Annotated in this window: 104 protein-coding genes (1 of these 104 cut by a window edge); 58 read left to right on the forward strand and 46 right to left on the reverse strand. The window is 69.3% G+C overall.

The window, feature by feature from the left end:
• The 14 genes from ACLJQ7_RS19050 to ACLJQ7_RS19115 form a co-directional block, all read left to right on the forward strand.
• Positions 1-43, forward strand: partial view of an FAD-dependent monooxygenase gene (locus tag ACLJQ7_RS19050; RefSeq protein WP_410649515.1) — the end only. The gene continues 1,205 nt to the left of window position 1, outside the view; the window shows 43 of its 1,248 coding nt (coding positions 1,206-1,248); its start codon lies beyond the left edge, outside the window; the stop codon is at positions 41-43.
• Positions 27-722 carry a TetR/AcrR family transcriptional regulator gene (locus tag ACLJQ7_RS19055; RefSeq protein WP_410649516.1) on the forward strand — a complete coding sequence of 232 codons (696 nt, stop codon included), beginning with the start codon at positions 27-29 and terminating at the stop codon, positions 720-722. Before ACLJQ7_RS19050 ends, ACLJQ7_RS19055 begins: the two co-directional genes overlap by 17 nt.
• 91 nt (positions 723-813) lie before the next feature.
• On the forward strand, positions 814-1,608 hold the full coding sequence (locus ACLJQ7_RS19060) for a TIGR03084 family metal-binding protein (RefSeq protein WP_410649517.1): 795 nt from the start codon (positions 814-816) through the stop codon (positions 1,606-1,608).
• Positions 1,605-3,302, forward strand: coding sequence for an acyclic terpene utilization AtuA family protein (locus ACLJQ7_RS19065; protein ID WP_410649518.1), 1,698 nt, complete (start codon positions 1,605-1,607; stop codon positions 3,300-3,302). Before ACLJQ7_RS19060 ends, ACLJQ7_RS19065 begins: the two co-directional genes overlap by 4 nt.
• Positions 3,299-4,447, forward strand: coding sequence for an acyl-CoA dehydrogenase family protein (locus ACLJQ7_RS19070; RefSeq protein WP_410649519.1), 1,149 nt, complete (start codon positions 3,299-3,301; stop codon positions 4,445-4,447). The genes ACLJQ7_RS19065 and ACLJQ7_RS19070 overlap by 4 nt, the downstream gene beginning before the upstream one ends.
• Complete coding sequence (locus ACLJQ7_RS19075) at positions 4,444-6,042, forward strand: acyl-CoA carboxylase subunit beta (RefSeq protein WP_410649520.1); 1,599 nt, start codon at positions 4,444-4,446, stop codon at positions 6,040-6,042. Before ACLJQ7_RS19070 ends, ACLJQ7_RS19075 begins: the two co-directional genes overlap by 4 nt.
• 5 nt (positions 6,043-6,047) lie before the next feature.
• On the forward strand, positions 6,048-8,000 hold the full coding sequence (locus ACLJQ7_RS19080) for a biotin carboxylase N-terminal domain-containing protein (protein ID WP_410649521.1): 1,953 nt from the start codon (positions 6,048-6,050) through the stop codon (positions 7,998-8,000).
• Positions 7,997-9,163: an acyl-CoA dehydrogenase family protein gene (locus tag ACLJQ7_RS19085; protein ID WP_410649522.1), complete on the forward strand. Its 1,167-nt coding sequence runs from the start codon at positions 7,997-7,999 to the stop codon at positions 9,161-9,163. The genes ACLJQ7_RS19080 and ACLJQ7_RS19085 overlap by 4 nt, the downstream gene beginning before the upstream one ends.
• Positions 9,164-9,174: 11 nt before the next feature.
• On the forward strand, positions 9,175-10,014 hold the full coding sequence (locus ACLJQ7_RS19090; protein ID WP_410649523.1) for an SDR family oxidoreductase: 840 nt from the start codon (positions 9,175-9,177) through the stop codon (positions 10,012-10,014).
• Positions 10,011-10,643: a TetR/AcrR family transcriptional regulator gene (locus ACLJQ7_RS19095; protein ID WP_410649524.1), complete on the forward strand. Its 633-nt coding sequence runs from the start codon at positions 10,011-10,013 to the stop codon at positions 10,641-10,643. The genes ACLJQ7_RS19090 and ACLJQ7_RS19095 overlap by 4 nt, the downstream gene beginning before the upstream one ends.
• Positions 10,644-10,729: 86 nt before the next feature.
• Positions 10,730-10,999: a hypothetical protein gene (locus ACLJQ7_RS19100; RefSeq protein ID WP_410649525.1), complete on the forward strand. Its 270-nt coding sequence runs from the start codon at positions 10,730-10,732 to the stop codon at positions 10,997-10,999.
• Between the two features lie 123 nt (positions 11,000-11,122).
• Positions 11,123-11,644 carry a hypothetical protein gene (locus ACLJQ7_RS19105; RefSeq protein WP_410649526.1) on the forward strand — a complete coding sequence of 174 codons (522 nt, stop codon included), beginning with the start codon at positions 11,123-11,125 and terminating at the stop codon, positions 11,642-11,644.
• A gap of 267 nt (positions 11,645-11,911) precedes the next feature.
• Positions 11,912-13,846, forward strand: a complete 1,935-nt coding sequence (locus tag ACLJQ7_RS19110) for a hypothetical protein (RefSeq protein ID WP_410649527.1) — start codon at positions 11,912-11,914, stop codon at positions 13,844-13,846.
• A gap of 19 nt (positions 13,847-13,865) precedes the next feature.
• Complete coding sequence (locus tag ACLJQ7_RS19115; protein ID WP_410649528.1) at positions 13,866-15,428, forward strand: ABC transporter substrate-binding protein; 1,563 nt, start codon at positions 13,866-13,868, stop codon at positions 15,426-15,428.
• A gap of 93 nt (positions 15,429-15,521) precedes the next feature.
• On the opposite strand, the gene ACLJQ7_RS19120 is transcribed toward ACLJQ7_RS19115, so the two are convergent.
• Positions 15,522-16,472, reverse strand: coding sequence for a chitinase (locus tag ACLJQ7_RS19120; protein WP_410649529.1), 951 nt, complete (start codon positions 16,470-16,472; stop codon positions 15,522-15,524).
• Positions 16,473-16,696: 224 nt separating this feature from the next.
• Here ACLJQ7_RS19120 and ACLJQ7_RS19125 point away from each other — a divergent pair, with 224 nt between their 5' ends.
• Positions 16,697-17,950 carry a GGDEF domain-containing protein gene (locus ACLJQ7_RS19125; protein ID WP_410649530.1) on the forward strand — a complete coding sequence of 418 codons (1,254 nt, stop codon included), beginning with the start codon at positions 16,697-16,699 and terminating at the stop codon, positions 17,948-17,950.
• A gap of 162 nt (positions 17,951-18,112) precedes the next feature.
• Here the strand turns inward: ACLJQ7_RS19125 and ACLJQ7_RS19130 are convergent, their stop codons facing one another.
• Positions 18,113-18,550 carry a nucleoside deaminase gene (locus ACLJQ7_RS19130; protein ID WP_410649817.1) on the reverse strand — a complete coding sequence of 146 codons (438 nt, stop codon included), beginning with the start codon at positions 18,548-18,550 and terminating at the stop codon, positions 18,113-18,115.
• A gap of 259 nt (positions 18,551-18,809) precedes the next feature.
• Between ACLJQ7_RS19130 and ACLJQ7_RS19135 the strand changes: the two genes are divergently transcribed.
• Positions 18,810-19,769 (forward strand): helix-turn-helix transcriptional regulator, encoded by a 960-nt coding sequence (locus ACLJQ7_RS19135; RefSeq protein WP_410649531.1) that lies wholly within the window; start codon positions 18,810-18,812, stop codon positions 19,767-19,769.
• Here the strand turns inward: ACLJQ7_RS19135 and ACLJQ7_RS19140 are convergent.
• Together ACLJQ7_RS19140 and ACLJQ7_RS19145 are read right to left on the reverse strand one after the other, a co-directional pair.
• On the reverse strand, positions 19,728-21,101 hold the full coding sequence (locus ACLJQ7_RS19140) for an MFS transporter (protein WP_410649532.1): 1,374 nt from the start codon (positions 21,099-21,101) through the stop codon (positions 19,728-19,730). The genes ACLJQ7_RS19135 and ACLJQ7_RS19140 overlap by 42 nt on opposite strands.
• 159 nt (positions 21,102-21,260) lie before the next feature.
• Positions 21,261-21,875: a TetR/AcrR family transcriptional regulator gene (locus tag ACLJQ7_RS19145; protein ID WP_034322756.1), complete on the reverse strand. Its 615-nt coding sequence runs from the start codon at positions 21,873-21,875 to the stop codon at positions 21,261-21,263.
• Between the two features lie 107 nt (positions 21,876-21,982).
• Here ACLJQ7_RS19145 and ACLJQ7_RS19150 point away from each other — a divergent pair, with 107 nt between their 5' ends.
• The 3 genes from ACLJQ7_RS19150 (at position 21,983) to ACLJQ7_RS19160 (ending at position 24,103) form a co-directional block, all read left to right on the forward strand.
• The gene (locus tag ACLJQ7_RS19150; RefSeq protein WP_410649533.1) at positions 21,983-22,735 is read left to right on the forward strand and encodes an SDR family oxidoreductase; all 753 of its coding nucleotides are present in this window, start codon (positions 21,983-21,985) and stop codon (positions 22,733-22,735) included.
• Complete coding sequence (locus ACLJQ7_RS19155; RefSeq protein ID WP_410649534.1) at positions 22,732-23,517, forward strand: SDR family oxidoreductase; 786 nt, start codon at positions 22,732-22,734, stop codon at positions 23,515-23,517. The genes ACLJQ7_RS19150 and ACLJQ7_RS19155 overlap by 4 nt, the downstream gene beginning before the upstream one ends.
• Before the next feature lie 250 nt (positions 23,518-23,767).
• Positions 23,768-24,103, forward strand: coding sequence for a hypothetical protein (locus ACLJQ7_RS19160; RefSeq protein WP_410649535.1), 336 nt, complete (start codon positions 23,768-23,770; stop codon positions 24,101-24,103).
• A gap of 37 nt (positions 24,104-24,140) precedes the next feature.
• Here the strand turns inward: ACLJQ7_RS19160 and ACLJQ7_RS19165 are convergent, their stop codons facing one another.
• Positions 24,141-24,971 (reverse strand): enoyl-CoA hydratase-related protein, encoded by an 831-nt coding sequence (locus tag ACLJQ7_RS19165; protein ID WP_410649536.1) that lies wholly within the window; start codon positions 24,969-24,971, stop codon positions 24,141-24,143.
• Between the two features lie 76 nt (positions 24,972-25,047).
• On the opposite strand from ACLJQ7_RS19165, the gene ACLJQ7_RS19170 reads away from it, so the two are divergent.
• The 3 genes from ACLJQ7_RS19170 to ACLJQ7_RS19180 all read left to right on the forward strand — a co-directional run bounded on the left by ACLJQ7_RS19170 (position 25,048) and on the right by ACLJQ7_RS19180 (position 28,499).
• Positions 25,048-26,703 (forward strand): AMP-binding protein, encoded by a 1,656-nt coding sequence (locus ACLJQ7_RS19170; protein WP_410649537.1) that lies wholly within the window; start codon positions 25,048-25,050, stop codon positions 26,701-26,703.
• A 5-nt stretch (positions 26,704-26,708) separates the two neighbouring features.
• Entirely contained in the window at positions 26,709-27,692 is a 984-nt protein-coding gene (locus ACLJQ7_RS19175; RefSeq protein ID WP_410649538.1) for a phosphotriesterase, read from the forward strand.
• 189 nt (positions 27,693-27,881) lie between these two features.
• On the forward strand, positions 27,882-28,499 hold the full coding sequence (locus ACLJQ7_RS19180; protein WP_410649539.1) for a TetR/AcrR family transcriptional regulator: 618 nt from the start codon (positions 27,882-27,884) through the stop codon (positions 28,497-28,499).
• Between the two features lie 3 nt (positions 28,500-28,502).
• On the opposite strand, the gene ACLJQ7_RS19185 is transcribed toward ACLJQ7_RS19180, so the two are convergent.
• The 7 genes from ACLJQ7_RS19185 to fabG form a co-directional block, all read right to left on the reverse strand.
• Complete coding sequence (locus ACLJQ7_RS19185) at positions 28,503-28,895, reverse strand: hypothetical protein (protein ID WP_410649540.1); 393 nt, start codon at positions 28,893-28,895, stop codon at positions 28,503-28,505.
• Positions 28,896-28,977: 82 nt separating this feature from the next.
• Positions 28,978-30,093 carry an acyl-CoA dehydrogenase family protein gene (locus ACLJQ7_RS19190; protein WP_410649541.1) on the reverse strand — a complete coding sequence of 372 codons (1,116 nt, stop codon included), beginning with the start codon at positions 30,091-30,093 and terminating at the stop codon, positions 28,978-28,980.
• Complete coding sequence (locus tag ACLJQ7_RS19195) at positions 30,090-31,271, reverse strand: acyl-CoA dehydrogenase family protein (protein WP_410649542.1); 1,182 nt, start codon at positions 31,269-31,271, stop codon at positions 30,090-30,092. The genes ACLJQ7_RS19190 and ACLJQ7_RS19195 overlap by 4 nt, the downstream gene beginning before the upstream one ends.
• A complete protein-coding gene (locus ACLJQ7_RS19200) occupies positions 31,268-32,491 on the reverse strand; it encodes an acyl-CoA dehydrogenase family protein (RefSeq protein ID WP_410649543.1) in 1,224 nt (407 codons plus the stop codon). The genes ACLJQ7_RS19195 and ACLJQ7_RS19200 overlap by 4 nt, the downstream gene beginning before the upstream one ends.
• 4 nt (positions 32,492-32,495) lie before the next feature.
• On the reverse strand, positions 32,496-33,521 hold the full coding sequence (locus ACLJQ7_RS19205; protein WP_410649544.1) for a phosphotransferase family protein: 1,026 nt from the start codon (positions 33,519-33,521) through the stop codon (positions 32,496-32,498).
• 91 nt (positions 33,522-33,612) lie between these two features.
• Entirely contained in the window at positions 33,613-34,065 is a 453-nt protein-coding gene (locus ACLJQ7_RS19210; RefSeq protein WP_410649545.1) for a MaoC family dehydratase, read from the reverse strand.
• Positions 34,066-34,068: 3 nt separating this feature from the next.
• Complete coding sequence (fabG, locus tag ACLJQ7_RS19215; RefSeq protein WP_410649546.1) at positions 34,069-34,830, reverse strand: 3-oxoacyl-ACP reductase FabG; 762 nt, start codon at positions 34,828-34,830, stop codon at positions 34,069-34,071.
• 215 nt (positions 34,831-35,045) lie between these two features.
• On the opposite strand from fabG, the gene ACLJQ7_RS19220 reads away from it, so the two are divergent.
• Positions 35,046-38,321, forward strand: a complete 3,276-nt coding sequence (locus ACLJQ7_RS19220; RefSeq protein WP_410649547.1) for a S8 family serine peptidase — start codon at positions 35,046-35,048, stop codon at positions 38,319-38,321.
• A gap of 128 nt (positions 38,322-38,449) precedes the next feature.
• On the opposite strand, the gene ACLJQ7_RS19225 is transcribed toward ACLJQ7_RS19220, so the two are convergent.
• From ACLJQ7_RS19225 to ACLJQ7_RS19240, 4 genes are read right to left on the reverse strand one after another with little or no spacing between them, the layout of a single operon-like run.
• A complete protein-coding gene (locus ACLJQ7_RS19225; protein WP_410649548.1) occupies positions 38,450-39,532 on the reverse strand; it encodes a thiamine-phosphate kinase in 1,083 nt (360 codons plus the stop codon).
• A complete protein-coding gene (dcd, locus tag ACLJQ7_RS19230) occupies positions 39,516-40,112 on the reverse strand; it encodes a dCTP deaminase (protein ID WP_410649549.1) in 597 nt (198 codons plus the stop codon). Before dcd ends, ACLJQ7_RS19225 begins: the two co-directional genes overlap by 17 nt.
• Positions 40,103-40,840: a hypothetical protein gene (locus tag ACLJQ7_RS19235; RefSeq protein ID WP_410649550.1), complete on the reverse strand. Its 738-nt coding sequence runs from the start codon at positions 40,838-40,840 to the stop codon at positions 40,103-40,105. The genes dcd and ACLJQ7_RS19235 overlap by 10 nt, the downstream gene beginning before the upstream one ends.
• A complete protein-coding gene (locus ACLJQ7_RS19240; protein WP_410649551.1) occupies positions 40,837-42,126 on the reverse strand; it encodes a helix-turn-helix transcriptional regulator in 1,290 nt (429 codons plus the stop codon). Before ACLJQ7_RS19240 ends, ACLJQ7_RS19235 begins: the two co-directional genes overlap by 4 nt.
• Before the next feature lie 363 nt (positions 42,127-42,489).
• Here ACLJQ7_RS19240 and ACLJQ7_RS19245 point away from each other — a divergent pair, with 363 nt between their 5' ends.
• On the forward strand, positions 42,490-42,822 hold the full coding sequence (locus ACLJQ7_RS19245) for a hypothetical protein (RefSeq protein ID WP_410649552.1): 333 nt from the start codon (positions 42,490-42,492) through the stop codon (positions 42,820-42,822).
• Entirely contained in the window at positions 42,819-43,457 is a 639-nt protein-coding gene (locus tag ACLJQ7_RS19250; protein ID WP_410649553.1) for a hypothetical protein, read from the forward strand. The genes ACLJQ7_RS19245 and ACLJQ7_RS19250 overlap by 4 nt, the downstream gene beginning before the upstream one ends.
• Here the strand turns inward: ACLJQ7_RS19250 and ACLJQ7_RS19255 are convergent.
• From ACLJQ7_RS19255 to ACLJQ7_RS19270, 4 genes are all read right to left on the reverse strand, one after another.
• Positions 43,363-44,124, reverse strand: coding sequence for a class I SAM-dependent methyltransferase (locus ACLJQ7_RS19255; RefSeq protein WP_410649554.1), 762 nt, complete (start codon positions 44,122-44,124; stop codon positions 43,363-43,365). The genes ACLJQ7_RS19250 and ACLJQ7_RS19255 overlap by 95 nt on opposite strands.
• Entirely contained in the window at positions 44,121-45,362 is a 1,242-nt protein-coding gene (locus ACLJQ7_RS19260; RefSeq protein WP_410649555.1) for an RNA polymerase sigma factor, read from the reverse strand. Before ACLJQ7_RS19260 ends, ACLJQ7_RS19255 begins: the two co-directional genes overlap by 4 nt.
• Positions 45,363-45,385: 23 nt before the next feature.
• A complete protein-coding gene (locus ACLJQ7_RS19265) occupies positions 45,386-45,724 on the reverse strand; it encodes a YciI family protein (protein ID WP_410649556.1) in 339 nt (112 codons plus the stop codon).
• 97 nt (positions 45,725-45,821) lie between these two features.
• A complete protein-coding gene (locus tag ACLJQ7_RS19270; protein WP_410649557.1) occupies positions 45,822-46,511 on the reverse strand; it encodes a DUF998 domain-containing protein in 690 nt (229 codons plus the stop codon).
• 214 nt (positions 46,512-46,725) lie between these two features.
• Between ACLJQ7_RS19270 and ACLJQ7_RS19275 the strand changes: the two genes are divergently transcribed.
• Positions 46,726-49,224 (forward strand): M14 family zinc carboxypeptidase, encoded by a 2,499-nt coding sequence (locus tag ACLJQ7_RS19275; protein ID WP_410649558.1) that lies wholly within the window; start codon positions 46,726-46,728, stop codon positions 49,222-49,224.
• A 113-nt stretch (positions 49,225-49,337) separates the two neighbouring features.
• Here ACLJQ7_RS19275 and ACLJQ7_RS19280 read toward each other — a convergent pair whose 3' ends face one another.
• Positions 49,338-50,417, reverse strand: coding sequence for a J domain-containing protein (locus ACLJQ7_RS19280; protein WP_410649559.1), 1,080 nt, complete (start codon positions 50,415-50,417; stop codon positions 49,338-49,340).
• Between the two features lie 165 nt (positions 50,418-50,582).
• On the opposite strand from ACLJQ7_RS19280, the gene ACLJQ7_RS19285 reads away from it, so the two are divergent.
• Complete coding sequence (locus ACLJQ7_RS19285; protein ID WP_410649560.1) at positions 50,583-51,434, forward strand: alpha/beta hydrolase family protein; 852 nt, start codon at positions 50,583-50,585, stop codon at positions 51,432-51,434.
• A 6-nt stretch (positions 51,435-51,440) separates the two neighbouring features.
• Here ACLJQ7_RS19285 and ACLJQ7_RS19290 read toward each other — a convergent pair whose 3' ends face one another.
• Together ACLJQ7_RS19290 and ACLJQ7_RS19295 are read right to left on the reverse strand one after the other, a co-directional pair.
• A complete protein-coding gene (locus ACLJQ7_RS19290) occupies positions 51,441-52,364 on the reverse strand; it encodes a hypothetical protein (RefSeq protein WP_410649561.1) in 924 nt (307 codons plus the stop codon).
• A complete protein-coding gene (locus ACLJQ7_RS19295; RefSeq protein ID WP_410649562.1) occupies positions 52,361-52,831 on the reverse strand; it encodes a hypothetical protein in 471 nt (156 codons plus the stop codon). Before ACLJQ7_RS19295 ends, ACLJQ7_RS19290 begins: the two co-directional genes overlap by 4 nt.
• A 216-nt stretch (positions 52,832-53,047) precedes the next feature.
• Between ACLJQ7_RS19295 and ACLJQ7_RS19300 the strand changes: the two genes are divergently transcribed.
• From ACLJQ7_RS19300 to ACLJQ7_RS19320, 5 genes are all read left to right on the forward strand, one after another.
• Entirely contained in the window at positions 53,048-54,457 is a 1,410-nt protein-coding gene (locus ACLJQ7_RS19300) for an APC family permease (RefSeq protein ID WP_410649563.1), read from the forward strand.
• On the forward strand, positions 54,454-55,353 hold the full coding sequence (locus ACLJQ7_RS19305) for an ROK family protein (protein WP_410649564.1): 900 nt from the start codon (positions 54,454-54,456) through the stop codon (positions 55,351-55,353). Before ACLJQ7_RS19300 ends, ACLJQ7_RS19305 begins: the two co-directional genes overlap by 4 nt.
• A 101-nt stretch (positions 55,354-55,454) precedes the next feature.
• Positions 55,455-56,027 carry an NADPH-dependent FMN reductase gene (locus tag ACLJQ7_RS19310; RefSeq protein WP_410649565.1) on the forward strand — a complete coding sequence of 191 codons (573 nt, stop codon included), beginning with the start codon at positions 55,455-55,457 and terminating at the stop codon, positions 56,025-56,027.
• Positions 56,028-56,049: 22 nt separating this feature from the next.
• Positions 56,050-57,030: an ATP-binding cassette domain-containing protein gene (locus ACLJQ7_RS19315; RefSeq protein WP_410649566.1), complete on the forward strand. Its 981-nt coding sequence runs from the start codon at positions 56,050-56,052 to the stop codon at positions 57,028-57,030.
• Positions 57,031-57,200: 170 nt separating this feature from the next.
• The gene (locus ACLJQ7_RS19320; RefSeq protein ID WP_410649567.1) at positions 57,201-58,052 is read left to right on the forward strand and encodes an ABC transporter permease; all 852 of its coding nucleotides are present in this window, start codon (positions 57,201-57,203) and stop codon (positions 58,050-58,052) included.
• A gap of 222 nt (positions 58,053-58,274) precedes the next feature.
• Here ACLJQ7_RS19320 and ACLJQ7_RS19325 read toward each other — a convergent pair whose 3' ends face one another.
• Positions 58,275-61,400 (reverse strand): ATP-binding protein, encoded by a 3,126-nt coding sequence (locus ACLJQ7_RS19325; RefSeq protein ID WP_410649568.1) that lies wholly within the window; start codon positions 61,398-61,400, stop codon positions 58,275-58,277.
• A gap of 256 nt (positions 61,401-61,656) precedes the next feature.
• On the opposite strand from ACLJQ7_RS19325, the gene ACLJQ7_RS19330 reads away from it, so the two are divergent.
• Entirely contained in the window at positions 61,657-62,931 is a 1,275-nt protein-coding gene (locus tag ACLJQ7_RS19330; RefSeq protein WP_410649569.1) for a cytochrome P450, read from the forward strand.
• Between the two features lie 3 nt (positions 62,932-62,934).
• Here the strand turns inward: ACLJQ7_RS19330 and ACLJQ7_RS19335 are convergent, their stop codons facing one another.
• Positions 62,935-63,561 carry an alpha-ketoglutarate-dependent dioxygenase AlkB gene (locus ACLJQ7_RS19335; protein ID WP_410649570.1) on the reverse strand — a complete coding sequence of 209 codons (627 nt, stop codon included), beginning with the start codon at positions 63,559-63,561 and terminating at the stop codon, positions 62,935-62,937.
• Between the two features lie 66 nt (positions 63,562-63,627).
• Here ACLJQ7_RS19335 and ACLJQ7_RS19340 point away from each other — a divergent pair, with 66 nt between their 5' ends.
• Positions 63,628-64,407 (forward strand): alpha/beta fold hydrolase, encoded by a 780-nt coding sequence (locus tag ACLJQ7_RS19340; RefSeq protein WP_410649571.1) that lies wholly within the window; start codon positions 63,628-63,630, stop codon positions 64,405-64,407.
• Here ACLJQ7_RS19340 and ACLJQ7_RS19345 read toward each other — a convergent pair.
• The gene (locus tag ACLJQ7_RS19345) at positions 64,379-64,579 is read right to left on the reverse strand and encodes a hypothetical protein (RefSeq protein WP_410649572.1); all 201 of its coding nucleotides are present in this window, start codon (positions 64,577-64,579) and stop codon (positions 64,379-64,381) included. The two genes, ACLJQ7_RS19340 and ACLJQ7_RS19345, sit on opposite strands and share 29 nt — an antisense overlap.
• Before the next feature lie 134 nt (positions 64,580-64,713).
• Between ACLJQ7_RS19345 and ACLJQ7_RS19350 the strand changes: the two genes are divergently transcribed.
• Positions 64,714-65,148 (forward strand): hypothetical protein, encoded by a 435-nt coding sequence (locus ACLJQ7_RS19350; RefSeq protein WP_410649573.1) that lies wholly within the window; start codon positions 64,714-64,716, stop codon positions 65,146-65,148.
• A complete protein-coding gene (locus ACLJQ7_RS19355) occupies positions 65,094-65,699 on the forward strand; it encodes a hypothetical protein (RefSeq protein WP_410649574.1) in 606 nt (201 codons plus the stop codon). Before ACLJQ7_RS19350 ends, ACLJQ7_RS19355 begins: the two co-directional genes overlap by 55 nt.
• A gap of 46 nt (positions 65,700-65,745) precedes the next feature.
• On the opposite strand, the gene ACLJQ7_RS19360 is transcribed toward ACLJQ7_RS19355, so the two are convergent.
• Positions 65,746-66,687: a pseudouridine synthase gene (locus tag ACLJQ7_RS19360; RefSeq protein WP_410649575.1), complete on the reverse strand. Its 942-nt coding sequence runs from the start codon at positions 66,685-66,687 to the stop codon at positions 65,746-65,748.
• A gap of 381 nt (positions 66,688-67,068) precedes the next feature.
• Here ACLJQ7_RS19360 and ACLJQ7_RS19365 point away from each other — a divergent pair, with 381 nt between their 5' ends.
• The gene (locus ACLJQ7_RS19365) at positions 67,069-67,857 is read left to right on the forward strand and encodes a hypothetical protein (protein ID WP_410649576.1); all 789 of its coding nucleotides are present in this window, start codon (positions 67,069-67,071) and stop codon (positions 67,855-67,857) included.
• 126 nt (positions 67,858-67,983) lie between these two features.
• On the opposite strand, the gene ACLJQ7_RS19370 is transcribed toward ACLJQ7_RS19365, so the two are convergent.
• Positions 67,984-68,376 (reverse strand): DUF5313 domain-containing protein, encoded by a 393-nt coding sequence (locus ACLJQ7_RS19370; protein ID WP_410649577.1) that lies wholly within the window; start codon positions 68,374-68,376, stop codon positions 67,984-67,986.
• Between the two features lie 83 nt (positions 68,377-68,459).
• On the opposite strand from ACLJQ7_RS19370, the gene ACLJQ7_RS19375 reads away from it, so the two are divergent.
• Both ACLJQ7_RS19375 and ACLJQ7_RS19380 read left to right on the forward strand, forming a co-directional pair.
• A complete protein-coding gene (locus ACLJQ7_RS19375) occupies positions 68,460-68,924 on the forward strand; it encodes a MarR family winged helix-turn-helix transcriptional regulator (RefSeq protein WP_410649578.1) in 465 nt (154 codons plus the stop codon).
• 100 nt (positions 68,925-69,024) lie between these two features.
• The gene (locus ACLJQ7_RS19380) at positions 69,025-69,456 is read left to right on the forward strand and encodes a DUF6292 family protein (RefSeq protein ID WP_410649579.1); all 432 of its coding nucleotides are present in this window, start codon (positions 69,025-69,027) and stop codon (positions 69,454-69,456) included.
• Between the two features lie 27 nt (positions 69,457-69,483).
• Here ACLJQ7_RS19380 and ACLJQ7_RS19385 read toward each other — a convergent pair whose 3' ends face one another.
• Positions 69,484-70,230, reverse strand: coding sequence for a thioesterase II family protein (locus ACLJQ7_RS19385; RefSeq protein WP_410649580.1), 747 nt, complete (start codon positions 70,228-70,230; stop codon positions 69,484-69,486).
• A 122-nt stretch (positions 70,231-70,352) separates the two neighbouring features.
• Here ACLJQ7_RS19385 and ACLJQ7_RS19390 point away from each other — a divergent pair, with 122 nt between their 5' ends.
• Positions 70,353-71,243, forward strand: a complete 891-nt coding sequence (locus tag ACLJQ7_RS19390; protein WP_410649581.1) for a TIGR03854 family LLM class F420-dependent oxidoreductase — start codon at positions 70,353-70,355, stop codon at positions 71,241-71,243.
• Here the strand turns inward: ACLJQ7_RS19390 and ACLJQ7_RS19395 are convergent.
• Positions 71,240-72,760, reverse strand: a complete 1,521-nt coding sequence (locus ACLJQ7_RS19395; protein WP_410649582.1) for an MDR family MFS transporter — start codon at positions 72,758-72,760, stop codon at positions 71,240-71,242. The genes ACLJQ7_RS19390 and ACLJQ7_RS19395 overlap by 4 nt on opposite strands.
• Positions 72,761-72,871: 111 nt before the next feature.
• On the opposite strand from ACLJQ7_RS19395, the gene ACLJQ7_RS19400 reads away from it, so the two are divergent.
• From ACLJQ7_RS19400 to ligD, 3 genes are read left to right on the forward strand one after another with little or no spacing between them, the layout of a single operon-like run.
• A complete protein-coding gene (locus ACLJQ7_RS19400; RefSeq protein ID WP_410649583.1) occupies positions 72,872-74,023 on the forward strand; it encodes a DUF1015 family protein in 1,152 nt (383 codons plus the stop codon).
• A gap of 40 nt (positions 74,024-74,063) precedes the next feature.
• On the forward strand, positions 74,064-75,143 hold the full coding sequence (locus ACLJQ7_RS19405; protein WP_410649584.1) for an ATP-dependent DNA ligase: 1,080 nt from the start codon (positions 74,064-74,066) through the stop codon (positions 75,141-75,143).
• Positions 75,140-76,147 (forward strand): non-homologous end-joining DNA ligase, encoded by a 1,008-nt coding sequence (ligD, locus tag ACLJQ7_RS19410; protein WP_410649585.1) that lies wholly within the window; start codon positions 75,140-75,142, stop codon positions 76,145-76,147. The genes ACLJQ7_RS19405 and ligD overlap by 4 nt, the downstream gene beginning before the upstream one ends.
• 60 nt (positions 76,148-76,207) lie before the next feature.
• Here ligD and ACLJQ7_RS19415 read toward each other — a convergent pair whose 3' ends face one another.
• Entirely contained in the window at positions 76,208-76,474 is a 267-nt protein-coding gene (locus ACLJQ7_RS19415) for a hypothetical protein (protein WP_340682962.1), read from the reverse strand.
• A gap of 172 nt (positions 76,475-76,646) precedes the next feature.
• Positions 76,647-77,663, reverse strand: a complete 1,017-nt coding sequence (locus ACLJQ7_RS19420; protein ID WP_410649586.1) for a CobW family GTP-binding protein — start codon at positions 77,661-77,663, stop codon at positions 76,647-76,649.
• A gap of 379 nt (positions 77,664-78,042) precedes the next feature.
• On the opposite strand from ACLJQ7_RS19420, the gene ACLJQ7_RS19425 reads away from it, so the two are divergent.
• The 4 genes from ACLJQ7_RS19425 (at position 78,043) to ACLJQ7_RS19440 (ending at position 80,622) form a co-directional block, all read left to right on the forward strand.
• On the forward strand, positions 78,043-79,251 hold the full coding sequence (locus tag ACLJQ7_RS19425; RefSeq protein WP_410649587.1) for a nitric oxide synthase oxygenase: 1,209 nt from the start codon (positions 78,043-78,045) through the stop codon (positions 79,249-79,251).
• 88 nt (positions 79,252-79,339) lie between these two features.
• Positions 79,340-79,846, forward strand: coding sequence for a flavodoxin domain-containing protein (locus ACLJQ7_RS19430; protein ID WP_410649588.1), 507 nt, complete (start codon positions 79,340-79,342; stop codon positions 79,844-79,846).
• A gap of 38 nt (positions 79,847-79,884) precedes the next feature.
• Positions 79,885-80,154 (forward strand): DUF1905 domain-containing protein, encoded by a 270-nt coding sequence (locus tag ACLJQ7_RS19435; RefSeq protein ID WP_034322891.1) that lies wholly within the window; start codon positions 79,885-79,887, stop codon positions 80,152-80,154.
• Positions 80,155-80,622: a hypothetical protein gene (locus ACLJQ7_RS19440; RefSeq protein ID WP_410649589.1), complete on the forward strand. Its 468-nt coding sequence runs from the start codon at positions 80,155-80,157 to the stop codon at positions 80,620-80,622.
• A 122-nt stretch (positions 80,623-80,744) separates the two neighbouring features.
• Here ACLJQ7_RS19440 and ACLJQ7_RS19445 read toward each other — a convergent pair whose 3' ends face one another.
• The 3 genes from ACLJQ7_RS19445 to ACLJQ7_RS19455 form a co-directional block, all read right to left on the reverse strand.
• Positions 80,745-82,265 (reverse strand): sialidase family protein, encoded by a 1,521-nt coding sequence (locus ACLJQ7_RS19445; protein ID WP_410649590.1) that lies wholly within the window; start codon positions 82,263-82,265, stop codon positions 80,745-80,747.
• Positions 82,266-82,556: 291 nt separating this feature from the next.
• Positions 82,557-83,255, reverse strand: a complete 699-nt coding sequence (locus ACLJQ7_RS19450; protein WP_410649591.1) for a Crp/Fnr family transcriptional regulator — start codon at positions 83,253-83,255, stop codon at positions 82,557-82,559.
• 37 nt (positions 83,256-83,292) lie between these two features.
• Positions 83,293-84,717 (reverse strand): PLP-dependent aminotransferase family protein, encoded by a 1,425-nt coding sequence (locus ACLJQ7_RS19455; protein ID WP_410649592.1) that lies wholly within the window; start codon positions 84,715-84,717, stop codon positions 83,293-83,295.
• On the opposite strand from ACLJQ7_RS19455, the gene ACLJQ7_RS19460 reads away from it, so the two are divergent.
• Both ACLJQ7_RS19460 and ACLJQ7_RS19465 read left to right on the forward strand, forming a co-directional pair.
• A complete protein-coding gene (locus tag ACLJQ7_RS19460) occupies positions 84,716-85,612 on the forward strand; it encodes a DMT family transporter (RefSeq protein WP_410649593.1) in 897 nt (298 codons plus the stop codon). The two genes, ACLJQ7_RS19455 and ACLJQ7_RS19460, sit on opposite strands and share 2 nt — an antisense overlap.
• Positions 85,613-85,668: 56 nt before the next feature.
• Positions 85,669-86,844, forward strand: a complete 1,176-nt coding sequence (locus ACLJQ7_RS19465) for an MFS transporter (RefSeq protein WP_410649594.1) — start codon at positions 85,669-85,671, stop codon at positions 86,842-86,844.
• Here ACLJQ7_RS19465 and ACLJQ7_RS19470 read toward each other — a convergent pair.
• Complete coding sequence (locus ACLJQ7_RS19470) at positions 86,822-87,811, reverse strand: YeiH family protein (RefSeq protein WP_410649595.1); 990 nt, start codon at positions 87,809-87,811, stop codon at positions 86,822-86,824. The two genes, ACLJQ7_RS19465 and ACLJQ7_RS19470, sit on opposite strands and share 23 nt — an antisense overlap.
• Positions 87,812-87,882: 71 nt before the next feature.
• Between ACLJQ7_RS19470 and ACLJQ7_RS19475 the strand changes: the two genes are divergently transcribed.
• The 4 genes from ACLJQ7_RS19475 to ACLJQ7_RS19490 all read left to right on the forward strand — a co-directional run bounded on the left by ACLJQ7_RS19475 (position 87,883) and on the right by ACLJQ7_RS19490 (position 92,650).
• The gene (locus ACLJQ7_RS19475) at positions 87,883-88,788 is read left to right on the forward strand and encodes a LysR family transcriptional regulator (RefSeq protein ID WP_410649596.1); all 906 of its coding nucleotides are present in this window, start codon (positions 87,883-87,885) and stop codon (positions 88,786-88,788) included.
• Between the two features lie 370 nt (positions 88,789-89,158).
• Positions 89,159-90,265: an acyltransferase domain-containing protein gene (locus tag ACLJQ7_RS19480; RefSeq protein WP_410649597.1), complete on the forward strand. Its 1,107-nt coding sequence runs from the start codon at positions 89,159-89,161 to the stop codon at positions 90,263-90,265.
• A 43-nt stretch (positions 90,266-90,308) separates the two neighbouring features.
• Positions 90,309-92,078 carry a cytochrome c oxidase subunit I gene (gene ctaD / locus ACLJQ7_RS19485; RefSeq protein ID WP_410649598.1) on the forward strand — a complete coding sequence of 590 codons (1,770 nt, stop codon included), beginning with the start codon at positions 90,309-90,311 and terminating at the stop codon, positions 92,076-92,078.
• Between the two features lie 23 nt (positions 92,079-92,101).
• On the forward strand, positions 92,102-92,650 hold the full coding sequence (locus tag ACLJQ7_RS19490; RefSeq protein ID WP_410649599.1) for a bifunctional nuclease family protein: 549 nt from the start codon (positions 92,102-92,104) through the stop codon (positions 92,648-92,650).
• A 76-nt stretch (positions 92,651-92,726) separates the two neighbouring features.
• Here ACLJQ7_RS19490 and ACLJQ7_RS19495 read toward each other — a convergent pair whose 3' ends face one another.
• The 5 genes from ACLJQ7_RS19495 to ACLJQ7_RS19515 all read right to left on the reverse strand — a co-directional run bounded on the left by ACLJQ7_RS19495 (position 92,727) and on the right by ACLJQ7_RS19515 (position 105,237).
• A complete protein-coding gene (locus ACLJQ7_RS19495) occupies positions 92,727-98,216 on the reverse strand; it encodes a carboxyl transferase domain-containing protein (protein WP_410649600.1) in 5,490 nt (1,829 codons plus the stop codon).
• 1,295 nt (positions 98,217-99,511) lie between these two features.
• Positions 99,512-100,693, reverse strand: a complete 1,182-nt coding sequence (locus ACLJQ7_RS19500) for a DUF222 domain-containing protein (RefSeq protein WP_410649818.1) — start codon at positions 100,691-100,693, stop codon at positions 99,512-99,514.
• Between the two features lie 199 nt (positions 100,694-100,892).
• Positions 100,893-102,335, reverse strand: a complete 1,443-nt coding sequence (locus ACLJQ7_RS19505; protein ID WP_410649601.1) for an ArnT family glycosyltransferase — start codon at positions 102,333-102,335, stop codon at positions 100,893-100,895.
• Positions 102,336-102,360: 25 nt separating this feature from the next.
• Entirely contained in the window at positions 102,361-103,590 is a 1,230-nt protein-coding gene (locus ACLJQ7_RS19510) for a diguanylate cyclase (protein WP_410649602.1), read from the reverse strand.
• Positions 103,591-103,977: 387 nt separating this feature from the next.
• Positions 103,978-105,237 carry an MFS transporter gene (locus ACLJQ7_RS19515; RefSeq protein ID WP_410649603.1) on the reverse strand — a complete coding sequence of 420 codons (1,260 nt, stop codon included), beginning with the start codon at positions 105,235-105,237 and terminating at the stop codon, positions 103,978-103,980.
• A 118-nt stretch (positions 105,238-105,355) separates the two neighbouring features.
• On the opposite strand from ACLJQ7_RS19515, the gene ACLJQ7_RS19520 reads away from it, so the two are divergent.
• Positions 105,356-105,646, forward strand: a complete 291-nt coding sequence (locus ACLJQ7_RS19520) for a hypothetical protein (RefSeq protein ID WP_410649604.1) — start codon at positions 105,356-105,358, stop codon at positions 105,644-105,646.
• Here ACLJQ7_RS19520 and ACLJQ7_RS19525 read toward each other — a convergent pair.
• Positions 105,643-106,581 (reverse strand): GlxA family transcriptional regulator, encoded by a 939-nt coding sequence (locus ACLJQ7_RS19525; RefSeq protein ID WP_410649605.1) that lies wholly within the window; start codon positions 106,579-106,581, stop codon positions 105,643-105,645. The genes ACLJQ7_RS19520 and ACLJQ7_RS19525 overlap by 4 nt on opposite strands.
• Positions 106,582-106,674: 93 nt before the next feature.
• Here ACLJQ7_RS19525 and ACLJQ7_RS19530 point away from each other — a divergent pair, with 93 nt between their 5' ends.
• The 4 genes from ACLJQ7_RS19530 to rnhA are packed head-to-tail and all read left to right on the forward strand — an operon-like array spanning position 106,675 to position 109,153.
• Positions 106,675-107,094, forward strand: coding sequence for a DUF6010 family protein (locus tag ACLJQ7_RS19530; protein ID WP_410649606.1), 420 nt, complete (start codon positions 106,675-106,677; stop codon positions 107,092-107,094).
• Between the two features lie 25 nt (positions 107,095-107,119).
• Complete coding sequence (locus tag ACLJQ7_RS19535; RefSeq protein WP_410649607.1) at positions 107,120-107,413, forward strand: putative quinol monooxygenase; 294 nt, start codon at positions 107,120-107,122, stop codon at positions 107,411-107,413.
• A 45-nt stretch (positions 107,414-107,458) separates the two neighbouring features.
• A complete protein-coding gene (gene dinB, locus ACLJQ7_RS19540) occupies positions 107,459-108,649 on the forward strand; it encodes a DNA polymerase IV (protein ID WP_410649608.1) in 1,191 nt (396 codons plus the stop codon).
• Between the two features lie 21 nt (positions 108,650-108,670).
• Positions 108,671-109,153: a ribonuclease HI gene (gene rnhA, locus ACLJQ7_RS19545; RefSeq protein WP_410649609.1), complete on the forward strand. Its 483-nt coding sequence runs from the start codon at positions 108,671-108,673 to the stop codon at positions 109,151-109,153.
• On the opposite strand, the gene ACLJQ7_RS19550 is transcribed toward rnhA, so the two are convergent.
• The 4 genes from ACLJQ7_RS19550 to ACLJQ7_RS19565 all read right to left on the reverse strand — a co-directional run bounded on the left by ACLJQ7_RS19550 (position 109,150) and on the right by ACLJQ7_RS19565 (position 112,613).
• Entirely contained in the window at positions 109,150-109,821 is a 672-nt protein-coding gene (locus ACLJQ7_RS19550) for a hypothetical protein (protein WP_410649610.1), read from the reverse strand. The two genes, rnhA and ACLJQ7_RS19550, sit on opposite strands and share 4 nt — an antisense overlap.
• A gap of 196 nt (positions 109,822-110,017) precedes the next feature.
• A complete protein-coding gene (locus ACLJQ7_RS19555) occupies positions 110,018-110,515 on the reverse strand; it encodes a hypothetical protein (protein ID WP_410649611.1) in 498 nt (165 codons plus the stop codon).
• Entirely contained in the window at positions 110,512-111,924 is a 1,413-nt protein-coding gene (locus tag ACLJQ7_RS19560) for an ATP-binding protein (protein WP_410649612.1), read from the reverse strand. The genes ACLJQ7_RS19555 and ACLJQ7_RS19560 overlap by 4 nt, the downstream gene beginning before the upstream one ends.
• Complete coding sequence (locus tag ACLJQ7_RS19565) at positions 111,921-112,613, reverse strand: response regulator (RefSeq protein WP_410649613.1); 693 nt, start codon at positions 112,611-112,613, stop codon at positions 111,921-111,923. The genes ACLJQ7_RS19560 and ACLJQ7_RS19565 overlap by 4 nt, the downstream gene beginning before the upstream one ends.
• Positions 112,614-112,694: the final 81 nt, after the last annotated feature.

Genomic DNA, 112,694 nt, shown 5'->3' on the forward strand with positions numbered 1-112,694 from the left:
CGGCGCGATACCGGAAAGGACCACTGTTGGCGGAACTGCCTGAACACGGCTCGCCCAAGGCGGCCCGCATCCTGGCGGCGGCGGGCGAGCTGCTCCTCGGCCGGGGCAGCAAGGGCGTCACCATCGCGGAGGTCGCCACCAAGGCCCACGTCGGCAAGGGCACCGTCTACCTGTACTGGAAGACCAAGGAAGACCTGCTGCTCGGCCTGATCAGCCGCGATTTCATCGCGCTCGCCGACGAGGTCGTCGCGGCGGTCACCGCGGACCCCGAGCTGGCCCGGCCGTCGCGGCTCGGCCCGAACATGCTGGAGGTCGCGGCCCGGCATCCGTACGTCAACGCGTTGCAGACCGGCGACGACGTCCTGCTCGGTGTCCTCGCCGACGACCCCCGGTCGGCGACCCTGCTCGAAACGCTGGGCGCGGGCGCGTTCCTGCATCACATCCTGCCCATCTGGCGGCGGCACGACCTCGCCAGGGACGATTGGGAAGTGGCTGATCAGGCCTTCGCGTTGCAGGCCCTTCTCGCGGGTTTCCTGACGGCGGCCCCTTCGCTCAAGAGCAGGCTGCCGGTCGACGATCCCGCCCGGGTGTTCGCCGCGTCCATCACCGCGCTCCTGGGCCCCGAGCGGGCCACGCCGGAGCAGGTGAGGGCGGCGGCGGAAGAGGGGATCCGTTCGCTGGCCGGGGGCCGTTCCGTCGCGCTGGACATCATCTCCGGCTGACCGCGAGGCAGCTTTTGCCGCTAAAACAATCAGGCGTGCTTGATTTTTCCGGCGCGGGGTGCCAGCCTGAGGAAGACGCGAGGAGGCGGGCATGGCTGACCTGGGCGTGATCCTTGGGGATCTCGCGGCGGAATCGCAGGCCATCGACGACGTGGTGGCGGAGCTGCCCGCGTCGGACTGGGCGAGGAAGACCCCGGCCGAAGGCTGGACGATCGCCCATCAGATCGCTCATCTGGCCTGGACGGACAAGAAGGCACTGATCGCGGCGCGCGGATCCGAAGCCGAGTGGCAGACCGAGATCGAAGGTCTGCTCGCGACGGGCGAGTCCTATGTCGACGACGGTGCGGCAGAGGGCGCGAAGACGCCGCCGCGTGAGCTGCTGGCGGAGTGGCGCGCCAGCCGCGCCGAACTCGCCGACGCGCTCGCCGCGGTGCCCGACGGCCAGAAGATCCCTTGGTACGGCCCGCCGATGAGCGCCGCGTCCATGATGACGGCGCGCCTCATGGAGACCTGGGCGCACGGCCAGGACATCCACGACGCGCTCGGCCTCGAGCGGGAGAACACGGCCAGGATCTGGCATATCGCCCGGTTCGGCACCCGCACCCGCGACTTCGCCTACAAGCTCAACTCGCTTTCCCCGCCCAGCGAGGAATTCCGTGTCGAGCTGACCGCACCCGACGGCACCACCTGGGCGTTCGGGCCCGAGGACGCGGCGCAGCGGCTCACCGGCGGCGCCGTCGACTTCTGCCTCGTCATCACCCAGCGCCGTCACCCCGCCGACACCGACCTGGTCGCCACGGGCAAGGACGTCGAGGAATGGCTCGGCATCGCGCAGGCCTTCGCCGGGCCACCCGGTGCCGGGCGGACACCGGGGCAGTTCGCGTGACCCCGGCTCCGATCAGGATCGGCAACGCGTCCGGGTTCTACGGTGACCGGTTCTCCGCGGTCCACGAGATGCTCACCGGTGGCCCGCTCGACGTGCTGACCGGCGACTACCTCGCCGAGCTGACCATGCTCATCCTCGGCCGCGACCGGATGAAGGACCCGAATCGCGGTTACGCCAAGACCTTCCTGCGCCAGATGGATCAGAATCTCGCGCTGGCGAAGGAAAAGGGCGTCAAGATCGTGGCGAACGCCGGTGGGCTCAACTCCGCCGGTCTCGCGGACGCGCTTCGTGAACTGGCCGCGAAACTCGGCGTCGACGTCGCCATCGCGCACGTCGAGGGTGACGACCTCGTCCAGCGCGCGGAAGAACTCGGCTTCGGCAAGACCTTGACCGCCAACGCCTACCTCGGCGCGTGGGGGATCGCGGAATGCCTGGACGCGGGCGCCGACATCGTGGTGACCGGCCGTGTCACCGACGCGTCGGTGATCGTCGGCCCGGCCGCCGCGCACTTCGGCTGGGCGCGCGACGACTACGACGCGCTGGCGGGCGCGGTCGCGGCCGGGCACGTGATCGAATGCGGCACGCAGGCCACCGGCGGCAACTACGCCTTCTTCACCGAACACGAGGTCGGCGTCCCCGGCTTCCCGATCGCCGAGATCTCCGCCGACGGCTCCAGCGTGATCACCAAACACCCCGGCACCGGGGGCGTGGTGAACGCCGGAACCGTTACGGCGCAACTGCTCTACGAGATCACCGGCGCCCGGTACGCCGGGCCGGACGTCACGGCGCGGTTCGACACGCTGACGCTCACCGAGGACGGCCCGGACCGCGTCCGGATCAGCGGCGTCACCGGAGAACCGCCGCCTCCGACCCTGAAGGTGTGCTTGAACGGGCTCGGCGGATTCCGCAACGAGACGACGTTCGTCCTCACCGGACTGGACATCGAGGCGAAAGCCGCGCTGGTGAAGGAACAACTCGAAGGCGCGCTCAAGGCCAAGCCGCCGGCGGACGTCCAGTGGACCTTGGCCCGCACCGATCACCCTGACGCGGGAACCGAGCAGCAGGCGAGCGCGCTGCTGCACGTCGCGGTGAAGGACGCCGATCCGGAGGTCGCGGGGCGCGCGTTCAGCGGCGCGGCGATCGAACTCGCGCTGGCGAGCTACCCGGGCTTCCACGTCACCGCACCGCCCGCGGCCGCCTCGCCCTACGGCGTGTACCGGCCCGCTTTCGTCGACGCGCACGAGGTCCCGCACATCGCCGTTCTGCCGGACGGAACGCGCCGTGACATCGCGCCCGCCGCGGAAACGCTGCCTCTGTCCGAAGTGGACGAAGATCGGCTGCCCGCGCCGTTCACCCAGGCGCAGGTCCGGCGGGCACCGCTCGGCAGGGTGGTCGGCGCCCGCAGCGGTGACAAGGGCGGCAACGCGAACGTCGGTGTCTGGGCGCGCTCCGACGAGGCGTGGCGCTGGCTCGCGCACCGGCTCACCGTCACCGAGTTCAAACTGCTGCTCCCGGAGACCGCGGACCTCGAGGTCCGGCGGCATCTCCTGCCGAACCTGCGGGCACTCAACTTCGTCGTCGAAGGCATCCTCGGCGAGGGTGTCGCGTCGCAGGCGAGGTTCGACCCGCAGGCGAAGGCGCTCGGGGAATGGCTGCGCTCCCGCGAGATCGACATCCCGGAGGCCCTCCTGTGACCGACCCCTTCTCCACGCCGGAACGCGCCGAACTGCGCAAGACCGTGCGGCGGTTCGCCGAAACCGAGATCCTGCCTCATCTCGAAGACTGGGAGCGCGAGGGTGAACTGCCTCGCGATCTGCATCGGAAGGCCGGAAAACTCGGGCTGCTCGGCGTCGGCTTCCCCGAAGAGGTCGGTGGCGGAGGCGGCGACTACCTCGACGCCGTCGTCATCGCCGAGGAACTGCACTACGCGGGCGGATCCGGCGGGCTCTTCGCCTCGCTGTTCACCTGCGGCATCGCCGTCCCGCATATCGCGGCGGCCGGGGACCCGGTGCAGATCGAACGCTGGGTGCGGCCGACGCTGGAAGGCCACAAGATCGGCTCGCTCGCGGTCACCGAACCCGACGGCGGCTCCGACGTCGCCGGGATCCGCACCACCGCGGTGCGCGAGGGCGACGAGTACGTCGTCAACGGGGCCAAGACCTTCATCACCTCGGGTTGCCGCGCCGACTTCGTGACCACCGTGGTCCGCACCGGGGAGTCCGGCGCCCACGGGATCTCGCTCATCGTCGTCGAACGCGGCACGCCGGGCTTCACCGTCTCCCGCAAACTGGAGAAGATGGGCTGGCTCTGCTCGGACACCGCCGAGCTGTCCTATGTGGACGTCCGGGTGCCCGTCGAGAACCTGATCGGCGCCGAGAACAGCGGATTCGCGCAGGTCGCCACCCAGTTCGTCACCGAGCGGGTCTCGCTGGCGGTGCAGGGCTACGCGCACGCGCAGCGGGCTCTGGACCTGACGCTGGACTGGTGCCGCCTGCGCGAGACCTTCGGCCGTCCGCTGATCTCCCGCCAGCTGGTGCAGCACAAGCTCACCGAGATGGCCCGCAAGATCGACGTCGCCCGCACCTACACCCGGCAGGTCGCCCAGCGGCACGTCGCGGGCGAAGAGGTCATCGCCGAAGCCTGTTTCGCGAAGAACACCGCCGTCGAGACCGCTGAATGGGTGGTCAACGAGGCCGTGCAGCTGCACGGCGGGCTCGGCTACATGCGGGAGTCCGAAGTGGAGCGTCACTACCGTGACGTGCGCATCCTCGGTATCGGCGGCGGGACCAACGAGATCCTCACCGGCTTGGCCGCGAAGCGATTGGGATACACCGCATGAGCACGATCAGGTCCACTGTGGACACGCGAAGCGAGGAGTTCGCCACCAACCGCGAGTCCATGCTCGGCAAGCTCGCCGAGATCGACGGCGAGCACGCCAAGGCGATCGCGGGCGGCGGCGAGAAGTACGTCACCCGCCACCGTAAACGCGGCAAGCTGCTGGCCCGTGAGCGGATCGAACTTCTCCTCGACGAGGACTCACCGTTCCTGGAGCTGTCGCCGCTGGCGGCCTGGGGTTCGGACTACCAGGTCGGCGCCAGCGTGATCACCGGCATCGGTGTCGTCGAAGGCGTCGAGTGCATGATCTCCGCGAGCGACCCGACGGTCAAAGGCGGGGCGAGCAACCCGTGGACGGCCAAGAAGAGCTACCGGGCCGCGGACATCGCCGCGCAGAACCGCCTGCCGGTGATCAACCTCGTCGAGTCCGGCGGGGCGGATCTGCCGACGCAGAAGGAGATCTTCATCCCCGGCGGCCGGATCTTCCGTGACCTCACGCGGTCATCGGCGGCGAAGGTGCCCACCATCGCGCTGGTGTTCGGCAACTCGACCGCCGGCGGCGCGTACCTGCCCGGCATGTCGGACTACGTCGTGATGGTGAAGGAACGCGCGAAGGTGTTCCTCGGGGGACCGCCGCTGGTCAAGATGGCCACCGGCGAGGAGTCCGACGACGAATCGCTCGGCGGCGCCGAGATGCACGCCCGCACGTCGGGGCTCGCCGACTACCTCGCGGCGGACGAAGAGGACGCGATCCGCCTCGGCCGCAGCATCGTCAAACGGCTCAACTGGACCAAACAGGGCCCGACACCGAAGCCCGATTACGCGGAGCCGCTGTACTCCGCCGAAGACCTGCTCGGCATCGTGCCCACCGACCTCAAGGTGCCGTTCGACCCGCGCGAAGTGATCGCCAGGGTCGCCGACGGTTCGGACTTCGACGAGTTCAAACCCTTGTACGGCAGCAGTCTCGCCACCGGCTGGGCGAGTATCCACGGCTACCCGGTCGGCATCCTGGCCAACGCCCAAGGTGTGTTGTTCGGCGAGGAGTCGCAGAAGGCCGCGCAGTTCATCCAGCTGGCCAACCAGATCGACACGCCGCTGGTCTTCCTGCACAACACCACCGGCTACATGGTCGGCAAGGAATACGAGCAGAGCGGCATCATCAAACACGGCGCGATGATGATCAACGCCGTCTCGAACTCGAAAGTGCCGCATCTGTCGGTGCTCATGGGCGCCTCGTACGGTGCCGGGCACTACGGGATGTGCGGCCGTGCCTACGATCCCCGATTCCTCTTCGCCTGGCCCAGTGCGAAATCGGCGGTCATGGGGCCGCAGCAGCTGGCGGGTGTGCTGTCCATCGTGGCCCGTGCCGCCGCCGCGTCGCGCGGGCAGGAGTACAACGAGGAGCACGACGCCGCCATGCGTTCCATGGTCGAAGGCCAGATCGAAGCCGAGTCGATGCCGATGTTCCTCTCCGGGATGCTCTACGACGACGGGATCATCGATCCCCGCGACACCCGCACGGTGCTCGGGCTCAGCCTGTCCGTGATCCACAATGGACCAGTGAAGGGCGCCGAAGGCTTCGGCGTCTTCAGGATGTGAGCGGCATGATCGAGAAACTTCTGGTCGCCAACCGCGGCGAGATCGCCCGCCGCGTGTTCCGCACCTGCCGCGACGCCGGGATCGGCACGGTCGCGGTGTTCTCCGACGCGGACGCCGACGCGCCGCACACCACCGAGGCGGACGTCGCCGTCCGGCTGCCGGGTAACGCGCCCTCTGACACCTATCTGCGAGCCGAGCTGCTGATCAAGGCCGCCGTCGAGACCGGCGCCGACGCGGTCCACCCCGGCTACGGTTTCCTGTCCGAGAACGCCGCGTTCGCCCGCGCCGTGATCGACGCGGGGCTCACCTGGGTCGGGCCGCCGCCGGAAGCCATCGAAAGCATGGGCTCCAAGGTCGAGTCCAAGCGGATGATGGCCGAAGCCGGGGTCCCGATCCTGTCCGAATTGGATCCGGCCGAGGTCACCGAAACCGACCTTCCCTTGCTGGTCAAGGCTTCGGCCGGAGGTGGCGGACGCGGGATGCGCGTCGTGCGCTCGCTCGGCGAACTCGCCGAGGCCGTCGAAGGCGCGAGCGCGGAGGCCGCGTCGGCGTTCGGCGACCCGACCGTGTTCTGCGAGCGCTACCTGGAGACCGGCCGTCACATCGAAGTCCAGGTGCTCGCCGATACGCACGGCACGGTGTGGGCGGTGGGGGAGCGCGAATGCTCGATCCAGCGCCGTCACCAGAAGGTCGTCGAAGAGGCGCCGTCGCCGTTCGTCGACGAAACCATGCGGGAGGCGCTGTTCGACGCCGCGCGCAAAGCCGCGCAGGCGATCGACTACGTCGGTGCCGGGACGGTCGAGTTCCTCGCCGGACCGGACGGGCGCTTCTACTTCCTGGAGATGAACACCCGGCTCCAGGTGGAACATCCGGTCACCGAGGCCACGACCGGACTCGACCTCGTCTCGTTGCAACTGCGGATCGCCGAGGGTGAGCATCTCCCGATCGAGGAGCCGGAGACGACCGGCCATGCAATCGAGGTCCGGCTTTACGCCGAAGATCCGGCCGCGGGCTGGCAGCCGCAGAGCGGCACCCTGCACCGCTTCGAACTGCCTGCCGCACAACGGGAATTCGAGATCGGCCCGGGTGTCCGGCTGGATTCCGGTTTCGTCAGCGGCCAGACCGTCGGCGTGCACTACGACCCGATGCTCGCCAAGGTCATCGCCTACGCCCCGGATCGCCGGAGCGCGGCACGGGCACTGGCCGGGGCGTTGGCCGGTGCGGAGATCCACGGCGTGGTGACCAACCGCGATCTGCTGGTGAACGTCCTGCGCCACGAGGCCTTCCTCGACGGCGAGACCGACACGGCGTTCTTCGACCGGCACGGGCTCGAAACCCTGGCCCGTCCACTGGCCACTGTGGACACCGTGCGGATTTCCGCGCTGGCCGCGGCTTTGGCGGGGGCGGCGGCGAATCGCTCGGACGCGCGGGTGCAACGGCGGCTGCCGAGCGGTTGGCGCAACGTCCCCTCCCAGGGGCAGCGCAAACGTTTTCGTCGTGGCGAAGACGAGATCGAAGTCGGCTACAGCCTCGGCCGGGACGGCCTGCGCGCCGACGGTTTCGAAGGTGTCGAACTGGTTTCCGCCGGAAACGGCGCCGTCGTCCTGGAAATTTCCGGGATACGGCGCAAGTTCGCCGTCGCCCGATACGGCGACACGGTGTACGTCGATTCGCCGGAAGGCGCCGTCGAACTCGGTGTGGTGCCGAGGTACACCGACCCCGACGCGGCACTCGCCGCCGGATCGCTGGTGGCGCCGATGCCGGGCACCGTCGTCCGGCTCGCGGTCGAGGCGGGCGACACCGTCAAGACCGGCGATCCGTTGCTGTGGCTCGAAGCGATGAAGATGGAACACCGGATCGCGGCGCCCGCCGACGGCGTCGTGACGGAACTTCCGGTGGTCGTCGGACAACAGGTCGAAGTGGGCACGATCCTCGCGGTGGTAGGAGAGAACGAATGAACGCGATGAACTTCACCGAACCCGAGGAGCGTGTCGCGCTGCGGGCCGCGGTCGCCGAACTCGGCAAGAAGTACGGGCACGAGTACTACGCGAAACAGGCCCGTGCCGGGCTCAAGACCGACGAGCTGTGGGCCGAGGCCGGACGGCTCGGCTACCTCGGCGTCAACCTGCCCGAGGAGTACGGCGGCGGGGGAGCGGGGATCGCGGATCTCGCCGCGGTGCTCGAAGAACTCGCCGCGGCGGGCTGCCCGCTGCTGCTCATGGTCGTCTCGCCGGCGATCTGCGGCACGGTGATCTCGCGGTTCGGCACCGAGGAACAGAAGAAGCGCTGGCTGCCCGGCATCGCCGACGGCAGCGGGCGGATGGTCTTCGCGATCACCGAACCGGACGCCGGGTCGAATTCGCACAAGATCACCACCACCGCGAAACGCGACGGTGACGGCTGGGTCCTCAGCGGACGGAAGGTCTACATCTCCGGTGTCGACGAGGCGGACGCCGTCCTGGTCGTCGGCCGCACCGAGGACGCGAAGACCGGCAAGCTCAAGCCCGCGCTGTTCACCGTCCCGACCGACGCGCCCGGCTTCGAGTACAAGCAGATCGACATGGACATCATCTCGCCGGAGAAGCAGTTCGGCCTGTTCCTCGACGACGTCCACCTGCCCGCCGACGCGCTGGTCGGCGAGGAGGACGCGGCGATCGCGCAGCTGTTCGCCGGGCTCAACCCCGAACGCATCATGGGCGCGTCGTTCTCGCTCGGCATCGCCCGCTACGCGCTGGGCAAAGCCGTCGCCTACGCCAACGAGCGCAAGGTATGGGGCGCGCCGATCGGCACCCACCAGGGTCTCGCGCATCCGCTGGCCGAGATCAAGATCGAACTGGAACTGGCGAAGCTCATGACGCAGAAGGCCGCGTCGCTCTACGACTCCGGTGACGACTTCGGCGCGGGCGAGTCGGCGAACATGGCGAAGTACGCCGCCGCCGAGGTCGCCATCCGCGCGGTCGACCAGGCCGTGCAGACCCACGGCGGCAACGGTCTCGCCAGCGAATACGGGCTGGGCACGCTGGTCACGGCCGTCCGGCTGGGCCGGATCGCGCCGGTGAGCCGCGAGATGGTGCTCAACTTCGTCGGCCAGCACAGCCTCGGCCTGCCCCGCTCCTACTGAGAGGCCGGCCCATGAGCACGCTCCACGGCAAGACGATCATCATCTCCGGCGGCAGCCGCGGGATCGGCGAGGCCATCGCGGTCCGCGCCGCCCGCGACGGAGCGAACATCGCCCTGCTCGCGAAGACCGCCGAGCCACATCCGAAGCTGCCGGGGACGCTCTACACCGCGGCCAAGGCGATCGAGGACGCCGGCGGGCAGGCGTTGCCGATCGTCGGCGACGTCCGGGACGACACGTCGGTCGAGGCCGCGATCGCGAGGACCGCGGAGCAGTTCGGCGGCATCGACATCGTGCTCAACAACGCCAGCGCGATCGACCTGACCCCGACCGAGACGGTCAGCATGAAGCGCTACGACCTGATGCAGGACATCAACGCGCGCGGGTCGTTCCTGCTGTCGAAACTCGCCATTCCGTACCTGAAGCAGGCGGAGAACGCGCATGTCCTGACGCTGTCGCCGCCGATCAGCCTCGACGAGAAGTGGTTCCAGGCCGGGCATCTCGCGTACAGCATCGCGAAGTACTCGATGAGCCTGGTGACGGTCGGGCTCGCCGCGGAACTGCGGCGGTACGGGATCGCGGCGAACTCGCTGTGGCCGCGGACGACGATCGACACCGCGGCGATCCGCAACGTCGTCGGCGCGGAACTGGCGGCCAGGTCGCGGACGCCGGAGATCATGGCGGACGCGGCGCACGCGATCCTGACCAAACCGAGCACCGAGGCGACGGGGAACTTCTACCTCGACGACGAGGTGCTGGCCGCCGAAGGGATCACGGACTTCTCGAAGTACCGCGTCGGCGGGCGCGAGGAAGACCTGCAGCTCGATTTCTGGGTCGAAGGCCGTACCCCGTGATCCGCGAACCACAGCAGGAGCGCAGCCGCACGACTCGGCGGCGGCTGGTCGAGGCCGCCGTCGAGACGATCGCGGAGCTGGGCTGGAACGGGACCACCGTCGCGCTGATCGCCGAACGCGCCGGGGTCTCGCGCGGTGCCGCCCAGCACCACTTCCCGACCAGGGAGGATCTGGTCGCGGCCGCGGTCGAGCATGTCGGCGAGATCCAGATCGTGGAACTGCGCGCCCGCGCGGCGGAACTGCCGTCGGGGCGCTCGCGGATCGAACGGGCCGTCGACATGGTGCTCAACCTCTACGGCGGGCCGATGTTCCGCGCCGCGCTCCATCTGTGGGTCGCGGCGTCGACCGACGAGTCGCTGCGCGCGACGCTGGTGCCGCTGGAAGCCCGGGTCGGCAGGGAGGCGCACCGGGTGACCGTCGAACTGCTCGGTGTCGACGAGTCCCACCAGGGCGTTCGCGAGCTGGTCCAGGCCACTCTCGATCTTGCCCGGGGCCTGGGCCTGGCGAGTCTGCTGACCGACGACACGAAGCGGCGCAAGCAGATCGTCGCCCAGTGGGCGCGGGTACTGGAACCCACTTTGGCGCCCGCGAAGATCTCACGGAACCGAGAAGTCACCGACAACGTCTGAGATCTTGTTAACACTGATGGAGCAGCGGCCGATAACACGGTGTAAGTGCTGCTGATTCAGGTGGCTGATCGAGAGAGGTCCGTCCGGTGTCCGGTTCAGAGGTCGAACTGTCCCATCGCGCGATGGCGATGCTGCGAGCGGTCGCGGCGCGCCGTGCCCAGATGTCGTGCAGCTGCGAGCCGGATCTCTTCATCGACGGGTTCGCCTGTTGTGATCAGATGACCGCGCACGCGCTGGCTCACGGTGGCTACATCCGCCCCGCCGAGTCCACCGGCCTCTCCGCGGTCACCGGCCGGGTGTCCGCCGAGCTGACCGAGGCGGGCGAAGCCGCCATCGCGGTCACCGCAGCCGCCTGACCCTTCACCGCATCGTCTGTCCGCAGTGGACGACGACCGTTTACAACCACCTCCCGCGTTCCTAGGATCCACCCCGGGACGAGGCCGTCGCCACCGAGCGGCGAACCGGGTAGGGAGGTGCCGATGGCACGCACGGCTCGCCGTGATTCCGGCGAGGACGCCCTGAGTGAGCTGATGCGGAAAGCCGGCGCGGCACCCCGTCGCCGGGGGCCGCGCGGGCCGAAGCACCGGGCCCCGGACGCCGCTTCCGGCAGCAGGAGGATCCGGCGGATCTCGGCGCTTTCGGCGGGCGGTGTCGTCGTCGGCGGACTGCTGGCCGTGCTGCTCACCCCGGCCGAGCAGGCCGAGGTCATCCCGGGGATGCCCCTCTCGCCGCCGTCGCTGATCATCGCCCCGCAGGCCGTCGAGGTGCCGGACGACGCGGTGCCTTCACCTGTCCCGTCGGGGCCTTCGGGCGGCAGCGTCGCGCCTCCGCCGCCGATGACCGCGTCGATGCACGGCTCGGAGACACCGTCCCCGACGCCCACGCCGGCGCCCACGCCCGAGGAACGGCCGGATCCGCGTGCCGGTCATCACGAGTGGTACTACGACTGGAATCACGGCGGATATCCCGGTGGCGGCCGGTGGCCGCAGTGGGGCGGATAGCGCCGATCGGGTGAGCAGAGGTATCGCTCACCGTCGAATGATGATTACGGTTCTCCCCGGATTTCGTCCTTTCGTGTCCGGTGTGCCCATTCCCGTGCCCTGAGTTCGATCAGCTCCCTACGATGGTCCGCAATCTTCGATCCCTTCCGGACCACAGCTAGGGGCTGAACAGGAAAGATGAGTGTGGGGCGACATTCTCCCGCGGTGAAGCTCACCCGGAGAATGCTGATCAATCGCGAGGTGGGGGCACCTTCAAGGCCGCAACCGGTGACGCTGTTGCTCGGACCGGTCGGTTCGGGTAAGACAACGGCGCTGGAGGCGATCCGGCACGACCTCGGCTGGGGTGTCGTGCACGCCGGATTCGACTTCGGACGCGGCGACCGGCCGAGTACGGTCGACGTGCTGACGAAGCTTGCCTACGCGCTGTCGAGCAAATGGCGGAATCGGCCGAAACCGCAGTTCGTCCGCTTCACCATTGCGTTGATCGCGGTCCAGGCGGATCTGCCGGGGCGGAATCGTAATGATGACCGGAATCAGCTCAAGACACTGATCACCACTTTCCATGGAATCCGCTGGACGCCGCAGGCCGACGAATTGCTCAACACGCTGACGGATACCGCGAAGGCGACGGGTCTCGTCGAATCCGCTTACGCCGACGTGTTCCGCCAGGCGTTCCCGCATCTGGTCCGGAACATCCGGCCACGGCTCGGCAAGGCGCTGAAGTACCTCGCTGACTTCCCGAACGCCGAGGGCAAGGATCCGTTCGACGCACTGATCGAACTCAACCGGCTCGCGCACGGCACTGCCCGGGACGACAAGGCGGTCACCGAATGGCTGATCGCGGCCTTCCTCGGTGACGTCCGGGAGAACCACCGGAAGATGGCCAAACCGGAGGAGAAGAGCCCGTGTGCCTGTGACCTTTCCGAGCGCCACAGGCACTGGCACAACTGGGTGCTGCTGCTGGACGACGTCGATCACGCCGGCGGCACGGAGTTCCTCGCCGATCTGATCGCCGCGCGGGAACGGTACGTCCTGCAACACCCGAACGACCGGGACACCCACGACGCGCTGCTGGTCGTCGCCACCAGCGGGCGGTGGCACCAGGACTGGGGAACGGCATGGCTGGCGCCGTGGAAACCGGCGGCTTCGGCGCCGCCCGCGGTCCGGCCGGTGGTCGCCTGCGAGGAGGCAGGCTACGAGGACTGGGCGAATCCGCGCGCGGGGGAGCTCGAATCCCCCTACTACCCCGTCATGCTCACGCCGCAGCCGATCGGGCAGATCGCGCGTGTCCTCGATTCCGGTGCGACGACCCCCAAGGTGAAACTCGCGCATCTGGCGACCGGTGGGCTGCCGTCGGCGATCGAGCGGATCGCGGGCACGTTGCGGGGAAGAGAGGTACGGGAAGGCGCCCGTGACGTGCTCACCACCGCTGCCGACAGCGAGCAGGATCCGTGTTACCGCAGGTTGAAGGAACTGGGCTTGACCGAACATCTCGACGGCGTCCACATCGACGACTTCGTGACCGCCGCCCCGTTCGCCACCGCGCCCTGGCTGATCCCGGACGCCGCGCAGAGCCGGATCGACCAGCCGCACGTCGGGCGGATCCTGACCGAACTGCGCATCGCGCTGTGGGTGACGGCGAAGAACTCCGCCGCCACCACCGAGGGCCAGGCCGCCCTGCACCCGTGGATCGCCGCGAACCTGGTGTCCGCGCTGGCACGGCGCGATGACGGGCCGACCTACGCCGGCCAGTTCGAGGCGCTGCGCGACGACCCGGACACCGCGCAGGACCCCGTGCGGCTGGCCTACTGCAACCTCGCGCTGGGCGACATCGGCGCGGTGGTCAGCTTCTTCGAAAGCGAGTTCAACCGGATCCCGCACGCCGAGTGGATCGCGAAGCTCCACCTCGTCCTGCACGCGCCGGACGACCTGCCGCCCGGGCGGAAACACGCCGAGTTGTACGAAGAACTCGTCAATCTGGACTCCGCTTGCCAGCCGGACGGCCGGACCGAGATCCGCAACAACATCGCCCGGCTCATCGCGGCGGGCTGGCTGACCGCCAACCCGTTCGCGGTCCGCGGTCTGGACCAGCAGCAGGTGATCGAAAACGCTTTCGCCGCGCTGGCCACGACCTCGCATCGTCCCGACGTCGGCGCCCTCGTGGCGGCCAAGGATCTCGCCCGTCGCGGCGAGTTCCCCTGAACTCGAACGGAACTCCGTGATGTCCTGGTTCGAATCGGTGAAGACCCGGCTTTCCCGTACCCGCCATCGCGCGCCTGCCGGCCCGCCGGTGCGTCCGCGCGGCTGGGCCCAACGCCACCGCGCCCTGCTCTCGGCGGTCGTGGTCGTCCTCCTCGGCGCACTCCTGGTCGCGATCAAACCGTGGGAGAACTGTGGGGCCGGCCTGCGTTCGGTGGACGCGGACGAGAAATCGTCAGGCTCGTCCTATGCCTGCGTCGGCATCAATCTCGAGTCCGGTCCGATGCGGGAGAACGACCCGTTCGCCGAACTGGAGCAACTCATCAAGGCCCGCAATGACGAAGCGGGAACGGACTTCAGGACCATCGTGGTGCTGGAGAACTTCACCCCGAATCCGAAGGTCGACAGTCAGCCGATCGAGTTCGTGAAACACGAGATCCAGGGCGCCATCACCGCCGCGTGGCCGAGGAACGGCCGGGCCGGAATCAGGCTTTTGCTGGCCAACTACGGCAGCAACGCCACCCACTGGAAGGACGTCGCCGAGGAGATCATCGCGGCCGCGGCGAGCCAGCACATCGTCGCCGTCACCGACGTCGGGGTCAGCTCGGAGCACAGCCGGGCGCTGGTCGCGGAACTGTCCGCGAACGGCATCGCGACGATCGGCGCCACCGTCACCGCGGACAACATGAACGTCGATCCGCAGGGCAAACGGATCGACAACTTCTTCCGTGTCGGGCCGACCAACACCGACGAGGCACGCGCCGCCGCCGAGTACATCGCGGCGCACGGTTTCCGCCGGGTGATGATGATCCGGGGCACCGGCGTGGAGGACACCTACGCGACCACGCTCGCGGAAGCCTTTCAGAGCGCGTCGAAGGTTCCGGTCCTGTTCACCAAGGGATACAACAGCATCCCGTTGTTCGACGCATCGAGGGAGGACTATCTGCGGAACCTGTTCCGCGGCTACCATTCCGACATCTGCGGCGCCAAACCCGATCTCATCTACTTCGCCGGGCGGGGGCTCGATCTCGGCGCGTTCGTGAAGGCACTGGCCGGGGACGGCGCCTGTGAAGGGCTCGACTCGGTGACCGTGATGACCGGGGACGACGCGAGCACGCTCGCCGGGCAGGCCTTGCCGCTGGACAAGGACATCGGGATCCGGCTCCGGTACACGGCGCTGGCCTATCCCGACCAGTGGGACATGTTCGCCGCCGATCCGGCGTATCCGACCTACAAGAAGAACCACGACAATTTCGTCGCCGAGTTCACGCGGCGGTTCCCGCGTGGCGGACTGTGGGACGGCGCCGCGATGATCGAGCACGACGCGGTGGCCGTCGCGGTCCGGGCGGCAGGGGACAACGTGTCGGCCGATCCGGTCTCGGTGCCGAACGTGGTGCGCAACATCGACTGCAATTCCTCGGTGCCCGGCGCCACCGGAGCCATCGCCTTCGATCGGACGACGGGGAATCAGCTCGACAAGGCGTTGCCGATTCTGTCGATCGATCCGGACGGTTCGGTGCATCCGGTCGACCTCGTGTGGTCGCGCGGGCGGCCGCTGAACACGGCGCCGGACTGCGGTCGCTGACGCTTTGTGGAGGCGACGTGGTGAAGGCCTCCTTCCCTACCTTGAGAGTAGGGAAGAAGGCCTTCACGGACTGACACCGGTGGGGAACGGAAGTCAGCCGGTGTAACCCGCCACGATCTTGGTGTAGTCGTACTTGCCCTGCGGGATTCCCGCACAGTTGTTGCAGTCGCGGTTCACCGCCCAGAACGACAACCGGGCGAGATGTTTGCTCGCCGCGTAGTCCCGGATCGCGCGGAAGTCGGCGAAGCTGACGGTCTCGCCCGCCACATCGGTCTTGCCGTTCATCGACGAAAGGCCGCTGCGCCGGTAGGCCGCGTCGTCGCTCAGGCCGAATGTGGACTTCACGACGTTCTTCAGCCCGTCCACGGCACTGCGGGTCTTGCCGGCCATGTCACCGCCGCTGGAGAAGTTGAACGGCATGACCGACCACGCGTCGACTCCCGCGCCGAGCGTCTTGGACTGGTTGATGAGCCGCTTCCCGTGCGAGTTGGGGCCGCCGACGTCGGTCGGGATGGTGATGACCACGCGCAGGCCGGGGTTCTTCTGCTTCGTGATCTTGACGGCGTTCAGGATCCGGTCCTGGACGGTGTGGTTCTCGAACTCGTCGGTGTTCTCGACGTCGAGGTCGATCGCCTTGAGTTTGTAGGCGTCGATGACCTTCTGATAAGCGCCGGCGAGGGCGGCGGCTGTGCCGCATTTCGGGCCGAGCTTCGTGCCCGACCAGCCGCCGAACGACGGGATCACGTCGCCGCCCTTGGCCCGGATGGTGGCGATGATCGTGGCGTCGGAGCCGGTGAGGGAACGGCTGCCGTCCCATTTCGGGTTGCAGCCGCCGTCGGAGAGGATGAACGCGAGGGTGAAGGCCTTGACGCCGGTGGCGTTCATCGCGGCGATCGGGTCCGTCTGTCCCGACCACTGGTACAGATAGGGCGAGGCGAGCACCGGGTCCGGGGCCGCCGAGGCGACGGGGGCGAGGCCGGCGGTCGTGGCGAGAGCGGCGCCGACAGTGGTGGCCAGTGTCGCCCAGCGTCGTAAGGATTTCATCGGTCCTCCAACTGTTTCGCGCGCGGCGAGGCGCGCAGATGTGGAGCACCTCCGTCTTGACGCGGCGTATCAACCTGGAGAGTGCGCTTACCCACGGTGGACTAGACCATTGAGGACTGTCAAGAATTCACCGGAACACCCACCGGAAACGACCGACCTTAGTAGGGGGGTCATGACCCGGAAAGCGGATCGACACCATCGCGATTACCGGCTAGTTTGCCGAAATGGTGGGGGACTCCCTGATGGCGACCGGAAGCCGCGACCGGAGAGACCGGCTCGCCGCGCCGCGGCGGATACTGGGGTCGTGGTGCCTGTGGGAAATACCCAGGCGCGGCCTGATCGGGTATCTGCTCCTCGTCGACTTCGCCGCCATCGCCGCCACCACCTATCTCTTCGTGCTGCGGCCGCCCGCGTCGTCGTCGTTTCTTCCGTTTTCCGCTCTGTTGACCGGAATGATCCTCAGTTCGGAGCTTTCGCGCCCGGTCGAGCGGTCCCGCGCCGACACCCGGCTCGGCGCCGGGCTGGACGCGGCGTGGATTTTCGCGGGCGCGCTCCTGCTGCCGCCCGCACTGGCCGCGGTGCTCGTCGCCGCCTCGGCGGGACATCGCTGGTTCCGGATCCGGCGCGGGATTCCGCATCGGCAGGTGTTCGCGGCGTCGGCGACCATGCTTTCGGCGCTCGGTGCCTCGATCATCCCGGTACTGCTGGGTGCGCAGCCGTTCATCGGCGCGGCAAGGGATTTCGAAAGTTTCGCCCTGGTTTTCGCGACCGGACTGGTCTTCCTGTCCGTCGACGCCGCTTTGGCCGCACCGGCGGCCGAATTCGGGGCGGAACCGTCGGGATTCGCCTTCGACGCGGCGATGGTCGCGTTCGGATTGTTGCTCGCCTGGTCGGCGGCGGACTGGCCGTTGGTCACCGTGGTACTCGCGGGCGCACTCGTGGTACTTCACCGGGCGGGAACGATGCGCGCCCTGCGTGGCCACGCGGGCACGGACTCCGGCACCGGACTGCTCACCGCGTCGTCCTGGTTGGACGGTGCCCGCACCCAGTTCGAGCTGCTTCGCGGCCGTGGCGCCGATTTTTCGCTGCTGATGCTCGACCTCGACCATTTCGCCCGGCTCAACGACCGGTACGGCAGGCACGTCGGCGACGACGTCCTCCGGGCCGTGGCGGACACTTTGCGCGCCGAAGTCCGAGCCGCGGACCTGGTCGGCCGGTTCGGCGGCGAGGAGTTCGTGGTCCTGCTGCCGGGCACGAGCCGGTTCGACGCGCACGCCATCGCCGAACGCATCCGGCTCCGGATCTCCTCGACCTTCGTCTCACTGGATGGGAAGTTCGCCGGGGCGACCGTCTCGATCGGAGTGTCGTCGCATCCCGCCTGCGGTGAGACGCTCGACCGGCTCGTCGGCGCGGCGGATCAGGCGCTGCGCGCGGCGAAGGGGGCCGGGCGCAACCGGACCGTCGTGTTCGAGGCCTAGCGCGTGTTTCACAAGTCAAGTTCGCGGTCTTCGCGCCCAGGCGGCCCCTGACGGCACGGGCGGATGCGGCCGAGTACGACCCGGTACGAGGCCGATCCGCCCCGCACCGTCGAGGAACCACCTGGATCACGAAGCCCATCGAACAGACTCGTGAAACACGCGCTAGCTTTCGGCCGGGACGCCGATGTCCTCGAACCAGAGGTCCGGGTGATCCCGGATGAACTCGGTCATCAGCGCGGTGCATGCCGGATCGTCGAGCAGCGTGATCTCGACGCCGTGCTCCTCGAGCCAGCCGTGCCCGCCTTCGAACGTGGTGGCCTCGCCGATGACGACCCGGCCGATGCCGAACTGGCGCACCAGCCCGCTGCAGTACCAGCAGGGGGACAGCGTGGTGACCATGATCGTGTCCCGGTAGTGCGGCCGCCTGCCCGCGTTCCGGAAGGCCGAGGTCTCGGCGTGCATCGACGGGTCGCCGTCCTGGACCCGCCGGTTGTGACCGCGGCCGAGCAGGACGCCGGCGGTGTCGAAGAGAGCGGCACCGATCGGGACCCCGCCCTCGGCCTTGCCGAGTTCGGCCTCTTCACGGGCGACGGACAACATGCGCGCGGGATCGATCACGTAGGTCACCTTACGGCTCGTGAGTGGTGCGCGATAAGGGGAAGGCGACGCGTTGCGAAAGCCACTTTCGCAACCTTCAACGTTGCGAAAGTGGCTTTCGCAACGTCGGCGTGGTCGGCCGATGGGGTGATGGGGACATGCGCGCCGCGCCCGGCCCGTGATCGCCCAGCCGGCCCGCCTCAATGCGGACCGGACCTGTCCTGAATATCTGCCACACTCCTCCCATGAAGCGAGCGAACCGATGACCACGGGCACGTCGGCACGGCTGCTGAGGCTGCTGTCCCTGCTGCAGGCGCGTCGCGACTGGCCGGGCGCCGATCTCGCCGACCGGCTGAAGGTGGACGTCCGCACGGTCCGGCGCGACGTCGAGCGGCTGCGCGAGCTGGGCTACCCGGTGCACGCCACGCCCGGCGTCGCGGGCGGCTACCGGCTCGGCGCGGGGGCCGCGTTGCCGCCGCTGCTGCTGGACGACGACGAGGCCGTCGCGGTCGCCGTCGGGCTCCGCACGGCCGCGAACGGGACGGTCTCGGGGATCGAGGAGACCTCGGTGCGCGCGCTCACGAAACTGGAGCAGGTGCTGCCCGCACGGCTGCGGCACCGGATCACCGCGTTGAACACCGCGATGATCCCGCTCGGCGGCGTCGTCCCGGTCATCGACGCGGCGGCGCTGACGGTCATCGCGTCCGCCTGCCGTGACCATCAGCGGCTCCGGTTCGGCTACCGCAGCCACAACGGTGACGTCAGCGAGCGCTACATCGAGCCGTTGCGCCTGGTGCACACCGGGCGCCGGTGGTACCTGGTCGCGTTCGACCTCGACCGTGACGACTGGCGGACCTTCCGCGTCGACCGCATCGACGGCGTCCCGGACACGAGTTTCCGGTTCACCCCGAGGGAGCCGCCCGCCGAGGACCTCGCCGCGTACGTCTCCCGCGGGATCACCTCGTCGCCGTATCCGCACCAGATGGTGCTGCGGGTGAACGCCTCGGCGGACTCGCTCGCCGAATACGTGTCCCCGACCGTGGGGACGATCGAGGCCATCGACGAGCACACCTGCCGGGTCCGGGTCGGCTCCAACGACCTTTCCGTGATGCCCTACTACCTCGCCCATTGGGACGTCGACTTCGTGGTGGAAGAGGCGCCGGACGAGGTCAAGGAGCGGCTACGGCTGGTCGCCGACCGTTTCGCGCGCGCGGTCGTCTGAGTCCGAAGTGGACCGTGCGCGTTTGGCGAGCAGGCCGATCGAGCCGAGCGAGATCAGGGCCAGCACGATGATGTAGAGCGAGACCGACATCGAGGTCCCGGTGGATTCCAGCAGCAGCACCATGATGAACGGCGCGAGCCCGCCGCCGACGACCGCGCTGATCTGGTAGCCGAGCGAGGCGCCGGTGTAGCGCATCTCGGCGGTGAAGAGCTCGGCGAACAGTGCCGCCTGCGGGCCGTACATGATGCCGAGGAACAGCGATCCGACGAACGAGGCGATCACGAACAGTGGCAGCGAGGCCGTGTCGATCAACAGGAACATCGGGATCGCCCAGAGCGCGACGCCCGCCGCGCCGAAGGTGTAGATCTTGAGCCTGCCGATCCGGTCGGACAGTTTCGCCGACAGCGGGATGATCGCCAGCTGCAGGGTGCTGATCAGTAGGGTCGCGACGAGCACGGTGGTCCGCGACATCCCCAGATGGCGGGTGGCGTAGTCGAGGACGCCGTTCAGCAGGATGTAGAAGGTGGCGGTGTTGACCATGAACGAACCGCCGGCCAGCAGCACCGTGCCCTTGTGGTCGCGCAGGACGTCACGCAGCGGCGACTTGGCGCGGCCGCGTTCCTCGGCGGCGAGTTTCGCTTCCGCGCGACGGAATTCAGGGGTTTCGTCGATCTTGACGTGCATGTACCAGGCCAGCCCGAGCACGAGGACGCCCACCAGGAACGGGATCCGCCATGCCCAGACGAGGAAATCCGATGGCGGCGCGACCTGGGCGGCGATCAGGAACACCGTGTTCGCCAGTACGACCCCGATCGGGACGCCGAGTTGCACGAGGCTGCCGTAGAGACCCCGTTTGCCGGGCGGCGCGTACTCGGTGGCGAGCAGCATCGCGCCACCCCATTGGGCGCCGACGGCGACCCCCTGCACGAGCCGGAGCAGGACCAGGAGGATCGGTGCGGCGATGCCGATCGTGTCGTAGGTCGGCAGCAGGCCGATCAGCGTGGTCGCCGCGCCCATCAGCGCGATCGCCAGTACCAGCACGGGTTTCCGGCCGCGTTTGTCGCCGAGACTGCCCGCGATGATCCCGCCGAGCGGCCGGGCGAGGAAGCCGACCGCGAAGGTCGCGAACGAGGCGAGGACGCCGGCCGCCGCGTTGGTGGTGGGGAAGAAGGTCTTCCCGAAGACCAGCGCGGCCGCGATCCCGAAGACGAAGTAGTCGTACCACTCGACCGAGGAGGCGAGTGCCGCCGCGGTCGCGGCCCTTCGGCGCTGGGACACGGTGATCGTCGGTTCGGCGGCGGTTTCCGGGGCGTTCGGTGCGGTGTCGGCCATCTGGATGCCCTTCGCTCGGCGCTGCTGCGGCGATGCAGTCCGGGCAAGTTAACAACCGCTTAGTATGTGGTCAACGTCTCAACGGGTAATTCTCGATACCGACCGGTTGGTATGTCACTCTGGTGGCGGTATCGCCGGGAAAGGTCGATTCAGTACTGGTCAGGAGAGTTTCGTGCCGAGCATGCGCAGCACCAGCTCGCTGTACTCCTGGCCGAGCTTCTTGGGGGTCTGGCGCGTTCGCTCGCTGTACCAGCGGGAGACGTCGACACCGAGCGAGAGCACGGCACGGGCGGCGGTGTGCGGGTCGCCCACGGTGAACACGCCCGTCGCGGCGCCTTCGGTGATGACCTCGCGCACGACCTGCTCGATCCGGCGGCGCAGTTTCGCGACGATCTCGAACTCCTCGTCGGGCAGCGCGTGCAGCTCGTACTGCACCACGCGGGCCACGGTGTGCCTCCGCGCGTGCCACGCCACGAAGTCCTCGACCAGCAGCCGGATCCGCTCGACCGGGTCGGTCTCCCGTGCCACGACACTTTCGACCAGCGAGAGTGTCTGCTCATGGCCGTACTTCGAGATCGCGAACAGCAACGCGGCCTTGGACGGGAAGTGCACGTACAGTGCCGCCGGGCTCATCCCCGCCGCCGAGGCGATGTCCCGGGTGGTGGTCGCGTGATAGCCGCGCCGCGCGAAGGATTCGACCCCGGCCAGCATCAGCCGCCGTGCCGTCTCGGGCTGGACGTCGGGCCACAGTTCGGCCGACAGCGACATGGTCATCCGCAGATCCTCCCAGACGCTCGTACCGGGCAGTGGGCTTGACACCGCCTCCCGGCCTTCCCATTGTAAGTGAGCGCTCGCTTAGTGATTGCAGAGGAGATCGAAGAGTGAACTCGTTCAAGGATCGCGTCGCGATCGTCACCGGCGCCAGCCGGGGTATCGGCCTCGGGATCGCCAAGGACCTGGTCGAGCGTGGCGCGAAGGTGTGCATCACCGCGCGCAAGCCGGAGCCGCTGGCCGAAGCGGTGGCCGAACTGGGTGGCGAGGCGGTCGCCATCGCCGTTCCGGGCAAGGCCGACGACGAGGCGCACCAGGACGAGGCCGTCGCCAAGACCATCGAAACCTTCGGCAGGCTCGACATGCTGGTCAACAACACCGGCATCAACCCGGTGTTCGGGCCGACCCTGGACATCGACCCCGGGGCCGCCGCGAAGATCTTCGCCGTCAACGTGCTCGCGCCGCTTTCGTGGACCCGCCGGGCGCGGGACGCGTGGATGGGGGAGCACGGTGGCGCGGTGGTGAACGTCGCGTCCGTCGCCGGGCTCGGCGCCTCGCCCGGGATCGGCATGTACGGCGTCAGCAAGGCCGCGCTGATCCGCCTCACCAAGGAACTCGGCTTCGAACTGGGCCCGAAGATCCGCGTGAACGCCGTCGCACCGGCCGTGGTCAAGACCAAGTTCGCGACCGCGCTGTACGAAGGCCGCGAAGAAGAGGTCTCCGAGTCGTACCCGATGAAGCGCCTCGGCGTTCCGGCGGACATCGCGAGCGCCGTGTCGTTCCTGCTTTCGGAAGAGGCGGGCTGGATCACCGGGCAGACGGTGGTCCTCGACGGCGGCGTCACGCTGGCGGGTGGCCTGTGACCGCGTCGTTCACCGGTTCCGGGGTCGTCGTCACCGGCGGGGGCGGCGGCATCGGGGCCGTCCTCGCCCGCCGGTTCGCCGCCGAGGGCGCCCGGGTCGTCGTCGGCGACCTGAACGGGGAGGCCGCAGCCGAAGTCGCGAAGGAGATCGGCGGGACCGCCGTCGCCGGTGACGCCGCAAGCGAAGCGGGTGTCGCGTCCCTGATCGAGGCGGCGCGCGAAACCCTCGGCGAGATCGACGTCTTCTGCGCCAACGCCGGGATCGCGCCGATGGGCGGCGTGGACGCGCCCGAGGAGGACTGGGCGCGGATCTGGGACGTCAACGTGATGGCGCACGTGCGCGCGGCGCGGCTGCTCCTGCCGCCGTGGCTCGAGCGCGGCCGCGGGCATTTCATCTCGACGGTGTCGGCGGCGGGATTGCTGACCAGTCTCGGTTCGGCGTCCTACTCGGTGACCAAACACGGCGCGCTCGCCTTCGCCGAATGGCTTTCGGCGACCTACCGGCACCGCGGGCTCACCGTGCAGGCCATCTGCCCGCAGGGCGTACGGACGGCGATGCTGGAGAACACCGGCCCGGCGGGCGAACTGCTGATGGGCGCGTCGGCGATCCAGCCGGAGCAGGTCGCGGACGCGCTGTTCGAGGCCATCGCCGCCGACCGGTTCCTGGTGCTGCCGCACCCCGAGGTCGCGGACTACTACGCCGCGCGGGCCACGCAGACCGATCGCTGGCTCGGCGGGATGAACAAGCTGCAGCGCAAGGTGGAGCAGGTCATCGGGGAATGAGCAGCGCTGGACCCGTCGAAGTGGTTCATGGTCGCCGGGAACCGGATCGGCATGAGCGGACCTGTCAGGCGGCACTGTGTGGATTTCGGGGCGTTGGATGACCCGAAACCCACACGGTCAGGCGTGACAGGTCCGATCACGGCCGGAGCGGCGTCAGGCGTCAAGGCGACTCGTCCGGCGCATGGCGGTTGATCTTCGTCGGCGGATCGGCCACTGTGGTGAGGGGTCTTGCTCGCGGTAAGGAAACTCGATGAGTAAACGCTTCGTGGTCCGTGGGTTCGTGCTCGCCGCAGCCGTGGCGGGGTCGGTACTGACCGCGGGATCGGCGATGGCGAGCACCGCGGAACCGTGCGCGGCCGGGGCGTCGGGTGACGTCGCGGCGGCCTCCTGCACGCCGTACCGCAAGGTGAGTGAGGGCTGGAGCAGCAAAACCTCCTGCAACCGTGCCGGCAACGAGGGCGCGCAGGCGGGCCGCTGGACCGGCTGGAACTGCAACCAGGCGCTGCGCGGCTGGGAACTGTGGGTGCGCACCTGCACCGCGCTGGCCGCCGAGAAGGACGCGGTGACCACGCGCGAAACCGTCTGATGCGGTCGGGTCGCCCCGGACTCGTGTCCGGGGCGGCCTAATCTCCTTGGTAGGGCGGGAAATTCGGCGGACGGCGTTCGTTCCAGCTGGCCAGGCCTTCGGGAAGTTCCGGGTGGCCGAAGGATTCGAGCATCAGGGTGGTGGCTTCGCGGGCGGAATCTTCGAGGGAGAGCCCGGCTTCTCGAAGCACTTGCCGTTTGACGAGCGCCATGGAGCGTGGCGCGCTGTGGATCGCGAGTTCGGTGGCGTAGGCCATCGCACGCGGTGAAAGCTCTTCCGGCGGCACGATTTCCTGCACCAGGCCGTACTCGTACGCCTGTTCGGCGGTGAAGGTCCGCCCGGAGAGCAGCAGATCGAGCGCCCGGCCGCGGCCGACGAGTTCGGGCAGCAGTTTCGCCACCCCGTATTCGGCGATGAGGCCCCGCCGCGCGAAAGCGGTGGTGAACTTCGCGCCCGCCGCGGCGAACCGGACGTCGGCGGCGCAGGCGATCACGAAACCGAGCCCTGCGCAGCCGCCGTTGATCGCCGCGACCACGGGCACGTCGGCATACGCGGCGGCGAGGACGTTTCGGAAGCCTTCGTGTTCCGGCGCGCCCGTGCCGCTGGCGGAGATGTTCTCCAGCAATCCCAGGTCCGCGCCGGGGCAGAAGGAGCGCCCGCTGCCGGTGACGACGACGGCACGGACCGCGGGATCGGCCGACGCCTCGCCCAGCAGTTCGCCGTAGCGGATCTGCATCGGCTGGTCCATCGCGTTGCCGCGCTCGGGTTTGTCGAAGGTGATCGTGGCGACGGCGCCGTCCACGGCGTACCGGACCGTGTCCAGGGTGTCTACAGTGTCCATTTCGGACGGTGAGAGCTGATCGGTCACGTCGACCTCCTTGCGTCATCGACATACTAAGCGGATGCTTACAGGCGCGTCGAGACTTGTCAGGGAGGAAACCTGCATGAGCCGGTACGAAGCGAAGCCGTGGCTGGCCGCCTACGAAGAGCGGATGAAGGCGGCGGAAACACCGAAAACGACCACGGTCCCGGCGTCCTTCCGGCGGGCGGTCCAGCGCTCTCCGCAGGCCACGGCGATGGCCTACTTCGACGCCACGATGAGCTACCGCGAGGTCGACCGGCTCTCCGACGGCGTCGCGCGTCATCTGCTGGCCTCCGGTTTCGCCACTGGCGACCGGCTCGCCCTTGTCCTGCAGAACATCCCGCAGTTCGTGCTGGCATTGCTCGGCGCGTGGAAGGCGGGCGGCATCGTCGTCCCGGTCAACCCGATGTACCGCGAGCGGGAACTCCAGCATGTCTTCGAAGACGCGGGGGTTCGCGCGGTCGTCTGCTCGCAGAGCGGATGGAACCGCCGGATCGGCCCGATCCTTCCCGGCAGCGGCGTGACCATCGCGCTGACCACCAGCGAGCTCGACCTGCAGGCCCGCGATGATTCGCGAGTGTTCGGCGAGATCAGGCGGGAGCCGACACCCGGCGCCGCCGATCTGCTGACGGTGGCGCGGGCCGCGGCGGGAGACCCGCTCCCTGATCCCCGCCTCAGCCCCGACGACGTCGCGCTGATCAGCTACACCTCGGGCACCAGCGGGACACCGAAGGGGGCGATGAACACCCACGGCAACCTCGGTGCGAACGCGGCCGTGCTCAGCACGTTCAGCGGTCTCCGCGAGGGGGCCACGCTGTTCGGCCTCGCCCCGCTGTTCCACATCACCGGCATGGTCTGCGAGATCGCCTCTGCCATCGACATCGGCGGTACGCTCGCGCTCGCGTACCGGTTCGAGCCCGGTGTCGTGCTCGACGCCTTCCTGGAACACAAGCCCGTGTACACGGTCGGCCCGTCCACGGCGTACATGGCGTTGATGGCCCACCCCGGCGTCACCCGTGAACACTTCGACTCCTTCGAGTTGCTGTACTCCGGTGGTGCCGCGCTTCCACCCGCCGTGGTCGGTATGTTCCGCGAACGGTTCGGCCACTACATCCACAACGGTTACGGGCTCACCGAGACGACCGCGGGCTGCATCGTCGTCCCGAGCAGCCTGGAAGCGCCCATCGACGAAGCGTCCGGCACGATCTCGATCGGCCTGCCCGTACCAGGGACCATCGTGCGCATCCTCGGCGAAAACGGCGAGGAGCTCCCGTTCGGAACGGCGGGTGAGATCGCCGTCGAAGGTCCGATGGTGATCCCCGGCTACTGGAACCGGCCGGAGGCGACCGATGCGGCACTGCCCGGCGGCAGGCTCCTGACCGGCGATATCGGCTTCATGGAGCCGAGCGGCTGGGTCTACGTCGTCGATCGCAAGAAGGACATGATCAACGCCTCCGGGTTCAAGGTCTGGCCGCGAGAGGTCGAAGACGTCCTGTACACGCATCCGGCGGTGCGTGAAGCGGCCGTGGTCGGCGTTCCGGACGAATATCGCGGCGAGACCGTGAAGGCCTACGTCAGCCCGGCGCCGGGCACCACGCCCGACCCCCGGGACCTCGTCGCGTACTGCAAGGAACGCCTCGCCGCGTACAAGTACCCGCGCGTGATCGAGGTGCTCGACGAACTGCCGAAGACGGTGAGCGGCAAGATCCTCCGCCGCGAACTCCGAGAGAGGAGCTGAGCGGAATGGCACGGGTCGAAACCGTTCGCGGGCCTGTCGACACCGGTGAGCTGGGCCGAGTGCTCATGCACGAGCACCTGTTCGTCCTCAGCCCCGAGTTCATGGCGAACCATCCCGAGCACGACGGATTCCGCGAAGACGAACACGTCACCGACGCGATCCGGCGGCTCGACGAACTCAAGGCCGCCGGGATCGACACCATCGTCGACCCCACCGTGATCGGACTCGGCCGCTACATCCCGCGCGTGCGGAGGGTCGCGGCCGAGACCGAGCTCCGGATCATCGTCGCGACCGGGCTCTACACCTACAACGACGTGCCGCACTACCTCCACCATCGCGGACCGGGCCTCGTCTTCGACGACGGCGAGGACCCGCTGGTCGGCCTCTTCACCGGTGACATCGTCGACGGGATCGCCGGCACCGGGGTGAAGGCGGCCCTGCTGAAGTGCGCGACCGACGAACCCGGCGTCACCCCCGGGGTCGAACGCGTCCTGCGCGCGGTCGCGAAGGCGCACCGTCAGACCGGCGCGCCGATCATGACCCACACCCACGCACCCACCCGGCGGGGTCTCGAGCAGCAGACCGTCTTCGCGACCGAAGGCGTCGACCTGAGCAGGGTCCTCATCGGCCACAGCGGCGACAGCGCCGACCTCGATTACCTCACCGAGATCGCCGACAAGGGATCGTTGCTGGGGATGGACCGCTTCGGGCTCGACCCGTTGCTGTCGTTCGAAGACCGGGTGGCCACGGTCGCGGCGATGTGCGAGCGCGGATACGCCGAAAGCATGGTCCTCTCCCATGACGCCTCCTGTTTCATCGACTGGTTCGAGCAGGACAAGATGGCCGCCGTGGCGCCCAACTGGCATTTCCTCCACATCACTCGGGACGTGCTGCCCGCTTTGCGGGAACGAGGGGTTTCCGAAAAGGACATAACGACGATGCTGGTCGGCAATCCCCGGCGGTTCTTCGAGCACGCCGTCGCGTATTGACCCCTTCGTCTCGGGCGAGTGCTGAAGGGGCCTTCCCCGTGTCTCGTGTGGTGAAGGGAGCTTTCGGCGCATGGCATGCGGGGATGGCGCCCTTCGCCCCGCTAGGGAGCGGTAAGACGTTGAGCCCCTTTCGCCGGGCGTCGACAAACCGGCCGGTATGCTGAGTGTCCGCACGAGAAGGGGCCGGTCATGACACGAGCGACCACCAGGAAGGCCGAGGCCGGCGGCGAAGACCAGGCCGCCGTCCCGCGCCGTCTGCTGTCGCATGCCACGAAGCTCTTCGCCAAGAAGGGGTTCGACCGCACCTCCGTGCAGGAGATCGTCGAGGCGGCCGGGGTCACCAAGGGCGCGATGTATCACTACTTCGGCTCCAAGGACGACCTCCTTTACGAGATCTACGCCCGGGTGCTGCGCGCACAGACCGAGCAACTGGAAAAAGTGGTCTCGAGCGAAGCCCCGCTGCGGAAACGGTTGCGTTCCGCCGCCTCCGACGTCGTCGTCAGCACGATCGACAATCTCGACGACAACACGATCTTCATGCAGTCCATGCACCAGCTCAGCGTGGAGAAGCAGAAAGCCGTCCGCGCGGAACGCCGCAAGTACCACGAGCGGTTCCGCACGCTGATCGAGGAAGGCCAGGGGTCCGGCGAGTTCCGCGCGGACAAACCGGCCGACGTGATCGTCGACTTCTTCTTCGGCTCCGTGCACCACCTCGGTTCGTGGTACCGGCGTGGCGGCGCGCTCTCGGCCCGCCAGATCGGCGACCATTTCGCCGATCTGCTGCTGGCCGCGCTGCGACCCGAGTAGCGCTCAGCCCGGCGGCGCGGGCACGAGCCGCTCGGCGAACCAGTCGTCGCGGCGTTCGATCACCGTCCCCACCTCCCATTCGGAGGCGAGGGCGAGCAGATCTGTCGCCACGTCTTCGGCGGCTTCGGGCGGCCAGCCCTGAGCGGCCAGGCTCGACCGCAACGCGTCGGCGTAGTCGGAATAGGTGAAGCCGGGCAGATCCGCGACGAGCGCCGTCGTCGTTCCGCGGTGCGAGCTCAGCCCACCGAACGCCCGGCCGCAGCCGCAGCGGGAATCGGGCGAACTCTCGCCGTCGCCGCAGGGCGGGGCGACCCAAAGCAGCTCGCCCTCCACGCAGTGATCGAAGTCGTTCTCCCGCGCGCCCTGGGTCTTCGTGGTGGCCACGAGCAGTTTCATGCTGACTCCCTGTTCGATCGGATGTTCGAACAGTTGTACCGGCGGGGTCCGACAGTTTCCGGACGGACCCCGCCGGGGGCGATCAGGCGGGCAGATCGATCAGCGGCGCGAGGGCGGCGCGATGCCGCCCAGGAGTGCCGAGCGCGATCTCGTCGCTCTTGGCGCGCTTCAGGTACAGGTGCGCGGGGTGCTCCCAGGTCATGCCGATCCCGCCGTGCAGTTGGATCGCCTCTTCGGCGGCGTGGACGGCGATGGGGGAGTTGCGGGCCTGCGCCACCGCGACGGCGATCGCGATGTCGTCGCCGGAGGCCAGGCAGTCGGCGGCGTATCGCGCGGTCGCCCTGGCGTTGACCAGATCCGTGTACAGGTTCGCGAGCCGGTGCTTCAGCGACTGGAAGGAACCGACCTGACGGCCGAACTGGTAGCGCTCCTTGAGATAGCGCACCGTTTCGGTCAGCGCCCACTCAGCGATCCCGAGCTGTTCCGAGGCGAGCAGGCCCGCCGCGGTCACGAGTGCCGTGTCGAGCGCGGACGCCGCCGTCGAGGAGTCGGCGACGCGTTTCGCGGCCACGTTCTCCAGGGTCACGTCGGCGATGCGCCGGGTGAGGTCGAGGGAGACGGCCTCGGTGATCGTCACGCCCGCCGACGCCGTGTCGACCGTGTACAGGCCGGGCCCGTCGGGTCCCACCGCCGGGACGACGATCAGTTCGGCCACCGAAGCGTCGACCACGCTGCGGACCTGGCCGCTGACCGTGCCGTCGGCGGCCAAGGTGACCGTCGAGGGGAACTCGGCGCCGGGTGCGGTCGACAGCGGGATCGCCAGCGCGCCGATGAGCGTGCCCGCGGCCAGTTTCCCGAGCGTTTCGGCCACTTCCGGCTGCGACGTGTCGGCCGCCAGCAGGGCCGACGTCGCCAGGACGGCGCTGCCGAGATAGGGGACGGGGGCGACGCTGCGCCCGAGTTCCTCCATCACGACGGCGACTTCGCGCGCCGAAGCGCCGTGCCCGCCCAGCGCCTCCGGGACCGCGAGACCCGCCGCGCCGAGGTCGGCGGCGAGCGTGCGCCACAACTTCAGGTCGTACGGTTCCGCCGTCTCGGTCCTGGCGATCAGGGCCGCCGGTTCCGCGCGGTCTTTGAACAGGTCGCGGACGCTGGCGCGAAGGTCCTCTTCGACCTCGGAATACAGCAGGTCGCTCATCGGGGCAGGTCCTTCCAGGCGACGTCCTTGTCGATCCGCGGTTCGGAGGGCAGCCCCAGCACGCGCTCGGCGATGATGTTGCGCAGGACCTCCGAGGTACCGCCCTCGATGGAGTTGCCCTTCGCGCGCAGATAGCGGTAGCCGGCCTCGCGGCCGAGGAAGTTCACGCCGTCGGGACGCCGCATCGTCCAGTCGTCGTAACGCAGGCCGTCGTCACCGAGCAGTTCGATCTCCAGCCCGGACGCGGCCTGGTTCAGTTCGGAGAACGCGACCTTGACCGCGGACCCCTCCGGTCCCGGCGCGCCCGCGGCGAGCTGCTGCCGCAGGCGAGAACTCACCAGGCGCAGGCTTTCGCCCTCCACCCACAGTTTCAGCAGCCGGTCGTGCAGTTCGGAGGTGCGCAGCTCCGGGCGTTCCCGCCAGGTTTCCGTGACGACGCCGACCATGCCGCCGTCGCGCGGGAACTCGGTGCCGCCGATGGCGACCCGTTCGTTCATCAGCGTGGTCTGCGCGACCTTCCAGCCCTCGCCGACCGCGCCGAGGCGGTGCGCGTCGGGGATGCGGACCTCGCTGAGGAAGACCTCGTTGAACTCGGCCTCGCCGGTGATCTGGCGCAGCGGCCGGACCTCGACGCCCGGCGCGGTCATGTCGCACAGGAAGTACGTCATGCCGCGGTGCTTCGGCACGTCGGGATCGGTGCGGGTGACCAGGATGGCCCACTGCGACTTGTGCGCGCCCGACGTCCAGACCTTCTGGCCGGTGACCACCCAGTCGTCACCGTCGCGGACCGCGCGGGTGCCCAGCGCGGCCAGGTCGGATCCGGCGCCCGGCTCGCTGAACAGCTGGCACCACACCTCCCGTTCTGTCCACAGTGGACGCAGGAAGCGCCGGTGCTGTTCCGGGGTGCCGAAGGCGAGGATGGTCGGCGCGGCCATGCCGAGGCCGATCCCGATCCGCCGTTTGTCGTTGTCCGGCGCGCCCGCCGCGGCGAGCTCTTTGTCGACAACGGACTGCAGGGAGCGGGGCGCGTTCAGGCCGCCAAGGCCTTCGGGGAAGTGGATCCACGCCAACCCGGCGTCGAACCGTGCGTCGAGGAAGTCCTGGCGCGGCGTGCTTTCCGGCGGATACGCGGCCAGCAGATCGGCCACGCGCCGCTTGAGATCGTCCACAGTGGTCACTTGGCGGCCTCCCCGCGGTACTTCTTCAGCTCACGATGCGCCAGCGAGCGCTTGTGCACCTCGTCCGGGCCGTCGGCCAGGCGCAGTGTCCGCACCTGTGCCCACATCTCGGCGACCGGGAAGTCCTGGCTGACCCCGCCCGCGCCGAACAGCTGCACGGCCTTGTCGAGGATCCACTCGACGGTGATCGGGGTGGAGATCTTGATCGCCTGGATTTCGGTGTGCGCGCCCTGGTTGCCGACGGTGTCCATCAGCCACGCGGTCTTGAGCACCAGCAAGCGCTGCTGCTCGATCTTGACCCGCGCCTCGGCGATCCAGTCCTGCACCACGCCCTGTTCGGCGATCGGCTTGCCGAAGGTCTCACGCGAAAGCGCCCGGCGGCACATCAGTTCCAGCGCGCGTTCGGCCATGCCGATGGCGCGCATGCAGTGGTGGATCCGCCCCGGTCCGAGGCGGGCCTGCGCGATGGCGAACCCGTCACCCTCACCGGCGATGAGGTTCTCCGCCGGCACACGGACGTCCTCGAAGAGCACTTCGGCGTGGCCGCCATGATCGCCGTCGGTGTAGCCGAACACGTGCATACCGCGTTTCACGGTCAGGCCGGGGGTGTCGCGGGGGACCAGGATCATGCTCTGCTGCTTGTGCGCGGGTGCGTCCGGATCGGTCTTGCCCATCACGATGAAGATCTTGCAGTTCGGGTTCATCGCGCCGGAGATGTACCACTTGCGGCCGTTGATGACGTACTCGTCGCCGTCACGGCGGATGCCGGTGGCGATGTTGCGCGCGTCGGAGGAGGCGACGTCGGGCTCGGTCATCGCGAACGCGGACCGGATCTCGCCGTCCAGCAACGGCTGGAGCCACTGCTTCTTCTGCTGCTCCGTGCCGAACATGGTGAGGACTTCCATGTTCCCGGTGTCCGGCGCCGCGCAGTTCAGCGCGGTCGGCGCGAGCCGGAGGCTGCGGCCGGTGATCTCGGCCAGGGGCGCATACTGCAGGTTCGTCAAGCCCGCGCCGTGGTCACCGGGGAGGAAGAAGTTCCACAGCCCGCGCTTGCGGGCCTCGGCTTTCAGTTCCTCGACGATCGGGGGCTGCGACCACTCGCTGTCGCGCTCGGCCAGCTGCCGCTCGAAGACGGCCTCGGCCGGATAGATGTGCGAATCCATGAACTCGAGGAGTTTTCCCCGCAGTTCCTCGGTTTTCGCGTCGAAGGCGAAGTCCATCTTGCTATCCCTCTTCCTTGAGAGTTTCGTTCCCGTGCGCGATCAACGGGACGACGCCCGCGCCGATGCCGTCGAAGCCGGCGCCGACGGTCTGTCCCTTGCTGTAGCGGAGGTGGATGCCTTCCAAGATCACGGCGAGCTTGAAGAAAGCGAAGCCCACGTACCAGTTGAGTCGCGAGACATCCCGGCCCGAGCGCTCGGCGTACCGCGCGATGACCTCGTCGTTGCGGGGATAACCCGGCGCGGAACTGGCGTTGGACACGAACTGCAGCGACACCTTGTCCCGTTCGGCGTAGGCCACCAGCAGCGCGAGGTCGGTCAGTGGGTCGCCGAGGGTGGACATCTCCCAGTCCAGCACCGCGGTGATCCGGTCGTCGGCGTTCACCAGCACGTTGTCCAGCCGGTAGTCGCCGTGGACGATCGACGGCTTGCCCGATTCGGGGACCGACGAGGCGAGCCGGTCGTGCAGTTCGTCGACGCCCGGGAGGTCGCGGCTGCGGTTGCCGTCGAGCTGCTTCTTCCAGCGCCGCAGCTGGCGTTCGAGGAAGCCGTCCGGACGGCCGAAATCGCCCAGCCCCACCGACTCCGGATCAACGGCGTGCAGTTCGACCAGGGTGTCGACCAGTTCCTCCGCGATCGCCCTCGTCCGCGCGGGGCCGAGCGTGGCGAGTTCGGTGTCCGAGCGGAAGGGCGTGCCCTCCACGAACTCCATCACGTAGAACCGCGAGCCGATGACGTCGGTGTCGTCGCACAGCAGCACGGTTTCGGGCACCGGGACCGCGGTGCCGTGCAATCCGGAGATCACCCGGAACTCGCGGCCCATGTCGTGCGCGGTCGGCAGGACGTGGCCCAGCGGCGGGCGGCGGACCACCCAGCGGGACCGGCCGTCACCCACGATGTAGGTGAGGTTGGACCGGCCCCCTTCCACGACCTGGCCGCTCAGGTCGCCCTGGACGAGCCCCGGCCGGTGCTCGTCCAGGTGGGCCCTGAGCCTGGCCAGGTCGAGGCCCGGCAGGTCGGACTGGTTCATGGTGCCTCCAGCGGCTCGCTTTCCGATTACAGTACCGACCAGTCGGTATGTCGGGTAGGGACGGTCCGGCGAGGTGCCGGATGTCACCTTTTCAGGCGATCAGCCGGACGACCATCTCCGCGACGCACGCCGGTTTGGGCTCGCCGTCGATCTCGATCGTCCACCGGACGACGGCCTGCTTGCCGCCGGCGACGTCGGTGACCTCGACCAGCTCCGCGCCCGCCCGGATCCTCGCGCCGACCTTGACCGGCTGGGGGAACCGGACCTTGTTCAGTCCGTAGTTGATGCCCATCTTGAGCCCGTTGACGCGGTAGAGCTTCCCGACGAAACCCGAAATGAGCGACAGCGTCAGGAAACCGTGGGCGATCGGGGCGCCGAACGGGCCTTCGGCCGCCTTTTCGACGTCGACGTGGATCCACTGGTGGTCGTCGGTGGCGTCGGCGAACAGGTTCACCCGGTCCTGGGTGAGGGTCAGCCATTCGCTGTGGCCGAAGTGCTCGCCGACGGCGTTCTCGAACTCCTGCAGGGAGGCGAATTCGCGCATGGCTCAGTCCTTCGGTCCGCCGGCGACGTAGATGACCTGGCCGGAGATGAACCCGGCGCCGTCGCTCACCAGGAACGACGCGAGGTTGGCGATGTCTTCGGGGGTGCCGACGCGCTGCACCGGGATCTGCGACGCGGCCGCCGCCTTGAAGTCCTCGAACGACATGCCGACCCGCTCGGCGGTCGCCGCGGTCATGTCGGTGGCGATGAACCCGGGGGCGATGGCGTTCGCGGTGACGTTGAACTTGCCCAGTTCGATCGCGAGGGTCTTGGTGAAGCCCTGCATGCCCGCCTTGGCGGCGGAGTAGTTGACCTGGCCGCGGTTGCCCAGCGCCGAGGTGCTGGACAGGTTGACGATCCGGCCCCACTTCTCCTGCGTCTGGTACTTCTGCACCTCGCGGGTCATCAGGAACGAGCCCTTCAGGTGCACGCCCAGCACCGAGTCCCAGTCCTGTTCGGTCATCTTGAACAGCAGGTTGTCGCGGGTGATGCCGGCGTTGTTGATCAGCACGGTCGGCGCGCCGAGTTCCTCGGCCACCCGGGTCACCGCGGCTTCGACCTGTGCGGCGTCGTTGACGTCCAGCGCGACACCGACGGCCTTGCCGCCCGCGGCGACGATCGCTTCGGCCCCCTGCTTGACACCCGCCTCGTCGAGGTCCAGCAGCCCGACGGCGAACCCGTCGGAAGCGAGCCGTTTGGCCACGGCCGCGCCGATACCGCGGCCGGCGCCGGTGACGATCGCTACACGGGAGGGGTGTTCGGTCACGGGTGTTCTCCTCGTCGTCGAGTGGAAGTGACGCCAGTCTGCCGTACTAAGCGGTCGGTCTGTAGAGATGTCAGGCCAGGAGTCTCGCTGTGATCGTAATCACGGATGCCCGAACGGATACTCCCGACGACCTGATCGCCCCGACGTCTAGCGCCTCGACCTGCACTTCCGAAAGCCTCGGCGCACCGATATGAGCGCAAACGGAGGTGCCACACATGCGCCGAAGAGCCCATGCCCTGGCCGGTCTGCTCCTGGTGACCGTGCTCGGAGTGACCAGCGCACAGGTCGCGTCGGCCGCGCCCGAGCGGCCGCCGGAGGAGAGCGCGGTGCCCGGTCCGCGCACCCTCACGCTGATCACCGGTGACCGGCTCACCGTGCAGGAGCGACCGGGCGACCTGCCCGCTCTCGCCGTGCAGCCGGGGCCGGGCCGGGAACGGATGGGGTTCCAGCGCAGCCAGGGCAAGGACGGCTGGTCGGTCTACCCGGCCGACGCCCTGCCACTGGTCGCGAAGGGAACGTTGGACGCGCGGCTGTTCCGGATCGACACGCTGCTCGCCGAGGGATACGACGACAGTGCGCGCTCGACCCTGCCGCTGATCGTCCAGCAGGAAGGTGCGGTGGCCACCGCGGGGCGGCGGCTCGACAGCATCGGCGCGACCGCCTTCGCCCAGCCCAAGGATCGCGCGGGGGAGTTCTGGTCCTCGTTGACCGGCCCCGGCGCGGCTTCGGTGCGGAAGGTGTGGCTGGACCACAGGGTCAAGGCGAGCCTCGACCACAGCGTGCCGCAGATCGGCGCGCCGCAGGCTTGGCAGAGCGGGTTCACCGGCAAGGACGTCAAGGTCGCCGTGCTGGACACCGGTATCGACGCCCGTCACCCCGATCTGGCGGGCAAAGTGGTCGCGGCCAAGGACTTCTCCGGTGGTGACGACCCTACGGACAGACATGGCCACGGCACTCACGTCGCTTCGACGATCCTCGGGTCCGGCGCCGCGTCCGCCGGGCGGCTCAAGGGCGTCGCGCCCGACGCCGGTCTGCTCGCGGGCAAGGTGCTCGGCGACGACGGCAGCGGCGGCTGGTCGGAGATCATCAGCGGGATGGAATGGGCGGTCGCCGAGGGCGCCAAGGTGATCAACCTGAGCCTCGGCGGTGCGGACGGCGAGGAGGTCGATCCGCTGGAAGCGGCGGTGAACCGGCTCACGAAGGAGCACGGCGTGCTGTTCGTGATCGCCGCGGGCAACGACGGGGAACGCGGGGCGGGCACGGTGGGATCGCCGGGCAGCGCGGACGCGGCGCTCACGGTCGGCGCGGTGGACCGGGCCGACACGACGGCGCCGTTCTCCGGCAAGGGACCGAGGCGCGGCGACAACGCGGTCAAGCCGGAGATCACCGCACCCGGCGTGGCGATCGTCGCGGCCAAAGCGGGCGGCGGCTACCAGCCGATGTCGGGCACCTCGATGGCGACGCCGCATGTGGCGGGCGCGGCGGCACTGCTCGCCCAGCAGCACCCGGAGTGGGGACCCGAGCAGATCAAGGCCGGGCTCGCCGGAACGGCGAAGCCGTCCGAAGGGCCGACCGTCTTCCAGCAGGGAACGGGACGGGTCGATGTCGCCAAGGCGGTCAAGCAGCGCGTGAGCGCCGACGTCACCACGGCGGCCTTCGGCACCGTTCCGATCGCCGATCCGAACCCGCGGACCAGGGAGATCACCTACCGCAACGGTGGTGACGTCCCGGTCGACCTCGATCTGCGGCTGGACGTCCGCGACGAAGGCGGGAAACCGGCGGCCGAGGGCCTGTTCTCGGTGGACCGGCCGAGGATCACGGTGCCCGCCGGTGGGACCGCGACCGCGGTCATCACGCTGAACCCCGGCCGGCAGCCGCGCGGTGTCTACGGTGGCATCCTGCTCGCGGCCGCCGCGGGCGTCGAGGTTCGCGGCCTCGTCGGCGCCGACCTCCAGCGGGAGGTCTTCTCGGCCGACGTCAAGCTCTTGAACCGCAAGGGCGACCGAGCGAGCGGCATGGTGTTCGTGACCAATTTGGACAGTGGCGCCGCGAAGATCCTGTACGCGGAGGACGGCGGCGGCCCGATCCGGCTGCCGCAAGGCCGGTACCTGTTCGTCACGCAGATCGACGAGTCGCCGGGGTCGAGCCTGGTCGCCGAGCCGGGCTTCGTGCTCGATCGCGATCGGGAGGTCGTGCTGGACGGACGTCCGGCGAAACCCGTGACGGTGCGGACCGACCGCCGGGACGCCAGCTCGAACGGTCAGATCGTCGACTTCTCCGAACGCGTCGCGGGCCGGGAGAGCACCGGCTATTCGTGGTACGAGCCGAGACTCTTCCACGACGACCAGTACGCCTACGTCGCGCCCACCCGCACCGTCGTGCCCGACTTCGACTTCCTCGTCACGACCATGCTGAGCAAGCAGACCGGCGAGGGCAGGTCGGAGAACAGCCCGTATCTCTACAACCTGCAATTCCCGAGCAACGGCCGCGTTCCCGACGTCTCCGCGTACCGGGTGCGCGACCACGAACTGGCCAAGGTGAACGCCACCTACGCCGCCACCGGAGAGCAATGGGGCAATCTGCACGTGCTGCCTTCGCCCTACGACAACGAAGTCGCCCTCGGCGACGCCTGGTTCCTCACCGCCCAGGCGAAGCTGCCCTCGATCCGGGAGGAGTTCTACAGCACCGGGAAGATCCGCTGGCTGAAACGGCTCTTCGTGGAACGGGCCGGCTCCAACGCGGTCTGGAGCGACACCCACGAAACGGCGGCAGGCGTCGAATATCGCGCCGGGCAACGCTCCAAAGAGGACTGGAACCGCGCCGTCGTCGGCCCGACGTCGGCGAAACTGACCAAGACGGTGCGCGACGGCGACACCTTCAGCGTCCTGCTCCCGTTGCTCGCGGCGAGCGGCGACCACGTCAGCCTGTCGGCCGTGGAGGGCTCCACGAAGCTCTCGCGCGACGGGAAGGAGATCGGTTCCGTGCCCAAGGTGCCCGGGCACCAATGGCCGACCGCGGGCCCGGTGACCTTCACCGTGCCGTCGGAAGCGGGGGAATACACGCTGACCATCGACGCGAAACGACCGGAAGGCGGCAACGCCGACTTGTCCGGCACCGTGGTCACGTCGTGGACCTTCCGTTCGCAGCGAACGGAAGGCGAAACGCCACTACCGCTGATGACGCTGCGAGCCACACCGTCGCTCGGCCCGTCGAACGACGCTTGGCGCCTGCTCCCGCTCGCCGTCCCGATCGAGGTCGAGCGCCCGGCCGGGGCGACGGGGAGCGTCCGGCAGGTCGGCGCCGAAGCGTCGTTCGACGGCGGCCGGACGTGGCACCGGCAGCCCGTCTTCGGGAGCGGTGAGCGGCGGCAGGCCTTGGTCGTGGCGCCGGCTTTCGGTTTCTCGCGCTTCGTCGCCTTGCGGCTTTCGGCAACGGACTCCGGCGGGAATTCGGTGACGCAGACGATTCTGAACGCTTACCGCCTGCGGTAGGTGCCCAGTCCGTGAAGGCCTCCTTGAGGGACCCAGAGTCCCTCAAGGAGGCCTTCACGGACTCGGTAATTGCCACGTGCGCCCCACGGGCACCAGCAGTCACAGGGGGGCTTGCGGGTGAAGGCAGCTCAGCCCGCGCGCCTGCCGAGAACCTCGGTGATCAGCTTCGGCACGTCGCCGCCGTGCCAGGAGCTGGGCGAGAACCGCTCCTGCGCGATTCCTTCCCAGAGTTCGCCGTCGTCCAGCGAAATGCCTTCTTCGCGGGGGACGAGGGAGCCGATCTCCTGTGCCGCGACACCTTCACCGGCGAGGGTCTTCTTGGCGAGTCCGACATCCTGTGGCCGCACGGCGACCACGAGCGTCCAGTCGCCCCAGGCCTGCGCGAGCTCGAACCGGCCGAGTCCCGATTGCGCGCAGACCTCGGCGGGCGCGTCGTCCAGCCGGATGTCCGTGGTGATCCGCGCGCCGAGACCGTTGGCGCCACAAAGGGTCCGCACGGTCGGGAAGAGACCGTCGGAGACGTCCATCGCGGCGCGCGCCAGCCCGGCCGTGGCGAGGATCCTGCCCGCGGCCACCTGGGCCATCGGACGGCACGCGCGCTCGCGGATGTCCGCGGCGAGAGGCCCGGGAAGCCGTGCCTGCTTTTCGACGAGCAGCGCGTACGCCCACAGATAGCCGGGCGAACCGACCAGCAGCAGGTGATCGCCGGCTCGGGCGCCCGCGCGCCCGAGCCGCCCGCCGGGAACGCACCGGCCGATCGCGGTCGCGGTGAGCTGCCGGACCGGGCCGTCCCGGAGATCGCCGCCGACGACCTTGGTGCCGTGCACCTTCGTGCAGTCGTCCACGCCGTCGAGAAGCCGCCGGAATTCACCGGCCGTCGTCGTCTTCGGCAGGGTGTAGTTGACGACCAGGCCGAGCGAAGTGGCGCCGGCCGCGGCCAGGTCGGAGAGGTTGATCGTCGCCAGCAGCCATCCGGCGTGGTACGGATCCGTTTCACCCAGGATGGTTACCAGCGGCGTGGGGCAGGTATCGGTGGTGGCGACCAGTTCGCCGCGAAGCCCTTCTGTGGCGTCGAGGACCGCGCAGTCGTCCCCGAAGCCGCGGACACCGCCGTAGCGGGGTCGCAGGATGTGCTCCAGGATCGCGTGCTCGCCGAGGTCGCCGAGCCGGACGTCGTCGCCGATCGGCGAGGATTCAGTTCCGCCCGACATGATCCGCCAATCGGGACGGGGCGACGTCGTGGTCGCTCGAGTAGTTGGCCGGCATCGTGCCGTAGGGCTGTTCGCTGCCGGTGGAGGCGAACAGCATCAGGTTGCAGATCCGCGTTCCGGGGTGCAGGAGTACCGGATGCCGCAGGTGGTTGACGATCTCCAGGGTCAGCACGGCTCCGGTCTCACTGCCGAAGCCGGGGCTGACCTGCCCGCACAGGACGACGCTGATGCCGAGCCGTGCGTAGTCGCTGGTGCCGTCGACGAGCCCGGCGAGTCTCTCCGAAAGCCCGATCTTCTCCAGCGTCGGCGCGAGGACGACTTCGCCGGGTTCGACGCGCAGCCTGCCTTCGGCGTCGAGTTCCTTGGGACGCAGCTCCGGATACGTGCTCCGGTCGGCGATGTCGACGGTCCCGGTCGATTCCAGCGCGAACGCCTGACGGCCGAGCCGCAGGCTGATCGCGGCGGGGCGGACCAGGCCGGCTTCGAACGGGGTGATCGTGAGTTCCCCGGTGCGGTGCGCGCGTTTGATGGCGCGGTCGGTCAGGATCCCCCGGCGCGGGGCGGGCCAGGTCAACGGCATGACGCCACCGCTTTCGCGACGGCCCCGACCAGGACGCGGAAATCGGTCTCGGTCAGCTCGCCGTTGGGCTGGTCGTCGGATTCGCCGGGCTCGCAGTACACGACCGTGGTGCTGGTGCGGTGCGGCCCCTGGACCACCACCGTCGCGGTCAATCCCGATTCGATGGGCCGGACGGTGTGGACGACGGCGGTGTCGCACGAGTAGACGTCGCCGAGCCGGACGTGCGGGCTCTTCGCCACCGCGAGCCGGGTATCGCCGTCCGCGAGCAACGCGGCCGGATTCGCCGGATCGGCGCCGTAGCGGTACCGGGCGTACGGCTTCCCGCCTTCGGTTGTCTCGTGGAACTCGACCATGTGCAGGCCTTCGCCCGCGATGATGGTCGAGGCGAATTCCCACCGATGGCTGTGCGGATTGGACTCGCCGCGGGACGGCTCCGCCGATTCCGGCCAGACATGGAGCCGGATGCGGAAATCGGCGGAGGCGTGGAGCACCATTTTGGCGAATCCGTTGGGATGCCAGTAGGAACGCTTCGCCGCGGCGCGGACGGCTTCCTCGTCGCCGAGGATTTCTTCGAGCCACGAAAGGAAAGTGCCGGGGGAGTCCTGGACCCGGTGCGCGACCGTGCGCAGCCAGGCGAGGTCCGCGTCGCCGTGGCCGGGGCGACTGCCGGTGACCTCACGGAGGAACGCGGGCGCGCCCGTGAGGGTCGAGGGCGGGGTGTCGATCATGAAGTTCCTGGAGTTCCTGGAGGGCTGAGCGGGGGCCCGGCGACGGCCAAGGCGGCCGCGCGGAGCGCGGTGACGGCGTCCAACGTCTGCCAGATGGGTAGGTCGCCGCTTCCCCAGGCCCACAGTCCCTGATCGGCTTCGTAGCGCTCCCAAAGGGTTCCGAGCGCCCGGTTGAGCCGGGGGAGTGGCAGGAAGGGGGCGGTGGCGAGCGCTTGGACGACCCAGGCTGCGGTGAAGTGCCGGATGATGATCCGGGTCGTTCCTTCCCCGTCGGGGCGAGGCCGTTCGAGATCCTCGGCCACGCCATCGTCCGAATGCGGCCGGTCGATGAGCCATTGTGTGGCTTCGTCGGCCGCCTCACGGACGTCGTTGCGATCTTCCCGGCCGCGCAGGACTTCCCGCAGCGCGACGACCGACCGCGCGGTGTGCACCACCGACGCCTCCGGGGCGACGAGCCCGGCCTCGTTCTTCTCCGGCCACAGCTGTGAGCCGTCGAAGTCGAGCCGGGCCGCCAGGAGCGCGTCGATCAGCCGGTCGGTCAGCGGGGCGTCCGGCCGGAGCCGGACCGCCGTGTGCAACACGGCGGACAACAGGTAGGGGCGGGTCCTGCTGTACGGGTCGAGCGACCCTTCCAGCTGGACAAGCCCTTCGTCGGCGGACATGGTGCTGGTCCGGAAAAGCGCGTCCACCACCGAAGCGGTGGTCTCCGGTCGTTTGCCGCCCGCGCGGCCACGCCAGCCCTGTGCCGACTGCAGCCGGTACAGATCTTCGGCGAGCGTATGTAGGTCGATGTAGGGATCGCCTACCACCAGCATGGTGTTGATCCCGTACGCGGTGCTGAGCGCCTTCGGCCCGGTGCTCTTCTGCAGGTTGTGGCGCCAGCCGAGCGGTTTCCCGTGCTCGTCCCGGATCAAGCGCTCGGCGAGTTTGGCGCCGACGGTGTGGAAGACCTGCAGCAGCGACCGCGAGGTGTCGACGACGGCGGCGTCACCGACGGCGGGCGGAGGGTGGTCGTGGGGTGAACGGGCCGTCTCCGCCAGGGTGAACAGCGCGTCCGCGGCGCGGAAGTGATCGTCGAGCTGTCGCGCGTTGTGCGCCGACGGCAGGTATTTCCCGGTCTCCCACTGGGTCAGGTTCGCCCTGGTGACACCGATGATCCGGGCGGTCTCGGCCTGCGTTTCGCCCGCGGCCTTGCGCAGCCGCCGCAGCTCACGTCCGACATCCGACGCGGTAACGGTTTCCGCATCAGGGCTTACCGGCCCCCGCCCGGCCGATGTAGGCTTCATGTAGGCACTAGACACGGGCTTACCTACCTTTGGTAGGCAATGTAGGGCGGTGACTGAACGTGCACACAACGGCGAGAGTACAGCAAGGGAATCGGACCGTGCTGGCGCGTGGGTCAACGCCGTGTCGCACCGTGTCGAAAGCCGCGCAGGACCCTGTTCGACCTGGTCCTGGTGTGCGTGACCCACCCGGTCACGAGGACCGGTCCGACCCGGGCACGACCGGAGCGTGGATGCTGTCAGCCAGTTGAAGGTGACGCTGAGCATCTGACCCGGTTCGCGTCGCCTGCGGGCCACACGAATGCCGGAGTAGGCAGCGTGTGCGCCGACCCGAGTCCGCGCTTCGCAGTATCGGGGGTGAACCTCATGTCCCACCACGAGAACCACACGGCAGCGCCCCGATCTTGGTTCGATCGACTTCTCGAACGCTTCCACGAATGGCTCTTCGCGGCCCGCGAGGACACGCGCGCGGCCGCTCGCGGCTGGCAGGTGACGCGGGTGCCGAACAGCAGGCGCCGCGTCTACCGCGATCCCCGCTGGGACACCGTCCACGCGTGCGCGCCCTGCGGGGGCACGGGGTGGTGGCCCTACGAGGACGCCGTTTGCCCGGACTGCGCCGGTGCCGGTGTCGTCCGCTCCATTCCCGCGGCGGCCGTGGCCGCCGAGCAAACCGCCGGACGGACAGGAGGAAGGTCATGAGCCGTTGGCAGGAACCCCAGGAGATCGCCGAGCTGGCCAGGGAGATCACGGTGGTCAGGAGGCCCAACCCGTTCACCGCCTTGTATCACTGGCGGTACGAGCTCGGCGCGCTCGTCGTGCTCCCGTACGCGTTGTTCTCCCTTTTCCAGGCGGTCGGCCCGATCTGGGGCGCGGTCGTGCTGTTCGGTGTCGCGAACTGGCTGTTCTACTGGCGCTCGGCGCGGCGATTCCTCCGCGACCGGCTCCGCTCGATCGTCGTGCAGCACCGGTTGCGGACCGGGTTCGCCCGTGCCCGGGTGTGCACGCTCGACGGCAAGCTGCCGATGATCCTGTGGACCAAACCACGCGGTGACGAAGTCGAGGTCATCGTGTTCTGTCCGGCAGGCGTCGGCTACGAGCGCATCGAGCAGCGGCGGGCGTTGCTGGCCGCGGCGTGCTTCGCCTCGGACGTCCACGTGTACCGCCATCACAAACGCGCCAACGTGGTGCACCTTTCGGTCTGCACCGCACGCTTGCGCAAGGACGCGCAAGAGGACGAGGTCAACCCCGCGCGACGATATGCCGGGCAGACGGGCGGTGGCGCCATTCCCCTTCCGGCGCCCTTCGCCGGAATTCCGCGCGCAGCGCGGCGATGAAGCCTTCACCGCGCGCGTCCGCCAGCGGCCGCATCGGCCCCGATCGGGTGTGCGCGGTGAAGAACGTGTCGGCGTCGGGATGGACCATCGGGAACGACAAGGGCTCGTCCCGTTCGAGTACGGCATCCTTCAGTGCGGGCACGAGCCGTTGCTCCCAGGAGCGGTCCCCGGCGGGGACCCGTTCCCAGAGCACGTCGGAGAGCACCGTGAACGGCCCGCCCGGCTCGGTGCTGTGCGGCCAGTAGACGACGGAAAGCACGCCACCCGGGCGTAGCGCCCCTGCCCAGGACCGGAGCGCGGCGTCGGGTTCGGGCAGTTGCTGGAGGCCGAAGACCGAGACGACCGCGGCGGCCGAGGCCGGTTCGAGTTCCGAGGCGTCACCCACGACGACGCGCACGAGTGAAGTGCCCGCGGCCCGCCGCCTCGCCCTCGCGGCCATGCCTGCGGAAAGATCGATGCCGACGATCTCGCGGCCCGGCAGGTGCCCGCCGAGCACGTCGAGTTCCGGGAAGGTCCCGCAGCAGGGGACGAGGACGGGGCCGTCGGGCAGGTCGGTGGGCAGGGCGCGCACCGCCGCGGAGACCCAGGGTGCGAACCGGGGGACGTAGTACGCCTCGTATCCGTCGGCGGCTTCGTCCCAGGCGCGGGCAAGTCGTTCGGTGTTCATCGTGTTGTCTCCGATGGGGATTCGAGTGCGGCCAGCTTTCGCCGCAGGTGTTCGCGTTCGGGTTCTGTCGGGGCTAGCCCGATCGCTTCGCGGTAGGCCGCGGCCGCCGCGTCTCGGCGGCCCTGCCGTTGCAGCAGCTCGGCCCGGGCGATGGCGAACGGAGGGTAGCCGCGGAGCAGCGGTTCGCCGCCCAGTTCGTCGAGCAGCGCGAGCCCCGCGGCCGGGCCGTCGCGCAGGGCGACGGCCACGGCGCGGTTGAGCGCGACGACGGGGGAGGGCGCCAAGGTCATCAGGACGTCGTAGAGCGCCACGATCTGCGGCCAGTCGGTGGTTTCGACGTCGGCCGCTTCGTCGTGCAGGGCCGCGATCGCGGCCTGCACCCCGTACGGGCCCGGCGGGCCACCGGTCAACGAGGCGACCACCAGGTCACCGCCCTCTTCGATCAGTTCCCGGTTCCACCGGCTCCGGTCCTGGTCCGCCAGGAGGACCGGTTCGCCGTCCGGCCCGGTCCGGGCGTCCCGCCGGGCGTGGACGAGCAGCATCAGCGCGAGCAACCCCGCCACCTCCCGGTCGGCGGGCATCAGCCCGCGCAGGATGCGGCCGAGCCGGATGGCCTCCTCGGCCAGGCCTGCCCGCTGCAGACTCGCTCCCGAACTGGCCGAGTACCCCTCGGTGAAGATCGAGTACACCGCCTGCAGCACCCCCGGCAGCCGCTCGGGGAGTTCGTCCGCGCCGGGAACGCGGAACGGGATCCTGGCCTCGCTGATCTTCTTCTTCGCCCGCACGATCCGCTTCGCCATCGTCGGCACCGGGACGAGAAAGGCGCGCGCCACCTCCGGCGTGGTCAGCCCGGCGAGGAACCGCAGGGTCAGCGCACCCCGGTCCTCGACGGGCAGGGCGGGATGGGCGCAGGTGAAGAACAGTTGCAGCCGCTCGTCCGGCAGGCTGTCACCGGCGTCCGGCACGGGACCGGCCCGATCGGTTTCCACCTGCAGGACCGCGAGTTTGGCGGCGTAGGCCTGGTCACGGCGCAGCCGATCGACGGCCTTGCGCCGGGCGGTGGTCATCAGCCACGCGCCCGGCCGCGGCGGGACACCGTCCACCGGCCAGTGCTCCAGCGCCGCTTCGATCGCCTCGGACGTGACCTCTTCGGCCAGATCCAAGTCGCCGAAGCGGCGCACGAGCGCGGCGAGGAGCCTGCCCCGTTCCTCGCGGAACACCGCCTCGACCGACGCCACGCCGGCGCTCCGCTCGTCCACGGTCAGGCGGAGAAGTCGGCGACCGGGCGGACCACCACCGAGCCGTCCCTGGCGCCGGGGCAGCGAGCCGCCCAGTCGAGCGCGACGTCCAGGTCCGGCACGTCGACGACGTAGAAACCGCCCAGCACCTCGCGGGTCTCGGCGTAGGGCCCGTCGGTCACCGTCCGCTTCCCGTCCCGGTCCACTTTCACCGTCGTCGCGGTGACGAGGTCGGCCAGCGACTCACCGGCGGACCAGATCCCGGCGTCCTTGACCTGCTTGTCGTAGGCCATCCAGTCCTCGAAGGTGCACTGGGGCTCGACGTCGCCGGTCGCGGCCTGGATCAGCAGCATGTACTTCACGGTGGTACTCCCGTTCTGGTTCGCGCGCGGCCTGCTTGCCGCACGACACCACTACGAGCGGGAGACCGTCAAATGGACACGATGGCGGGAAGAACTTTCAGGACGCGATCTCCAGCGCTTCGGCCTGCTCGGTCACCGGTGCGGTGACCACCCGTGCGGGGATGAGCAGCGACGCCAGCGCGAACAGCCCGGTCAGCGCCATCGCGCGCTCGACCAGCCCGAGCGGGATCGCCCGCCACCAGGGCTCGCCGCCATTCATCGAGACCACGATCGCCCCGAGGATCACGCCGAACCAGGCCAAGGCCGCCACCGCGAGCACCCGTGTCACCGCGCGCCGCGCGGGGGAGGAGGGGAAGACGGCTTTCGCCGCGAACCACACTGCCAGTGGCAGGCAGACGAAGGCCACGACGCTCGCGATCCGGTGCACCGTCCCGCCGGTGCTCGGCCCGATCGCCCAGTTGTTCTTGGGGAACGCCACGATCACCACCAGGCTCACCGTCCAGAGGGCGCAGAAGACCGAGGCCACGGACAGGGCGGGAAGGTGCTTGCGGCGGATGAGGGCGCCGAAGCCGATGGCCGAACCGAACGCGACCAGCAGGACCGCGACGTCGAAGATCCACTTGTGCTCGCTCAGCGCGTATTCGCTGATGGTGCGGCGAACCGGGCTGATGTCGCTGGTGGCGGGGAGGACCTGCAACAGCAGGATCAGCAACGCTCCGCCGGCGACCGAGACCACGGCGGCCAGCAGGGCCAGCGGGGACCGGGCGGTGACCTGGGGCGTCGTCATGGTTGAACGGTAACCACCCAACCTGAAGGTTTTCTTAGGCTTTCCTGTCGGAATCGACAGGAATCCCGGTGATCGTTCCGGCACGCTCGGTGAGATCGTTGGGCCGAAAGGGGTGCAGGCGACTTGTGGCGGGTCCCTCCGATGGTGTCCCGGGTCTAGGGTCTCGCTACCGGTGACCTCACCCGGTCACCGGACTGTCCAAGGAGGTCAGTCTGTGGGGTATTCACCAAACCGGCGAAGAGCGGGATGGACGGCGGCGACCCTGGTGCTCGCCGGCACCTTCGTGGCACTTCCGTCGGCCACGACGGCGGTGGCCGCGGACAACGTGGTCCGGGCCAACCAGGCCGTGGCGCGGTCCTGTTTCGCCGCGCTCCAGAAGCAGGGCACGGCGGGTACCGACCGGCGTGAGTTCACGTCCACAGTGGACGGTCTGCTGCAGGCGCGGCTCGCGCCTCGTGGCGGCGGCGAGGGCGACTGGGACCTCGCGGTCTTCGACAAGGACACCGGCGCCGTGGTCGCCGCGTCCGCCGCGTTGCGCAGCCACGAACTCGCCGAAGGCTTCGTGAAGAAGGACCAGAAGCTGGTCGTGCAGACCTGCCGGTACGACGGCAAGACACGCGACGCGCTGCTGGGGGTCGACTTCCTCGCCCTCACGCCGCAGGGGACGCCGACCAGTGCCGCGCACGCGCCGCAGCGCGCCGAGCTGGTCCGCGTCGAGACCCCGGCCAAGCAGGACAAGGACAAGCTGCTCCGGCTCGGCCTCGACGTCACCGAGAAGGCCGACGCCACCGGTGTCGAGGTCGTCCTCGCCAACGACGCCGACCGCAAGACGCTGGCGGACAACGGCTTCAAGTCGAAGGTGGTCCAGGCCGACCTTTCGGCGAAGTCGATCCAGAACGCCAAGACCGACCGTGAGTACGCCGCGAAGACGCCGGGCTCCACGCTGCCGTCCGGGCGGACGAGCTACCGGCACCTCTACGACTACCAGTTCGAGGTCAAGGAACTGGCCCGCAAGAACCCCAAGCTCGTCACGGCGTTCACGCTGCCGCAGCCGACCTGGGAAGGCCGCGACGTCATCGGCCTCGAGGTCGCGAGCGACGTCAAGAACATCGCGGACGGCAAACCCGTCAACTTCACCATGGGCGTGCACCACGCCCGGGAGTGGCCGGCGGGCGAGCACGCCATGGAATGGGCCTACGAGCTGGTCAAGGGCTACGCCGGCGGAAACGCCGAGATCCGCGGCCTGGTCGGGCGGACGCGCAACATCATCGTGCCGATCGTCAACCCCGACGGCTTCGAAATCTCCCGTGAGGCCGAGCCCAAGGGCGACTTCTCGCGGTTCGACTACGAGATGAAGCGCAAGAACTGCAACGTCAACGACTCGCCGAAGGAGTTCGCGACCGGCGTCTGCAAGGCCAACCCCGCCGGCCGTGAACGCGGTACCGACCCGAACCGCAACTACGCCGGTTTCTGGGGCGGCGCCGGCGCGTCGACCCTGTGGCGCAGTGACACGTTCCGCGGTTCCGGCCCGTTCTCCGAGCCCGAGACGCAGAACATCCGCTCGATCGTGTCCAACCGCCAGGTGACCAACCTGATCACGCTGCACACCTACTCCAACCTGGTGCTGCGTGTCCCGGGTGTCGCCGCCGTCCGCCCGCCGCTCGACGAGCCGGCGTACAAGGCGCTGGGCGACAAGATGGCCTCCCGCAACGGGTACACCAGCCAGCCGTCGTGGGCGCTCTACGACACGACCGGCTCGACCGAGGACTGGTCGTACTGGGCCACCGGTGGCTGGGGCTTCACCTTCGAGGTCGGGCCGAACGAGTTCCACCCGCCGTTCGCTGAGGGCGTCGTCGCCGAGTACACCGGTGTCGCCCCCGCGGCGGGCGCGGGCAAGGGCGGCAACCGTGCCGCGTTCATCGACATGCTGGCCAACACCGCCGACCCGGCGGCGCATTCGACGCTGATCGGTACGGCGCCGAAGGGCTACCAGCTGAAGCTGCACAAGACGTTCCAGACGCCCACCTCGCCGGTGGTGCAGCCGGACGGCTCGACGAAGCCGCCGATCTACGTCACCGACGACCTGAACTCGTCGCTGTCCTCCACCGGCGGCCGGTTCGCGTGGTCGATCAACCCGTCGACCCGGCCCTACGTCGCGGGCCGCTACGGCCGCGAGCCGCAGGGTCCGGCGCAGCCCGCGATCCAGGCGGTCAACCCGGCCGGCGTCCCGGCGATCAACACGAACTACCCGGTCGACCCGGCTTCGGAGAGCTTCACTTTCCACGTCGACGGGCTCCCCAAGGTCGACAACGGGAAGTTCAGCGTCGACGTCAAGTGGGCCGGCCAGGACTCGGACTGGGACCTGTACGTCTTCGACTCCGCGGGCAACATGGTCTCGTCGTCGGCGAACGGTTCGACCACGGAAGAGCACGCGATCCTGTACGACCCGCCCGCCGGGGACTACACGGCCGTGCTGGTCAACTACTCGCAGGCGAATCCGTCCACTGTGGACGATTGGACCGGCGGTGTGTCGTTCCAGTCGCCGATCCCGCCGACCTACGGCCCGAAGGAGGCGTACCAGCTGACCTGTACGTCGCCGAAGGGCAAGCTCGTCGGGCTGGCGGACGTCTACATCGACCGCGGCCAGACGGTCGACGTCGGTGAGGTCTGCACCCGTTCCGCGCGAGCCAAGAAGGAGCGCTCGGTCCGGTAGTTCTCCTCTTTGCGCGTGAAGGCCTCCTTCCCTCGGCTCAGCCGAGGGAAGGAGGCCTTCACGCGCTCGACCTCCGAATGCATTTCGTCCTCTGAATGCGGGAGGGGACTCCCTCAGACGGTGCCCACGACCCGGTCCCGCACGACCCGCATCGTCGCCGAGTCCACAGTGGACGGCTCCACCGCCAGCCAGCCGCCGATCTCGTGCAGGAACTGCTCCGGCGTCATGGGCGGCGCGGGGGAGGGATCCTCGAGATCCGTGGTGATCTCCCCGGTCCGGCTCGGGTACACGATCATCGCCCCGCGCAACGCGACCCCCGGCAGGATCCGCCGGTATTCGGCGAGACTTTCGGTCAGCCTGCTCCCGCCGCCGCGGAAGGCGCGGCCGTTGCGCAGCAGACGGTCGTCGTCATCGGTTTCGTAGTGCCCGGGCAGCCACAGCTTCGATTCGATGAGCACGAGCCGCTTTCCGCACAGCACCGCGTGGTCGACGTCGGCGAACACCGAGTCCGGCCACGAGAGGCCGTGGAAGATCCGGGCGCCGGGCAGCCGGGTCAGGTAGCGCTCGAGCAGACCGGCGGTGAGCCGTTCGGCGAGTTCGTCGGTCTCGACGCCGGGGGTGCCGAACACGCGTTTCCCGCCGAATTCGGCGGCGAACCGGTTCTTGGCACGCGAAGCCGCCAGGTAGCCGCGGGCGAGCCGTTGCACGAGCAGCGCGGTCCCGGCGGTCAGGATCAGCCAGACGATCAGCGTGGGGGCCGAGAATCCGACGCCGGTCAGCACCGGCAACAGCACCAGCACCATTCCGCCGACCGCCGCCACCACCGGGGTGTGCCCGGGGCCGCGCCGCCGCCCGTGCCGCACGCGCGCGTCCTGTGCGGCGAATTCCCACCATTCGAGGTCGTCCGGATCGATCACGACCGGTTCGGGCTCGTAGCCCGGTTCTTCGCCGAAGCGACGCCGCGGGCGCGGCCGGATCGGGGCCCGCACCGAACGGCCGCCCGCGTCGTAGCCGGCGCGCCGCGTCGGATCGCTGAGCGTGTCGTAGGCCTCGCGGACCAGCTGGAAGGTGAGCGCGGACCCGCCGGTGTCGGGGTGATGGGACTTCGCCAGCCGCCGGTAGGCGGTCTTGATCTCGTTGATCGAGGCGGCCTTGCCCACGCCGAGCACCTCGTAGTAGTCGACATCGGGCACGGGCGGTTCACCTCCAAAGGGCCGGGCCGCAACACTATTCGGCCGCCGTCGATCGCCCGCAACCACCTCCGCGGCACGTCGGGGTGACTCCGCGGGATACTGTTTCGCTTGTGGCGGAACGAGGTCCGCCTCCGCCGCGTCCTGGATATCGTGGAGATCGACAGCATGCGAGGGGGGACAGTGGTGGGAGAACCGGTCACGGGCACGGCGGCGGGGGTGCCGTTCACCGTCTTGCCGCCATCGGCCGAGGTCAGCGGCCCCGCGCCGGTGGTCGTCGCCTGGCACATGATCGACGCGCCCCGCACCGACGCCGCGTTCGCGGCCGCGTTGCCGCTGGCCGGGGTGCCCGCGTGGCGGGTCTATCTCGGAATGCCGTTGTGCGGCGCGAGAATGGTCGACGGCAGCATGGACGCGGTGGTCGAGCGGGCCGTCCGTGACGCGGTGCTGGCCTATGCCGAGCCGTTCGTCCGGCAGGCGGCGCTGGAATTCCCCGCCGCACTCGCTGAACTGCGGGAACGCTTCGGTTTCGACACCTCGCGGATGGCCGTCGTCGGCGGTTCCCTCGGCGGTGCCGTGGCGCTCACGATCCTGGCCACCAGGGAGATCCCGGTGCGGGCCGCCGCGCTGGTCAACCCCGCGGTCCGGGCGCGGTCGCTGGTCGGCGTGGTGGAAACCATGCTGGAACAGCCCTATTCGTGGACGGACGAAGCGAACCAGGCGGCGGATCACCTCGACTTCGTCGCACGATCGGGTGAAATCTCGGCCAGGGAAACGCAGGTTCCGCTGCTGGTCGTCAGCGGCGAAGAGGATTTCCCCACGTTTCGCGCGGACGCGGACGAACTCGTCGACGCGGTGCGTGCCCGATACGCCGTGTCCGACGACGTCCGGTTGCGCCGCCTTTCCGGACTCGCCCACCCGCTCGCCGAAGACCCGGGCATCGATCCCGCGCCGCAGCTGCCGATCGCGAAACTCGTCGACGAAGCGGTCACCGAGTGGCTGGAGCGCCACCTGCTCTGACGCGCGTCAGCAGCCCGGCGGCGGGACCGATCGGGGCGGCCCGAATTCCAGGCGCAGCTTGTCGGTCCTGGGGAGCACGAACGCGACGCCGGTCGAGGCCCGCCAGTTCGCCGGGAGGAAGACGTACTGGCCACTGGACTGGAGCAGCAGCTTCAGCCCGGTGTACCGGTACTTGTAGGCCGACTCGGGGTTCGCGCACTTCACCTGCACGACACCGTTCGCGGTGAGGTTGAGGCTTTCGGCGCTGTACAGCGTCGCGGCCGGTCTGGTCGAGATCACCCCGGAGACCTCGAAGGCGCGGCTCGTGCCGACGGCTCCCGAATAGTCGCCGACCGCCCAGAACAGGCCGATGCTCACCAGGACGTAGCCGGTCACCAGTTCCGCGACGCTCGAACGGGTGTTTCCCGTCCTGCTCGAGGTCCAGTGGCGCCAGGAGAAGAGCGCCATCAGGACCCCGAGCGCGAAACCGATCCCCGGAGCGCCGGGACGATCGCGAAAGGGTTCCGGGTCGAGCGCGATCGCGGTCGTCACGGCCAGCAGCGCGAGGCCGAGGACGCCGGCGACGGGCGAGCAGATCCGCAGCAGCCGGGACCAGGAGGCCTCGCCGAGGCGGATCTTCAGGAACCTGGTCAGCACGAGGAAGAGCAGCGCGGCGCCCGCGACGGCGGTCAGGGGCAGGAGCACCCCGTCGACGCCGCGCCCGAAGATCTCGTCCGGCGTCTGGCCGAGCAGGGTGTAGTGCACGCGGAAGTAGCCGAAGTACGTCTGCGTGTAGACGAGCCCGAAGTAGTAGAGCAGCGCGGTGAGCAAGGTCGTGTTGGCCAGGACCGTGCCGACCAGCTTGAGCGCGTGCGAGGGGCCCGCCGCGGGTTCGGGCTCCGGAGGAGCGGGGGCGCGGAGGCCCCGTCGTAGCGGCCGCCGGATGCTCATCCGCTCGTGGTTTCGCTCGGCTGCTCGCTTTCCGACTTCGATGGAGCGGAACTTTCGGTTTCGCAGGCCCTGGCCCGGATCGTGATCGTCTTGCCGGGCTGGACCGGATTCGGGCCGATGGCGCGGATGCAGTTTCCCGCGTTCGCGTCCGCGATCACGACCGAGACCCCGCACCGCCGGGAACTCTTGCAGAGCCGTTCGAGGTTCTGCTCGATCGCGCTCTTGGCGGTGGCGGGGTCGGTGCCGAGCAGGTCGCTGTTGTACCTGATCGGGCTTCCGGGGACGACGGGCGGACGGGAGCGATCGGTGTCCGGACCGTCCGTCGGCGTCGCCTCGGAAGACGCCGTCGGGGCCGTCTCCGTCGTCAGCTCGCCCGGAGCCGTGTCGCGGGGCGTGGACGTCCCGCCGCAGGCCGCCGCGAATCCGAGTGCGGCGATCGCCATCGCCACGCTGAACAGCCGTTTCATGGACCTCACCGTCCCTGGGGAAGACGTCCTTCTGGATAAGGACGCGGAACGGCGCCCCCCTGATACGTGCCGGGTTGGTCCGTTCGGGCGTATTCCCGGGGAATCCGCCCTTTCGGGCAATTCCGGGTGGACCGGAGGACGACAACTTTGCGGACCGGCCTTCCGACACGCCCGAAATTATGTTAAGAAACTTTACTAACTAACAGGAGGCGCGTTTTGAGTTCATCCCCGCGGCCGGGGCTCGAGCGGAAGATCGGACCGCTCCAGGCGACCGCCATCAACATGACCCAGATGTGCGGCATCGGCCCGTTCGTCACCATCCCCGCGATGGTGGTGACGCTCGGCGGCCCGCAGGCCATGTTCGGCTGGCTCATCGGCGCGGTCATCGCGTTGGCCGACGGCCTGATCTGGGCCGAACTCGGTGCCGCCCTCCCCGGTGCCGGCGGCACCTACGTCTATCTGCGCGAGGCGTTCGGCTCCCGTACCGGCAGGCTCATGCCGTTCCTGTTCGCCTGGAGCGCGGTGCTGTTCATCCCGCTGATCATGTCCACCGGCATCATCGGGCTCGTCCAGTACCTCGGGTATCTGGTCCCCGGGGTCGCCGACGACGGCGGGACGACGGCGCTCGGCAAGATCATCGGCCTCGGCGTCATCGTGCTGATCGTGCTGGCGCTGTTCCGCAAGATCGGCGAGATCGGGAAGCTGACCACCGTCCTGTTCGGGATCATGCTGTTCGCCGCGCTCTCGGTGATCGTCGCGGCCTTCACCCACTTCGACGGCGCGCAAGCGTTCGCCTTCACGCCGGGCGCGTTCTCGTTCGACGGCGGCGCGTTCTGGGCCGGGCTCGGCGCCGGCCTGATCATCGCCATCTACGACTACCTCGGCTACAACACCAGTGCCTACCTCGGCGGCGAAGTGCGTGACCCGGGCCGGACGCTGCCGCGGTCGATCATCCTCTCGATCCTCGGCATCATGAGCCTGTACTTCCTGCTGCAGCTCGGGGTGCTCGGCTCGATTCCGCTGGAGGAACTGAAGACCGCGACTTCGGTCGCCTCCACCGTGCTGGAACAGGCGTGGGGCACGGGCGCGGCCAAGGTCATCACCGTGTTCATCGTGATCGCCGCGATCGGTTCGGTGTTCGCCGGTCTGCTCGGCGGTTCGCGGGTCCCGTTCGAAGCCGCGCGCGACAAGGTGTTCCTGCCGGTGTTCGCCAGGCTGCACCCGAAGCTGAACCTGCCGACCGCCGGTGTGCTGACGATGGGCGTCATCGCCGCGATCGGCTCACTGTTCACGCTGACCGCGGTGATCAACGCGGCGGTGACGGTGCTGGTGCTCATCCAGTCGCTCGCGCAGGTCGCGGCGATCGTCGTGCTGCGACGGCGACGTCCGGAACTGGAGCGGCCGTACCGCCAATGGCTCTACCCGATCCCGACGGTCATCGCGTTGCTCGGCTGGGTCTACATCTACTTCTCCGCGACCTGGCTCTCCATCGGGCTTTCGGTGGGGTGGATCGCGCTCGGCGCGGTGGCGTTCCTCGCCTATGCCAAGGCGGAGCGCGTGTGGCCGTTCGGGCCCAAGGGAATTCGGGAAGTGTTCGCGGGGGCGGCAGAGGGGAACGGGAAATGACGGGGGAAGACCTGATCCTGGGGATCGACTTCGGCGGCACGAAGGTCGCGATCGGGCTGGCCGACCGGGCCGGGAGCCTGCTGGTCACCCGGCGGCTGGACACCGACGCGCAAGCCGGCGCCGAACAGGTGGTGAGCCGCGCGCTCGCCGCGGCGCGGAAACTGCTCGCCGACGAAGGCGCCGCGGACCGGCTCGTCGCGATCGGCGTGGTCAGCCCGGGGATCGTGCTGGAGGACCGCATCCTGCTCGCGCCCAACGTGCCGGGCTGGGAGCAACTGCGGCTGCGCGACCTCGTCGCCGCCGAGTTCGAGGGCGTGCCGATCGAGGTGGGCACCGACGCCAAGGCGGCGGCGCTCGCGGAATGGCGATGGGGGGCACTGGCGGACACCGATCCGGCGGTGTTCCTCTCGCTGGGGACCGGGATCGCCGCGGCGGTCCTGGTCGGCGGACGGCTGCTGGCTGGCGCCAACGGCGCTGCGGGAGAGATCGGCTACAACCTCCTCTCGCCGCAGGACACCGACGGGTTCGCCGGCGGAGCGGCGCCGCTGGAGGAAGCCGTCGGTGGGCGTGGGCTTGGCGGCCGGGCGAGTGCGCTGCTCGGCCGCCCGGTGACCGCGGGTGAACTGTTCGGCCTCGCCAGGGAGAACGCGCAGGCCAAGGAACTGGTCGGCGCGGCCCTCGACGAACTGTCGATGCACGTCGCGAACCTCGCCATCGCGCTCGACCCGCAGCGCATCGCCGTCGGCGGGGGACTGGTGCGCTCGGCCGACATCCTGCTGCCCGCGCTGCGCGAGCGGCTCGCGCAAGCCGTGCCGTTCCCGCCGGAACTGGTCTCGGCGAAATTCGACCAGGACGCGTCCCTGCTGGGCGCGATCGCGATCGCGCTGGACGCGTAGCGAGATCACCGACCGAAGCCGCCGGGCGTCCGCTAGATCCGATCTAGCGAAAGCCCGGCGGCTTTCTCGCGCCCAAGGGGTGAAGCGAGAGGAGGTCGGTCATGGACACCAGTCCACTGCGGGTCGCGGTGATCATCGGAAGCACCCGCGAGGGGCGGGTGGGGGACGCCGTCGGCAAGTGGTTCACCGGCCGTACGGAAAACCGGGAGGACCTCGTCACCGAAGTGCTCGACCTGGTCGACTTCGACCTGCCCGCGGGGCTGCCGGAGCATCCGACGTCCGATATGAAGCGGTTCGCGAGGCTGGTCGACGAGGCCGAGGCATTCGTCGTCGTCACACCCGAGTACAACCGCAGTTTCCCGGCGTCGCTCAAGCAGGCGATCGACTGCGCCTACGACGAGTGGCGTGCGAAGCCGGTCGGGTTCGTCTCCTACGGCTACCGCTCGCAAGGGCTCTACGCCGTGGAGCAGCTGCGCACGATCTTCACCGAACTGCACACGGTGACCATGCGCGACACCGTGGCTTTCAACCTCCTGGACGGCACCTTCGCCCGCGACGGCACCCCCTTCGACAGCGACGGGCAGGGACAGGCCGTGACCACCCTGCTCGACGAGCTCGCATGGTGGGGCCTCGCCCTGCGTGAAGCACGCGCCGCTCGCCCCTATGTCTGCTGAATGCTTGTGAAAGGAAACGAAAATGAGTGAACTGGCCATCGAAGCCTCGGGGCTGGTCAAGGTGTTCGGGGAGAACCGGGCGGTCGACGGGATCGACCTGAAGGTCCCCGCCGGCACCGTGTACGGCGTCCTCGGGCCGAACGGCGCCGGCAAGACCACCGCCGTGAAGATGCTCGCGACCCTGCTCCGCCCCAACGGCGGAGAAGCGCGCATCTTCGGCAAGGACGTCGTCCGCGACGCCGACGCGGTCCGCTCCATGGTGAGCCTGACCGGGCAGTACGCCTCGGTCGACGAAGACCTGACCGGCACCGAGAACCTGGTGCTGATCGGCAGGCTGACCGGGCACCGCAAACCGGCCGCCCGCGCACGGGCGGAGGAGCTGCTGGCGGCGTTCGGCCTGACCGAGGCCGCGGGCAGGCAGGTGAAGAACTACTCCGGCGGGATGCGGCGGCGGATCGACATCGCCGCGAGCATCCTCAACACCCCGGACGTGCTCTTCCTCGACGAGCCGACGACCGGGCTCGATCCCCGCAGCCGCAACCAGGTCTGGGACATCGTGCGCGCGATCGTGAAGCACGGCACCACGGTCCTGCTGACCACGCAGTACCTCGACGAGGCCGACCAGCTGGCGTCCCGGATCGCGGTCATCGACCACGGCAAGGTGATCGCCGAAGGCACCAAGGGGCAGCTGAAGGCGTCGGTCGGGGCCGGCGCGGTCCACGTCCGGCTGCGCGAGGCCGACCAGCGGGCCGAGGCCGAAGCGCTGCTCGTCCGCACCCTGGAGGCCCAGGTACTGCTGGAACCGGACCCCGTCGCGCTCACCGCGCGGCTCTCGGGGGAAAGCACCGAACAGGGTGCCGCCGAGCACGCCGCACGCGCACTGAGCGAACTCGCGCGCGCCGGGATCGTCGTCGACACCTTCTCCCTCGGCCAGCCGAGCCTCGACGAGGTCTTCCTGGCCCTGACCGACCGCACCGCCACGCCTGAGGAGAGTGCAGCTTGAGCACGGAGTTCGGCCTGGCACTCGAACTTCTGGTGATTTGAGGCGCGCGCCCCGGCCATGCCCCGCTATCGGGGCGGCAGGACGCCTGGCCTCTCGGACGAAAGAGCCATCTTGGACGTGCGTCCTGGCGACACGATCGCGGACGCGCGCGGAATAGAGGAGGAAACAGCTTGAGTACCACGGCAGTCAAAGACAACGAACCCGTTCTCGCGGCACCGAAGGCGGAGGATCTCGCCGCCGTCCTGATCGCGAAGAACCGCCCTCAGCGCCCCAGCGCGCTGTCGACTTCGGTCACCTTCGGGTGGCGCGCGATGCTGAAGATCAAGCACGTGCCCGAGCAGCTGTTCGACGTCACGGCGTTCCCGATCATGATGACGCTGATGTTCACCTACCTGTTCGGCGGCGCGCTGTCCGGCTCGCCGACGGAGTACCTGCAGTTCCTGCTGCCGGGCATCATGGCGAGCAGCATCCTGATGATCACCATGTACACCGGGATCTCGGTGAACACCGACATCGAGAAGGGCGTGTTCGACCGGTTCCGCACGCTGCCGATCTGGCGGCCGTCGGCGATGGTCGGCTATCTGCTCGGCGACATGCTGCGCTATCTCATCGCGTCGCTGGTGATCCTCGGCGTCGGGCTGATCATGGGCTTCCGCCCCGGCGGCGGAGTCGGTGGCGTGGCCGCCGCGATCCTCCTCCTGCTGGCGTTCTCGTTCGCGTTCTCGTGGATCTGGACGATGTTCGGCCTGCTGCTGCGCAGCGAGAAGTCGGTGATGGGCGTCAGCATGATGGTGCTGTTCCCGCTGACCTTCCTCAGCAACATCTACGTCAACCCGGAGACGATGCCGGGCTGGCTGCAGGCCTTCGTCGACGTCAACCCGGTGACCCACGTGGTCGCGGCGGTCCGCTCGATGATGGAGGGCAACTGGGACGGCGGCGAGATCACCTGGGTGCTGATCGCCGGCGCGGTCATCCTCGCGGTCTTCGGCACCTTGACGATGCGGCTCTACAACCGCAAGTGACCTGGGGGACGTGGGGGTTCCGGCGACCCGGAACACGCACGGCCACCTCGGCAGGCGGGTTCGCGTGACTGGACGGCCGACACGCGTGACTGGATGGCCGACACGCGGCGAAACCTGGCCACGCGCGTGTCGTCCGTCCGATCACGCGTGTCGTCCGTTCAGTCACGCGTGTCGTCCTTCTGATCACGCGAACCGGCAAGGGCGTCCCGGAGATCTGGCGGCTCACAGCCGCCAGGGGACCTTGTCTTCGGGTGTGTAACGGCACGAGGAACCGGTGGTGACGGCCGCGCGCAGGTGCGCGGCCAGCGCCGGATGCTGCTCGTCGAGTTTGCGCAGGGTGTCCCGGATCCGGGCGGTCACCGTCTTGCGGGCGCGTTCCGCCTCGTCACCGAGCCGCCGGGTGCGGCCGCCGAGACCGGCCGCGGACCGCAGTTCGGCGAGCAGCGCGTCCCGTTCACGGTCCAGCGCCGCGGCGCGGGCGTCCTGGCCCATCCCGGTCGCGGTGTCGATCAGTTCGTCCAGTTCGTCGAGCCGCGCGCGGTACCGCGCTTTCGCCTCGTCGTCGAGGACGGCGTCTCCGCCGAGGCTCTTCGCGGCGACGACCACCTCGCCACCTTCGGGATCGAGCAGCCGGACGGCCGCGATCTCCGAACCCGGCCTGCCGAGCAGGAAATGCAGATCCCGCAAGCCTTTCGAGTCCGGGAGGTGGGCGGTGACACCGTCGAAGTGCAAGGTCCACACGGCATCGTCGCGACGGAACTCCGCCCTCGGCGCGGCCGGAGCCCGCGTCTCCTCACGTGCTTTCGTCATCCTGGCCACGACCGGCCGCATGCCGAGTGTGGTGGCTTCTTCGGTCGCTTCGGCCAAGAGTGCCGCCGCGGCCGCGGTGTCGCCTTCGAGTTTCCGGCCGAGCAGTGCCTTCGCCAGCCAGGACTTGGCTTCGGTCGCCCAGACGGTGGCGCGGAGCCGATCCGCGGAGAGCACGGCACCGCGCAGCCGGTCCACCGCGTCGTTCCAGCGTTCCTGCGCCAGGTCGAGCCTGCCGAGCCAGAGGTCGACCGGGCCGGAGATCTCGCAGCCGTACAGGGAAACCAGCCACTCCCCGCTGTACGGCACGAGCAGCGCGCGAGCTGCCTCACAGCGTTCGGGATCGCGTGAGACCGCCGCCGTCTGCGCCTGGCAGCGCAACCACAACGCTTCCAGGTCGCGAGGATACGGTTTCACGTCGGCGGCGAGATCGGTGAGCCGGACGGCCTCCCCGGCGTCCTCGCGCTGGGCCGCGGTGATCGCCTCCAACAACCGGCCGTAGGAGTACCCGCTGCGCGAGATCTCGCGGTGCAGCCCGGTGAGCTCGGCGAACCGCCCCTCCAGGCACCACCGGGCCCACCGCTGCAGCTGGGTCAGGTCGGCGAAATGGGGATGTTCGTCCCCCGCGTGGCACGAGATCACCTGATCGATATACGCCTCGGCTTCGGCGAACCGGCCCTGAAGCGTGGCGATGATGCTCTGGTCGATCCGGGAGGCCAGCTGCGAACTCGGCGCCTTGCCGGTGCTCGCCAGGGCGAGAAACTCCTGATATTGCTCGAAATACCGGGGATCGCCCTGTTCCAGCTGCGCCACCCACTTGAAGGACGCCGCGTAGTGCTCCAATTCCGGGTTCGCCGTGCGGCGGCCGACGGCGACCAGTTCGTCGGTGAGCCGCTCCCGTTCCGCGGCGCTGCCCGGGCCCCAGATCGCGTCGTGCCGGGCCCACAAACCGAACAACAGCGCGGAATCGTCCTGGTCGTCGCGGGCGGTCATCATGATGCGCGCGGAGAGTTCCTGCGTCATCTCCTCGACGGTGAGCTCTTGTCCGGGCTCTCGGCCGCAAAGCCGCGTGTGCGCTTCGGTGAGCACCTTGACCGTCTCGTCGACCCGGAGGCTTCTGTGATCGGCGCGCACCAGGGTCAGCGCCAGCCGGGCGAGGAGATCGTCGTCGTCGAGTTCGTGGATGAGCGCGGAGACCTCGTCGAGGACCTGTCTGCCCTCGTCCGTCTCGTGGTGGCGGGTCAGATGCGCGCCCAGTTCGAGGGCGATGCTCGCCCGACGACGTTGGTCCTCCGCGATCTCCATCGCCCGTCGGTAATGCGTGGTCGTCTCCTCGATCGCCATCCGGCCGGTGGCGTCGACCGCGGCGGCCAGCAACAGGTCGATGGCCTGGCCGGGATCGAGTTCCCGGCCGGCGAGCAGCGCGTGGCGGGCCAGGTCCGCGGGGAAGAGGCTGTCCCGTGACGCCGGTGTCTCGCGGACCGCCGCGACGACAGCGGCATGTTGTTTCCGGCGGTCCGATTCGGGCAGGCTCGCGTACAGCGTCTCGCGGACCAGGTCGTGGGCGAAGGCGAAGCGCCCTTGGCCCTGCACCGCCACCAGCCGTGACGCGACGGCCTGGTCGAGCAGCCGGTCCACCTGGGGCACGGGGGCCGACGCCACGCCCGCGAGCAGGCGGCGGTGGAACTCCCGGCCGAGAACCGAGGCGGTGGTCAGCAGATCGAGGACCGGCTGGGGGAGCAGGGAAAGCCGACGCTGCAGGGCGTCGGCCACGCCGGGTGCGATGGTCTCGGCGGAACCGCCGCTGTGCCAGAGCCGCGCCGTCTGCTCGACGAAGAACGGGTTGCCGCCCGTGCGGCGGTGGACCTCGGCGACCAGCTCGTCCTCGGGCGCCGCGCCCGCCGTCCTGGCCATGAGCGCGCCGACCTCGTCCGGTTCAAGGCCGGTGAGAGTGACCGAAGTGGCCTTCGCGAGCAGCGGCATCATGAGCGAGCGAAGCGGGTGATCGGTCGCCTCGACCTCGACGTCCCGGTACGTGCCGATCAGCAGCAGCCGTTCGAACCAGGTGTGCTGCGCGGCGAACTCGAGCAACCGCAGCGAGGCGGCGTCGGCCCAGTGCAGATCGTCGAGCACCACCACGATCGGCCGGTCCTGGGAGGCGGCCACCAGCACGCTCGTCACCGCGTCGTACAGCCGGAACCCGTCGGCCGCGCCGTCGCCGCGCGCCTCACCGAGCAGGACGTCCAATTCGCTGTCGGCGATCGCGGCCCAGCGGCCCTGCCCGACCGCGCGCCGCAACCCGCGGACCACCTGTGTCCACGGCCAATAGCCCGGTGCGCTCGCGGAGTCCCAACAGGATCCGTTGAGCACCAGGGCGCCGAGGCGCTTCGCCTCTTCGGCGGCGCCGGTGACGAGCGTGGTCTTGCCGATCCCGGCCTCGCCGGTGACCAGCACCAGCCCGCCGTGGCTTTCGGCGGCACGGGCGATCTCCGCGCGGAGCACCCCCGCGGGATGGTCGCGTCCGATGAGCGCGGCTGACATGTCCGAATCCTCCCAGTAAGGTCCGACAATCTCACGACGCGCTCCCGATGTCAGGCGTTACCCGAGGTTCGTCGTGACCGACGGTGACCGACGTCTCCCGGTCGCCGGGAACCTTTCGCGAGGGAAAACCGACTTTCTGGACGTGACTAATCGAGTGGGACGGCGGGTGAACAACCGTCGAAATTCCGGTCCCGCCGGCCGAAGGCGACCTGTTGTGCCAGGTCAGGTGGTCAGCGGCTGGAGTAGGGTACGGGGTATGGGGAGCATTCGCTCGCGCGTGTTGGCTTGGATCGGCCGCCGCTACCTCGCGCGTCAGCAGAAGAACGGTTTCGACCTGTCCAAGATGTCGATCATCCCGGACAACGCGCTGCTGCCGCTCAAGCGCGACGGTCTCGACCCGGTGGCCGAGCTGGGCCGGATCCGCGCGACGGAGCCGATCAGCAAACTCGACCTGCCGTTCGGGATGAACGGCTGGCTGGTCACCGGCTACGACGAGGCCAAGGCCGTACTCGGCAAGGTGAGCGAGTTCAGCAACGACTTCACGAACCTGGTCGGGAACGCGGGCGTGACCGAGGACCAGAACCCCGGCGGGCTCGGGTTCGCCGATCCGCCGGTGCACACCCGGCTGCGGCGCCTGCTCACACCGGAGTTCACCATGCGGCGGCTGTCGCGCCTGGCGCCGCGGATCGACGAGATCGTCGCCGACCAGCTCGACGCGATGGCGAAGACCGACGGTCCCGTCGACCTGTGGGAGGCCTTCGCGCTGCCGATCCCGTCGCTGACGATCTGCGAACTGCTGGGCGTCCCGTACGAGGACCGCGACGATTTCCAGCGGCTGAGCACCGCCCGGTTCGATCTCTTCGCCGGCGCGGGCGCGTCACTCGGAGCGATGACCGAGTCACTGTCCTATCTGGACGAAATCGTCAAGAAACAGCGCGAGAACCCGGGCGACGGACTGCTCGGCATGCTCATCAAGGAGCACGGCGACGAGATCGACGACCGCGAACTCGCGGGCCTCGCCGACGGTGTGCTCACCGGCGGGCTGGAGACCACGGCGAGCATGATCGCGCTCGGCGCGCTCGTGCTGCTCAAGGACCGCTCGCTGTTCGAGACCGTCCGCGGCGACGACGGCGCCGTCCACAAGTTCGTCGAGGAACTGCTGCGGTACCTGACCGTCGTGCAGATGGCCTTCCCGCGGTTCGCCAAGGAGGACATGGAGATCGCGGGCGTCCGGATCGCGAAGGGCGACATCGTGCTGGTCTCGCTCAACGTCGCGAACCGTGACGGCGGCCTCGGCGAGGACATGGAGAAGTTCGACGCGACCCGTGAGCCGACGTCACACCTCGCCTTCGGCTGGGGCATCCACCGGTGCATCGGTGCCGAACTGGCCAGGATGGAACTGCGCACCGCGTATCCCGCGCTGGTACGCCGGTTCCCCGAGATGCGGCTGGCGATCGAACCGGACGCGGTCGGCTTCCGGAAGGTCTCGATCGTCTACGGCGTCGACGCGTTGCCGGTGCTGCTGGACTGATCCTCAGGCGACTCCTCTCGGGCGGAATTGGACGCTGATCCTCGGCCCGACCGGTTTGGCGGTCTTGGGGACGGCGTGTTCCCAGGTCCGCTGGCAGCTGCCGCCCATGACGATCAGGTCGCCGTGGCCGAGGGCGTGCCGGACGGTCTCGCCCCCGCCACGCGGCCGCAGGGCCAGCTGGCGGGCGGCGCCGACCGAGACGATCGCCACCATGGTGTCCTCGGTGCGGGAACGGCCGGTGTCGTCGCCGTGCCAGGCGACGCTGTCGCGCCCGTCCCGGTAGAAGCACAGGCCGGAGGTCACGAACGGCTCGCCGAGCTCTTCCGCGTAGTGCGCCGAGAGCGTCTCCCTCGCCTCCGTGAGGATCGGGTGGGGGAGCGGCATGCCCTCGCGGTAGTGGCTCAGCAGCCGCGGGACGGCGACGACGCGGTCGTACATCTGGCGCCTTTCGGCGTGCCATGGCACGTCTTCGGCGAGCCGGGTGAACAGCTCGTCCGCTCCGGAGAGCCAGCCAGGGAGCACGTCTATCCAGGCGCCACGGGTCAGCTCGGTGCGCCGGAGCCCGTCGAGCGAGCCCAGCCCGAGCGCGGCGCACTCGTCGAACAGCGAGGCTTGAAGCGCGGGGGTCATGGCGACCGAACCTACCCCGGTTCCGCTCATTTGTCGAACGGGTGTTCGAGTGGCACGATGGCGAGCATGATCGACACAGCGAAGTCCGCCGATGGGACGCCGATCGTGTTCGAACGCCGTGGCGCGGGACCGGTCGTGGTCGTCGTCGCGGGTGCGGGCAACGACCGGCACGGCGACGAACCGCTGGTCGCGGAGCTGACGGCCGAGTTCTCCGTGGTGACCTACGACCGGCGGGGACGCGGCGACAGCGGGTGTACCGCGCCGTACGCGGTCGAGCGCGAGATCGAGGATCTGGCCGCGGTCGTCGCCTCGCTCGGTGAGCCGGTGATCGTGCACGGCATCTCCTCCGGCGGCGCGCTGGCCCTCCTCGCCGCCGCGGCCGGCGTGCCGATGACTCTGCTGTCGGTCTTCGAGCCGCCCTATCGCGGTGAAACGGAAGAGGTTCCCGAGGGGTACGCCGAGCAGATGCGCGAGCTGGTCGCGGCGAACCGGTGGGACGACGCCGTCGCCCTGTTCATGATGTCCGCGGTCGGCGCTCCGGAGGAGGCCGTGGCAGAGGCCAAGGAGACGCCGGTATGGGCCGAACTGCGGTCGTTCGCGCCGACGCTCGTTCACGACGCCTTCGTGATGAGGGACTCCAAGGTGCCCGGCGAGCTGGCGTCGGTCGCGACGCCCGTCCTCGTGGTGAACAGCAACGGCAGCACGGACTGGCTGAAGACCGCCGCTCTCGTCGCCGCGAAGGTGATCCCGGGGGCGAGGCAGGTGGAGCTGGACGGCGAGTTCCACAGTGTCCCGCCGGAGCGGCTCGTGCCGGAACTCAGCGCGTTTTACCGGGATCCTCGGTAAGCCGCAGGTAGGCCGCGCCGCGCGGGGAGATCCGGTAGCCGACTTCGAGGCTGAGCGTCAGGCCGAGGTTCTTGAGCTTGCGGATGTCGAGCTTCAACGGATCCTTCTCGCGGCCGAGGAGGTCGGCGAGTTCTTGGGCGCGGCGTCCGGGATTGTCGCGGATGAGGCGCAAGGGTCTCGTGCGTCCACGGACGCCGTCTGTCCATCTTGGACAGTCGTTCGCGGATTTCCTCGAAGTCCTTTTCGGACAGTTCGGCGTCCGCGCTGAGCGCGCGCCGGGGATCGGGGCCGAGGTGGCGCAGGCCGATGCGGTACACCGGGGCGTCCGCGGGGCCGCGCAGAGTGCCCCGCACCGCGTTCGCCGACTCGGCGCCGGACCGGCGGCCGTCGGCGTCGGTGATGGCGGCGGGGTCGACGCTCTCGACCGAGACGACCTCGATCACGCCGGCCTCCAGGCGCATCACGTCGCCAGGGTGGACGTTCTGTTTCGACCAGCGCCGGAAGGCCAGGTCGATCGTCCCGGCCGCCAGTCCTTCGAGGACCGTCAAGGAGAGGATCACCGTCGTTACCCAATCAGCGGGACGCCGGGGCGTCAACGTCTTGTCCGACGACGGTTCGTACTCGTACAGTCGCAGCCTGGTCCTGGTCTGGACCATCACCGCCGCCCTGAATGTGCAGGAGGCAGGATGCGGAGACGACTTCGGACCGCCGGGGTGGTCGCGGCGGCCGTGCTCGGCCTGATCGCGTCGGCGATGCCGGCGAACGCTCAGGTCGGCACCGGGCCGTGGACGGCGGAGAATCCGTCGTTCAACGTCCAGGAACGCGGCTGTGGCAACGTCGACGGGCTGAACTTCGAGCTGACCTGCTCCACCGGAAGCGGGGATCAGCGGGCGGAACGGCGCTACGTGACCTACACCGGCGGGACCCGGCAGTTCGAGGGATCGTTCCGGATCACCAGCATGGCGGGCACCCGGATCAGCCTCAAGCAGACCTTTCGCGACGCGCCGACCGCCGGGCCGTACTTCATGCTCGCGGTCGAACGCGGCGGGCGACTTTACGCCGTCCACGGCGGGGACACGCTGGGGAGCGGGGCGACCGTCGGGACGTCAGTGCGGGTCAACACCGTGCACCAGGTCGGGAGCACGCACAAGGTGTACATCAACGGCTCGCTGAAGCAAACCGTGAGCAGCAGCGGCGGGAGCTACTACGACAAGTTCGGTGCCTATCGGACCGCGAGCGGCGCCGGACCGGTCAAGGTGGCCTGGAGCGGGATCAAGTTCTGGCGGAAGTAAGCCTTATGTCCGTGAAGGCCTCCTTCACTACCTTCAGGGGAGGCCTTCACGGCACGGGCCCGCGGCGCCACGCGTCGAGGTCCGTCCAGGCCTGGAGCGTCTGCCTGCTCTCGAACCGGCGGCGTTCCCCGGTGACCGGATCGGTGAACTCGAGGACTTTCGCCAGCAGTTGCAAGGGTTCGGTGAAGTCGTCGAGCGGGGTTTCGGTCAGCTCCGGGTAGAAGTCGTCGCCGAGGATCGGCAACCCGAGACCGCTCATGTGCAACCTGAGCTGGTGGGTGCGGCCGGTCGCGGGGATCAGGCGGTACCGGCCGAGGCCGTCGCGGTGCTCGATCAGCTCGACGCGCGTCTCGGCGTTGGGTGGCCCGTCGACCTCCTGCGCGGCGATGACGCCACGTTCCTTGACGATGCGGCTGCTGATCTCGCGCGGCAGCACGAGGTCAGGGTCGTAGCGGGCGATCGCTTCGTATTCCTTGTGCACCAAGCGATCCCGGAACATCGTCTGGTACTTGCCGCGGACTTCGGGGGTGATCACGAACAGGATGAGCCCCGCGGTGACCCGGTCGAGCCGGTGCGCGGGGCTGAGCCGCGGCAGGTCGAACTCGCGGCGCAGACGGACCAGCGCGGTCTGCAGGATGTGCCGCCCGCGCGGGATCGTCGCGAGGAAATGCGGTTTGTCGGCGATCAGGAAATGCTCGTCGCGGTGCACGACGGAGACCTCGAACGGCACGTCGACCTCGTCGGGCAGGTCGCGATGGAACCAGATGAACGAGTCCGGCACGAACGGGGAATCGACGCCAAGCGGCCCGTCGAGCCCGACGATGCGCTCCTCCCGGAGCATCTCCTCGATCCGCTCGGGCGCGACGCGGGGGAGCCGCTCGACGAGGTGCTCCCGCAACGTCGTCCACGGCCCCTCGGCGGGCATCTTGAGCCTCGCGGGGTCGAGCCCGTGGCGAGGCGGGAGCGGGGGGCGGAGCTTGCGTCTCATCACCGGGCACTCTAGCCGCGACGGCTTGTCGGGCCTGGTCGCGGGCGGCTTCCTGGGTGGTGCCTGGGGTCTCGGGTGTTGCGAAAGCCACTTTCGCAACCTTCAACGTTGCGAAAGTGGCTTTCGCAACCCCGCAGGAGTTATCCACAGTGGGGCTGGTGTGGCGAGTTGTCCACAGGTCTGCGAAACGGGGCTGGCACTCGATCGGTCGGGGCGCTGACGATCAAAGGATGAAAACCGGAGACTGGGCCCGTGACTCCGAGGGGCTCTATCAACACAGCCGCGGTGGCGTGATCACCGTCGCCAGACTCGGGGAACTGGGCGTCCCGTCCATGACCTGCTATCGCCGGTGTCGTCCCGGGAAACCGGTGGCAACGACTGTTGCCGGGTGTCGTCCTGCTGAGTTCCGGGCGGCCGACGCGGCGGCAGTTGATCGATGCCGCGCTCATGTACGCGGGCCCGGACGCCGTGGTGACAGGTGTGGTCTCTTGCCGGAGGCAGGGACTGCGGGGGATGCCGGACCATCCCTTTCTCCTCCACCTTCTGGTTCCCCTCGAACACAAGGTGGGCAGTTCCGGGCATGTGCTCATCGAACGCACGACCCGGCTGCCACAGACGATCGTGGTCGATGGAGTGCCGCTGGCACCGTTGGTGCGGTCGGTACTCGACTGCTGTCGCCGCCTCGGCTCTCGCCAGGATGTTTCCGCACTGCTGGCAGAGGCGGTGCAGCGAGGCGCGAGCCTTCCGGGGCTGTTCGGCGAACTCGACGCCGGGAGCAGTCGTGGCACCGCGATCCCGCGTGAGGCGTTGCACCGGATAGCGGACGGTGCCCGCTCCGCCGCGGAGGTCGACGCGATGAAGGTGTGGCGGATGAGCGGCTTGCCGGAACCCTTGTGGAATCACGAGTTGCGGGACGAGAACGGCGAGTACATCGCGACCGCCGATGGCTATTTCGTGTCGGCCGGTATGGCTTGGGAGGTCGATTCGTACGACTTCCACTTCGGCAAGCAGCAGTACGCCGCGACGGTGGCCAGAAACGCCAGGTACGCCGCCGCGGGGATCGTCGTTCTCCAGACCTTGCCCAGCCGCTTGCGAACGGAACCGAAGCGGGTGGCCGCCGAACTCGTCGCCGCCCACCGTGCCGCCCTTGCCCGCAATCGAGCCGCTTGAGGGCCGCGCTGGGACGTTGCGAAAGCCACTTTCGCAACCTTCAACGTTGCGAAAGTGGCTTTCGCAACGTTGGGCAGCGTGAGTAGCAGCGGCGGAAGCCGACAGCGTGACGGCAGACCTCAGGAATCAGGCCTGATTCCGGTACCGCGTGAGGTACCGCTCGGTCACGTCGGCTTCCGCGACCGCGACGGCCTCCGCGCGCGTCCGGCGCCCGATGCCCGGCGGGAAGCCGTTCTTGGCGAGCCGGTGCTCGATGCTCTCCTCCATGTAGGCCATCGAGTAGAAGTACGCGACGAGCGCGGCCATCAGCACGATCGCCAGCCGCAGGGTGAGCGGGCCGGGCAGGAGCAGCCACATGGCGCACAGCGGGGCGATCATCACCGTGCTGCGGGCGACGTGCCGCCAGCGCCAGCTTCCCGTGGTCGCGTCGTGGAGGATCCAGTCGTGGTAGCGCTCGGGCAGCCTGCCGCCGAGTGAGTACCACAGCCAGCGGAACACGTCCGGGCGCTTGCGGGGCATCGGGCGACTCCTTCCGTCGATGCACTCACAGTACACTAATGATTAGTACGCTAAATATTAGCGCCACGGCTAGGATCGACCGCATGAACTCGGAGGGGCCGGAGATTAAGTCGATCGATCTGGGCGAGGATCCGCTCGCGCTGGAGCGTCAGGTGTGTTTCGCGCTGTCGGTCGCGTCGCGCAGCGTCATCGCCATCTACCGTCCGTTGCTGGAACCGCACGGGCTCACCCATCCGCAGTACCTCGTCATGCTGGCGCTGTGGGAGCGGGGACCACAAGCCGTCAAGGACCTGAGTGTCGCTCTGCGTGCCGAGCCCGCGACGCTGTCGCCGCTGCTCAAGCGCCTGGAGACGATCGGTTACGTCACGCGCAGGCGCCGCTCCGAGGACGAGCGGCTGCTGACGGTCGAGCTGACGGAATCCGGTCGCGCGTTGCGCGCGGAGGCCGAGAAGATCCCGTACCGCGTCGTGGAAAAGCTCGGCATGGAGGTCTCCGAGCTGGAGGCGCTCCACAAGGCACTGACCCGCGTCATCGAAGCCACGGCTTGAGTGAACCGAAACCGGGGTGTGACGAAATGAGCGTGTGAAGCCGCTCCGCGGTGGGTAATTCCCGTCACGCCAACTCAAAGTGACAGGAAGATGAGGGACCGTGACCACCTCGACCCCCGCGCCCACGCAAACAGGTCTGGAGCTCAAGACCAGGCTCAACGCCTACCTGGAGGACGTGGCAGCGGCGCTGGGGATACGGATGGACGCGTGCACGGTCGACCTCGCCGGTCCGGTCACCGCCCGGCTTAGGCTGAACTGGCGCCTTCCCGGTTTCCCCGAGCGCGACGTCGATCTGCTGTGGCACGAGGAGCACGGCTGGTCCGCCGCCGTGGCGACGCATTCGGGCGACGATCACCATGTCGTCGTCGCCTACCTCGGCGGCCGGACGGTGGCGTCGCAGCCGAGGCTGATCGCCAGGTTCGCCGAAACCCTCCGCACCGGCGAACACCAGGACTGCTGGCCCGGCGCGCCGACGTTGCGCACCGCCGGCGGGCCGTCCGCGCTCGCCAAGGAACTTTCCGCCTGGGCCTGAACACGCCGAGCGCGAACGCGATCTGTCTCAGGGACTGACGGTCAGCTTGCCGAGTATGCGCGCGACGACGGCGTCGAGGTTGTCCTCGAGGAAGAAGTGACCGCCCTCGAACACCTCCGTCTCGAACGAGCCGGTGGTGTGCTCGCGCCAGTTTTCGACGTCCGGGAGGTGCAGGACCGGGTCCGCGTTCCCGGCGAGTGCCACGATCGGGCAGCTCACGTCGGAGCCGGGCCGGTAGCGATAGGTCTCGACGGCCTTGTAGTCACCGCGCAGCGCGGGCAACGCGAGCGCGCGGATGTCCGGGTCGGCGAAGATCGAGGGGTCCGTGCCGCCGAGACGGCTCACCTCGTCGAGGAAGGTGTCGTCGTCGGCGAGGTGAAGCGACTTCTCCTTCTGGATATCGGGACCACGGCGGGCCGAGACGAAGAGCGCGGCCGGGACGATGCCTCGCGCTTCGAGCCGCCGGGCGACCTCGAAGCCGACGATCGCACCCATGCTGTGCCCGAAGAGGGCGAAAGGTTCCGGGAACGCGGCGGCGACGTCCACCAGTTGCTCGGCCAGGACGTGGATGTCGTCGATGACCGGCTCGCCCATCCGGTCCTGCCGCCCCGGGTATTGGGCGGTGTGCACCTCGATCGTGGGCGAGAGTGCCGCCGAAAACGCGCGGTACGCGCTCGCCGAACCGCCCGCGTGCGGGAAGGCGAGGAGCCGCATCCCGGCCGACGGTGCCCGATGGAAGCATCGCGTCCAGCTGCTCGAAGCCTGTCCTGCCATCGAAAAATCCCCCAATCTGTGCGGGAACGGCCCGCACGACACTGGAATGTACGGGGGGTTCGCGGAATGAGTCCATGCTTGTGCGGGGTTGTTCACGCTGGGAACACGGGAAGGGAGCAAGTGTGGCGGAGGACCTGAAGATCAGGATCGGTGCCGGGCTGGGGACCGGGACGGCGCCCGGGGAGTTCGGGGCCGCGGTCGATCTGCTGGAGCGGGCGGGTGTCGATTCGCTGTGGCTGCCCGAGGCGGTGTACTCGCCGAGGATCGACCCGGTCGTCGGGCTGACGCACGCGCTCGCCCGCACCACGAAACTGAAGGTCGGCACCGGGGTGATGGTGCTGCCCGGCCGTGACCCGGTCCTGGTCGCCAAGCAACTCGCCTCCCTCGCCGCGCTCGCGCCGAAACGGGTCCTGCCGGTCTTCGGGCTGAAACCCGCGCGCGACGCGGAACTGCCGTTGTTCCCGGTGCCGCAGGGCCGCCGCGCCGCGGTGTTCGACGAGTCGTTGCGGCTGATCAGGGCGTTGCTGGAACAGGAAGAAGTGACCTTCCACGGCGAGTTCTTCCGCGTCGAGGGCACGGGTCTCGGCATGCGACCGGTCAAGCGGCTCGACCTCTGGCTCGGCGGGAAGGCGCCGGGCGCGCTGCGGCGGGTCGGCAGGCTCGCGGACGGCTGGCTGGCCAGTTTCCTCACGCCGGAGGAGGCACGTGCCGGACGCGAGGCGATCCAGGAGGCCGCGGCCGAGGCGAGCAGGGAGATCGAGGCCGACCATTTCGGCATCAGCCTCATCGTCGCGGAGGACGGGATCCCGGACGCGCTCGCGGCTTCGATCGGGGCCAGATCCGACGCGGACCCGTCCCGGCTGATCGCGGGCAGCTGGAGCGCCGCCCGCGACCTGATCGCCGAGTACGTCCACGCCGGGCTGAGCAAGTTCGTGCTGTACCCGGCCGGGCCGGAGCCGATCGAGCGGTTCGTCGAGAACTTCGTCGAGCACGCCGTCCCGCTGCAGAACTAGTCGAACTTCAGCTCTTCGGTCCGCCGCGGCATCAGCAGCAGCGCGCCGACGCTGAGCACGGCGACCACCAGCATCGCCAGGAAGACGTGGTGCGTGGCGTCCGCGAGGGCGCCGCGCACGAACGTCGTCGTCGGGGTGTCCGGGCCGTGGCCCTCCAGGACGACACTGGTCGCGTCGACCCCGGACGGCAGGCCGGTGACCCCCGCGGGCGGGCTCGCGAACCGGCTCGCCAGGGTGGCGTTCGCGATCGCGCCGAAGATCGCCACGCCCACGGCGCTGCCCAGCGAGCGACTGAACATGTTGGTCGCGGTGACGACGCCGCGCCGTTCCCAGCCGATCGTGGACTGCACGGCGATCAGCGTCGGGCTCGACGCCAGCCCCAGGCCCAGCCCGAGGACGAAGGCGGCCGAGGCAGCCAGCCAGATCGACGACCCGGCCGTCAGGAACACGGTGAGCGCCGCGCCCGCGATCACGATCCCGCTGCCGATCAGCGCGGTGTCCCGGAACCCGATCCGCATGTAGACGCGGCCCGCGAGCGACGCCGAGATCGGCCAGCCGACGGTCAGCGCCGCCAGCGCGAATCCGGCGACGAGCGCGCCGGTGCCGAGCACACCTTGCGAGAAGGTCGGCAGATACGAGGTGAGGCCCATCAGCAGCATGCCGACGACGACGGCGATCAGGTTCCCGCCGATCAGGGTCCGTTTGGTGAAGATCCACAGCGGCAGCACCGGCTCGTCGGTCTTGCGTTCCACGAACACGAACGCCACCAGCAGCACCACCGCGCCGCCGAAGATCGCCAGGCTCGGCGCGGACGCCCAGCCCCAGGCGACCCCGCCCTCCAGCAGGCCGAGGATCAGCAGCGAGCAGCCGAGGGTGAGCAGCGTGGCGCCGAGGTAGTCGATGCGGTGCGAGCGACGCTCGACGCGTTCGCGGAAGTTCCGGAACAGCATCCACGCCGCCAGCGCGCCGAGCGGCAGGTTGATGAAGAAGATCCAGCGCCAGTCGAGGTACTCGGCGAACACACCGCCCAGCGTCGGCCCGACCACCGACGAGATGGCCCACACGCTGGCGAGGTAGCCCTGCACCCTGGCGCGTTCCTCGACCGTGTACATGTCGCCGACCATGGTCAGCGCGATCGGCTGGATGGCGCCCGCGCCGATGCCCTGCACCGCGCGGGCCGCGATCAGCACCGGCATGCTCCAGGCCGCGCCGCAGAGCACCGAGCCCAGCAGGAACGCCGCGATCCCGAAGAACATCACCGGCCGCCTGCCGAGGACGTCGGCGAACTTGCCGTACAGCGGGACGGTGACCGCCTGGGTCAGCAGGTAGATCGAGAACAACCACGGGAACTGCGAGAACCCGCCCAGATCGGCGACCACCGAGGGCACCGCCGTGGCGATGATGGTCGAGTCCAGCGCGATCAGGCCGGAACACAGCATCACGGCGATCAGGACGGGGCCGCGTTCGGACCGGAAACCGACCCCTTCCTTCGCGGTGACCGGGGCCGGGGTGGTCATCTGTGACGGTCTCCTCAGGCTCATGAACGGCGTCAACTATTTCGCATGGGTAAGCATTCCACGGAGACACCCGGTCATGGGACTGATTTCTTCCGTGAGCCATCCCGCAAAATGGCTCGGATGAGCACCTGGATCCGCCCGATCGGCCGCGGCTGGGCCGTCCGCGACAGCGTCCCGGGGCCCGACGTCGACGAGTTCGCCGACCCGGGCCGAGTGGAGGCCGCCCTCGCCGGGGCGCACGGCGACAGCCTGCTGGCGGTCCAGCATCCGGCGAGGACCCCTGCCGCGCTGGCGGGCGGCCTCTCGATCGAGGCGGCGTTGCCGCAGGCCAGGGCGACGTTCGAGCGGATCCGGGAGCGGCACTACCGCCCGGTCGCCGACGTCGTCGCGCCGTATCGCATCGACGGGCCGGACGGGGTCGCGCTGGGGGTGCTGTGCCTGGTCGATCCGGCCGCGGTCCGGGATGACGGGGTGACCCGGGTGCGGCACACCGAGGACGTCTATCCGGACGTCGTCGCGGAGCGAGCGGCGATGCTCGCCGGACTCGGTGTCGCGACCAGTGCCGCGATGCTGGTCCCCGCGACCGGCGGCCGGGAGCTGACCGCGTTGATCGAGCGGTTCTGCCGGGGACAGGTGCCGAGCCTGTCCACAGTGGACGGCCCGGGTCGCGAACACGAACTGTGGCTCGCCGGCCCCGGGCCTGCCCAGGACGAACTGCTGGCGGCCCTGGACGAGCTGGATCTCCTGGTCGCCGACGGCAATCACCGGGTCGCGGCCGCCGCGGCTTCGGGGCGCGGCGCGTTGCTCGCGCTGGTCACGGGCGGGCCGGGGCTGCGGATCGGGCCCATCCACCGGGTGCTCGCCGGCACCGGTCTCGACCCGGCCACCCTTCTCCGGCGCTGGACGGAGGCGGGGTTCGACGTCCATCCCGGCCCGCCGGGTCCGCCCGCCGAGCCGGGCGAGGTGACCGTGCTGGCGGGCGAGTCGGCCTTCCGGGTGACGCTCGGCAAGGCGGGCGGTGACCACGCGGTGGTGGAACAGGAGCTGCTTCGCGGAGCGCTCGGCGTCGATCCGGAAGGACCGAACGTGCGTCCGTTGCTGCCGGGCACGCCGGTGCCCGAAGACGCGGACGCGGTATTCCTGCTTGCTCCGGTTCCGTACGCGGAGGTGCTCGCCGTGCACGCGGCCGGATCGCGGATGCCGAGGAAGGCCACCTACTTCACGCCCAAACCGCGGAGCGGGCTTCTGCTGGCCGAACTTTGACGCCGCGCTTTTGTCGGTGACGCGGCCTAGGATCGGCCTCGTGGAATTGCCCGTGATGCCACCCGTCAAGCCGATGCTGGCCAAAGCCGTGCACGAACTGCCTCGCACGCCGGGGCTGCTCTACGAGCCCAAGTGGGACGGCTTCCGGTGCGTGGTCTTCCGCGACGGCGACGAGGTCGTGCTGGGTTCGCGCAACGACAGGCCGCTGACGAGGTACTTCCCCGAGCTGGTCGAGCTGCTCAAGGAAGCGCTGCCCGAGCGTTGCGTCGTCGACGGCGAGATCGTGCTGGTCACCGAGGGCGGGCTCGACTTCGAGACGCTCCAGCTACGCCTGCACCCGGCGGCGTCCCGGGTGAACAAGCTGGCCGCGGAGACGCCCGCCAGTTTCGTGGTGTTCGACCTGCTCGCGCTGGACGACCGGGATCTGACGCCCGAGCCGTTCGGGGAGCGGCGGAAGCTGCTCGAAGGCGTCGTCGACACGAAGCTCGCCCGGGTCCACCTGACCCCGCTGTCCGAGGATCCCGACGTCGCCCAGGACTGGTTCACCCGGTTCGAGGGCGCGGGTTTCGACGGTGTGATGGCCAAACCCGCCGACGCGCCGTACGAACAGGACAAGCGGGTGATGTGGAAGGTCAAGCACCAGCGGACGGCGGACTGCGCCGTCGCCGGATTCCGGTGGCACAAGGACGGTGTCGGCGTCGGTTCGCTGCTGCTCGGGCTCTACAACGACGAAGGCGTTCTGCACAGTGTGGGCGTGGCCAGTAGTTTCACCGCCGCGAGGCGTCGTGAGCTGGTGGAGGAGCTCGCGCCGTTGCGGGAGAACGCGCTGGAGAACCATCCGTGGCGCGAGTGGGCCGAGACCCACGAGGAGGCGGGCGGGCGCATGCCGGGAGCGGGGAGCCGGTGGGCGCCGCAGAAGGACCTGAGCTGGGAGCCGCTCCGCGTCGAATGGGTCGCCGAAGTCCGCTATGAACACGTGGAGGGCACGAGGTTCCGTCACGGCGGGAGGCTCGTGCGCTTCCGCCCCGACCGTGAACCGGCCTCGTGCACGTACGCGCAGCTCGAAGAGGTCCCGCCCGCCGAGCTGGCCACTTTGTTCACCGAACTGGGGGAAACATGAAGGCAGAGCCGGTCACGCTGGACCTCGACGGCGTCGAGTTCGCGGTCTCCAATCCGGGCAAGGTCTACTTCCCGGAGCGCGGTGAGACCAAATTGGACCTCGTCGAGTACTACCGCGCGGTCTCGGTGCCGCTGCTGGAGCAACTCGGCGGCAGACCCCTGCTGCTGGAACGCTATCCCGACGGCGCGGGCGGGAAGTCGTGGTTCCAGAAGAGAGTTCCGAAGAACGCCCCAGGCTGGCTGACCACGACGGTGGTCTCCACCCCGAACGGCACCACCTCGGACGCGCTCGTGGCGAAGGACCTCGCGCACATCGTCTGGGCGGTGAACCAGGGCTGCCTCGGTTTCCACGTCTGGCCGAACCGGGCCGACTCGCTGGACATCAGTGACCAGCTCCGCATCGACCTCGACCCGTCGCCGGGGATCGGGTTCCCCGAACTGCGGCATGGCGCCGTCCTGGCGAAGGCATTGCTCGATGAGCTGGGCATTACCGCGCAGCTGAAGACCTCGGGCTCGCGCGGCCTGCATCTCTACGTGCCGCTGGAACCGAAGTGGGACGGCTACGAGGTCCGCGCGGCCGCCGTCGCGCTCGCCCGCGAACTCGAACGACGCCACCCGGCGGAGATGACGGCGCAGTGGTGGAAGGAAGAACGCGGCTCCCGGGTGTTCGTCGACTTCAACCAGAACGCGCCGCACAAGACGGTGTTCGGCGCGTGGTGTGTACGGCCGCGGGTCGGCGGGCAGGTGTCGACGCCGATCGGCTGGGACGAACTGGAGACCGTCGAGCCGGACAAGCTCACCCTGTCCACTGTGCCCGCTCGGCTCGCGGAACGCGGCGACCCTTGGCAGGGAACGAAACCGCAGTCGATCGAGCCGCTGCTCGAAATGTCCAGGAAGGACATGGCGGACGGGCTGATGGACGCGCCCTGGCCGCCCGTCTATCCGAAGATGCCGAACGAGCCGCCCCGGGTCGCGCCGAGCAGGGCCAAGAAGGACAGCGTTTAGTCCTCTGAATGCGGTACTTGCACGCGCAACTACCGCATTCAGAGGACGAAATGCGGGGGGTCAGAGCGGTAAGTCGAAAGCGAGTTGCGTATTCGCGGCGGGTTCGGCCTTACGGGTGGAACGGTGGCCGGGCAGGGTCGCGGCGCAGCGGGGGCACGGGGCGACGTCGGTGGTGGTGAGATCCACCGGTGTCCACAACCGGGATTCCTTGTCCCCGCAGGCGGAACGCCGGTATCGGAGGTCCTCGGAGCGGGTCATCAGATGCGCGGCGGGGGAGTCCTCCGGCAGCGCGCCGACCAGGTACCAGCGTCCGGCGGTGTTCGTCATGGAACTGTCCTCCCGATACAGGTGGTCCAGCTCGAGATTCCTTCCGCAGCCCAGTGTCAACGAGACTCGCCGCGATTCCCGGTATTTCGGTCTTTCGGCGTGTCAAAGTACGTCCGGTCCGGACACGCGTGATCGGGGGCGTAACTCGGCACCGGGGGCGCGAGCGGGCGTGTCAGTCCTGAATGAACCGCAGCACGCGCAACATGCCCCGGTCGTCGATCGCCTCGGGATCGTCCGCGACGCATTCCTCGAGGCGCGCGGTGACGGCGTCGGTGTCGATCCCCGAGCCGATCAGCACCAGCTCGCTCCGGCGCGGCAGGCCGGCGGGCCACGCCGAGCGGTCCAGCTGGATGAAGGAGCCGACGGTGTGCAGGCCGAACCGGGAGCGCGGGCCGTTCGGGCCGAAGTCGAGGAAACCCTTGATCCGGTAGAGGCCGCCGGGGCGTTGTTCGAGGAAGTCCATCAGCCGTCGCGGGTCCAGCGGCCGTTCGGTGGTGAAGGCGACGCTGTCGTACGCGGTGTGGAAGTGGTGCTCGTGGTCGTGCTCTTCCTCGCGGAGGTCGTCGAACGACAGCTGACCCGCCCGTTCGCGCGGCCGGGCGTCGAAGAACAGGGTGGGGTCGATCCGGCCGTGGGAGGTCGCGATCACCGGGGTGCCGGGCGCGACCTCGTCGATCGTGCCGCGCAGTTTGGCCAGGGTGTCCTGGTCGGCCCGGTCGGTTTTGTTGAGCACGACCAGGTCGGCGAATCCGAGGTGCTCGTCCAGCTCCGGGTGCCGCTTCCTGGTCGTCTCGAACTCGGCGGCGTCGACGAGTTCGACCAGGCCGCCGTAGGCGATGACGGGGTTCTCGCTGGCGATCATCAGCCGGATGAGGTCACGCGGTTCGGCGAGTCCGCTGGCTTCGATCACGATGACGTCGATCCCGGCCTCGGCCTCGGAGAGCTTCGCGAGCATGGCGTCGAGCCCGCTCGCGTCGACGGCGCAGCACAGGCAGCCGTTGCCGAACGACATCATGGTGTCGACCTGGCCGGAGACGGCCATCGCGTCGACCGCGATACTGCCGAAGTCGTTGACCACGACCCCGATCCGCGCGCCCTGCCGGTTGGCCAGCAGGTGGTTGAGCAGGGTGGTCTTGCCGGAGCCGAGGAAGCCCGCGACCAGGATGACCGGAATCCGCCTGTCGACCACGATTGTCCTTTCTCCTCGGAGCTCCCCGCACTCTAGCGACGGCGGGAGCGGGCCAATACACCGGCACGGGGAAAGAGCAGAAGGGGTTCGCTGTCGAATACGCTCGAAAGAGTGATCGGCGCCGATCATAAAGTGATCTTGGCTGGGGGGTGATCATTTATCGAGACGTAATTCGGTGAATATCCCGCGAAGTCGTAATCAATTCCAAATATTGTCGTCCGCAAGCTTTCTAGCTGCATAAATGTCAGCTCGGGTGCAGCTTCTGCCATTTGGAGGATCGTGGTCGTCTTTTCGTGAGGTATCGTCTTTCGTCTGGTCCGGACCCGGCCATCTCGCCGATCAGGCAGGATCCCTCCGGGCATTTCCGAGTGCAGGAGGAATGGTGATCGTTCCCGCCGCCGGTGCCGGCGTCGAATTCGGAGAGTGGGAAGCCGAGGTGACGACGGCCTCCATGCGGGTGACGGATATCCCTCGCTTGCCTCCGGAGGCGGGCCCGTGGGAACGGAGCGTGGACGTCGCCGAGGCGGAGGACTTCGTCCGGCTCTTCCACGCCGAGACGGACTGTGGTCCCACGCGGCTGCGCGAGCGGCTCGACCGCATCCGTGCCGAGATCGGCGAGACCGGCACGTATCGCCACACGACGGCCGAGGTCGAGTTCGGCGCGCGAGTGGCCTGGCGGAATTCCGCCCGGTGCATCGGCAGGCTGTACTGGCAGGGACTGAGGGTGCGCGACCGTCGCGACGTCGTCGGAGCCGCCGCCATCGCCGAGGAGTGCGTCACCCATTTGCGGGAGGCGACCCGGGGTGGCCGGATCCGCCCGGCCATCACCGTGTTCGCGCCGGACGGTCCGGCGGGGCCCGGCCCGAAGATCCACAACGACCAGCTGGTCCGGTACGCCGGCTACCGGCTGAGCGACGGCTCGGTGCTCGGCGATCCGCGCTACGCCGCCTTCACCGAGACCGTCCAGGAGCACGGCTGGCGCCCGCCCGAGCGCAAGGGGTCGTTCGACGTCCTCCCACTGCTCATCGAATCAGGGCCGGGGGAGCGGCGGCTGTTCCGGCTGCCGCCGGACGCCGTCCTGGAGGTCCCGCTGTCGCATCCCGACCACCGCTGGTTCGCCGGGCTCGGGCTGCGCTGGCACGCGGTACCGGCGATCAGCGACATGCGGCTGGTCATCGGCGGGATCACCTACCCGGCGGCGCCCTTCAACGGCTGGTATCTCGCCACCGAGATCGGCGCGCGCAACCTGGCCGACACCGACCGCTACGACCTGCTGCCGATGATCGCGGACCTGATGGGCCTGTCGACGAAATCGGAACGCACCCTGTGGCGCGACCGCGCGCTCGTCGAACTGACGCTGGCCGTCCAGCACTCCTTCGACGCGGCGGGCGTGACCGTCGCCGACCACCACACCGAATCGCGGCGGTTCCTCACGCATATCGCCAAGGAGGAGCGCGCGGGGCGCCGTTGCCGGGCCGACTGGAGCTGGATAGTCCCGCCGCTGTCCGGCGGGCAGACCGCCGTGTTCCACCGCTACTACGACGAACCCGATCCGGCGGCGAGACCGGCGTTCCTGCCTCCCGGGTAGCGCTCCGACGGGTGAAGAGGTGAGCCGAATGCGGCGTGTCGACGGGCCGGGCGGTGGCACGGTAGGCGCCCGCGCGGACAATGGTGGCATGACCGCAGTACTCGTCGCCCATGCCGGTAAGTCCGGCGGGACAAGGGAGATCGCCGAGGTGATCGCCGCTGAACTGCGGGAAGGCGGGCTGACGGCCGATCTGCTGGACGCGGCCGAAGTCGAAGACGTCGAGCCGTACGGCGCGGTGATCGTCGGGAGCGCGCTGTACCACCGGCGCTGGCGCCCGGAGGCGGTGCGCCTGCTCACCGAGCACGAGGAGGCGCTCCGGAACCGGCCGGTCTGGCTGTTCCACAGCGGGCCGTGCGGACCACTCGCCGCGGGCAAACGGGTGAGCCTGCCCGCGGGGGTCGCCCTGCTGGCCGCGAGGATCGACGCCGAGCGCACGGCCACCTTCGGCGGCAGGCTCACCCCGGCCACCGCGAGCGGCCTGTTCTGGAAGGTCATGGCCGCGGGCCCCTGGGCGGGCGACTTCCGTGACTGGCCGTCGATCCGGGCGTGGGCCCGTGACGTCGGCCGCCGGGTGCGCATCCGGGTCGCGCTGTGAAGGACCGTTTCGTCGGTGCCCTGCCGTAAGGTGCCCTCATGGACAAACGGTTCACTGCGACGCTGGTCAAGAGCCCGGAGAAGGGCGGCTGGACGTACGTGGTCATGCCCGGCTCCGCCGAGTTCTTCGGCACCAAGGGGCTGGTGAAGGTCCGCGGCACCGTCGACGGGCATCCCTTCCGGAGTTCGTTCATGGCGCTGGGCGATGGCACCCACAAACTCCCGGTGAAGGCCGACGTGCGCAAGGCGATCGGCAAGGAAGAGGGCGACACGGTGGAGGTCGTCCTGCTCGAACGGCTGGAGGGCTGAGTGGCCGCGGACTGGAAGCCGTCCCCGGTCATCAAGATCTACGAGGCACTCGGCGCGGTCGCCGACGGGCGGGTCGAGATCGACGGCGACACCGCGCGGGTCGCGTCGTCGGACAAGGCCAAGACCTACGACGTCCGCCATGATCCGGCGGCCGGGTCGATCACGGCCAACGACAACGGGTCCTACTGGCAGGGATATCTCGGATACCCGGGCATCGCGTACTTGATGGAGCGCGGCGTGCTCGCCTACGACGGCGGCCTCACCGCCGGGCTGGCCGGTGTGCCGTGGAAGGAACTCGCCACCGAGTACCGCAACGACTGGGCGAAGGTCGAGAAGCACGTCCGCGAAGATCTGGCCGCCAAGGGTGTCGATCTGGACCGGTTCGACGCCGGGATCGCGGAGATCTCGCGCGGGCTGGAGAAGCTGGCGCTCACCAAGCTGTCCCCCCGGCAGCGTCCGCCGAAGTGATGACCGAGGGCGCGGCCAGAGCAAGAGGCGCGTGAAGGCTTTGAGTGGAGGGGTCGTGAGTGATAAAGAGCGTTAGAACGCTCTTTATCACTCACGACCCCGGCGCGGCCGAGGCCCAGTGCTCAGCCGCAGTGTTCCGACGGGCTGTTGTACGACGTTCCGCCCGCGGAACCGCCCCATTTCACGCATTTGCCCGCCGCGGCCGCCCGCACCGGGCCGGCGAACCACGAGAACGACCCGGAGTCGGTGATCCTGGACGCCCCCGCCACTTCGAGGTAGGCCGATGTCGCGGTCGCGGTGCCCGCGGACGCGCTCTTCATCGTGCTGACACAGTTCTGCCCGTTGGAAGCGTTGTAGGACAGGTAAACCGTGCCCGACGTCCCGAGCGGGGCCGAGTCGATCACGCCGTATCCGCCGCCGCACACCGGGGCGCCGAGGGTCGTCTCGGTGACGGTGGAAAAGCGGATCGTCTCGTTGGCGTTCCCCGCCGGGCCCGCCTCGTACAGCACGCCGACCGAACCCGAGGACAGCTGGACCATGTCGGAGTACGCGGCGTCACCGCTCCACACCAGCGTTCCGGCGGAGTTGCCCTGCCAGTTCGCGCCCTCGTCGAACGACGATCGCACGACGAGTTCCTTGCGGCGGTCGCAGACCGACGGCGCGGCGAACAGGATCCGGTTGTACTTGCCCGCCTTGTCGGTCGCGGTCATCCGCGCGGTCGAGGCCTGCACCACCGGGGTGATCAGGTCCTCCTCGAAGGTGAACTTGGTCGAGAAGCTGGCCCCGCCGTCGGAACTGATGGCGTAGGCGCGGTTCTTGGCACCACCGCTGAGGCATTTGTCGTCGTTGTTGGCCTGGTTGCGCGCCGCGGCGTAGACCCGGCCGTCGAGCAGTTCGGTGACGCTGATCTCCTGCGGGTTCAGCCCGGCCGTCGACGCCGGGGTGTCGGTGGCGCCGCGCTTCCACGTGACCCCTTGGTCGTCGCTGTAGATGAGCGCGCCGCTGTTCTTGCCGTCGGCGGTGTAACTCATTCCGGCGACGATCCGGCCCGCGTGCGCGCCGCGGGTCAGCACGATGCCGTGCGACGGCCCGGTCGCGAGCCAGCCGGGCGCGCTGCTGAACCCGAGCTGCGTGGTGAGCACCTTGGGCGCGGTCCAGGTCTTGCCGTCATCGTCGCTGATCGAGACGCGCGGAATACGGTTGCAGTCGGGGTTCTTGACGCATTCCATCACCGAGAGCAGCACGATCCGGCCGGTGGAGGGAACCACGATCGGCGTCGGGTTTCCTTTGGTGTCACCGAAACCTTCGATGACGATCTTCGGTGCGCTCCAGGTCCTGCCGTTGTCGGCGGAGCGTTTCACGACGAGATCGATGTCGCCGCTGTCGTTGCAGAAGCTGGCTCCGCCGTTGCGGCCTTCGGCGAACGCGAGCAGTTCGCCGTTGTTCGCCTTGACGATGGCGGGGATTCTGAAGCAGTCGTAACCTTCTGTTTTCTGCTTGTACACCAACGTGTTCCCGACCGCGGCGGCCGAGAACCGGTCGCCGGTGGCCGGCGCGGCGAGGGAGGTGGCCGGGGCTGCGCCGACCGCCGCGGTGGCGACGAGGGCCGCGAACAGGCCCTGTGCGACGCGGGAGATCTTCACGGGAGTGACTCCGTCCTGGATTCGGTTCAGGTGACGGGACATGAGAGTCCTTCCGTCTCGTACAAGACGCGTACAACCCGGTTTCGCGCTTTGTGTCAGGTGACGCAGAACGACGGGATGATCCCTGCCAAGCTCGTTCCCGTCGGACACGGCGCGAGATCGGAAGGGAGGGCCGATGACGGTGATCGATCCGGAGAGGGTGAGGGGCGGTCGATCACCGGTTCGCGTCGTGGCGCCGGTGGGTCCGGCCGTTGGCGGACTCACCGGCGGTTGCCGGCCCGCCGTGGCGGCTCAGTGGTCGTCGGGTGCCAGCTGCCTGAGGTCGTCGACGCTCCGCACGACCAGTCGCTGGCGGCCGGTGCTGAGCAATCCGTCGGCGCGCAGGGTCCGCAGGGTTCGCGCGACGGCTTCCCGCGACGCGGACGCGAGCCCGGCGAGGTCCCGCTGGCTGATCCGCAGGGCGATCAGCGTGCCGTCGGCGACGGGAACGCCGTACCGCTCGGCGAGGTCGACGAGGATCGCGGCGATCCGTTCGGCGGCGGTGCTGTCCCCGAATTCGGTGCGGCGCGAATTGGCGTAACGCAGTCGGGAGGTGATGATCCGGAGCAGGACCACCGAGATGCCGGGATGGTCGCGGAGCACGGTGTTGAACGCGCGCGAGGACAGCCACAGGCCGGTGACGGGTTCGACGGCGATCGCCGTGGCCGAGCGCAGGCTGCCGTCCATCGACGCCATCTCGCCGATGATGTCGCCCGGATCGCGGACGGCCAGCACGGCGTCGTAGCCGCCGGTGGACACCGACGTGATCTTGACCCGCCCGGCCATCAGGATCAGCACCCAGTCCGACCGGTCGCCCTCGCGGATGATCACCGTTCCCGCCGGGTACCGGCGCAGTTCGGCCTCGGCACGCAGCGCCTTGCGCTGGCCGTCGTCGAGCAGTTCCCAGAGCCTGCCGGGTGATTCGTGCGGCGCCGCCGCCGGCTGTGTCATGCCTTTTCGTCGCCTCCGCACGTGATCGTACGAGACGTCAGCCGGGGATCTCCTGGTACGCCTGGGAGAGGCGCTGGACGCCGTCCCGCAGCTGCGCGCCGGTCGCGGCGCTGACGTAGCTCAGGCGCAGATAGGGCCCTGGAGCCTCGGCCGCGAAGTAAATCCTGCCGGGGGTGACCGCTACTCCCGCGCGGAAAGCGGCACTGGTCAGCGCTACTTCGTCGACGAAGCCGGGGAGCGGCTGCCACAGGTGGTAACCGCCGGTCGGGACCGGGACGGTGGCCCAGGTGGGCAGGAACTCCCGCAGCGCCGAGACGGCGACGTCGCGGCGTTCCCGCAGCGAGGCCGCGAGGCTCCGCAGATGGCGGCCCCAGGCGGGAGAACTGACCAGTTCGAGCGCGGTTTCCTGCAGCGGGCGCGGAACGAAGAAGCTTTCGACGGCGTGGAGCCCGCGCAGGCGTTCCAGTGCCGGGCCGCGCGCGGCCAGCGCGCTGATCCGCAGGCTCGGTGACGCCGGTTTCGTGAGCGAGCGGATGTGCACCACGACGCCGTCGGGGTCGTCGGCCACGAGCGGGGGCGGGGGAGCCGGGCTGCCGGGATGCGCCATCAGCCGGGCGAAATCGTCCTCGATGACGAAAGCACCCGCGTCACGGACGATCCGCAGGATCTCGGCGCGGCGTTCGGCGCACAGCACCGCGCCGGTCGGGTTCTGGAACGCGGGCTGGCAGACGAACAGCCGGGCGCCCGTGTCGCGGAAGGCGTCCGCGAGCAGTTCTGGCCGGACGCCGTCGCGGTCGATCGGCACCGGGACCGGCCGCAGCCCCGACGCCCGCGCGATGGCGAGCATGCCCGGGTACGTCGGGGATTCCACCAGCACCGGCGCGCCGGGTGCGCCGAGCGCGCGCAACGCCGTCGTCAGCGCGCTCTGCCCGCCCGAGGTGACCAGCACGTTCTCGACGTTCACCGGGCTGCCGATGTCGCGGGCGAACCAGGCCCGCAGTTCGGGCAAGCCGCAGATCGGCGGCCGCGTCCAGGCACCGGGACGGCGTCCGGCGCGGGCCGACGCGGCCGCGAGTTCGCGTTCCGGCTGGAGGCTCGGATGCGTGTAGCCGCCGTTGAGGTCGATGACACCCGACGGCGGGTCGCTCAGCGCGGTGAGCACGCCGCTGGCGTCGATCACCCGGGCGCCGGACTGGGAACCGAGCGCCACCTCCTGCCACGACACGTCACCGGTCACCGCCACCTCACGGGCCGGCGGGGCGCGGAAGACGCCGGCGCCGGGGCGGGTGATCACGAGGCCTTCGGCGGCCAGCGCGGCGATGGCCCGCGACACCGTCACCGGGCTCACCTTCAGCTGCCGGACCAGCTCCCGGCTGGACGGGAGCTTTCCGTCTACCGGATAGCGCTCCAGGTCGGACTTCAGCTGTGTGACCAGGCTGGTGACGCTGCTACCATCGGACATGAGACTGGATGATAGCGCTATCGCGGATCGAGCAGTAGCGGTCCGCTCCGGGACCGCGTTGGCGGCGCTGGGTGTCCTCGCCTTCTCGTTCACGTTTCCCGCCACCGTATGGTCGCTCAAGGGCTTCGACCTGTGGACCGCCACGGGGCTGCGCAGCGTCCTGGCCGCGCTGGTCGCCGGCATCTGTCTTCGGCTCTTCCGGGTCCCGCTGCCGAGGCGCGACCAGTGGCGGGGCCTGGCCGTGGTCTCCCTCGGCTGTGTCCTCGGGTTCCCGATCCTCACCACGCTGGCGCTGACGACGTCGTCGACCGCGCATTCCGCGGTGGTGATCGGGCTCCTGCCGCTGGCCACCGCCGTCATCTCCTCGAAGCTGACCGGGCACCGGCCCTCCCGCCGGTTCTGGCTCGCCGCGGCGGTCGGCGCGAGCGCGGTCGTCGTGTTCACCGTCGGGCAGAGCGGCGGTGGACTGTCCACAGCGGACCTGTTCCTGTTCGGCGCGCTCGTGCTGTGCGCGTTCGGGTACGCCGAGGGCGGCAGGCTGGCCAGGGAGATGGCGGGCTGGCATGTGATCGCGTGGGCGCTGGTGCTGGCGCTGCCGGTCACCGGCGCGTTCGCCGTCTTCGGTCTCGCGACCGAACCGCTGCACGTCACCGGTGAGGGCATCGCCGGGCTGCTGTACGTCGCGCTCATCTCCCAGTTCGGCGGGTTTTTCGCCTGGTACCGGGGAATGGCCGAGATCGGGGTCGCGCGGGCGAGTCAGTTGCAGCTCGCCCAGCCGTTGCTGACCCTGGTCTGGGCGGTCCTGCTGCTCGGCGAGCACCTCCCGGCCGCCGCGCCGGTGACCGCGCTGATCGTCGTCGCCTGCATCGTCGTGACCCAGCGATCCCGTAGCTAGATCCACGTCGCGATTCCGCCAGACCGCGGTGCCCGCGTGGTGATGGGCTGAAGCACATGACCGCTTCTGCCCTCGACACCTCCGCGCGGACCCCGCTGAAGGGATGGCTCGCCGTCCTCGCGGTGACGCTCGGGATCTTTTCCCTCGTCACCACGGAGATCCTGCCGATCGGCCTCCTGACCCCGATCGGCGAGGACTTCCGGATCACGCCGGGGACGGCGGGCCTGACCATGACCCTGCCCGGTTTCCTCGCCGCGCTCGCGGCCCCGGCCGTCACCGTCGCCGCCGGACGGCTCGACCGCCGGATCCTGCTGTGCGCGCTGATGGTGGTGCTGGCCGTGGCCGACGTCCTCGCGGCGACCGCGGCGGCCTACTGGGCGATGCTGGTCTCGCGAGTGCTGGTCGGGCTGGTGATCGGCGCCTTCTGGGCGATCGGTTCCGGTCTCGCCGAACGGCTCGTCGGCCCCGGGCGCGCGGGCAGGGCGACCGCGGTGATCTTCTCCGCCGTCCCGCTCGGCTCGGTTCTCGGAGTGCCGGCGGGAACCTTCCTCGGCGAACTTTTCGGCTGGCGAGCGGCTTTCGCGGTGATGACGGTCTTCACGATCGGCGTCCTCGCCGCGCTGGCGCTGACGTTGCCTCCACTGCCGTCGGCGGACGCGACCCGGCTCGGCGTCCTGCGCGGGATGACCCGCGAGCGGACGACCCGGCTCGGCCTGCTCGTCACCGTGCTGATCGTGCTCGCCCACTTCGGGACCTACACCTACGTCACGCCGCTCCTGCGTCAGGTGACAGAGGTGAGCCCCGAGCTGATCACCGTCTTCCTGTTCGTCTACGGCACCGCCGGGATCGCCGGCAATTTCGTGGCGGGCGCGGCGATCGCCCGCGATCTCCGGCTGACCTTCCTCGCCGCGGCGGGATCGATCGGTGTCGCGGCCCTCGCGTTGCCGTTCCTCGGCGACACGAAAGCGGGCGCGCTCGCGCTGCTGGTGCTGTGGGGTTTCGCCTACGGTGCCGTCCCCGTCTGCTCGGGAACGTGGTTCGCGAGGGCGGCGCCGCACGCGCCCGAAGCGGCGTCGGTGCTGTTCACCTCGTCGTTCCAAGCGACCCTTTCGGCGGGCGCGCTGCTCGGCGGAGTGGTCGTCGATGCCGTCTCGGTTCCGGTCGTGATGGTCGGCGGAGGCGTGGTCGCGCTGCTCGCGGCCGTCGTCCTCAACCGAGCACGGTCAGTGTGACCAGCGCGGTCGTCCCGACCAGCAGAGTGGAGAGCAGGCCGAGCAGCAGGGCGCGGCCGCCGGTGCGGACGAGTTCGCCGAGCCGGACCGCGCAGCCCAGCCCGAACAGCGCGCCGGCCAGCAGCAGGGTGCAGGCGACCTTGGCGACGTCGAGCACGACACCTGGCACGATCCCGGTGCTGCGGAGGGCGGCCATGGCGAGGAAACCGAGGACGAACAGCGGGACCAGGGGCGGCCGCTTGCCGTCGACGGGCCGATGCCGCTCGTGCACGCCGACCGCGGCGACCATCGGGGCCAGCAGGACCACCCGGCTGAGCTTGATCACGATGGCGACCGCGATGGCGGCACTCCCGGCGGGGGTGGCCGCGGCGACGACTTGCGCGACTTCGTGCACGCTGAGGCCGGCCCATTCGCCGATCCGGGCCGCGTCGAGCCGCAGCCAGCCGCCGATCAGCGGGACCGCGGCGATGGCGAGCCCGCCGTAGAAAGTGACCAGGGCGACCGCGGTCGCGACGTCCGAGTCCTCGCGTTTCACGACGCCTTCCATGGCGGCGATGGCGGAGGCGCCGCAGATGGAGAACCCGGTCGCGACCAGTATCCCCAGGCCGCGAGGCACACCGAGGAGCCTGCCGAGACCGATCGTGCCGAGGAATGTGATCCCGACGGTGAGCACAACGGCGACCAGGGTCCCCGGCCCCAGCGCCAGGACGGCCGGGAGCGAGAGTTGAAGACCGAGCAGCACGACGCCGGCGCGAAGCAGCTTCTTCGTGATCCCGGCGATGGCTTTCCGGGTCCCGTCGGACAGCGAAGGCAGCGATCCGGTGACGATACCGAGCACGACGGCGATGGTGAGCGCGCTGACGACCGGGAAAGCGGTGCCGACCAGGTACGCGGCGGCCACTCCGGCGCCGGTGATCGCGAAGGCGGTCAGGTAGGGCTTCGTCGGTCTCGCGTGCGTGGTGCTCATGGTTCGAGCCTCGCCCGGACGGGGCGACCTCGGTAGCCGGGAATACCGGGGGTAGGTCATACACTTGGGCTATGACCACACCCGATCTGGACTCCCTGCGCCTGCTGGTGCTCGTGGACGAGCTCGGCAGTATCGGGCAGGCCGCGGCCAGTCTCGGGATCGCGCAGCCGTCGGCGAGCAAACGACTGTCCACGGTCGAGCGGAGGCTGGGGCTGGTGCTGGTCGACCGCACGCGGCGCGGTTCCGCGCTCACCCCCGACGGCCGGGTCATCGCGGGCTGGGCGCACCGCGTCCTGTCCGAACTCGACGGCCTGCTCGACGGCGCCGAAGCGCTGCGCACCCAGCACGAGGCGCATCTGCGGGTCGCCGCGAGCATGACACTGGCCGAGTATCTGGTGCCGGGCTGGATCGGCGAGCTCAAACGCGGCGACCCCGGGCTGTACCTCGGGCTGGAGGTCACCAACTCCGACCAGGCCGCCGAACTGGCGCGGGAGGGCAAGGTCGACCTCGGGTTCGTCGAGTCGCCCGGTTCCCTGCCCGGCCTTTCGTCCCGGCGGGTGGCCACCGATCACCTGGTCCTCGTCGTGCCCGCGGGTCATCCGTGGACGCGCAAGCGCCGTCCCGTGACCGCGGCCGAACTGGCGATCACGCCGCTCGTCGTGCGCGAACCGGGTTCCGGGACCAGGGAGACCGTGGACGCCGCGTTGCGCAAGGCCGGTGTCGGCCCGGCGAAACCGTTGCTGGAACTGGGGTCCGCCTCCGCGGTCGGCAACGCCGTGATCGCGGGCGCCGGTCCGGCGGTGATCAGCGAACTCGCCATCGTCCGGGACGTCGCCGAAGGCAGGCTCGTCCCGGTCCCGGTGGACGGCGTCGACTTCGGCCGGGAACTGCGCGCGGTGTGGCCCGCCGGGCGGCGGCTCGCCGGTCCGGCCGCGGAACTGCTGAGCATCGCGGTCCGGAATGCGAAAGCCCGCTGAGCCCCTTCATGTTTCTTCGTGACCGCGCGTGATACCGAATCCGTCATCGGCGTGCTACCGACGATAGGGCGAATCGCCGTCTATCTCCGGAAATAGGTGCGGACCACTATTGGCCGGTGGTCCGACGAAAGCGGAATGGTGGACTCCGGGTGGCGATTCGGGCTGATCTTCCCTGCTGTCGCGGGAAAAACATGGGATCTTCGGTACTTGCTCGCAGGGGAAACGCGTCGATCTTCGCGTTTCACGGGTCGGCGTTCCGCCATTCGGTTCCTGTGACCGGAAACCGTACTTCCAAGTATTGACGTGCCGCCGCGTCTGCGTTTAAGTACGCTCGGTGATCAATTCACTCTTCCGTGTTTCGGAGGCTTCCGTGGGAAAGGCCGTCAGTGTCCTTCGCCTGTCCGCACCGACCGTCGCCGAGATGGGTTGCCTGCTCGACCGCGACGACCTTCCGCGCACCGGCGACATCGGCCGCGGCCGGATCCGGCTCAGCCTCGTCGACCCGACGCCCAAACGACTGAACCTGGCCAGGAAAGTGGTCGCGAAGGGTAGATCGTGGCGCGGCCGCAACGACCTCTGGTTCGTTCCGGAACCGCTGCTCGGCGCGGGCGGTGGCAAACTCGCCTTCGTCTTCCCTGGGCCGGAGAACGCCTGCGAGACGCCCGCCGACGACGTCCGGTCGGGCAGGCTGCTCGACACGGCCTTGCGCCGTCTGCGCGTGACCCCGGACGCGCTCGCCGGGCACAGTCTGGGGGAGTGGACCGCGATGGCCATTGCCGGAATCCACGCCGACACCGAGGTGGACACGTTCCGGGCGGGTTTCGATCCGGACGCTCTCAAGGTGCCGGGGCTGGCGTTCGCGGTGATCGGCGCGGCGGCGTCCATGGTCATCGAAGTCCTCAAAGGACAGTCGGAAGTGATGCTCTCCCAAGATAACGCGCCACATCAGACGATGATCTGCGGGCCCGCGGAAGCCGTCGACGGCTTCGTGCGCGCATTCCGTACCGACGGGGTGATCTCTGTGGTGCTGCCGGCCCGGCCCGCGTTCCACACCCCGATGCTCGCACCGTATCTCGGCCCGATCCGCGAGGCCGCCGAGCGCCATGCTCCGCGTCCGGCGAAACTCCTGGTCTGGTCGGCCACGACGGGCAGGCCCTATCCGGCGGCGGCCGCGGACGTGCGTGACCTGTTCGTGCGGCATCTGCTCGAGCCGGTGCGGTTCCGCGGCCTTGTCGAGAACATGTACGCGGCCGGGTTCCGCGCGTTCGTGCAGATGGGTGCCGGACAGCTCGGCTCGCTGATCGGGAACACCCTGCACGACCGTGAGCACCTGGTCGTCGCCGCGCATCCGGCGCATCGGCCGGGGCTCCCGCGACTACTGCGAGTCGCCACGGCCTTGTGGGCGGACGGGGCCGATCCGGCGTTCGGGCTCCTGCCGGGACAAGCCCTTCAGCCTCTTGAAAAAGCCCGCGTGTAGGGACTCTCCTGGACGGGTACCAGCCTTCAGAAGGTGCGTCCTCGTGCTGGGAGTCGTCATGGCCGCGGTGAAGACATCGCCCCGCCCGGAGGCCGTCCGTTTCGGCGGGCGGCGCCGGGCGCCCAAGGGCGGCGTGTTCCTCAACATCGTCCGTACCACCGACCACAAGACGATCGGCGTGCTCTACCTGAGCACCTCGTTCGCGTTCTTCCTCATCGGCGGGTTCATGGCGCTGCTGATGCGCGGCGAGCTGGGCAGGCCGGGGATGCAGTTCCTTTCGCAGGAGCAGTACAACCAGCTGTTCACCATGCACGGCCTGATCATGCTGCTGCTGTACGCGACACCGAACCTCTTCGCGTTCGCCAACTACATCCTGCCGCTGCAGATCGGGTCACCGGACGTCGCCTTCCCGAGGCTGAACGCGTTCTCCTACTGGCTGTACCTCTTCGGCGGGCTGATGACGCTCAGCGCGTTCCTCACCCCGAGCGGAGCGCCCGACTTCGGGTGGACGATGTACACGCCGCTGTCCAACGCCGCGCACACCCCTGGCGTCGGCGCCGATCTGGTGATCATGGGCCTGATCGTCTCCGGGCTCGGGACGATCCTCGGCGCGGTCAACATGGTCACCACGATCCTCTGCCTGCGCGCGCCCGGGATGACCATGTGGCGGCTGCCGCTGTTCACCTGGAACATCCTGTTCACCACGATCCTGATCCTGGCGGTCTTCCCGATCCTCACCGCGGCCCTGTTCGGGCTGATGGCGGACCGGCGCCTCGGCGCGCACGTCTTCGATCCGGCCAACGGCGGGGCGATCCTGTTCCAGCACCTGTTCTGGTTCTTCGGCCATCCCGAGGTGTACATCGTCGCGTTGCCGTATTTCGGCATCATCACCGAGATCATCCCGGTGTTCAGCCGGAAACCGCTCTTCGGCTACAAGCTCATGGTGTTCGCGACGATCGCGATCACCGCGCTGTCCTTCGCGGTGTGGGCGCACCACATGTTCGCCACCGGCGCGGTGCTGTTGCCGTTCTTCTCCATCATGACCTTCCTCATCGCGGTGCCGACCGGGATCAAGTTCTTCAACTGGATCGGCACCATGTGGAAGGGCCAGCTCACCTTCGAATCACCGATGCTGTGGTCGATCGGGTTCATGGTGACGTTCCTGCTCGGCGGGCTGACCGGGATCATCCTGGCCGCGCCCCCGCTGGACTTCCACCTTCACGACAGCTATTTCGTGGTGGCGCACTTCCACTACGTCCTGTTCGGCACCATCGTATTCGCCACCTTCGCCGGAATCTACTTCTGGTTCCCCAAGATGACCGGGCGGATGCTCGACGAGCGGCTCGCGAAACTCCATTTCTGGACCACGTTCATCGGCTTCCACGCGACGTTCCTCGTCCAGCATTGGCTCGGCAACGAAGGAATGCCGCGCCGCTACGCCGACTACCTGAGCACCGACGGTTTCACGGTGTTGCACACCATTTCCACGATCGGCGCCTTCCTGCTCGGCGCTTCGGTGCTGCCGTTCCTGTGGAACGTCGTCCGCAGCTACCGATTCGGTGAGGTCGTCGAAGTGGACGATCCGTGGGGCCACGGGAATTCGCTGGAATGGGCGACGACCTGTCCGCCGCCCCGGCACAACTTCTTCGATCTCCCGAGGATCCGGTCCGAACGCCCCGCGTTCGAACTCCACTATCCCCACATGATCCCCAGGCTGCGCGCCGAGGGGCATACGACCCCGTTCCAGCGTCGAGACCAGGCCACCCCGTCGGAAGTGGTGGCGGACAAGGCGCTGAAGGACGACACCGCCTGAGGCGAGGAAATGAGGTACCGCGCATGATCCCCATGGACGTCGAAGGGATGGCAGTGCTGGCTCCGGAAGCGGCACCGGTGATGTTGCTGCGGGAGCGGGAGGGCGAACGCCGCTGGCTGGCGATCACGATCGGCGGCCCCGAGGCGAGCGCGGTGGCGCTCGCGCAGGAGCAGATCCGGCTGCCGCGGCCGGGCACGATCGAACTGATCGGCCAGGTGGTCGAGTCGTTCGGGCACCGGGTCACCGGGGTCCAGGTCACCGCGCTGCGGGACGGCATCTTCTTCGCCGACCTGGTGCTCGATTCCGGTATCCGTGTCTCCGCGCGGCCGAGCGACGCGGTCGCCATCGGGTTGCGCGCCGGGGTCGGGATCGAGGTGGCCGACGCGGTGCTGGAGGTCGCTTCCGTGCGGGTCGAGATCGTGGGCAGCGGGCCGGACGCGGAACTGCCGTCGCTGCCGCCGGATCCGGTCGCGCAGGAACGGGAGGTCGAGGAGTTCCGGGCGGCGCTGGACAAGATCGCGCCGGAGGACTTCGGGGACCCGCCGCCCGCCCCACCGCGCTCCCACCCGTGAGATGAAGGGGCCTTTCATAGCAAAATTTGCTATGAAAGGCCCCTTCATTGCGGTTGAGTGCTACCGCTTCTGAGCGCTACTGCTTCGCCAGGCCCTGTTCGATCGCCTCGATGATGCGCGGCCGCATCTCGGCGGCGCTGATGATCGCGTCCACCGAACCGACCTTCACCGCACGCTCGATGCTGTGCACGCCGTCGAACTCGGCCGCGACCGCACCCAGTTTCTCGGCGCGCACCGACGACTGGACCTCGGCCAGTTCCGCGGCCAGCGCGGCACGCTCGGCACCGGTCGCCCCGCTGAGCTTCTCCGTCAGCGACCGCACCCGCTGATCCGCCGCCGTCCGCGCGTTGACCTCACCCGCGAACACGACCGCCGCGGCCGGCGCGCCGCCGAGCACCGAGGCGAACGAGCCTTCCAGCGCCAGCACCGTCATGTTCGGGTTCAGCGCCTTCGAGAAGACCACGAAAGCGCCGCCGTGGTACCGCGAGATCACGGTGAACACGATCGGGCCCTCGAAGTTGACGATCGCCCGGCCGATTTCCGCGCCGTACTCCAGCTGGAGTTTCCGCATCGACTCCGGCGAGCCGTCGAAGCCGGACAGGTTCGCCAGCACCACCAGCGGCCGGTTGCCGCTGGCCGCGTTGATCGCCCGCGCCGCCTTCTTCGACGACCGCGGGAACAGCGTGCCCGCGGTGTAGGTGTCCGGGCCGTCGGTGGGCGGGAAGCCGCGGCGCGGCACCGAGCGCGACTCGATTCCGAGCAGGCAGACCGGCCGCCCGCCGAGGTGCACGTCCTGCACGGCCGCGGTCTCCGCGTCCGCCATACCCGGCCAGCGCTCCAGGACCGGGTGGTCCTGGTCCGACAGCGCGCGCATCACGGTGCGGATGTCGAACGGTTTCTTGCGGTCGGGGTTGGCCTCCCGCGAGAAGATCTGGCCCACCGTGGTGAAGTCGCTGTCGACGACCGCGTGCGGGAACGATGAGACGTCCCGGTCGATCGGGTCGTTCGTGACCGCCTTGCGGGGGCCGGGCTCGCCCGGCGCCACGTAGGTGTGGTCGTAGTGCGACATCAGCACGTCACGCGCCGCGGCGAGGTTCGGCGCCCAGTACTGCGCCTGGCCGTTCGGGCCCATCACGCGGTCGTAACCGCCGATGCCGAAGTTGTCCTCCGCCGACACGCCACCGGAGAAGTCGAGCGACTGCTTGCCGGTCAGCACCATCGCGGAATCCGGCGTCATCACCAGGATTCCCTTGGTGTGCATGAGCATCGTCGCTTCGGCGTTCCAGTACGGCTGGGCGCCGACGTTGATCCCGGCGACGACGATGTTGATCTCGCCGCCGTTCTGGGTGAAGTGCACGATCCGCTTGAGGGCGGCCGCGACCCAGTCCATGTTCTCGGTGCCGGACTCCATCGAGATCCGGGCGCCTGCCGAGAGCGCGTACCACTCCAGCGGGACCCGCAGCCGCTCGGCGAGGTCCAGCGCCGCGATCACCCGCGAGCACTCCGGCTCCGACAGCGCGCCGAGCGCCTTCGTCGGGTCACCGAGCAGCACCACGCGCTTGACGCCCTCCGGGTGGCGTTCGGTCGGCGTGGTGACCACGCCGGCGACGATCGCCGCCTTGTTGCGGCCCTTCTTCCGGTCGACCGGGACCAGCGTTTTCGTGTCGTCCATGTCGTACTCGGTGAACGAGCCGAGCATCTCGGTCAGCTCGTACGGGTACACCGTGTCGCGGCGACGGGCGCGCAGGACGTTCTGGCGGTAGTCGTCCAGCGGCAGGATCGGCTCGGTGGTGGGCTCGGACAGCGACATCTGCACGCCGCCGCTGACGTCGTAGCCGATCCGCACGGCGACCTCTTTGACCTCGCCGGTCGCGCGGTCGCGCTGCCTGCCGAGGAACTGGACCTCTTCCAGCCCCGCGCCCGCCGTCGACGGCTGAACACGCTGCGCGACGGTGTCCAGCTCCTCGCCGGTGAGCTCACTGGTCGGCCACACGTACAGCATGATCCGGTTGGTGTCGAAGCGTTTCCTCGGCGGAAGCTTCGCCTGCACCTCGCGGATCGCGTCGAGGCAGCCCGCCAGCGTGCCTTCGACCGCGGGCAGGGCCAGCAGCTTGCCGTCGTTGTCCCGCAACGGGGTCAGGTCGCGGACCTGGGCGAGCGCGACCAGCCGCTGATCCGACGGGTTCATCGGCGAGACGCACTTGAACAGGTAGACGTCCTCGTCGCCCGACGGCAACCGGGTGAGGTCGAAGTTCGCCAGCCGCTGCAACTGCATCCGCTGGGCGATCAGCGGGTGGAGACCCCGGATCAGCCGCTCTTCGCTGAACCCGGTCGAGGACGGGCGGAAGGTGAAGTGGTGGTGCATCACCGCGCCGCCGTGCCCGGCGACGGTGGTGGTGATCCGCCGGACGCGGCTCGGCAGCGACTCGGCCGTGAGGACCTCGCGCAGCCCGGCCGCCATCGTGTCGTCGTCGGCGGACTCGTCGTCCCAGGTCAGGTAGAGGTCGGCCTCGACGTCGGTGTCGGCGGGCAGCTGCGCGGCGAGATCGGCGACCGCCTTGATCGCCCCGGGGAGCCCGGCGCGGTCGACGGCGGTGGTGGCCATGTGGAACCGCTCGTTGTCGTCGGTGTAGTCACCGGTGACGAAGGTGCAGCCGCCGACGGTGACCTGCTGGACACCGGTGAGCGCGCGGTTGCCGTAGTAGCGGCGGCTCAGGACTTCCAGCAGCGGGGTGTGATCGGTACCGGGACGCCCGATCCGCTGCCCGAGCAGGCGGACCAGCGGCTGCGCGCTGGCCAGCATGCTCGCGATCCGCTCGGCGCGGTCCGGCGAATCCGGGTGCAGGTCGAGGTGACGCAGGTGTTTGCGGACCTCGCTGTACACCTCGGCACGTGTGCGGCGGAGCAGCGGCTGGGCGAACCAGCGGAACACGACGCTGCGCGCCAGGTCGCCGACCACCGGGAAACGGAGCTGAGTGGCGGCGATGAGCGCTTCCAGCGCCTTGCCCGCCGGCTCGCGCATCGACTCGAACGGCTGCGGCTCGGTGAGCCACTGCCGCAGCAGCGCGGTGACGACCGCGACGTCGGACGAGGTCCGCTGCTGGGCGAGGAAGATGCGGAAGACCGCCTCTTCCAGTTCCGGCGTGCGCTCCAGGTCGTCGATGCCGTAGTGCGACAGCACCTTCTTGAGCTTGTTCTGGAACGACTCCGACAGCCCGGCGCGTTCGACGTCGAGGCTCTGCAGATAGGTGTGGAAGAACTCACGGGAGCTGTGCACCCGGGTGTCCGTCTTGGCGTCCTCACGGGCCGGCTTGTTGCGCATCAGCTCGGACAGGTCGGCGAACACGGTCAGCAGCTCGACCTCGCCCTCCAGCGGGCGGTCGCCGTTGCCCTCCAGTTCGGCACGGGCCGCGAGGTACGTGCTGAGCGTGCGGCGCTCGTCGTGCGGGTCCACGTCGAAGCCGAGCAGGAGACTGCGCAGATCCTGCTGACCGCGGGTGACCCGCTGCGCCGCCGAAGTCCCGTCCGGTTCGGCGGGCAGCTCGATCTCGACACTGCCCGTATCCTCCACGACCTCGGCGCCTTCCTCCGCCAGCGGCTCGAGCCGCAGCAGGGGGGCGCCGGTCTCGACCTGGCTGCCGACCGAGACGACGCACTCACGCAGCTTCGCGCGGAACGGCGCGCGGAGCACCGTCTCCATCTTCATGCTTTCCAGCACCAGCACGGGCGCGCCCGCCTCGACCTCCGCGCCGACCTCCAGCGGTGTCGCGACGACGAGCGCGGGCGCGGGGGAGCGGACGACGCCGCCCTCGTCCCGGCTGACGCGGTGGGTGACGCCGTCGACCTCGACCAGGTGGATCGGCCCGTGCGTGCCGGTGACCAGGCGGAACCGGGTGCCGTTGACGGTGATCTGGCCGGTGTGCTCGTCGAACCGGTCGACCTCGACGTCGGCGGGGTGGATGTCGCCGCCTGCCGCCGAGACGCCGACGCGGAACCGGCGGTGGCCGATCCGGGCGACGCTCACGCGGTACGCGGCGCCACGCAGTTTGAGGTCGAGCGGATGGCCGCTCTCGTGCTGGACCTGCGGGCGGCCACCATGCGCGGTGGAGAGAAGCCGTTGGCGCTCAACGGCTTCCTCGTCCTCGTACGCCTCGATCGCGGCGGCCGCGAGCGCGATCGCCGAGTGGCGGTGGGTGACGAGCTTGCCTTCGCCGCGGACGCGGTCGATCCAGCCGGTGTCGGCTTGGGCGTCGATCACCTCGGGCTGGTCGAGCAGGTCGAGGACGAAACTCTTGTTGGTCGCGCCGCCCTCGATGATGACCGTGGTCTGGGCCATCGCGCGGCGCAGCCGGCCGAGCGCCTCGTCACGGTCGCGGCCGTAGGCGATGATCTTCGCGATCATCGAGTCGAAGTCGGCCGGGATCGCGTCGCCTTCGCTGACCCCGGTGTCGACCCGGATACCGGGACCGGCGGGCAGGTCCAGGCGCGCGATGCGGCCGGGCGACGGGGCGAAATCGCGGTCCGGGTCCTCGGCGTTGAGCCGCGCCTCGACGGCGTGACCGAATTCGGCGGGCTGGACCCCTTCGAGCTTGCCGCCGGAAGCGACGTGCAGCTGGGCCTTGACCAGGTCCATACCGGTGGTCAGCTCGGTGATCGGATGCTCGACCTGCAGACGGGTGTTGACCTCGAGGAACGCGAACAGCTTGTCACCGGGGTGATAGAGGAACTCGACCGTTCCGGCGCCGCGGTAGTCGACCGCGAGCGCGAGCCGCTCGGCGGACCGCTTGAGCTCGTCGGCCTGCTCGGGGGAGAGCACCGGGGAGGCGGACTCCTCGATGATCTTCTGGTTGCGGCGCTGCACCGAACAGTCGCGGACGCCGAGCGACCACGCGGTGCCCTGCCCGTCGGCGATGACCTGGACCTCGACGTGCCGGGCGCCGGTAACCAGGCGCTCCAGGAAGACGACGCCGCTGCCGAAGGCGCGCTCGGCCTCCAGACTGGTGCGCTCGTAGGCGTCCTTGAGCTCGTCGGCGGAGGTGATGACGCGGATTCCGCGGCCGCCACCGCCGGCGGTCGCCTTGAGCATCAGCGGGTAACCGATCTCGTCGGCGGCCTTGATGGCGGCGTCGAGGTCCGCGACGGCGCCGCGGCTCCACGGAGCGACCGGGACGCCGACCTCTTCGGCGATCAGCTTCGCGCCGATCTTGTCGCCGAGTTTGCGCATGGCATCCGCGCTCGGCCCGATGAAGGTGACGCCTAGCCGCTCACACAGCTCGGCGAAGGCCGGATCCTCGGCCACGAAACCCCAGCCGACCCAGGCCGCGTCGGCCCCGGTCTCGGTCAGCGCCCGCTCCAGGACGGCGAAATCCAGGTACGGGCGCGCCGACGCGGGGCCGAGGTTGTAGCTGATGTCGGCTTCCCGCACGAACGTCGCCGACCGGTCCGCGTCCGTGAAGAGCGCGACGGTCTCGATCCGCCGTCCGGTCTCCGCCGAAAGCTCGCGGACTGCGTGGATGAGCCGCATCGCGGCTTCTCCGCGGTTGACGATGGCGACACGACTGAACACCGACTGAGCCTCCCAAGTGCGCGACACTGGCCCGCCGGATCACGTGCGGGACAGTCTTCTGTACCTGTCTATCAGCCTGCCTCTTACCGGCCGGTACGAGAATGTCGTCGGTGGCGCATGCCGAGGGCCGGGTGTTGTAGAAACCCGCCAAAAAGTGTCTTGGAACACCTAGTCGTGGGGCCAGATGACGTCATGAAGTGGACAACTGAGGGTTCGGCTTGGTAGCCGGGTTCGCGAGGTGTCATCCGGTGTTCACGCCGGTTTCATCGGGGGTCGCTTCTGTCCGGTGTGACGAGGGTGGCCGTTCTTCGGCGACGGCCGGGGCGGGTGGTTGGCCGGGGGTGGTGGCTGGTGGGTCGTGGCTGTTGAGGTGCCGTTGTCCCGGGGCGGTCGTGGTCGGATTTCGGCGACGTTGGGGGCGAGTTGTAGGGGCTGTGGCCGTTTTTCGGCTACGGCAGTAGGTGATGGCGTCGGTTGTCCCTCGGGGGCTGATGGTGGTTGGGGTCGGGAGTGCGTCGGGGTGGTCCGGCGGTGTGATGGCGGTTGTCGATCGGTTTCGGCGACGTGGTCAGGGCGATGGCGTTCCTTTGAGGGGCGGCGTCGGGGTGCAGGGGGTTGTGGTCGGTTTTCGGTGAGGGCGCGTTGGCGTCGGGTGCTTTGGCTGGGTGCGGTGGCTGTCGGGTTGCTGCAGTGCTGTGTGTCGCTGTTGTGCCGGGGACGGCGTGGTCGTTTTTCGGCGAGGGTGGGGGTGGTGGCTGGGGTGGGGTGCGTGTGGGCTGGTGCGCCGGGGGTTGATGGGGTCTTGAGGGGGCGTGGTCGGTTTTCGGCGACGTTGGGAGTGGTGGTGGCGCCCGGGTGGGGTGTGTGGCGGGGCTGGTGCGCCGGGGGTTGAGGGGGCGTGGGTCGTTTTTCGGCGAGGCTGGCAGCGGTGGTGGCGGCTGGGTTGGGGGTGTGTGTGGGCTGGTGCGCCGGGGGTTGATGGGGTCTTGAGGGGGTTTGGTCGGTTTTCGGCGGCGTTAGGAGGGGTGGTGGCGCCTGGTTGGGGGTGTGTGTGGTGGTTCACCGGGGGTTGGTGGGTCTTGAGGGGGTCATGGTCGGTTTTCGGCGACGTTGGCAGCGGTGGTGGCGGCTCGGTTGGGGGCGCGTGTGGGGTGTTCGCCGGGAGTTGATGGGCCGTGGCCGGTTTTCGGCGACGTCGGCAGCGGTGGTGGCTGCTCCGTCGGGGGCGCGTGCGGACAGGCTCGCCGCGAGATGACAGCTCTCGATCGCGCCATAGCCGTGTTTCGGCGACGGAGTCAGAACGGTGGTGGTTCCTCGGTGCGGGGTTCGTGCAGCGGCGGCGGCGAGCTGTCGTAACTGCGCCCCGTGGGTGTGGTGATGGTGAGGGTGCCGTCGGAGGCGAGCCGGTAGATCCAGCCGGGTTCGTCTTTCAAGCGGTGGTCGCGGCGGCACAAGTCGACCAGGTCGGTGTCGGCGGTGTGCCCGCCGTGCTGCCACGGCACCGAATGATCGAGATCGCAGGCCTGGGCGGGACGGTGGCAACCGGGTCTTCGGCATTCCCGGTCCCGGGCCCGCACGAACTCACCCAACCCCGCCGTCGGCCGATACCGGTCCCGGCCCAAATCCAGGACCTGCCCGGAGAGCGGATCGGTGATGATCCGCCGCAGCACCGTGTCCGGCCCGGACGCGATCTGCCGGGCCAGCGACGCCGGAATATGCCCATGCCCGGCCACCTCCGCCGGATCCTCGTTCACCCCCAGGTAGGTGTCGAGGTCCATGTAAAGGAACACCTCGGACCGTTCACTCTTCCCGCCTTGGCCGCCCAGCAACAGGTCGAGGGCAATGTCGGCACGCAGCTGATCCAGGGTGCGGGTCTCCCCACCGGTCCTGAGCGCCCGCGCCTCACGATCGATCCGCGTGTAGGCAGCGGCGACCTTCTCCACCGGTCCGTCTTCGACCTCGATCGAGGCGACCCCGGTCTCCCCGTGCCGGATCGACAACCGGCGCCCGCCACGGTGCCGCTCCACACGACGCGCGGCACCGTCACGGTCGGCCATCATCGCCGCGTGATTCGCCGCCTTCCGGATCTGCTCCGAATTCCTGTCCGGCAGACGGTCCTCCAGGACGGCGTCCACCGCACGGGCGTCGTCGTCGGACAGCCACGCGGTGGCTGTGGCGACCTTCATCGCCCCGTAACCACCCACCTGCCCGCGATCCAGCAGCCCCAGGGTGCGGGGCAGCCGGGAGGTCAGCGCCACGGCTGTGGACACCAGACCCGCCGCATGACCGTCCACAACAGACAAAGCGAACGCGACCTCCTGCACCACACTGGCGGCACCTTCGCGGTGACGGTCCAGCTGCGCCAACGCGCGGAACCGGACCGCCTCCAACCGCGCGATGCCCTCAGACGCCGCAACGGCGGCGTCCACAGCATCCTTTTCCTCCAACGAATCCAGTGCGGCATTGACCTCCTTCAACACATCGGACGAAGTGATTTCCTTGAGTAGCGCCACAGTGGCGTTGCGTGTGTCCACACCCGCAAGCTACAACCCACCACCGACAGTTTCCGGCCCGAGACAGTTTCCCTTATATGGCAACGTTAGCGACCTCAGATGTCGACAACGACGGAGCTGGCCAGAGGAAGACCGGCAGTTTCCATCAAACGGCAACGACCGATCAGTAGTAGTGCCGCATCTCGCCCCACAGTGCAGACCAAGGCCGGGAAGTCGTCGCACACAAGGAAATCCGCACTCCTTGCTCCTCGTTCTCCACGCCGAGCCCATTGTCGTGCACGGCCGCCTCGTGGCATCCGGTGAACCACGCCGGGAGGTAGGGCCCCACGACGACCACCGGGCCCACGGCGTCAGCCGGAGGAGGGCCCCAGTCCGCATAGGACATATGCCCGGAGTACACCGCGGGAAACCCGTAATGCTCCAAAGCCCCCGCCTGCCCGTAGTTCCGCGTGAAGATCACCGCGTTCGTGCGCTGTCCCGCCGGGATCCGCTCCCAGACCCGGGTGACCGATGAAGCCAGTTCCGGCCATCCCGCCTGTTCGCCTTGCTCCTTGTTCACGGCCAGAACCGGCGCCAGCGCGGACGGCGGTAGCAGGGGCAGCCCGACGACGAGTGACATGGCCGCGCCCGCGAAAGCCAGGGCGACAGCGAGAGTGCGGCGCCAGGTGCGGTCGAGCCAGCGCAGGCAGGGTTCGGCGCCGGCGGCCGCGAGCAGCAACAGGAAGGGCGCCGAGTAGTACGGTTTTCCGCCCAGCACCAGCAAGATCACGCACAGCACCGGATACGACAGCGCCAGTGAGCGGGCCCAGCGGAGGTCGGGATCGCGCCACAGCCTCAGTCCGCCGGCGATCCAGATCGGCACGGCAACGGGGGAGAGGTAGAGCAGCTGCATCGGCACGAACAGGATCCGGTTCTCCACGCCGTCGTCCTCGCTGATGCCGGAAGCCACGGTCAGCAAAGGGAAGTCGTGCGCAGCCTGCCAGATCAGTGCCGGGGCGGCCAAGACGAGCGCGAGCAGGATCCCGGCGGGAAGCCAGCCTGTGCGGAACACCGTCCGCGGGCCGACGGCGAGTACCGCCAGACCGATCGAGGCGACCATCAGCAGGACGAGCCACTTGCCCTCCAGCCCGATGCCGACGACGCCCCCGATCGCGAGCCACCACCGTCCGTCCCCGGTGCGGAACAGGCGCAGGACCACCAGGCCCAGCGCGCTCCAGACCAGCATGTCGACGGTGGCCGTCGACAGCATGTGCCCGTCGACCACGACGAACGCCGCCAGCGCGGTCGTCGCGGCAGTGAGGACCTGTGCGCCGCGACCGCCGCCGAACTCGCGGGCGACCAGGGCCAGCAGAACCACCGTCGCGGCGGCGCACAAGGTCGCGACCACGCGGAGACCGGCGGGAGTGGCGCCGAAGACGTCGGTGGAGGACCTCGCGAGCAAGGGTGTCAGCGGTGGCTGATCGACATAACCCCAGTCGAGCCGTTTCCCCGCGGCGAGAAAGTAGAGCTCGTCCCGATGGAAGCCGTACCGGCCGGACACCAGGGTCAGCACCAGGATCTGGATCGCGACCACCAGACCGACCGGACCCCGAGCGAATCGCTCCATCGCGCCTCCCCAGACGAGGCGAAGCCTACTGCGCGGGCGGCGCCAATTCGACCCTGTTGCGGCCGCCTTGTTTCGCGCGGTAGAGCGCCATGTCGGTGGCGACGAGAAGGTCGTCGACGCTGGTGATGTTGGCCGCCGGGTACAGCGCCCCGCCGATCGACACCGTCAGGTCCGTCAGCACGGCGTCGCGATCGGGCAGCGCGACCGACACCACCGCCACCTGGTGCCGGATCCGTTCGGCCACCTGGAGCAGCGTCTCCTCGCCGTGGATGTCCGGGACGACGATCGCGAACTCCTCGCCGCCCCACCGCCCGCAGACGTCCTGCTCCCGGATCTCGGCGCGCAGCGCGTCACCGACCGCGCGCAGGACGAGGTCGCCGTTGGGATGGCCGTAGGTGTCGTTGATCGTCTTGAAATTGTCGAGGTCGAGGAACAGCACGCCGAGTTTGCGCCCGGAACGCGTCCGGCCCAGCTGCTCTTCGGCCAGCTGACGCCAGCGGCGTTTCGTGACGAGACCGGTGGTGGCGTCGGTGTGCGCGTCGCGCCGGTACTGCGTCAGCAGGAGCCCGCGGTGCAGCGCGACCAGCGCGATGACCACCCCGACCAGCACCAGCGGGTTGGCCTGGACGAGGACGACGGCCGTCACGAGACCGAGGCCGAGCGCGCCCGCTTCGAGGATCTGGTCGCCGAACCCGGAGAACAGTTCGCCGATCGACTTCGGCGGCGACGAGAGCGCTATCGCGATCATCACCAGCGCGGTGTTGATCGCCCACCGCAGGGCCGCGGCGACGATGATGACTGCGAGGTCGCCAAGCCCGGCGAGCAGCCCGGAATCGGGCGGGCCGGGGTAGTGGCGCATGCCGAGGCTGAGGACGACGACGGCGGCTTGCGTGCCGCAGAGCACCGTCGCGGCGGAGAAGATCCACCGATGGGGGAGAACCGGCCGTTGGTGTGGCCAGATCCGCAGCCATGCGATGGTGTAGGTCACCACGACCATCGCGGCGGCGAGCACCGGCGGCAGCGCGATGACGGCGGCGACGCTCCAGACCGCCTTGGTGTCGACGTAGGCGACCGACGGGGCCCTGTCGTACTCCCGTTGGCGTTCGATCTGCCGGGTGCCCTCGATCGCGATGGCCGCGCACAGCGTCAAGACGCCGAACCGGATCAGGTCGGTGCCGGTCACCGTGACCAGCCTGGCCGTGGCGGCGGTCGAGAGGACTGCGATGAGATTCACGACCAGGACGTAGGAACGCACAGGTCGAGGCAGGCTCCACAGGTGCCAGGCCCTGAGCCGCCGCCGTGCGCCGCCGAGTCGTCCGTCCACACACCCTCTTCCGTCGGTGATCTACACCGTAATCGAACCGGGACGGCGACGACCGCGTTGTCTCCGACGATAAGACACGCGGCCCCGAATTCCCCCGGACAGCCCAACCGAAACGAGGGAGATGCACCGATGCAGGACAACAACTGGTGAGTGTTTTGCCGGATAAATCGCTATTTCGGAGGAGGTGAACGACATGCGGGACAACAACTGGACCTGAGTGATCCGGCCCACGTGAGTGCGCGGCTTCGCGAAGGGAGGTGAACGTAGTGCGTGACAACAACTGGACGACCCGTCGTGACAACAACTGGACGTGATGTGTCAGGAACCGTGCTCGCCAACGGGTGTCGTCCCGCCGGCAGGCCCCACGGGATCTCCGGATTCCTCGGGGCCGCGGCGGGACGGCACCGCCCGTGACCAGCCCGCCCCGGCGATCGCGGCGACCAACACTCCCGCGCCCGCCGCGACGGTGACCACGGTGGTCGGCGCGACGACCTGGGCCAGCAGCCCGGCCGCCGCGATCCCCGCCGCCTGAGCCGCTCGCAACGCCGCGATCGCGACCCCGATCACCTGACCGCGCTGGGCAGGCGGCGCCGCGAGGCTGTACTGCGTCTGCGTGATCATGTCGTGTGCGGAGAACACCCCCGAGATCGTCCACAGCACGACGATCGGGACCAAGCCCGGAGCCCAGGCGGTCGGGATCAGCACCAGGCTGCTCGCCACCGCCAGCGCGCCCAGCACCCGGATCTGCCGTTCGCGCGGGATCCGGCTCAACAGGATGCCGCCGAGCACCGAACCGACCGGGTTCGCGGCCAGCAGCCACGGCAACGCGCTCGCACCGCCCAGTTCGGCGGCGACCGGGACGGCGAGGCCCTCCGGCACGACGTAGAAACCGCAGCAGCAGGCGATGAGCAGCAGCCAGCGCAGCTTGCGGTCGCGCGCCACCAGACGGCAGTCCGCGATCAGGGACGGACGTTCGTGGTGGCCCCGCGCAGCGGGCGGGTAGCGCTCGAGCCCGAAGCGGAGCATGAGCGCCGACAACGCGAACGTGCCCGCGTCGATCAACAGCGCCCCCGGCACACCGAGGCCGGTGACGACGGCGGCGCCCGCGCCGAAGCCCACCACGAGCCCGGCCTGGTAGGTGGACGAGATGACGGCCTGGCCGACGACCAGCCGGTCCGGGTCGAGCAGATCCGGCAGCATCGCCTGCCTGGCCGCGTGGAACGGCCCGGCCATGAGCTGCACGACGAACAACAACGCGGCCGCGACGGGCAGCGGGAGCCCCGGCACCGCCATCAGCGCGATCAGGACGGCGCGGCCGACGTCGGTCACCACCATCACGGTGCGGCGCGAGAACCGGTCCGCGATGCCACCCAGCGCGCCGCCGAGGAGATCGGGCACGAAGGTCAGCGCGTACGCCGCCGAGGCCCACCCCGCCGACGACGTCCGGTCGAACACGAGCACCGTGAGCGCGACCCTGGCCAGCTGGTCGCCGGCGACCGAGAGCAGATGCGCGAGCCAGATCCGGCGGAATCCGGCGACCGCGAAGACGCTGCGGAACGACGCCGCTCGGGCTGGCATGCGCTTCAGGCTGTCGTGAAGCGGCCACTCGGCGCAACCCTCGAGAAAATTCCGCCGGCCGTGTCGAACCGGCGCGGGCCCGTTCGACGTGTCGGTAAGAGACGGAACGGAGAATCCGATGTCGCATTCACTGGGCCCGCTGGCGAACAACCTCGCCGCCTACGCCATCTACTCGACCGCGCAGACCGAAATGCGTCGCGCCCACAAGCTGATCGACGCGGGCGACTACCTGGGCGCCGCCGCGGAGATCGACTCCGCCGCCCGCGCCGCCGAAGTGCTCGCCCGCGCCACCTTCGATCTCGACGCCGACCGCTCGGATCGCTGGCTCAGAGTCGTCGCCGCCCGGAAGCGGTTCGCCGACCAGGCCAGGGCGCGGGCCTCGGACACCGCACTGGCCGTCGTCGCTTAACGGAAAGCGCGCCGGTAAGTGCCGGGGCTGACGCCGGTCGTGCGCTTGAACCGCTCGCGGAACGCGGTGGGCGAACCGAAACCGACTTCGGCGCCGACCCGTTCGACGGCGTACTGAGTGGTCTCCAGCAGATGCTGCGCCTGCCGGACCCTCGCCCGGTGCAGCCATTGCAGCGGCGTCGTCCCGGTCTGCTCGCGGAAATGCCGGATCAGCGTGCGCGTGCTCATCCCGGCGCGTGCGGCGATGTCGGCCAAAGTGAGCTCGCGCGCGAGATTCTCCTGCATCCAGAGAAGGGTGGGTTCCAGTGCCGCGCCGCGGGGAGCGGGCGGATGCCGCAACGCGATGAACTGCGCCTGGCCGCCCTCGCGTTCCAGCGCCATGACCGAAAGGCGGGCGGCGTCGGCCGCGATCGCGGAGCCGTGGTCCCGCCGGATCAGGTGCAGGCACAGATCCAGGCCGGCGGCGGCGCCCGCGGACGTCAGGATCTGCCCGTTGTCGACATAGAGCACGTCCGGGTCGACATCGATGTCCGGATACGCCGCGGCCAGCGCCTCGGCGGCGACCCAGTGCGTGGTGGCGCGAAGGCCGTCGAGCAGGCCCGCGGCGGCGAGAACGAAGGTGCCGGAACAGATCGAGGCGATCCGCGTGCCCCTCGCGGCGGCCGAGGTGAGCGCGTCACGGACGGTTTCCGGCAACGGCCCGGCCGGATCCGCGGTGCCGGGAACGATGATCGTGCCGGCCTCGCGCAGTGCCTCCAGTCCCCACGGCGCGCGCAGGGAGAAGTGCCCGGCGTCGACGTCCGGGTGTTCGGCGCAGACGAGCAGCCGGTAACCCGCGCTTCCGTCGGCGAGCCGGGTCCGGGTGAAGACCTCGATCGGCGTCGAGAGGTCGAACGGGATCACCTTGTCCAGCGCCAGGACGGCGACGGTGTGCATGACCGCACCGTACCCGCCCCGATGGCGAGATCCCGTTGAAAGGCGTCGTTCACGCCACTGGGAGGGGGTCCCGGCCGGTTCTAGCGTCGAGCCATGATGATCATCGCGCCGATTCTCGTCGGCCTCGTCTACGTCGTGCTGATGTCGCTGATCCACGAACCGCACCGCCGCCGCTTCAACGCGGTCATGGTGGCGGGGGCGGGCGCCGCCTATCTGAGCGGCGGCGGCCTCGGGATCTGGGAGTTCGCGTTCACCGCGCTCGTGACCTACGTGGCTTACCGCGGCCTCGAATCCTGGACGTTCATCGGCATCGCCTGGCTGCTGCACACCGGCTGGGACGTCGTCCACCACCTCAAGGGCGCCCCGATCATCCCGTTCGCCGAGCATTCGTCGTTCGGCTGCGCGATCTGCGACCCGGTGATCGCGATCTGGTGTTTCGCCGGTGGAAGATCGGTGACGGATTTCGTCCGCGCCCGTGTCGGTCTCCGTCGTCCGCGTTCGTCGGTGGGGTGAATCGATCGGACGAAGGGATATCGAGATGACGGTGATCGTGGCGGGCAAGGTGTACGTCGACCCGGCGGAACGGGACCGGCACGTGGCCGGGCACCAGGTGATCGTCGAGAAGGCGCGGGCCCACCCCGGGTGTCTCGACGTGGTGATCTCGGCGGACCCGCTCGAACCGGGCCGGGTGAACATCTTCGAGTACTGGGAGTCGGAGGAGGTGCTGAACGCCTGGCGCGCGATCTCGCCGAGGCCGGCGTACTCCGCCGAGATCCGGGACGGGGAGGTCTTCAAGCACCGGGTTTCCCACTCCGGGCCGCCGTTCGACTGAGCCGGGAGCTTGGCCGCTGAGCCGTTTGATGCGAACATATGTTCTATGACGACCGAGGGGCCCATCCTGCACGCCGACCTGGACTCGTTCTACGCGTCGGTCGAGCAGCGTGACGACCCGAAGTTGCGAGGGCGGCCGGTCATCGTCGGCGGCGGTGTGGTGCTGGCGGCCAGTTACGAGGCCAAGGCGTTCGGCGTCCGCACGGCGATGGGCGGCGGTCAGGCGCGGCGGTTGTGCCCCGACGCGATCGTGGTCCCGCCCCGGATGCGCGCGTATTCGGCGGCGAGCAAGGCGGTCTTCGAGGTCTTCGGCAACACGACCCCGCTCGTGGAAGGGATTTCGATCGACGAGGCCTTCCTCGACGTCGGCGGGCTGCTGAAGATCGCGGGTACGCCGAGCCGGATCGCGGCGAAGCTGCGCAAGGACGTCCTGGAGCAGGTCGGCCTGCCGATCACCGTGGGCGTGGCCAGGACGAAGTTTCTCGCGAAGGTGGCCAGCGGCGTCGCGAAACCCGACGGTCTCCTCGTCGTGCCGCACGACAAGGAGCTGGAGTTCCTGCACCCGCTTCCGGTCGAGCGGCTGTGGGGTGTCGGCAAGGTGACGGCGCGGAAGCTCCGCGAGCGAGGCGTGACGACGGTCGGGCAGATGGAGGGGTTCGGGGAGAAGGAACTCGTCCGGATGCTCGGCCGCGGCGTCGGCGCCCACCTGCACGCCTTGTCCCACAACGACGACCCTCGCCGCGTGCAGACGGGCCGCCGTCGCCGGTCGATCGGGGCGCAGCACGCGCTCGGCAGCAGGCCACGGTCCCCCGCCGAGCTCGACGCGATGCTGCTGACGCTGGCCGATCGCCTCGCCCGTCGTCTGCGGGCGGCGCACCGGGTGTGCCGCACCGTCGTGCTGCGGATGCGGTTCGCCGATTTCACGAAGGCGACGCGTTCGCACACCCTCATGGAGGCGACCGAACAGACCGGCGCGATCGTGGCGGCGGCTCGTGACCTGCTCGCGGCGGCGAGACCGCTGATCGACGAACGCGGGCTCACGCTGATCGGGCTCGCGCTCACGAACCTGTCGAAGGACGACGCGATCCAGCTGGCCTTGCCGTTCGGGGCGAAGCCGAGGGACGCGCTCGATTCGACGCTCGACACCGTCCGGGACCGGTTCGGGTCGAAATCCATCACGCGCGCGGTGCATCTCGGGCAGGCCGAGCGGCCGTGGGTACCGCTGCTGCCGGACTGAACCCGTCGCTAGGGTGTCCCGGTGGCGGAAGTCGAGATCTACACCGATGGCGCGTGCAGCGGGAATCCCGGGCCGGGAGGGTGGGGCGCGGTGCTGCGGTACGGCACCGTCGAGAAGGAGATCTACGGCGGGGATCCCGGGCCGACCACGAACAACCGGATGGAACTGACCGCGCCCATCGAGGCGCTGGAAAGCCTGAAGCGCCGGGTCACGGTCGACATCTACACCGACAGCACCTACGTCCGGAACGGCATCACCAGCTGGGTGCGGAACTGGAAGAACAACGGCTGGACGACCTCGGCCAAGACGCCGGTCAAGAACGCCGATCTGTGGCGCCGTCTCGACGAAGCCGCCTCACGGCACGATGTCGAATGGCATTGGGTCAAGGGCCACGCCGGGCATCCGGAGAACGAGCGGGCGGACCGGCTCGCCGTCAAAGGCGTGGAAGAGGTCGTCGGACGACCGGTGATCCAGCCCGGCGAGCGGCCCGCCCGGAAGCGTTAGCAGCTGACGTTCACCTTGGCGCTCTTGGCGAAGGACACGTGGACGTGGTCCATGTGGTTGGCGGTCGCGCCGCCGCGGTCCTCCATGGTGTCCCAGCCGCTGCCGTCGTTGTAGCGCTGGCGCCAGATGACGTAGCTGACGCCGAAGTCCTTCTGGTTGGCCATGAGGTACTCGGCGATGGCGTTGCCGGTGGCGGTGTCCACCATGAAGTCCAGCGCGAGACCGGAGGGGTGGTCGCTGGCGTTCGCCCGGCCGGCGACACCGCCGACGGTCTTGACGCCGAACTTCGCCTTGACGTGGTTACCGACCTGGGCCACGTGCGGTTTGGTGCCGGCGAGGTCGGTGGAACACGCCGTCGCGGCGGGCACGGTCTTCTTGACCGGCGCGGGGGCCTTGGTCGACGTCGTCGGCTTCGGGGGAGCCGAGGAGGTCGAGGGCGGCGGTGTGGTCGTCGTGCTGGAGGGCGGGGTGCTGCTGGTCGACGGCGGGGGTGTCACGCTGGAGGCCGGGGGAGCCTTCACCGCGAGCGCGGCACTGGCCGCTTCGACGTCGGGGGAACCAACGGTGGTCAGCCACATCGACGCCGGGAGCGCCGTGGCGACCGCTGCCGCGATACCCGCGGGGAGCTTCCACTGCGGAGCCTTGTTCTTGCGATGTCTGCCGGCCATTTCTCTGATCACTCACCACTTCGGGGACGGGAACTCGCGTCGGGGGCCGCGAGCTCCGGGCAACATTACGAAAAGGACACGGCAATGTCACGCCCGAGTGTGCTCGCCCACAGTTACCTTGATCGTTGAACCAAAAGAGGCTCACGCCCGTACAGATACGAGAAGTGGTTTTATGTGAGCACTGTGAGTGACGAATTCAGTCCGCTTTGCAGGATTGGAAGTACACGTTCTCGTTCGGCGAAATCACGTTCACTCCCGGGGAGTGCGCGGCCCGTCCGGTGGCCACCGAGGCCGTGATCACGGTGCAGACCAGCTGATTGATGGCCTGGTTGGACAGTTTGTGCACCGAAAACGGCAGGGAGAGGCTCGACGGGTCGCCCGGGTACACCGCGACCCGCCCCAGCTCCGGCGGGACGAACGTGGTGAGTCCTTGGGCGGCCTCCCGATCCGTCGGTCCCTTCAGCAGCAGCGTGACCGCGCCTTCGGGGGAGATGAAGCCTTCGCTGGGCCGGGTCACCGGGACGACCCGGCCGTCGGAGACGAAGTACAGTGTCAGCCCGGCGCGAACGTAGGTTCCCGTGGTCGCGCGGATCGACGGGCCGGGCCCGGCGGGGACGACGCCGGTCGGCTGGACGCCGCAGGCAGCCACCAGCGTCGCGGCCGCGAGAGCGGGCAGTACCCGGGTTCGTCTCATCGCGTTCTTCCTTCGGTCCGGTGCGGCAGGCGCAGGACGAACCGGGCGCCGTGCCCGGTGTCGGCGGCGGTGATGTCGCCACCGTGCAGGCGCGCGTTCTCCAGCGCGATCGCCAAGCCGAGCCCACTGCCCTCGGAGCGGGCACGGGCGGTGTCGGCCTTGGTGAACCGGTCGAACACATACGGCAGGACCTCGGAATCGATACCGGGCCCGTGATCCTCGACCGCCAGGGTGACGCCGTCGTCGCCGGCGCGCAGCCGGACTTCGACCGGGGCCGCGCCGTGCCGGAACGCGTTGCCGACGAGATTGGCCACGATCAGGTCGAGCCGCCGCCGGTCGACCCGGGCGAGGACGCCTTCCGGCAGGTCGGTGACCAGATCTTCCCCCTCGCGCCAGCCACGGGCGTCGAGGCTGTCCCGGATCGCCGTCGCGAGATCCCATTCGTCGAGCACGAGTTCGGCGCGGCCCGCGTCGAACCGGGAGATCTCGACCAGGTCCTGGACCAGCCGGGTCAGCCTCCGGGTCTCGCCCGAGACCAGCCGCGCCGCGACGGCGGTGTCCGGCGGCAGGGTGTCCGCGTCCTCGTCGAGGACGTCGGTGACCGCGTTCATCGCCGCGAGCGGCGTGCGGAGTTCGTGCGAGACGTCGGCGACGAACCGGCGGGCGTCGGCCTCCATGGCTCTCACCTCGCCGACGGTGCGTTCCAGTTCGGCGGCGGTGTTGTTGAACGTCGTGACCAGCTCGGCCAGTTCGTCGGACCCCTTGGCGGGCAGCCGGACGTCGAGCCTGCCCTCGCCGAGCTGGGCGGCGGCGGTGTTGAGCGCGCGGACCGGTCTCAGCACCTGCCTCGCCGCGAGCAGGGCGAGCGCCGCCGCCAGCGGAAGGACGAGCGCGGCCATCTGCCATGCCGATTTCGCGAGTTCGTCGATGGCCTGTTGCTGCTGGACGAGCGAGGTGAGCGAATACACCTCGGTACCGCTGGCCTCCACCGAACCGTCGGGCCGCCGCGTCAGCACCGGCAGGCCGACCTGGAGTTCGGGGCCGGTGTCGCGCTCCAGCCGCTGGAACTGGATCCGGATGTCACCCGCGACCGTCCGCCGCAGTTCGGGCGAGAACCTGGTCACGTCCGGGCCGGTGACCGACCGCAGATTCCCGTGGACAGCGACGGCGGTCAACCGCAGGCTGCCCGCGAAGTCGTTGAGCTGGTCCTGGGTCGGTGGCGTGGACAGCGGGCGGTCGTAGGCGCCGACCCGGTCCTTCAGCTGGTCCATCGCGGCGTCCTGGACGGATTTGAGGATCGCGTTCCTCGCCGAGACGTAACTGGCCCCCGCCGCGGCCGCCGCCCCGATGATCGTCATCACCGCGAAGGCCAGGATGAGCCGGGGCCGCAGCCCGGAGAGCAGCCTCATGAACGGCCGAACCGGTACCCGAAGCCGCGGACGGTCTGGACGTGTTCGGGTTTCGCGGGGACGTCTTCGATCTTCGCGCGCAGCCGCTGGACACAGGCGTCGACCAGCCGGGAGTCGCCGAGGTAGTCGTGATCCCAGACGGCGGAGAGGATCTGCTGGCGGCTGTAGACCTGTCCGGGCGTGCGCGACAGCTCCAGCAGCAGTTTCAGCTCGTTCGGGGTGAGCGAGACCGGCTCGCCGTTCTTCGTGACCACCAGTCCCGCCCGGTCGATGACCAGGCCGCCGTGCCGCTCCCCGGCGGCGGCGTCGTCGTTCGCGGGCCGCTCGCTCACCGCGCGCCGCAGCACCGCCCGGATCCGGGCGTCGAGCACGCGGGGTTCGATCGGCTTGGTCACGTAATCGTCGGCGCCGGCCTCCAGCCCGGCCACGATGTCGAAGTCGTCGCTGCGGGCGGTGAGCATGATGATCGGCACCTCACCCGCCGCGCGGATGCGGCGGCAGGTCTCGAAGCCGTCGATGCCGGGGAGCATCAGGTCGAGCACGACGATGTCGGGCTGGAACACCCGCAGTTTCTCCAGCCCGAGCTCACCGCTCTCGGCGGTGTGGACGGTGTGCGCCTGCCGGCGCAGCGCGAGTTCCAGCCCCTCCCGCACGGACGCGTCGTCTTCGATCAACAGGACACTGGCCACGCCGCCATTATTCGGATGTCGCCGCGCGTGTGCGACTCGGCTCGATCTTGTAGCAGAACCATGACATTGTCCGGACCTCTT

The sequence above is a fragment of the Amycolatopsis sp. cmx-4-54 genome, from assembly GCF_046548895.1.
Taxonomy (GTDB): domain Bacteria; phylum Actinomycetota; class Actinomycetes; order Mycobacteriales; family Pseudonocardiaceae; genus Amycolatopsis.

Excerpts from the sequence above, each read along its gene's own strand:
- ACLJQ7_RS19250 (WP_410649553.1), top strand. The coding sequence starts at position 42,819 with ATGAGCCGTTGGCAGGAACCCCAGGAGATCGCCGAGCTGGCCAGGGAG.
- ACLJQ7_RS19375 (WP_410649578.1), top strand. The coding sequence starts at position 68,460 with ATGAACTCGGAGGGGCCGGAGATTAAGTCGATCGATCTGGGCGAGGAT.
- ACLJQ7_RS19290 (WP_410649561.1), bottom strand. The coding sequence starts at position 52,364 with ATGAGCATCCGGCGGCCGCTACGACGGGGCCTCCGCGCCCCCGCTCCT.
- ACLJQ7_RS19325 (WP_410649568.1), bottom strand. The coding sequence starts at position 61,400 with ATGTCAGCCGCGCTCATCGGACGCGACCATCCCGCGGGGGTGCTCCGC.
- ACLJQ7_RS19295 (WP_410649562.1), bottom strand. The coding sequence starts at position 52,831 with ATGAAACGGCTGTTCAGCGTGGCGATGGCGATCGCCGCACTCGGATTC.
- ACLJQ7_RS19145 (WP_034322756.1), bottom strand. The coding sequence starts at position 21,875 with ATGACCATGTCGCTGTCGGCCGAACTGTGGCCCGACGTCCAGCCCGAG.
- ACLJQ7_RS19270 (WP_410649557.1), bottom strand. The coding sequence starts at position 46,511 with ATGACGACGCCCCAGGTCACCGCCCGGTCCCCGCTGGCCCTGCTGGCC.
- ACLJQ7_RS19425 (WP_410649587.1), top strand. The coding sequence starts at position 78,043 with ATGGTGATCGTTCCCGCCGCCGGTGCCGGCGTCGAATTCGGAGAGTGG.
- ACLJQ7_RS19115 (WP_410649528.1), top strand. The coding sequence starts at position 13,866 with ATGTCCTGGTTCGAATCGGTGAAGACCCGGCTTTCCCGTACCCGCCAT.
- ACLJQ7_RS19315 (WP_410649566.1), top strand. The coding sequence starts at position 56,050 with ATGAGTGAACTGGCCATCGAAGCCTCGGGGCTGGTCAAGGTGTTCGGG.
- ACLJQ7_RS19285 (WP_410649560.1), top strand. The coding sequence starts at position 50,583 with ATGCGAGGGGGGACAGTGGTGGGAGAACCGGTCACGGGCACGGCGGCG.
- ACLJQ7_RS19075 (WP_410649520.1), top strand. The coding sequence starts at position 4,444 with ATGAGCACGATCAGGTCCACTGTGGACACGCGAAGCGAGGAGTTCGCC.
- ACLJQ7_RS19370 (WP_410649577.1), bottom strand. The coding sequence starts at position 68,376 with ATGCCCCGCAAGCGCCCGGACGTGTTCCGCTGGCTGTGGTACTCACTC.
- ACLJQ7_RS19210 (WP_410649545.1), bottom strand. The coding sequence starts at position 34,065 with ATGCGCGAATTCGCCTCCCTGCAGGAGTTCGAGAACGCCGTCGGCGAG.
- ACLJQ7_RS19125 (WP_410649530.1), top strand. The coding sequence starts at position 16,697 with ATGGTGGGGGACTCCCTGATGGCGACCGGAAGCCGCGACCGGAGAGAC.
- ACLJQ7_RS19120 (WP_410649529.1), bottom strand. The coding sequence starts at position 16,472 with ATGAAATCCTTACGACGCTGGGCGACACTGGCCACCACTGTCGGCGCC.
- ACLJQ7_RS19310 (WP_410649565.1), top strand. The coding sequence starts at position 55,455 with ATGGACACCAGTCCACTGCGGGTCGCGGTGATCATCGGAAGCACCCGC.
- dinB (WP_410649608.1), top strand. The coding sequence starts at position 107,459 with ATGACGACCGAGGGGCCCATCCTGCACGCCGACCTGGACTCGTTCTAC.
- ACLJQ7_RS19415 (WP_340682962.1), bottom strand. The coding sequence starts at position 76,474 with ATGACGAACACCGCCGGACGCTGGTACCTGGTCGGCGCGCTGCCGGAG.
- ACLJQ7_RS19220 (WP_410649547.1), top strand. The coding sequence starts at position 35,046 with ATGCGCCGAAGAGCCCATGCCCTGGCCGGTCTGCTCCTGGTGACCGTG.
- ACLJQ7_RS19305 (WP_410649564.1), top strand. The coding sequence starts at position 54,454 with ATGACGGGGGAAGACCTGATCCTGGGGATCGACTTCGGCGGCACGAAG.
- ACLJQ7_RS19520 (WP_410649604.1), top strand. The coding sequence starts at position 105,356 with ATGTCGCATTCACTGGGCCCGCTGGCGAACAACCTCGCCGCCTACGCC.
- ACLJQ7_RS19160 (WP_410649535.1), top strand. The coding sequence starts at position 23,768 with ATGAGTAAACGCTTCGTGGTCCGTGGGTTCGTGCTCGCCGCAGCCGTG.
- ACLJQ7_RS19090 (WP_410649523.1), top strand. The coding sequence starts at position 9,175 with ATGAGCACGCTCCACGGCAAGACGATCATCATCTCCGGCGGCAGCCGC.
- ACLJQ7_RS19350 (WP_410649573.1), top strand. The coding sequence starts at position 64,714 with ATGCGGTACACCGGGGCGTCCGCGGGGCCGCGCAGAGTGCCCCGCACC.
- ACLJQ7_RS19205 (WP_410649544.1), bottom strand. The coding sequence starts at position 33,521 with ATGAACCAGTCCGACCTGCCGGGCCTCGACCTGGCCAGGCTCAGGGCC.
- ACLJQ7_RS19470 (WP_410649595.1), bottom strand. The coding sequence starts at position 87,811 with ATGAGCACCACGCACGCGAGACCGACGAAGCCCTACCTGACCGCCTTC.
- ACLJQ7_RS19435 (WP_034322891.1), top strand. The coding sequence starts at position 79,885 with ATGGACAAACGGTTCACTGCGACGCTGGTCAAGAGCCCGGAGAAGGGC.
- ACLJQ7_RS19225 (WP_410649548.1), bottom strand. The coding sequence starts at position 39,532 with ATGTCGGGCGGAACTGAATCCTCGCCGATCGGCGACGACGTCCGGCTC.
- ACLJQ7_RS19080 (WP_410649521.1), top strand. The coding sequence starts at position 6,048 with ATGATCGAGAAACTTCTGGTCGCCAACCGCGGCGAGATCGCCCGCCGC.
- ACLJQ7_RS19460 (WP_410649593.1), top strand. The coding sequence starts at position 84,716 with ATGAGACTGGATGATAGCGCTATCGCGGATCGAGCAGTAGCGGTCCGC.
- ACLJQ7_RS19245 (WP_410649552.1), top strand. The coding sequence starts at position 42,490 with ATGTCCCACCACGAGAACCACACGGCAGCGCCCCGATCTTGGTTCGAT.
- ACLJQ7_RS19525 (WP_410649605.1), bottom strand. The coding sequence starts at position 106,581 with ATGCACACCGTCGCCGTCCTGGCGCTGGACAAGGTGATCCCGTTCGAC.
- ACLJQ7_RS19255 (WP_410649554.1), bottom strand. The coding sequence starts at position 44,124 with ATGAACACCGAACGACTTGCCCGCGCCTGGGACGAAGCCGCCGACGGA.
- ACLJQ7_RS19535 (WP_410649607.1), top strand. The coding sequence starts at position 107,120 with ATGACGGTGATCGTGGCGGGCAAGGTGTACGTCGACCCGGCGGAACGG.
- dcd (WP_410649549.1), bottom strand. The coding sequence starts at position 40,112 with ATGCCGTTGACCTGGCCCGCCCCGCGCCGGGGGATCCTGACCGACCGC.
- ACLJQ7_RS19515 (WP_410649603.1), bottom strand. The coding sequence starts at position 105,237 with ATGCCAGCCCGAGCGGCGTCGTTCCGCAGCGTCTTCGCGGTCGCCGGA.
- ACLJQ7_RS19135 (WP_410649531.1), top strand. The coding sequence starts at position 18,810 with ATGACCACGGGCACGTCGGCACGGCTGCTGAGGCTGCTGTCCCTGCTG.
- ligD (WP_410649585.1), top strand. The coding sequence starts at position 75,140 with ATGAAGGCAGAGCCGGTCACGCTGGACCTCGACGGCGTCGAGTTCGCG.
- ACLJQ7_RS19355 (WP_410649574.1), top strand. The coding sequence starts at position 65,094 with ATGCGGAGACGACTTCGGACCGCCGGGGTGGTCGCGGCGGCCGTGCTC.
- ACLJQ7_RS19190 (WP_410649541.1), bottom strand. The coding sequence starts at position 30,093 with ATGAGCGACCTGCTGTATTCCGAGGTCGAAGAGGACCTTCGCGCCAGC.
- ACLJQ7_RS19235 (WP_410649550.1), bottom strand. The coding sequence starts at position 40,840 with ATGATCGACACCCCGCCCTCGACCCTCACGGGCGCGCCCGCGTTCCTC.
- ACLJQ7_RS19400 (WP_410649583.1), top strand. The coding sequence starts at position 72,872 with ATGGCTCGGATGAGCACCTGGATCCGCCCGATCGGCCGCGGCTGGGCC.
- ACLJQ7_RS19455 (WP_410649592.1), bottom strand. The coding sequence starts at position 84,717 with ATGTCCGATGGTAGCAGCGTCACCAGCCTGGTCACACAGCTGAAGTCC.
- ACLJQ7_RS19465 (WP_410649594.1), top strand. The coding sequence starts at position 85,669 with ATGACCGCTTCTGCCCTCGACACCTCCGCGCGGACCCCGCTGAAGGGA.
- ACLJQ7_RS19505 (WP_410649601.1), bottom strand. The coding sequence starts at position 102,335 with ATGGAGCGATTCGCTCGGGGTCCGGTCGGTCTGGTGGTCGCGATCCAG.
- ACLJQ7_RS19140 (WP_410649532.1), bottom strand. The coding sequence starts at position 21,101 with ATGGCCGACACCGCACCGAACGCCCCGGAAACCGCCGCCGAACCGACG.
- ACLJQ7_RS19335 (WP_410649570.1), bottom strand. The coding sequence starts at position 63,561 with ATGACCCCCGCGCTTCAAGCCTCGCTGTTCGACGAGTGCGCCGCGCTC.
- ACLJQ7_RS19105 (WP_410649526.1), top strand. The coding sequence starts at position 11,123 with ATGGCACGCACGGCTCGCCGTGATTCCGGCGAGGACGCCCTGAGTGAG.
- ACLJQ7_RS19130 (WP_410649817.1), bottom strand. The coding sequence starts at position 18,550 with ATGTTGTCCGTCGCCCGTGAAGAGGCCGAACTCGGCAAGGCCGAGGGC.
- ACLJQ7_RS19385 (WP_410649580.1), bottom strand. The coding sequence starts at position 70,230 with ATGGCAGGACAGGCTTCGAGCAGCTGGACGCGATGCTTCCATCGGGCA.
- ACLJQ7_RS19340 (WP_410649571.1), top strand. The coding sequence starts at position 63,628 with ATGATCGACACAGCGAAGTCCGCCGATGGGACGCCGATCGTGTTCGAA.
- ACLJQ7_RS19085 (WP_410649522.1), top strand. The coding sequence starts at position 7,997 with ATGAACGCGATGAACTTCACCGAACCCGAGGAGCGTGTCGCGCTGCGG.
- ACLJQ7_RS19555 (WP_410649611.1), bottom strand. The coding sequence starts at position 110,515 with ATGAGACGAACCCGGGTACTGCCCGCTCTCGCGGCCGCGACGCTGGTG.
- ACLJQ7_RS19185 (WP_410649540.1), bottom strand. The coding sequence starts at position 28,895 with ATGAAACTGCTCGTGGCCACCACGAAGACCCAGGGCGCGCGGGAGAAC.
- ACLJQ7_RS19430 (WP_410649588.1), top strand. The coding sequence starts at position 79,340 with ATGACCGCAGTACTCGTCGCCCATGCCGGTAAGTCCGGCGGGACAAGG.
- ACLJQ7_RS19330 (WP_410649569.1), top strand. The coding sequence starts at position 61,657 with ATGGGGAGCATTCGCTCGCGCGTGTTGGCTTGGATCGGCCGCCGCTAC.
- ACLJQ7_RS19490 (WP_410649599.1), top strand. The coding sequence starts at position 92,102 with ATGATCCCCATGGACGTCGAAGGGATGGCAGTGCTGGCTCCGGAAGCG.
- ACLJQ7_RS19200 (WP_410649543.1), bottom strand. The coding sequence starts at position 32,491 with ATGGACTTCGCCTTCGACGCGAAAACCGAGGAACTGCGGGGAAAACTC.
- ACLJQ7_RS19060 (WP_410649517.1), top strand. The coding sequence starts at position 814 with ATGGCTGACCTGGGCGTGATCCTTGGGGATCTCGCGGCGGAATCGCAG.
- ACLJQ7_RS19170 (WP_410649537.1), top strand. The coding sequence starts at position 25,048 with ATGAGCCGGTACGAAGCGAAGCCGTGGCTGGCCGCCTACGAAGAGCGG.
- ACLJQ7_RS19180 (WP_410649539.1), top strand. The coding sequence starts at position 27,882 with ATGACACGAGCGACCACCAGGAAGGCCGAGGCCGGCGGCGAAGACCAG.
- ACLJQ7_RS19530 (WP_410649606.1), top strand. The coding sequence starts at position 106,675 with ATGATGATCATCGCGCCGATTCTCGTCGGCCTCGTCTACGTCGTGCTG.
- ACLJQ7_RS19560 (WP_410649612.1), bottom strand. The coding sequence starts at position 111,924 with ATGAGGCTGCTCTCCGGGCTGCGGCCCCGGCTCATCCTGGCCTTCGCG.
- ACLJQ7_RS19360 (WP_410649575.1), bottom strand. The coding sequence starts at position 66,687 with ATGAGACGCAAGCTCCGCCCCCCGCTCCCGCCTCGCCACGGGCTCGAC.
- ACLJQ7_RS19240 (WP_410649551.1), bottom strand. The coding sequence starts at position 42,126 with ATGAAGCCTACATCGGCCGGGCGGGGGCCGGTAAGCCCTGATGCGGAA.
- ACLJQ7_RS19395 (WP_410649582.1), bottom strand. The coding sequence starts at position 72,760 with ATGACCACCCCGGCCCCGGTCACCGCGAAGGAAGGGGTCGGTTTCCGG.
- ACLJQ7_RS19175 (WP_410649538.1), top strand. The coding sequence starts at position 26,709 with ATGGCACGGGTCGAAACCGTTCGCGGGCCTGTCGACACCGGTGAGCTG.
- ACLJQ7_RS19475 (WP_410649596.1), top strand. The coding sequence starts at position 87,883 with ATGACCACACCCGATCTGGACTCCCTGCGCCTGCTGGTGCTCGTGGAC.
- ACLJQ7_RS19450 (WP_410649591.1), bottom strand. The coding sequence starts at position 83,255 with ATGACACAGCCGGCGGCGGCGCCGCACGAATCACCCGGCAGGCTCTGG.
- ACLJQ7_RS19550 (WP_410649610.1), bottom strand. The coding sequence starts at position 109,821 with ATGGCCGGCAGACATCGCAAGAACAAGGCTCCGCAGTGGAAGCTCCCC.